At 62.3% G+C, this 113,400-nt stretch carries 98 protein-coding genes, 1 tRNA gene, 1 pseudogene and 1 riboswitch (2 of these 101 running past the window's edge); of the genes and pseudogenes, 57 read left to right on the top strand and 43 right to left on the bottom strand.

The genetic code is table 11. The features are described 5' to 3' along the window. A protein-coding gene (locus ACT2BZ_RS11820; protein ID WP_457941165.1) for an SDR family NAD(P)-dependent oxidoreductase crosses the window boundary here: on the top strand, positions 1–711 show its 3' portion. The gene continues 54 nt to the left of window position 1, outside the view; 711 of the gene's 765 nt are visible here — the last part of the coding sequence; its start codon lies beyond the left edge, outside the window; it ends in the stop codon at positions 709–711. 8 nt (positions 712–719) lie between these two features. On the opposite strand, the gene ACT2BZ_RS11825 is transcribed toward ACT2BZ_RS11820, so the two are convergent. Beyond that, on the bottom strand, positions 720–2,717 hold the full coding sequence (locus tag ACT2BZ_RS11825; protein WP_457941166.1) for a long-chain-fatty-acid--CoA ligase: 1,998 nt from the start codon (positions 2,715–2,717) through the stop codon (positions 720–722). Positions 2,718–3,024: 307 nt separating this feature from the next. On the opposite strand from ACT2BZ_RS11825, the gene ACT2BZ_RS11830 reads away from it, so the two are divergent. The 5 genes from ACT2BZ_RS11830 to ACT2BZ_RS11850 all read left to right on the top strand — a co-directional run bounded on the left by ACT2BZ_RS11830 (position 3,025) and on the right by ACT2BZ_RS11850 (position 8,325). Next, on the top strand, positions 3,025–4,620 hold the full coding sequence (locus tag ACT2BZ_RS11830) for an ABC transporter substrate-binding protein (protein ID WP_457941167.1): 1,596 nt from the start codon (positions 3,025–3,027) through the stop codon (positions 4,618–4,620). Between the two features lie 97 nt (positions 4,621–4,717). Beyond that, the gene (locus ACT2BZ_RS11835; protein WP_457941168.1) at positions 4,718–5,722 is read left to right on the top strand and encodes an ABC transporter permease subunit; all 1,005 of its coding nucleotides are present in this window, start codon (positions 4,718–4,720) and stop codon (positions 5,720–5,722) included. 11 nt (positions 5,723–5,733) lie between these two features. Next, positions 5,734–6,642 carry an ABC transporter permease subunit gene (locus ACT2BZ_RS11840; protein WP_457941169.1) on the top strand — a complete coding sequence of 303 codons (909 nt, stop codon included), beginning with the start codon at positions 5,734–5,736 and terminating at the stop codon, positions 6,640–6,642. Between the two features lie 4 nt (positions 6,643–6,646). Then, positions 6,647–7,501: an ABC transporter ATP-binding protein gene (locus ACT2BZ_RS11845; protein WP_457941170.1), complete on the top strand. Its 855-nt coding sequence runs from the start codon at positions 6,647–6,649 to the stop codon at positions 7,499–7,501. Then, the gene (locus tag ACT2BZ_RS11850) at positions 7,498–8,325 is read left to right on the top strand and encodes a dipeptide ABC transporter ATP-binding protein (protein WP_457941171.1); all 828 of its coding nucleotides are present in this window, start codon (positions 7,498–7,500) and stop codon (positions 8,323–8,325) included. The genes ACT2BZ_RS11845 and ACT2BZ_RS11850 overlap by 4 nt, the downstream gene beginning before the upstream one ends. Positions 8,326–8,346: 21 nt before the next feature. Here ACT2BZ_RS11850 and ppk2 (ACT2BZ_RS11855) read toward each other — a convergent pair whose 3' ends face one another. From ppk2 (ACT2BZ_RS11855) to ACT2BZ_RS11865, 3 genes are all read right to left on the bottom strand, one after another. Next, positions 8,347–9,261 (bottom strand): polyphosphate kinase 2, encoded by a 915-nt coding sequence (gene ppk2, locus ACT2BZ_RS11855; RefSeq protein WP_457941172.1) that lies wholly within the window; start codon positions 9,259–9,261, stop codon positions 8,347–8,349. Between the two features lie 177 nt (positions 9,262–9,438). Then, entirely contained in the window at positions 9,439–9,663 is a 225-nt protein-coding gene (locus ACT2BZ_RS11860) for a hypothetical protein (RefSeq protein WP_457941173.1), read from the bottom strand. A gap of 147 nt (positions 9,664–9,810) precedes the next feature. Then, positions 9,811–9,886, bottom strand: a tRNA-Thr gene (locus ACT2BZ_RS11865). Positions 9,887–10,057: 171 nt separating this feature from the next. On the opposite strand from ACT2BZ_RS11865, the gene ACT2BZ_RS11870 reads away from it, so the two are divergent. From ACT2BZ_RS11870 to ACT2BZ_RS11880, 3 genes are all read left to right on the top strand, one after another. Then, positions 10,058–10,843, top strand: a complete 786-nt coding sequence (locus tag ACT2BZ_RS11870; protein ID WP_457941174.1) for a ThuA domain-containing protein — start codon at positions 10,058–10,060, stop codon at positions 10,841–10,843. Positions 10,844–10,853: 10 nt separating this feature from the next. Further along, positions 10,854–11,903 carry a Gfo/Idh/MocA family protein gene (locus ACT2BZ_RS11875; protein WP_457941175.1) on the top strand — a complete coding sequence of 350 codons (1,050 nt, stop codon included), beginning with the start codon at positions 10,854–10,856 and terminating at the stop codon, positions 11,901–11,903. 94 nt (positions 11,904–11,997) lie between these two features. Next, on the top strand, positions 11,998–13,149 hold the full coding sequence (locus ACT2BZ_RS11880) for a hypothetical protein (RefSeq protein ID WP_457941176.1): 1,152 nt from the start codon (positions 11,998–12,000) through the stop codon (positions 13,147–13,149). 6 nt (positions 13,150–13,155) lie between these two features. On the opposite strand, the gene ACT2BZ_RS11885 is transcribed toward ACT2BZ_RS11880, so the two are convergent. Continuing rightward, a complete protein-coding gene (locus ACT2BZ_RS11885) occupies positions 13,156–14,760 on the bottom strand; it encodes a cisplatin damage response ATP-dependent DNA ligase (RefSeq protein ID WP_457941177.1) in 1,605 nt (534 codons plus the stop codon). After that, positions 14,760–15,770, bottom strand: a complete 1,011-nt coding sequence (locus ACT2BZ_RS11890; protein WP_457941284.1) for a ligase-associated DNA damage response exonuclease — start codon at positions 15,768–15,770, stop codon at positions 14,760–14,762. Before ACT2BZ_RS11890 ends, ACT2BZ_RS11885 begins: the two co-directional genes overlap by 1 nt. A gap of 138 nt (positions 15,771–15,908) precedes the next feature. Between ACT2BZ_RS11890 and ACT2BZ_RS11895 the strand changes: the two genes are divergently transcribed. Both ACT2BZ_RS11895 and pdeM read left to right on the top strand, forming a co-directional pair. Next, the gene (locus ACT2BZ_RS11895) at positions 15,909–18,425 is read left to right on the top strand and encodes a ligase-associated DNA damage response DEXH box helicase (protein WP_457941178.1); all 2,517 of its coding nucleotides are present in this window, start codon (positions 15,909–15,911) and stop codon (positions 18,423–18,425) included. Next, positions 18,425–19,138 (top strand): ligase-associated DNA damage response endonuclease PdeM, encoded by a 714-nt coding sequence (pdeM, locus tag ACT2BZ_RS11900; protein WP_457941179.1) that lies wholly within the window; start codon positions 18,425–18,427, stop codon positions 19,136–19,138. Before ACT2BZ_RS11895 ends, pdeM begins: the two co-directional genes overlap by 1 nt. A gap of 6 nt (positions 19,139–19,144) precedes the next feature. Here pdeM and ACT2BZ_RS11905 read toward each other — a convergent pair whose 3' ends face one another. The 3 genes from ACT2BZ_RS11905 to ACT2BZ_RS11915 all read right to left on the bottom strand — a co-directional run bounded on the left by ACT2BZ_RS11905 (position 19,145) and on the right by ACT2BZ_RS11915 (position 24,881). Continuing rightward, on the bottom strand, positions 19,145–19,954 hold the full coding sequence (locus ACT2BZ_RS11905) for a TIGR02186 family protein (RefSeq protein ID WP_457941180.1): 810 nt from the start codon (positions 19,952–19,954) through the stop codon (positions 19,145–19,147). Then, positions 19,955–20,878: a sulfite exporter TauE/SafE family protein gene (locus ACT2BZ_RS11910; protein ID WP_457941181.1), complete on the bottom strand. Its 924-nt coding sequence runs from the start codon at positions 20,876–20,878 to the stop codon at positions 19,955–19,957. 196 nt (positions 20,879–21,074) lie between these two features. After that, positions 21,075–24,881 (bottom strand): peptidoglycan-binding protein, encoded by a 3,807-nt coding sequence (locus ACT2BZ_RS11915; RefSeq protein WP_457941182.1) that lies wholly within the window; start codon positions 24,879–24,881, stop codon positions 21,075–21,077. Between the two features lie 457 nt (positions 24,882–25,338). Between ACT2BZ_RS11915 and ACT2BZ_RS11920 the strand changes: the two genes are divergently transcribed. The 11 genes from ACT2BZ_RS11920 (at position 25,339) to ACT2BZ_RS11970 (ending at position 36,243) form a co-directional block, all read left to right on the top strand. Further along, positions 25,339–25,815, top strand: coding sequence for a MerR family transcriptional regulator (locus ACT2BZ_RS11920; RefSeq protein ID WP_457941183.1), 477 nt, complete (start codon positions 25,339–25,341; stop codon positions 25,813–25,815). 209 nt (positions 25,816–26,024) lie between these two features. Beyond that, the gene (locus tag ACT2BZ_RS11925) at positions 26,025–27,821 is read left to right on the top strand and encodes an acyl-CoA dehydrogenase (protein WP_457941184.1); all 1,797 of its coding nucleotides are present in this window, start codon (positions 26,025–26,027) and stop codon (positions 27,819–27,821) included. Positions 27,822–27,852: 31 nt separating this feature from the next. Beyond that, on the top strand, positions 27,853–28,092 hold the full coding sequence (locus tag ACT2BZ_RS11930) for a hypothetical protein (protein WP_457941185.1): 240 nt from the start codon (positions 27,853–27,855) through the stop codon (positions 28,090–28,092). A 22-nt stretch (positions 28,093–28,114) separates the two neighbouring features. Next, a complete protein-coding gene (locus ACT2BZ_RS11935) occupies positions 28,115–29,284 on the top strand; it encodes an acyl-CoA dehydrogenase family protein (protein ID WP_457941186.1) in 1,170 nt (389 codons plus the stop codon). A 32-nt stretch (positions 29,285–29,316) separates the two neighbouring features. After that, positions 29,317–30,525 carry an acetyl-CoA C-acetyltransferase gene (locus tag ACT2BZ_RS11940; protein WP_457941187.1) on the top strand — a complete coding sequence of 403 codons (1,209 nt, stop codon included), beginning with the start codon at positions 29,317–29,319 and terminating at the stop codon, positions 30,523–30,525. A gap of 7 nt (positions 30,526–30,532) precedes the next feature. Further along, positions 30,533–31,183, top strand: a complete 651-nt coding sequence (locus ACT2BZ_RS11945) for an FMN-binding negative transcriptional regulator (protein ID WP_457941188.1) — start codon at positions 30,533–30,535, stop codon at positions 31,181–31,183. Between the two features lie 17 nt (positions 31,184–31,200). Beyond that, complete coding sequence (locus ACT2BZ_RS11950) at positions 31,201–33,417, top strand: FAD-dependent oxidoreductase (protein WP_457941189.1); 2,217 nt, start codon at positions 31,201–31,203, stop codon at positions 33,415–33,417. Positions 33,418–33,460: 43 nt separating this feature from the next. After that, a complete protein-coding gene (locus ACT2BZ_RS11955) occupies positions 33,461–34,006 on the top strand; it encodes a thioesterase family protein (RefSeq protein ID WP_457941190.1) in 546 nt (181 codons plus the stop codon). A gap of 61 nt (positions 34,007–34,067) precedes the next feature. Further along, complete coding sequence (locus ACT2BZ_RS11960; protein ID WP_457941191.1) at positions 34,068–34,688, top strand: DsbA family protein; 621 nt, start codon at positions 34,068–34,070, stop codon at positions 34,686–34,688. A gap of 89 nt (positions 34,689–34,777) precedes the next feature. Continuing rightward, complete coding sequence (locus tag ACT2BZ_RS11965) at positions 34,778–35,425, top strand: S24 family peptidase (protein WP_457941192.1); 648 nt, start codon at positions 34,778–34,780, stop codon at positions 35,423–35,425. Between the two features lie 14 nt (positions 35,426–35,439). Further along, positions 35,440–36,243: a thermonuclease family protein gene (locus ACT2BZ_RS11970; protein WP_457941193.1), complete on the top strand. Its 804-nt coding sequence runs from the start codon at positions 35,440–35,442 to the stop codon at positions 36,241–36,243. A 2-nt stretch (positions 36,244–36,245) separates the two neighbouring features. Here the strand turns inward: ACT2BZ_RS11970 and ACT2BZ_RS11975 are convergent, their stop codons facing one another. Then, the gene (locus tag ACT2BZ_RS11975) at positions 36,246–37,898 is read right to left on the bottom strand and encodes a lysine--tRNA ligase (protein ID WP_457941194.1); all 1,653 of its coding nucleotides are present in this window, start codon (positions 37,896–37,898) and stop codon (positions 36,246–36,248) included. A 147-nt stretch (positions 37,899–38,045) separates the two neighbouring features. On the opposite strand from ACT2BZ_RS11975, the gene ACT2BZ_RS11980 reads away from it, so the two are divergent. Both ACT2BZ_RS11980 and ACT2BZ_RS11985 read left to right on the top strand, forming a co-directional pair. Beyond that, a complete protein-coding gene (locus ACT2BZ_RS11980; protein ID WP_457941195.1) occupies positions 38,046–38,459 on the top strand; it encodes a tellurite resistance TerB family protein in 414 nt (137 codons plus the stop codon). Positions 38,460–38,478: 19 nt separating this feature from the next. Continuing rightward, complete coding sequence (locus ACT2BZ_RS11985; protein WP_457941196.1) at positions 38,479–39,315, top strand: sterol desaturase family protein; 837 nt, start codon at positions 38,479–38,481, stop codon at positions 39,313–39,315. Here the strand turns inward: ACT2BZ_RS11985 and ACT2BZ_RS11990 are convergent. After that, positions 39,302–40,141, bottom strand: a complete 840-nt coding sequence (locus tag ACT2BZ_RS11990) for a transporter substrate-binding domain-containing protein (RefSeq protein ID WP_457941197.1) — start codon at positions 40,139–40,141, stop codon at positions 39,302–39,304. The two genes, ACT2BZ_RS11985 and ACT2BZ_RS11990, sit on opposite strands and share 14 nt — an antisense overlap. 453 nt (positions 40,142–40,594) lie before the next feature. On the opposite strand from ACT2BZ_RS11990, the gene ACT2BZ_RS11995 reads away from it, so the two are divergent. Then, positions 40,595–42,481, top strand: coding sequence for a glycosyltransferase (locus tag ACT2BZ_RS11995; protein WP_457941198.1), 1,887 nt, complete (start codon positions 40,595–40,597; stop codon positions 42,479–42,481). Here ACT2BZ_RS11995 and ppk2 (ACT2BZ_RS12000) read toward each other — a convergent pair. Further along, positions 42,401–43,300: a polyphosphate kinase 2 gene (gene ppk2 / locus ACT2BZ_RS12000; RefSeq protein ID WP_457941199.1), complete on the bottom strand. Its 900-nt coding sequence runs from the start codon at positions 43,298–43,300 to the stop codon at positions 42,401–42,403. The genes ACT2BZ_RS11995 and ppk2 (ACT2BZ_RS12000) overlap by 81 nt on opposite strands. 106 nt (positions 43,301–43,406) lie before the next feature. Here ppk2 (ACT2BZ_RS12000) and ACT2BZ_RS12005 point away from each other — a divergent pair, with 106 nt between their 5' ends. From ACT2BZ_RS12005 to ACT2BZ_RS12015, 3 genes are all read left to right on the top strand, one after another. Beyond that, positions 43,407–44,681, top strand: coding sequence for an ATP-binding protein (locus tag ACT2BZ_RS12005; RefSeq protein WP_457941200.1), 1,275 nt, complete (start codon positions 43,407–43,409; stop codon positions 44,679–44,681). Positions 44,682–44,795: 114 nt separating this feature from the next. After that, complete coding sequence (phoU, locus tag ACT2BZ_RS12010) at positions 44,796–45,515, top strand: phosphate signaling complex protein PhoU (protein WP_457935392.1); 720 nt, start codon at positions 44,796–44,798, stop codon at positions 45,513–45,515. Positions 45,516–45,627: 112 nt separating this feature from the next. Further along, the gene (locus ACT2BZ_RS12015; RefSeq protein WP_457935393.1) at positions 45,628–46,638 is read left to right on the top strand and encodes a magnesium and cobalt transport protein CorA; all 1,011 of its coding nucleotides are present in this window, start codon (positions 45,628–45,630) and stop codon (positions 46,636–46,638) included. A 12-nt stretch (positions 46,639–46,650) separates the two neighbouring features. On the opposite strand, the gene ACT2BZ_RS12020 is transcribed toward ACT2BZ_RS12015, so the two are convergent. Next, positions 46,651–47,169 carry a GcrA family cell cycle regulator gene (locus tag ACT2BZ_RS12020; RefSeq protein WP_457935394.1) on the bottom strand — a complete coding sequence of 173 codons (519 nt, stop codon included), beginning with the start codon at positions 47,167–47,169 and terminating at the stop codon, positions 46,651–46,653. Between the two features lie 407 nt (positions 47,170–47,576). On the opposite strand from ACT2BZ_RS12020, the gene ACT2BZ_RS12025 reads away from it, so the two are divergent. From ACT2BZ_RS12025 to ACT2BZ_RS12035, 3 genes are all read left to right on the top strand, one after another. Next, on the top strand, positions 47,577–48,773 hold the full coding sequence (locus ACT2BZ_RS12025; RefSeq protein WP_457935395.1) for an acetylornithine transaminase: 1,197 nt from the start codon (positions 47,577–47,579) through the stop codon (positions 48,771–48,773). An 18-nt stretch (positions 48,774–48,791) separates the two neighbouring features. Then, positions 48,792–49,709 (top strand): ornithine carbamoyltransferase, encoded by a 918-nt coding sequence (gene argF / locus ACT2BZ_RS12030; RefSeq protein ID WP_457935396.1) that lies wholly within the window; start codon positions 48,792–48,794, stop codon positions 49,707–49,709. A gap of 103 nt (positions 49,710–49,812) precedes the next feature. Next, positions 49,813–50,808, top strand: coding sequence for an Hsp33 family molecular chaperone (locus ACT2BZ_RS12035; RefSeq protein ID WP_457935397.1), 996 nt, complete (start codon positions 49,813–49,815; stop codon positions 50,806–50,808). Positions 50,809–50,871: 63 nt separating this feature from the next. On the opposite strand, the gene apaG is transcribed toward ACT2BZ_RS12035, so the two are convergent. Next, positions 50,872–51,264, bottom strand: coding sequence for a Co2+/Mg2+ efflux protein ApaG (gene apaG / locus ACT2BZ_RS12040; RefSeq protein WP_457935398.1), 393 nt, complete (start codon positions 51,262–51,264; stop codon positions 50,872–50,874). Positions 51,265–51,397: 133 nt separating this feature from the next. On the opposite strand from apaG, the gene ACT2BZ_RS12045 reads away from it, so the two are divergent. Continuing rightward, entirely contained in the window at positions 51,398–52,003 is a 606-nt protein-coding gene (locus ACT2BZ_RS12045; protein ID WP_457935399.1) for a CDP-alcohol phosphatidyltransferase family protein, read from the top strand. On the opposite strand, the gene ACT2BZ_RS12050 is transcribed toward ACT2BZ_RS12045, so the two are convergent. Continuing rightward, a complete protein-coding gene (locus ACT2BZ_RS12050) occupies positions 52,000–53,199 on the bottom strand; it encodes an O-succinylhomoserine sulfhydrylase (protein ID WP_457935400.1) in 1,200 nt (399 codons plus the stop codon). The two genes, ACT2BZ_RS12045 and ACT2BZ_RS12050, sit on opposite strands and share 4 nt — an antisense overlap. Before the next feature lie 58 nt (positions 53,200–53,257). After that, positions 53,258–53,335, bottom strand: a riboswitch (SAM riboswitch). A gap of 75 nt (positions 53,336–53,410) precedes the next feature. On the opposite strand from ACT2BZ_RS12050, the gene ACT2BZ_RS12055 reads away from it, so the two are divergent. Then, a complete protein-coding gene (locus tag ACT2BZ_RS12055; protein WP_457935401.1) occupies positions 53,411–54,502 on the top strand; it encodes a 2'-deoxycytidine 5'-triphosphate deaminase in 1,092 nt (363 codons plus the stop codon). A 10-nt stretch (positions 54,503–54,512) separates the two neighbouring features. On the opposite strand, the gene ACT2BZ_RS12060 is transcribed toward ACT2BZ_RS12055, so the two are convergent. The 9 genes from ACT2BZ_RS12060 to ACT2BZ_RS12100 form a co-directional block, all read right to left on the bottom strand. Beyond that, positions 54,513–57,275, bottom strand: coding sequence for a pectate lyase (locus ACT2BZ_RS12060; RefSeq protein WP_457935402.1), 2,763 nt, complete (start codon positions 57,273–57,275; stop codon positions 54,513–54,515). 114 nt (positions 57,276–57,389) lie between these two features. Beyond that, positions 57,390–58,517 carry an NAD(P)/FAD-dependent oxidoreductase gene (locus ACT2BZ_RS12065; RefSeq protein WP_457935403.1) on the bottom strand — a complete coding sequence of 376 codons (1,128 nt, stop codon included), beginning with the start codon at positions 58,515–58,517 and terminating at the stop codon, positions 57,390–57,392. Beyond that, positions 58,514–59,536, bottom strand: coding sequence for a histone deacetylase family protein (locus ACT2BZ_RS12070; RefSeq protein ID WP_457935404.1), 1,023 nt, complete (start codon positions 59,534–59,536; stop codon positions 58,514–58,516). The genes ACT2BZ_RS12065 and ACT2BZ_RS12070 overlap by 4 nt, the downstream gene beginning before the upstream one ends. Before the next feature lie 73 nt (positions 59,537–59,609). Beyond that, positions 59,610–60,536, bottom strand: a complete 927-nt coding sequence (locus ACT2BZ_RS12075) for a 3-keto-5-aminohexanoate cleavage protein (RefSeq protein WP_457935405.1) — start codon at positions 60,534–60,536, stop codon at positions 59,610–59,612. Positions 60,537–60,544: 8 nt separating this feature from the next. Continuing rightward, positions 60,545–61,894: an aminotransferase family protein gene (locus ACT2BZ_RS12080; protein ID WP_457935406.1), complete on the bottom strand. Its 1,350-nt coding sequence runs from the start codon at positions 61,892–61,894 to the stop codon at positions 60,545–60,547. Beyond that, complete coding sequence (locus tag ACT2BZ_RS12085) at positions 61,891–62,979, bottom strand: ABC transporter ATP-binding protein (RefSeq protein WP_457935407.1); 1,089 nt, start codon at positions 62,977–62,979, stop codon at positions 61,891–61,893. The genes ACT2BZ_RS12080 and ACT2BZ_RS12085 overlap by 4 nt, the downstream gene beginning before the upstream one ends. 60 nt (positions 62,980–63,039) lie before the next feature. After that, the gene (locus ACT2BZ_RS12090) at positions 63,040–64,182 is read right to left on the bottom strand and encodes an extracellular solute-binding protein (protein ID WP_457935408.1); all 1,143 of its coding nucleotides are present in this window, start codon (positions 64,180–64,182) and stop codon (positions 63,040–63,042) included. 38 nt (positions 64,183–64,220) lie between these two features. Next, positions 64,221–65,006, bottom strand: a complete 786-nt coding sequence (locus ACT2BZ_RS12095) for an ABC transporter permease (RefSeq protein WP_457935409.1) — start codon at positions 65,004–65,006, stop codon at positions 64,221–64,223. Next, a complete protein-coding gene (locus tag ACT2BZ_RS12100) occupies positions 65,006–65,872 on the bottom strand; it encodes an ABC transporter permease (protein WP_457935410.1) in 867 nt (288 codons plus the stop codon). The genes ACT2BZ_RS12095 and ACT2BZ_RS12100 overlap by 1 nt, the downstream gene beginning before the upstream one ends. Positions 65,873–65,979: 107 nt before the next feature. Between ACT2BZ_RS12100 and ACT2BZ_RS12105 the strand changes: the two genes are divergently transcribed. From ACT2BZ_RS12105 to ACT2BZ_RS12150, 10 genes are all read left to right on the top strand, one after another. Further along, entirely contained in the window at positions 65,980–66,939 is a 960-nt protein-coding gene (locus ACT2BZ_RS12105) for a LysR family transcriptional regulator (RefSeq protein WP_457935411.1), read from the top strand. 358 nt (positions 66,940–67,297) lie between these two features. Next, positions 67,298–67,741, top strand: coding sequence for a nucleoside diphosphate kinase regulator (rnk, locus tag ACT2BZ_RS12110; protein ID WP_457935412.1), 444 nt, complete (start codon positions 67,298–67,300; stop codon positions 67,739–67,741). Positions 67,742–67,888: 147 nt separating this feature from the next. Continuing rightward, a complete protein-coding gene (locus ACT2BZ_RS12115) occupies positions 67,889–68,434 on the top strand; it encodes a nucleoside-diphosphate kinase (RefSeq protein WP_457935413.1) in 546 nt (181 codons plus the stop codon). 239 nt (positions 68,435–68,673) lie between these two features. Continuing rightward, the gene (locus ACT2BZ_RS12120; protein ID WP_457935414.1) at positions 68,674–69,078 is read left to right on the top strand and encodes a group II truncated hemoglobin; all 405 of its coding nucleotides are present in this window, start codon (positions 68,674–68,676) and stop codon (positions 69,076–69,078) included. A gap of 1,023 nt (positions 69,079–70,101) precedes the next feature. Continuing rightward, positions 70,102–71,655, top strand: coding sequence for a Ppx/GppA phosphatase family protein (locus tag ACT2BZ_RS12125; RefSeq protein WP_457935415.1), 1,554 nt, complete (start codon positions 70,102–70,104; stop codon positions 71,653–71,655). A 483-nt stretch (positions 71,656–72,138) separates the two neighbouring features. Further along, positions 72,139–74,421, top strand: coding sequence for an HYR domain-containing protein (locus ACT2BZ_RS12130; RefSeq protein WP_457935416.1), 2,283 nt, complete (start codon positions 72,139–72,141; stop codon positions 74,419–74,421). A gap of 512 nt (positions 74,422–74,933) precedes the next feature. After that, positions 74,934–75,695, top strand: a complete 762-nt coding sequence (locus tag ACT2BZ_RS12135; RefSeq protein WP_457935417.1) for a FecR domain-containing protein — start codon at positions 74,934–74,936, stop codon at positions 75,693–75,695. Positions 75,696–75,782: 87 nt separating this feature from the next. Further along, a complete protein-coding gene (locus ACT2BZ_RS12140; RefSeq protein ID WP_457935418.1) occupies positions 75,783–78,575 on the top strand; it encodes an EAL domain-containing protein in 2,793 nt (930 codons plus the stop codon). 515 nt (positions 78,576–79,090) lie between these two features. After that, a complete protein-coding gene (locus ACT2BZ_RS12145; RefSeq protein WP_457935419.1) occupies positions 79,091–79,702 on the top strand; it encodes a hypothetical protein in 612 nt (203 codons plus the stop codon). 69 nt (positions 79,703–79,771) lie between these two features. Beyond that, entirely contained in the window at positions 79,772–80,347 is a 576-nt protein-coding gene (locus tag ACT2BZ_RS12150) for a helix-turn-helix transcriptional regulator (RefSeq protein WP_457935420.1), read from the top strand. A gap of 127 nt (positions 80,348–80,474) precedes the next feature. On the opposite strand, the gene ACT2BZ_RS12155 is transcribed toward ACT2BZ_RS12150, so the two are convergent. Continuing rightward, positions 80,475–81,422 (bottom strand): ATP-grasp fold amidoligase family protein, encoded by a 948-nt coding sequence (locus ACT2BZ_RS12155; protein ID WP_457935421.1) that lies wholly within the window; start codon positions 81,420–81,422, stop codon positions 80,475–80,477. A 155-nt stretch (positions 81,423–81,577) separates the two neighbouring features. Between ACT2BZ_RS12155 and ACT2BZ_RS12160 the strand changes: the two genes are divergently transcribed. Beyond that, complete coding sequence (locus ACT2BZ_RS12160; protein ID WP_457935422.1) at positions 81,578–82,375, top strand: glutathione S-transferase family protein; 798 nt, start codon at positions 81,578–81,580, stop codon at positions 82,373–82,375. Between the two features lie 283 nt (positions 82,376–82,658). Here the strand turns inward: ACT2BZ_RS12160 and ACT2BZ_RS12165 are convergent, their stop codons facing one another. The 9 genes from ACT2BZ_RS12165 to ACT2BZ_RS12205 form a co-directional block, all read right to left on the bottom strand. After that, complete coding sequence (locus ACT2BZ_RS12165) at positions 82,659–83,975, bottom strand: aspartate aminotransferase family protein (RefSeq protein ID WP_457935423.1); 1,317 nt, start codon at positions 83,973–83,975, stop codon at positions 82,659–82,661. Positions 83,976–84,024: 49 nt separating this feature from the next. Next, complete coding sequence (locus ACT2BZ_RS12170; protein WP_457935424.1) at positions 84,025–84,711, bottom strand: cysteine hydrolase family protein; 687 nt, start codon at positions 84,709–84,711, stop codon at positions 84,025–84,027. Next, entirely contained in the window at positions 84,708–85,736 is a 1,029-nt protein-coding gene (locus ACT2BZ_RS12175; RefSeq protein WP_457935425.1) for a branched-chain amino acid ABC transporter permease, read from the bottom strand. The genes ACT2BZ_RS12170 and ACT2BZ_RS12175 overlap by 4 nt, the downstream gene beginning before the upstream one ends. 7 nt (positions 85,737–85,743) lie before the next feature. Then, positions 85,744–86,634: a branched-chain amino acid ABC transporter permease gene (locus ACT2BZ_RS12180; RefSeq protein ID WP_457935426.1), complete on the bottom strand. Its 891-nt coding sequence runs from the start codon at positions 86,632–86,634 to the stop codon at positions 85,744–85,746. 4 nt (positions 86,635–86,638) lie between these two features. Continuing rightward, positions 86,639–87,346, bottom strand: coding sequence for an ABC transporter ATP-binding protein (locus tag ACT2BZ_RS12185; protein WP_457935427.1), 708 nt, complete (start codon positions 87,344–87,346; stop codon positions 86,639–86,641). Beyond that, a complete protein-coding gene (locus tag ACT2BZ_RS12190; RefSeq protein ID WP_457935428.1) occupies positions 87,339–88,073 on the bottom strand; it encodes an ABC transporter ATP-binding protein in 735 nt (244 codons plus the stop codon). Before ACT2BZ_RS12190 ends, ACT2BZ_RS12185 begins: the two co-directional genes overlap by 8 nt. A 55-nt stretch (positions 88,074–88,128) precedes the next feature. Beyond that, positions 88,129–89,202 (bottom strand): ABC transporter substrate-binding protein, encoded by a 1,074-nt coding sequence (locus ACT2BZ_RS12195; protein ID WP_457941285.1) that lies wholly within the window; start codon positions 89,200–89,202, stop codon positions 88,129–88,131. 228 nt (positions 89,203–89,430) lie between these two features. Continuing rightward, a complete protein-coding gene (locus ACT2BZ_RS12200; protein ID WP_457935429.1) occupies positions 89,431–90,084 on the bottom strand; it encodes an isochorismatase family cysteine hydrolase in 654 nt (217 codons plus the stop codon). Further along, positions 90,074–90,886 carry an N-formylglutamate amidohydrolase gene (locus ACT2BZ_RS12205; RefSeq protein WP_457935430.1) on the bottom strand — a complete coding sequence of 271 codons (813 nt, stop codon included), beginning with the start codon at positions 90,884–90,886 and terminating at the stop codon, positions 90,074–90,076. Before ACT2BZ_RS12205 ends, ACT2BZ_RS12200 begins: the two co-directional genes overlap by 11 nt. Before the next feature lie 164 nt (positions 90,887–91,050). Here ACT2BZ_RS12205 and ACT2BZ_RS12210 point away from each other — a divergent pair, with 164 nt between their 5' ends. Further along, positions 91,051–91,920: a MurR/RpiR family transcriptional regulator gene (locus ACT2BZ_RS12210; RefSeq protein WP_457941286.1), complete on the top strand. Its 870-nt coding sequence runs from the start codon at positions 91,051–91,053 to the stop codon at positions 91,918–91,920. Then, positions 91,910–93,223: a glutamine synthetase gene (locus ACT2BZ_RS12215; RefSeq protein WP_457935431.1), complete on the top strand. Its 1,314-nt coding sequence runs from the start codon at positions 91,910–91,912 to the stop codon at positions 93,221–93,223. Before ACT2BZ_RS12210 ends, ACT2BZ_RS12215 begins: the two co-directional genes overlap by 11 nt. Positions 93,224–93,257: 34 nt before the next feature. On the opposite strand, the gene ACT2BZ_RS12220 is transcribed toward ACT2BZ_RS12215, so the two are convergent. After that, positions 93,258–93,503, bottom strand: a complete 246-nt coding sequence (locus ACT2BZ_RS12220; protein WP_457935432.1) for a hypothetical protein — start codon at positions 93,501–93,503, stop codon at positions 93,258–93,260. 254 nt (positions 93,504–93,757) lie between these two features. Here ACT2BZ_RS12220 and ACT2BZ_RS12225 point away from each other — a divergent pair, with 254 nt between their 5' ends. After that, positions 93,758–95,134 (top strand): DUF6600 domain-containing protein, encoded by a 1,377-nt coding sequence (locus ACT2BZ_RS12225; protein ID WP_457935433.1) that lies wholly within the window; start codon positions 93,758–93,760, stop codon positions 95,132–95,134. A gap of 113 nt (positions 95,135–95,247) precedes the next feature. Here ACT2BZ_RS12225 and ACT2BZ_RS12230 read toward each other — a convergent pair whose 3' ends face one another. The 3 genes from ACT2BZ_RS12230 to ACT2BZ_RS12240 form a co-directional block, all read right to left on the bottom strand. Further along, positions 95,248–95,559, bottom strand: coding sequence for a P-II family nitrogen regulator (locus tag ACT2BZ_RS12230; RefSeq protein WP_457935434.1), 312 nt, complete (start codon positions 95,557–95,559; stop codon positions 95,248–95,250). Positions 95,560–95,574: 15 nt separating this feature from the next. Beyond that, positions 95,575–96,567 (bottom strand): sodium-dependent bicarbonate transport family permease, encoded by a 993-nt coding sequence (locus ACT2BZ_RS12235; protein WP_457935435.1) that lies wholly within the window; start codon positions 96,565–96,567, stop codon positions 95,575–95,577. A 377-nt stretch (positions 96,568–96,944) separates the two neighbouring features. Next, positions 96,945–97,403, bottom strand: a complete 459-nt coding sequence (locus ACT2BZ_RS12240; protein WP_457935436.1) for a fasciclin domain-containing protein — start codon at positions 97,401–97,403, stop codon at positions 96,945–96,947. A 930-nt stretch (positions 97,404–98,333) separates the two neighbouring features. Between ACT2BZ_RS12240 and ACT2BZ_RS12245 the strand changes: the two are divergent. Then, positions 98,334–98,450 (top strand): annotated as a pseudogene (locus tag ACT2BZ_RS12245) (BA14K family protein); the annotation flags it as partial. Positions 98,451–98,677: 227 nt separating this feature from the next. Next, positions 98,678–98,851, top strand: coding sequence for a hypothetical protein (locus ACT2BZ_RS12250; protein ID WP_457935437.1), 174 nt, complete (start codon positions 98,678–98,680; stop codon positions 98,849–98,851). A 51-nt stretch (positions 98,852–98,902) separates the two neighbouring features. Here the strand turns inward: ACT2BZ_RS12250 and ACT2BZ_RS12255 are convergent, their stop codons facing one another. Genes ACT2BZ_RS12255 through ACT2BZ_RS12265 form a run of 3 tightly spaced genes read right to left on the bottom strand, consistent with a single transcriptional unit; the run spans position 98,903 to position 102,470 of the window. Beyond that, the gene (locus tag ACT2BZ_RS12255) at positions 98,903–99,832 is read right to left on the bottom strand and encodes an N-carbamoyl-D-amino-acid hydrolase (protein ID WP_457935438.1); all 930 of its coding nucleotides are present in this window, start codon (positions 99,830–99,832) and stop codon (positions 98,903–98,905) included. Beyond that, positions 99,829–101,088 carry a Zn-dependent hydrolase gene (locus ACT2BZ_RS12260; RefSeq protein ID WP_457935439.1) on the bottom strand — a complete coding sequence of 420 codons (1,260 nt, stop codon included), beginning with the start codon at positions 101,086–101,088 and terminating at the stop codon, positions 99,829–99,831. The genes ACT2BZ_RS12255 and ACT2BZ_RS12260 overlap by 4 nt, the downstream gene beginning before the upstream one ends. Further along, positions 101,085–102,470: a diaminopropionate ammonia-lyase gene (locus tag ACT2BZ_RS12265; protein ID WP_457935440.1), complete on the bottom strand. Its 1,386-nt coding sequence runs from the start codon at positions 102,468–102,470 to the stop codon at positions 101,085–101,087. Before ACT2BZ_RS12265 ends, ACT2BZ_RS12260 begins: the two co-directional genes overlap by 4 nt. Position 102,471: 1 nt before the next feature. On the opposite strand from ACT2BZ_RS12265, the gene ACT2BZ_RS12270 reads away from it, so the two are divergent. From ACT2BZ_RS12270 to ACT2BZ_RS12295, 6 genes are all read left to right on the top strand, one after another. Next, positions 102,472–103,338 carry a MurR/RpiR family transcriptional regulator gene (locus tag ACT2BZ_RS12270; RefSeq protein ID WP_457935441.1) on the top strand — a complete coding sequence of 289 codons (867 nt, stop codon included), beginning with the start codon at positions 102,472–102,474 and terminating at the stop codon, positions 103,336–103,338. Positions 103,339–103,468: 130 nt separating this feature from the next. Next, positions 103,469–104,536, top strand: a complete 1,068-nt coding sequence (locus ACT2BZ_RS12275; protein WP_457935442.1) for an extracellular solute-binding protein — start codon at positions 103,469–103,471, stop codon at positions 104,534–104,536. A 3-nt stretch (positions 104,537–104,539) separates the two neighbouring features. Next, positions 104,540–105,646 carry an ABC transporter ATP-binding protein gene (locus tag ACT2BZ_RS12280; RefSeq protein ID WP_457935443.1) on the top strand — a complete coding sequence of 369 codons (1,107 nt, stop codon included), beginning with the start codon at positions 104,540–104,542 and terminating at the stop codon, positions 105,644–105,646. A gap of 3 nt (positions 105,647–105,649) precedes the next feature. Then, positions 105,650–106,516 carry an ABC transporter permease gene (locus ACT2BZ_RS12285; RefSeq protein WP_457935444.1) on the top strand — a complete coding sequence of 289 codons (867 nt, stop codon included), beginning with the start codon at positions 105,650–105,652 and terminating at the stop codon, positions 106,514–106,516. Positions 106,517–106,518: 2 nt separating this feature from the next. Beyond that, positions 106,519–107,295: an ABC transporter permease gene (locus ACT2BZ_RS12290; RefSeq protein WP_457935445.1), complete on the top strand. Its 777-nt coding sequence runs from the start codon at positions 106,519–106,521 to the stop codon at positions 107,293–107,295. Positions 107,296–107,491: 196 nt separating this feature from the next. Beyond that, a complete protein-coding gene (locus ACT2BZ_RS12295; RefSeq protein WP_457935446.1) occupies positions 107,492–107,902 on the top strand; it encodes an XRE family transcriptional regulator in 411 nt (136 codons plus the stop codon). A gap of 1,161 nt (positions 107,903–109,063) precedes the next feature. Here the strand turns inward: ACT2BZ_RS12295 and ACT2BZ_RS12300 are convergent. After that, positions 109,064–109,984, bottom strand: a complete 921-nt coding sequence (locus tag ACT2BZ_RS12300) for a DUF3102 domain-containing protein (RefSeq protein WP_457935447.1) — start codon at positions 109,982–109,984, stop codon at positions 109,064–109,066. Between the two features lie 1,208 nt (positions 109,985–111,192). Here ACT2BZ_RS12300 and ACT2BZ_RS12305 point away from each other — a divergent pair. Further along, on the top strand, positions 111,193–111,444 hold the full coding sequence (locus ACT2BZ_RS12305) for a hypothetical protein (RefSeq protein ID WP_457935448.1): 252 nt from the start codon (positions 111,193–111,195) through the stop codon (positions 111,442–111,444). 376 nt (positions 111,445–111,820) lie between these two features. Here ACT2BZ_RS12305 and ACT2BZ_RS12310 read toward each other — a convergent pair whose 3' ends face one another. Further along, the gene (locus ACT2BZ_RS12310) at positions 111,821–112,363 is read right to left on the bottom strand and encodes a hypothetical protein (protein WP_457935449.1); all 543 of its coding nucleotides are present in this window, start codon (positions 112,361–112,363) and stop codon (positions 111,821–111,823) included. 319 nt (positions 112,364–112,682) lie between these two features. Here ACT2BZ_RS12310 and ACT2BZ_RS12315 point away from each other — a divergent pair, with 319 nt between their 5' ends. Then, positions 112,683–113,400, top strand: the 5' portion of a protein-coding gene (locus ACT2BZ_RS12315; protein WP_457935450.1) for an extracellular catalytic domain type 1 short-chain-length polyhydroxyalkanoate depolymerase. 413 nt of this gene lie beyond the right edge of the window; 718 of the gene's 1,131 nt are visible here — the first part of the coding sequence; the start codon lies at positions 112,683–112,685; the stop codon falls past the right edge of the window.

Consider the following 113,400-nt stretch of genomic DNA (forward strand, 5'->3'; position numbering starts at 1 on the left):
CTGTCGATTGCGGAGGCGTTCGTTCGCGAGGGGGCCGATGTCTGCCTGATTGGCCGCGATGCTGGGAAGCTGGAGACGGCGCGCCAGCAGCTTGGTGCCGGATTCGTCGAGACGATATCTGCAGATCTCGCGACGCAGGCGGGCATCGACAAGGCAAGCGCGGGCATTTCCGGTTCTGGCCGGCCTGTCGACATTCTGGTCAACAATGCCGGCGTCGCCTTCCTGGTGCCGTTCGACGCGGTCACGCAGGAACAGTTCCACCAGTCCCTTTCCCTCAACGTCACGGCGATGTTCTTCCTGACCCAGCGGCTGCTTCCCGCTTTCGCTCCCGCAGGCGCTTCCGTGATCAACCTGTCCTCCTACTTCGCGGGCAAGATGATCCCGAAGCGGCCGTCGAGCCTCTATTCGCTGTCCAAGGGGGCGGTGAGCTCGCTGACCAAGTCGCTGGCCTTCGAACTCGGACCGCGCGGCATCCGCGTCAACGCCATCGCGCCCGGAACCGTCGATACGCCGATGCGCCGCAAGTCCGTCGACAACCTCCCGGAATCGGCCAAGGCCGAACTGCAGGCCTATGTCGAGCGCAGCTACCCGCTCGGCCGCATCGGCCGGCCTGACGACCTGGCGGGCATTGCCGTCTATCTGGCGAGCGACGAGGCTGCCTGGACGAGCGGCGGCATATTCCCGGTCGACGGCGGCTACACCGCAGGCTGACGCTTGGCTTATCCCCGCAGTTCCCGCCGCAGTATCTTGCCGACATTGGTCTTCGGCAGTTCGGTCCTGAACTCGATGTATTTCGGCCGCTTGTAGCCGGTCAGGTTTTCCTTGCAGAAGGCGTTCAGCGCCTCGACGGTCAGGTCCGGGTCCTTCTTGACGATGAACAGTTTCGGCGCTTCGCCCGAATGCTCGTCAGGCACGCCGATCGCTGCCACCTCCAGCACGCCGGGGTGCATCGCCACCACGTCTTCCAGTTCGTTCGGGTAGACGTTGAAGCCGGAGACGAGGATCATGTCCTTCTTGCGGTCGACGATCTTGGTGAAGCCGCGTTCGTCCATGATGCCCATGTCGCCCGATTTGAAGAAGCCGTCCGGCGTCATGACCTTTGCCGTCTCGTCCGGCCGGTTCCAGTAGCCCGCCATCACCTGCGGACCCTTGATGCAGATCTCGCCGACCTCGCCGAGCGGCATTTCCTTGCCGTCGTCGTCGCGGATCGACAGTTCCGTCGACGGCAGCGGCAGGCCGATCGTGCCGCTGAAGTCGGCGCCCGTCACGTAGCTCGCCGTCGCAACGGGCGACGTCTCCGACAGGCCGTAGCCTTCCGTGATGCTGTTGCCGGTCAGCGCCTTCCAGCGCTCCGCCACGGCCTTCTGCACCGCCATGCCGCCGCCCAGCGTCAGGATCAGCGGCTTGAAGTCCAGTGCCCGGAACTGCTCGTTGTTCAGAAGTGCGTTGAACAGCGTGTTGAGGCCCGGAAAGATGTGGAACTTGTACTTCTGCAGCTCCTTGACGAAGCCCGGAATGTCGCGCGGGTTGGGGATCAGCACGTTCTGCGCGCCCTGCTGCATCCCCATCATCGCGTTCACCGTCAGCGCGAAGATGTGGTAGAGCGGCAGCGCGCAGATGTAGACGAGATCGGCGGGCTTTGGTTTTACCCGATAGGCCTCCTCCACCCACATGGCGAGCTGGCTGACGTTGGCCAGCACGTTGCGGTGCGACAGCGTGGCGCCCTTGGCCACACCGGTCGTCCCGCCCGTATACTGCAGGAAGGCGACGTCGTCGGGCCCGACCTTGGCGGGCTTGAACGGGCGCTCTGCCCCCTCGCTCAGCGCTGAATTGAAACTGACGTGGCCAGGCAGGGCCCAGGCGGGAACCAGCTTCTTCACCCGCCGCACCACGAAGTTCACCAGGAGCCCCTTAATGCCCAGCATGTCGCCCATGGTGGCAACTACGACATGCTTCACCTGGGTCCGGGTGACGACCGTCTGCAGGGTCTTGGCGAAGTTCTCGAGCACGATGATCGCTTCGGCGCCCGAATCCTTGAGCTGGTGCTCGAGTTCGCGCGGCGTGTAGAGCGGATTCACGTTGACCACCGTGTAGCCGGCGCGCAGCACGCCCATCATTGCCACCGGATACTGCAGCACGTTCGGCATCATGATCGCCACGCGCGCCCCCTTGGCGAGGCCGCGTCCCTGCAGCCAGCTTCCGATCGCCGAGGATTGCCGTTCCAGCTCGCCGAAACTGATCGACTTGCCCATGCAGGTGAAGGCCGGGCGCCCGGCAAACTGCTTGCACGCGCCGACCAGCAGGTCGCCGATCGAGGCGGCGGCAAGAGGCGGCATCTCGGCAGCCACCCTCTCGGGGTAGCTCTTCAGCCAGGGCTTGTCTCGCGAAGTTGTCTTGCTGGCAGCACGGCCGCGTGCCGCGGTTGCCGCTTTCGTTGCGGCAGGCTTCCTTGCTGCGGTTGCCTTGGTCGTCTTGGCTGCCTTGGCGGGTGCCTTTGGCGCCGTTACTGGCTTGGCCCCGACCGGCTTCCTGGTCTGGGCTGGGCCTGCGTTCTGCGCGGCCGGTTTTGCCGCTGCCGGCTTTCTCGCCTTGGCCGCGCCCGCGCCCGTTGCGGCGGGCTTCGCCGCCTCGGCCTTTATCGCCGCGGCCGGCTTCCTGCCCTTGGTGCTAGACTTGCCGGCAGCCCGGGCGGGTGTCTTGCTGGTCGCTCTTGCCAATTCTTCCTCCCATGGCGGCTGCGGTTGCCGCCTTGTTTTGACCCTGTCCGCTCCGGGCATCGACAGCCAGGGGCTGCGGATCCACTCCCCCCGGACCTGCGACAGGCCTGCGCAATCTATTGCGAGGCGCCCGCCACAAGCAAGCCATGCGCAAGTCTCCTGTAGCCCGCAAATGCGGTTATCGACGCCAAAATACTGGCTTCCCGTACGGCAGAGAGGGGGGAGTTCCAAACCGTGAGAAAGGATGATTATATGCCGGCTTCTCCGGCCTGATTGAGGGGCTTGGAAAAATATCAGGGAGTAACCAATGATAAGAAAATTGACCTTCGCTGCTGCGCTGGCAGCCGCGACCGTCCTGAGTGGCGTAGCAAGTGCGAAGACCTTCGTTTATTGCTCGGAAGGTTCGCCGGAGGGTTTTGACCCCGGCCTTTACACTGCCGGCACCACTTTCGATGCGGCGGCTCACACGGTCTACAATCGCCTTCTCGAGTTCAAGAAGGGCACGACCGAGACCGAGCCGGGCCTTGCCGAGAGCTGGGAGATTTCAGACGACGGCCTGGAGTACACCTTCAAGCTGCGCCCGGGCGTCAAGTTCCAGACCACCGAGTTCTTCACCCCGACGCGTGACCTCAACGCTGACGACGTGATCTTCTCGTTCGAGCGCCAGTTCAGCGCCGACAACGCCTGGAACCAGTACGTCCCCGGCACGTCCTGGGAATATTTCTCCGGCATGGGCATGCCCGACCTGATCTCGTCGATCGAGAAGGTCGACGACATGACCGTGAAGTTCGTGCTCAAGCAGAGGGAAGCGCCGTTCCTGGCCAACGTGGCGATGCCCTTCGCCTCGATCATGTCGAAGGAATACGCCGACAAGCTCGATGCCGACGGCAAGAAGGAACAGCTGAACCAGATGCCGCTCGGCACCGGCCCCTTCGCCTTCGTCGCCTATCAGCAGGACGCCGTGATCCGCTACAAGGCCAACCCGGACTACTGGGGCGGCAAGCAGAAGATCGACGATCTCGTCTTCGCTATCACGACGGACGCTGCCGTGCGCTATCAGAAGCTGAAGGCCGGCGAATGCCACCTGATGCCTTATCCGAACTCGGCCGACGTCGAGGCCATGAAGGCCGACCCGGCGCTTAAGGTTCTGGAGCAGGAAGGCCTGAACGTGGCCTACCTCGCCTACAACACCACCCAGGCGCCTTTCGACAAGGTCGAAGTGCGCAAGGCGCTGAACAAGGCGATCAACAAGCAGGCCATCGTCGACGCCGTGTTCCAGGGCGCCGCAACGCCCGCCAAGAACCCGATCCCGCCGACCATGTGGTCGTATAACAAGGCCATCGAGGACGACACCTACGATCCGGAAGCAGCCAAGAAGATGCTCGAGGACGCTGGCGTCAAGGACCTGTCGATGAAGGTCTGGGCGATGCCGGTTGCGCGTCCCTACATGCTCAACGCGCGTCGCGCCGCCGAGCTGATCCAGTCCGACTTCGACAAGATCGGCGTCAAGGTCGAGATCGTCTCCTACGAGTGGGCCGAGTACCTCGACCGCTCCAAGGCGAAGGATCGTGACGGCGCCGTCATGCTCGGCTGGACCGGCGACAATGGCGACCCGGACAACTTCCTCGACACGCTGCTCGGCTGCGATGCCGTCGGCGGCAACAACCGCGCGCAGTGGTGCAACCAGGAGTTCGACGATCTCGTCTCCAAGGCCAAGACGTCCTCGGACAAGGCCGAGCGCACCAAGCTCTATGAAGAGGCGCAGGTCGTCTTCAAGCGCGAGGCGCCTTGGGCAACGATCGACCACTCGCTCTCGGTCGTACCGATGCGCAAGGAAGTCGAAGGCTTCGTCCAGAGCCCGCTTGGTGATTTTGCCTTTGACGGCGTCGACATCACCGAGTAACTAGCGGCCGCAATTCAGGAGGGGGCGTTCCAACACGAACGCCCCCTTTTTGCATATTTTCGGACTGCCCGAAGGGGCTAGCGGCAGGGGTTGTTCAATGCTTCGCTATCTCGTGAAACGTCTGGCCGTTCTCGTGCCGACCTTCATCGGCGTTTCCATCATCGCCTTTTCGTTCATCCGCCTGCTGCCGGGCGATCCGGTCGCGCTGCTGTCTGGCGAACGGGTCATGTCGCCCGAGCGGCACGCGCAGATCTCGCACGAGCTCGGCTACGACCGGCCGATCGTGGTGCAGTATTTCGATTATCTCGGCGGCGTGCTGACCGGCGATTTCGGCAACTCCATCGTCACCAAGCAGCCGATTCTCGACCAGTTCCTGACGCTCTTCCCCGCGACGCTCGAACTGTCGGTCTGCGCCATCATCTTCGCGGTCTTCCTCGGAATCCCGGCCGGCATCTTCGCGGCCATCAAGCGCGGCAGTTTCTGGGACCAGACCATCATGGGCACCGCCCTCGTCGGCTATTCCATGCCGATCTTCTGGTGGGGCCTGCTGCTCATCATCTTCTTTTCCGGCATCCTGCAGTGGACGCCGGTCTCGGGCCGCATCTCGCTGCTCTACTTCTTCCCGCCGGTTACCGGCTTCATGCTGATCGATTCGCTGCTGTCGGGCCAGGCCGGCGCCTTCAAGTCGGCGGTCAGCCACCTCGTCCTGCCGACCATCGTTCTCGGCACCATTCCGCTCGCGGTGATTGCCCGACAGACCCGCTCGGCCATGCTGGAGGTGCTTGGAGAGGATTATGTCCGCACCGCGCGCGCAAAGGGACTGGCGCCGTTTCGCGTCGTCGGCATCCACGCGCTGCGCAATGCCATGATCCCGGTCATCACCACAATCGGTCTGCAGGTCGGCGTATTGCTGGCCGGCGCCATCCTGACCGAGACCATCTTTTCCTGGCCGGGCATCGGCAAGTGGATGGTGGATTCGGTATTCCGGCGCGACTACCCGGTCATCCAGGGCGGGCTGCTGCTGATCGCCGGCATCATCATGATCGTCAACCTCATCGTCGATCTGCTCTACGGGCTGATCAACCCGCGAATCCGGCACTAGGAGCAACGCGCATGGCCGAAACCAACGCTGTCCAGCCCGTCTCGCTCGACCCGTCCCGCCGCCGCCGGCTGGCCGAGTTCTGGTTCTATTTCTCCGAAAACCGCGGCGCGGTTCTCGGCTTCTGGCTCTTCGTGCTGCTCGTCATCGTGGCGCTGCTGGCACCGGTCATCGCGCCACACCTGCCCAACGCGCAGTACCGCGACGCCGTGCTCGTGCCGCCGTTCTGGGAGGAGGGCGGCAGCGCCGTCTTCCCGCTCGGCACCGATCCGGTCGGCCGCGACATGCTCTCGCGCCTGCTCTACGGCGCACAATATTCGCTCTTCATCGGCGTCGTCGTCACCACGATAGCGCTGTTGGGCGGCATCTTCATCGGCGTCATCGCAGGCTATTTCGGCGGCTGGATCGACACCGTCATCATGCGCATCATGGACGTCATCCTGGCTTTCCCGTCGCTGCTCCTGGCGCTTGTTCTGGTGGCGGTTCTCGGGCCTGGCCTGACCAATGCGATGATCGCCATCGCGCTGGTGCTGCAGCCGCATTTCGTGCGCCTGACGCGCGCTGCCGTGATGACCGAGAAGGGCCGCGAATACGTCACCGCGGCGCGGGTCGCCGGCGCCGGGCCGATGCGCCTGATGTTCCGCACCATCCTGCCCAACACCATGGCGCCGCTCATCGTGCAGGCGACGCTCTCCTTCTCGAGCGCCATCCTCGACGCCGCCGCACTGGGCTTCCTGGGCATGGGCGCGCAGCCGCCGACGCCCGAATGGGGCACCATGCTGGCCGAGGCGCGAGAGTTCATCCTGCGCGCCTGGTGGGTTGTCACCTTCCCCGGCATCGCGATCCTGATCACCGTCCTGGCGATCAATCTGGTCGGCGACGGCCTGCGCGATGCGCTCGATCCCAAGCTGAAGAGGTCCTGAGCCCATGCCCCTGCTTGAAATCGAAAACCTCGTCGTCGAATTCGCCACCGCGGCGGGACAGTTCCGCGCCGTCGACGGCGTCTCGCTGTCGGTCGAGCCGCGCGAGGTTCTGGCCATCGTCGGCGAATCCGGTTCCGGCAAGTCGGTCTCGATGCTGGCTGTCATGGGCCTTCTGCCCTGGAGCGCCAAGGTCACCGCCGACCGCATGGAGTTCGACGGCGTCGACCTCATGACGCTGACGCCGGCCGAGCGCCGCAAGATGGTCGGCAAGGACATGGCGATGATCTTCCAGGAGCCGATGGCAAGCCTCAATCCCTGCTTCACCGTCGGCTTCCAGATAGAGGAAGTGCTGGCAGTGCACATGGGCATGAGCCGCGCAGAGCGCCGCGCGCGCGCCATCGAACTGCTCGACCTCGTCGGCATTCCCGACCCGGCCGATCGCCTCAGTTCCTTCCCGCACCAGATGTCGGGCGGCCAGTGCCAGCGCGTCATGATCGCCATCGCGATCGCCTGCAATCCCAAGCTCCTGATCGCCGACGAGCCGACCACCGCGCTCGACGTCACCATCCAGAAGCAGATCCTCGACCTGCTGGTCAGCCTGCAGGAAAAGTACGGCATGGGCCTGATCATGATCACCCACAACATGGGCGTGGTGGCCGAGACCGCCGACCGCGTCATCGTCCAGTACAAGGGGCGCAAGATGGAAGAGGCCGACGTGCTGTCGCTGTTCGAGAACCCGAAGAGCAACTACACGCGTGCGCTTCTGTCGGCATTGCCCGACAATGCGACGGGCGACCGCCTGCCCACCATCTCCGACTATCTCGTCGACGAACAGCCTGCCGCCGGAGCCGCGTCATGACAGCAGTCCTCGAAGCCCGCAACCTGGTGCGCGACTACCATGTCGGTGGCGGCCTGTTCGCCAAGCCGCGCACCGTCCATGCCGTGAAGGGCGTCAGCTTCTCGGTCGAGAAGGGCAGGACGCTCGCCATCGTCGGCGAGAGTGGTTGCGGCAAGTCGACACTCGCCCGCATCGTCACGCTGATCGATCCGGCGACCGCCGGCGAGCTGTTCATCGAGGGCCAGAAGGTCGACATCGCCAAGGACAAGCTGACGCCTGTGATGCGCCAGAAGGTGCAGATCATCTTCCAGAACCCCTACGGCTCGCTCAACCCGCGTCAGAAGATCGGTGACGTGCTCGGCGAACCGCTGCTCATCAACACCGACATGCCGGCCTCGGAGCGACGCGACCGCGCCATGGCCATGCTGAAGAAGGTCGGCCTGGCTGAGGAACATTTCGCCCGCTATCCGCACATGTTCTCGGGCGGCCAGCGCCAGCGTATCGCGATTGCCCGAGCGCTGATGCTGAACCCCAGCCTGCTGGTGCTCGACGAGCCGGTCTCGGCACTTGACCTGTCAGTGCAGGCGCAGGTGCTGAACCTGCTTGCCGACCTTCAGGACGAGTTCCAGCTCACCTACGTCTTCATCAGCCATGACCTCTCGGTGGTGCGCTATATCGCCGACGAGGTGATGGTCATGTATTTCGGCGAGGCCGTCGAATACGGCCCTCGCGACGAGGTCTTCGCCAACCCGAAGCACGACTACACGAAGACGCTTTTCGCCGCGACGCCGCGCGCCGACGTCGCTTCGATCAAGGCGCGCCTGGCAAGGAAGGCCGCGGCCTGACCGCGGCCCGGCCCTGAACGCTCAGTAGCGCTGCGGCACGTACATTTCGCCGGGCACCGGGTGGCGCACATAGTCGTCGTGGTGCACCCGCGGCGGCAGCTCTATCTCGGGCTTGGGCACGTCGCCATAGGGGATCTGCTCGAGCAGGTGCGCGATGCAGTTGAGCCTCGCCTTCTTCTTGTCGACGGCCTGCACCACCCACCAGGGCGCATCTTCCGTATGGGTGCGCGCCAGCATCTCTTCCTTGGCCCTGGTGTAGTCTTCCCAATGCACCCGGCTCTCCATGTCCATCGGGGAGAGCTTCCACTGCTTCAGCGGGTCGTGGATGCGCATCTTGAAGCGGAACTGCTGCTCTTCGTCGGTGATCGAGAACCAGTATTTGACGAGCACGATGCCGGAGCGCACGAGCATGCGCTCGAACTCGGGCACCGAACGGAAGAACTCTTCGAGCTCCTCCCTGGTGCAGAAGCCCATCACGCGCTCGACGCCCGCCCGGTTGTACCAGGAGCGGTCGAACAGCACCATCTCGCCGGCCGACGGCAAATGCGGCACGTAGCGCTGGAAGTACCACTGGTTCTTCTCCCGGTTGGTCGGCGCGGGCAGGGCGACGACGCGGCAGATGCGCGGGTTGAGCCGCTGCGTCACGCGCTTGATGGCGCCGCCCTTGCCGGCCGAGTCGCGGCCCTCGAAGATCACCAGCACCTTCAGCTGCTTGTGCTGCACCCAGTCCTGCAGGCGCACCAGTTCGTGCTGCAGCCGGAACAGCTCGCGGAAGTAGATCTTGCGGTCGAGCGTCTGCTCGGCCGGGCCGGACATGCCCTCGGCGACCACCTCGTCGAGCCGGTCTTCCTCCATTTGCACCTCCAGTTCCTCGTCGAAACTGTCGGCGATCTCGTCCTTGATCCGGTTGAGGTCGTAGCTCTGGCTGTCGTTCATGGCGCATGTCCCCGTTGTGGCCCTACAAGGAGCCGGCTTTTGCAACAGAGATGTGACAAGCCGGCAGAGATAGGCGCGCGGAACTGCCCGTCGGTCGAACTGCCGCAGGGGGAGTGAGGCGTAATGAAGTCTCGGCGAATGACCGGCGGGCTGGCGGAACGGCCAAGCTGTGTGTTGCTAGCGCCGTGACCATTTTAGCGCGACCAGGGGCCCCGCGATCAGCCCGACGAGGATCCCGCCGAGCATCCAGACGACCACGACATAGCCGGAATAGCCCTCGAAGCCCGAGGTGCCTGCAAGTTCAGTGTAGAGAAGGCCGGCAAGGAGGCCGATGCCGCCGCCCAGACCGCCACCCAGCACCAGGCCGAGAAATGCCAGCGCTATCCTGCCCGCAGCACTCATGATCACATTACCCCGTATGACCGCACGATGCCAAATGAGGGCGACGCCCCGTGCCCGGGATACTACGCTCATTTCGGCCGGGCGATAGCCACAGGCCGACGGAGCCTAATCCGGTGGAGGGCGATATGGAAGGTCTGGCGAGATTGTTGGTGCCGCTTAGGTGACTCGAACACCTGACCCCATCATTACGAATGATGTGCTCTACCAACTGAGCTAAAGCGGCCGCCGTCCGCCATGGTCGTTACGACGGATTGCGCGGGTGATAGCTTCATTGCGTGCCGAATTCAAGCGGGCGCGTGGCCCATTTGAAAATTCACCGGAACGCCGCGGCGGCGCCTTCTCATCGTCACCTGCACCCACTACTATGCCTCCCAAAGCGCTTTGGGAGTGAAACATGACGATTCGAGCGGTGGTCTGGGGCGAAAATGTCCACGAGCAGACCAGCAAGGAAGTGCGCGCCCTCTATCCCGATGGCATGCATGCGACGATAGCCGCCGCTCTTGCCGGCGACGGGGCCATCGAGGCATCCACGGCAACTCTTCAGCAGCCCGAGCACGGCCTGACCGCGGAGCGTCTCGCCACAACCGACGTGCTGCTCTGGTGGGGCCATGCGGCGCATGGCGACGTCGCCGACGACATCGTCGAGCGCGTGCAGAAGCGCGTCTGGGAAGGCATGGGCCTGATCGTCCTGCATTCCGGCCATTACTCCAAGATTTTCAAGCGCCTGATGGGCACGCCATGCTCTCTGAAGTGGCGCGAGGCCGGCGAGCGCGAGCGCGTCTGGGCGATCAACCGCGGCCACCCGATCGCGCAGGGCATCGGCGAATGCCTCGAGATCGCCGAGACCGAGATGTACGGCGAGCCCTTCGCCGTGCCTGAGCCGATGGAGACGGTCTTCGTATCTTGGTACGAAGGCGGCGAGGTGTTCCGCTCAGGCATGACCTGGCAGCGCGGCGCCGGCCGCATCTTCTACTTCTCGCCAGGGCACGAGACCTATGCCATCTATCACAATCAAGGCGTCCAGCAGGTGCTGCGCAACGCCGTTCGCTGGGCGCACAACCCGGCGCCGGCCTGGTCCGCGATCACCGAGGCGCCCAATGTGCCGGTCGCTTCGGCCAAGGAGAAGATCGTGCAGAAGGGTGCCCGTCTCCATGCCGATGGCGACAAGGGTCTGAGCTGAGGACCATTTTATGAATCGTCTGCTGCTGCTCGGCACCGGCGGTATCGCCGGCACCCATGTCGAGGATTTCGCAAAGATTCCCGAATGCGAGATCGTCGCCTGCGTCGATCTCCTCCCCGGCAAGGCCGAGGCCTTCGCCGCTAGGCACAAGATTGCGCAGCATTTCGAAAGCCTCAAGGCGGCAATTGCCTGGGACGGTTTCGATGCCGCCATCAACGCGACGCCCGACGGTGCCCACAAGGTGACGACGCTGGCGATCCTCGCCGCCGGCAAGCACGTCTTTTGCGAAAAGCCGCTGGCGCCGAACCATGCAGACGCGCTTGCCATGACGGAGGCTGCGGAAGCAGCAGGCGTCGTCAACATGGTGAACCTCACCTACCGAAATTCGCCGGCGCTGCAGCAGGCGCGGGTCATGGTCGAGGCCGGCGAGATCGGCGAACTGCGCCATGTCGAGGCCGCCTACCGCCAGAGCTGGCTGGTCAGCAAGGCCTGGGGTGACTGGCGCACAATGGACCAGTGGCTGTGGCGCCTCTCAACGGGTCACGGCTCGACCGGCGTCCTGGGCGACGTCGGCATTCACATCCTCGATTTTGCGAGCTTCGGCGCGGCCGATGATCTCGCCAGCCTGCAGGCCGAGCTGGTCACCTTCCCCAAGGCCGATGGCGAGCGCATCGGCGACTACGTGCTCGACGCCAATGACAGCGTGGCCATGACGGCGCGCTTTCGCAAGGGCGCGCTGGCGACCATCGTGGCGACCCGTTACGCCACCGGCCACACCAACGATCTCTCGCTGACGCTGCACGGCACGCTTGGCGCCCTCAGGGTCGAGACCGACGGCCAGGCGTCGCACCTCTCCGCCAGCCTCGGCGCGGATGTCGAGCCTGCCCGCTGGCGCGAGCTGGCGCCGCCTCCTGTGCCCCGCAACGCGCGCCGATTCGCTGATGCGCTGGCCTCGGGCGTCAATGGTGACCCCACCTTCCGGCGCGCCGCCGACATGCAGCGGCTGATCGACGCCGCCTTCGAAAGTGCCGCCTCAGGCTGCCGCATCGCGATCGACTAGCGGAAAATCGCCTGTTCGACCGGCAAGGCGTTGCCTCATTGCGCCGCGGCGGCTAACGATCACCGAGGCGAACTGCCGCAATGGGGAAAATTGTTTGGATCCGATCGAGAAGGCGATCCGCAACGCGCTTGAGAAGGGGAATGCCGAAGACCGCGCCTTCCGCGAGAAGGTGTACCGTTCGGCCTTCGCCGCGCTGGAGCGCGCCACGCAGTCGCAGCCGAACCTGACGGTCGAGGTCGCAATCAAGCGTCGCAAGAACCTGCAGGCACGCATCACCAGCATCGAATCGGAATTCATGCCGGCCCTGCCGCCGGAGCCGGTTGATTCGCGGGAACCCGCGGCAACCGAGGCAGGCCCGCAGCCCGGGGCCGCCGTGCCGGAGGTCTCACCTGACCGCAAGGCGCCCGCTCGCGCCGAGGCTGCTGCACCGCCCGTGCATCTCGAGCGGCCGTCAAACGGCGGTGCCGTCAATCCTGCTGCCGGACCCGAGCCCCGCGTCGATATCGGCGTTGCGCCGGCCCCCCGTCCAGGAGCCGCAAAGTCTGCGCTGCCTGGCGCCGAGGTCGCACCTGACCGCGACGAGCGGCGCGCCCGCCCGAGGCGTCGGCCGCTGGCTGCGATGTTCGTCGCCGTCACACTCTTCGCCGCGGCTGCCATCGCCGGCTGGTGGGCTTTCGAGGTCGGCTTGTTCAAGCTGCCGTCCGAAATCGACACTTCGGTGCATAACCCGCCCATGGTCATGGAGGGCGAGGACTTCGATCCCGACGCCACGCCCCCCGGCCTTTCGGAGGCGGGAGCCGCGCAGGATCGCCGCAACTGGATCACCGTTTTCGCGCCCGCCGATTCCTCGGCCGTCAATGCGCCCTCCGGCGCCACCGCAGAAGTGAGCGAGGATGAATCGGGCCCTTACCTGAGCATCAGATCGAGCGGCGGCGCCTCCGTCATCTTCGACGTCGGGCAGGGCATTCTGGAGCAGATCGCCGGTCGCAAGGTCGTCTTCGACATCGTCGCGCGGGCGGAAGAAGGCAAGGAGACGGAGATCTCGATCAGCTGCGATTTCGGCGAGCTCGGAGACTGCGGGCGACGTCGCTACGTCGTCGGCTATGAGCGCGCCGAGTATCTTTTCGATGTCGAACTGCCTGAGGGCCGTCCGGGGTCGGGCGGTTCGCTGGCGATCAATTCCGACTTTGCCAATGAGGGCAATGCGGTCGACATCTACCAGATCCGCGTCTCGGTCGTAGAATAGCCCACCTCAGGCATCGAGCAGCGCCTTCAGCACCTCGATCCGGTCCGCCTCGTTCGGCGGCTTGTCCCAGCGCAGCCGCGAAATGCGCGGGAACCGCATGGCGACGCCGGACTTGTGGCGCGTCGAGCGGTTCAGGCCCTCGAAGGCAACCTCGAGCACCAGCCCCTGCTTGCGGTCGGCGCGCACGGAGCGCACGGGCCCGAAGCGCTCGATCGTGTTGTCGCGCACATATTTGTCGATCTGCTTCAGCTCCTCGTCGGTGAAGCCGAAATAGGCCTTGCCGACGGGTACCAGTTCCTCTGCCCCTTCCGGGCCAGTCCACACCCCGAACGTGTAGTCGGAGTAAAAACTCGAGCGCTTGCCGTGGCCGCGCTGCGCATACATCAGCACCGCGTCCACCGTGTGCGGGTCGCGCTTCCACTTGAACCATGGCCCTTTCGGCCGCCCGGCGACATAGGCCGAGTCGAGGCGCTTCAGCATCACCCCCTCGATCACCGGGTGCGGCGGGTTCTTGCGCATCCCGTCGAGTGCCTCCCAGCCGGTGAACGGCGCCAGCGGCGACAGGTCGAAGCGCGTCGGGTCGAGCTCGGCCACAAAGGCCTCCAGTCTCGGCCGTCGCTCGACGAAGGGCAGGGCACGCATGTCCTGCCCGCCGATCATCAGCATGTCGTAGCAGCGCATGAAGGCGGGAAACCGGTCGCGGATCTTCGGCGAAACCGTCTTGCGGTTTAGTCGCTGCTGCAGGTCCGAAAAGGTGCCCGTGGCCTCCGCCGGATTGCCGACCAGCAACTCGCCGTCGAGCGCCCCCTCGAAATCCATCGCGTCGACAAGGTCGGGAAAGGCGCCCGACACGTCGTCGCCGGTGCGCGAATAGAGACGCCGGACGCCGCCCTCCGACACGGCCTGCACGCGGATGCCGTCCCACTTCCACTCGGCCGCGTAGTCCGCCGGGTCGAGCTTCTCGAGGTCGTTGTCGCCGACCGGCGTCGACAGCATAACCGGGTTGAACATCGCCTTGGCCGTGCGCTCCGGCTTGCCGGTGCGGCCCTCCAGCCATGCGAAGAGCTCTATGTAGGGCGGTGTCAGCCCGTGCCAGAGCTCCTCGATCTCGCCGACGTCGACCGCGCCGAATTCGGCCAGAGCCTGCTTGGCGAGCCTTGCCGACATGCCGACCCGCAGGCCGCCCGTCACCAGCTTGATGATCGCGTAGCGCGCCTCGATGTTGGCGCTGTCGAGCAGGGTAGACAGAACGGTCGGCCCGTCCGAGCGGCTGGCCGTCTGCAGTTTCGTCACCACCTCGTCGAGTGTGGGGGTGCGGTTGGCGCGCCGTTCAGGCCCGGGTTCCGGCCAGACCAGCGAGACGGTTTCGGCAAGGTCGCCGACATAGTCGTAGGAATAGCCGAACAGCACCGGATCCATGCGTTCGGCGACCAGCGCGCGCAGCATTGCCGGCTTGATCGACGCGATCGACAGGTCGCCGGTTATGGCGGCGAGCGCGAGGCCGCGGTCGGGGTCCTCGACCGTCCGGAAATAATCGGTCAGCAGCCGCAGCTTGCCGTTGCGGGCGGGCGTCAGCACGAGCCGGTCGAGCAGTTCGGCGAAGCGCTGCATCAGTCGCCCTCGTCCTCGTAGCCGACGAGATGCAGCGGCTGCGCTGCGATGCCCTGCAACTCGCACCAGCGCACCAGCGCTTCCTCGCGGCCATGCGTCGCCCACACCTCCCTGGCCCCGGTCTCCTCGATGGTGCGCGTCAACTCGTCCCAGTCGCCGTGGTCGGAGATGATCAGCGGCAGTTCGACGCCGCCCTGCTTGGCGCGCTGGCGAATGCGCATCCAGCCGGACGCGAAACACGACATCGGGTCGGGAAATCGTCGCGCCCAGCGGTCAGCAAAGGCTGACGGCGGCCCGACGACGATGGCGCCGGCAAAATCTCCCTTCGAGCCGCCCTCGACGGTGGCCGGCCGCAACTCGCCAAGCGCGATTCCCTCGCCCTCGTAGTAATCGCAGAGCTTTGCCAGCGCGCCGTGGATGAAGATCGGCCTGTCGTAGCCGGCGTCACGGATCAGCCTGATAACGCGCTGTGCCTTGCCGAGCGCATAGGCGCCGACGAGGTGCGCCCGCTCGGGGAACTGCTGAGTGGACGTCAGCAGCTGGTCGATCTCGTGCGTGTCGGGCGGATGGCGAAACACCGGCAGCCCGAAGGTCGCCTCGGTGATGAAGACGTCGCAGGCCACCGGCTCGAAAGGCGCGCAGGTCGCGTCCGCCTGCCGCTTGTAGTCGCCGGATGCGACGATGCGGATGCCGCCGTTCTCGACGGCAATCTGCGCCGATCCGAGCACGTGCCCGGCGGGGTGAAAGGTGATCGAGACGCCGTTGACGTCGAGCGGAGTGCCAAGCGCTGCCGCCTGTGTCGTGCCGGCGAAGTCCGCGCCGTAGCGCAGCGCCATGATGTCGAGCGTCTGCTGCGTCGCCAGAACCGAGCGGTGGCCCGAGCGCGCGTGATCGGAATGGCCGTGCGTGATGAGCGCGCGTTCGACCGGTCGTACCGGGTCGATATAGAAATCGCCGGGCGGGCAGTAGAGCCCTTCGGGTCGGGGGTGAAGCAGGTCGCGAGGGCGCATTGCCAGAAGATAGGTGCTTCCCGGCGACAGGGAAGGGCTCCCGGGAATCATGCTGCCATCGCAGCTTGTGCAACCACTGATCCCCTTTTGTTCCAGAATCTGCTTGGCCGGACGTGTGCCCCGCGCTAGGTCTCCATCGTGACGAGCCAGAAACCCATCGAGCAAGCGGTCAGCGCCGCCATCCTGCCCGCGCCATTTACCAGGTGGTTCGCCGAACGCGGCTGGGCGCCGCGCGCCCACCAGCTCGAGCTTCTTGCCGAGGCGCAGCGCGGCAGTTCGCTGCTCCTGATCGCTCCTACCGGCGCCGGCAAGACGCTGGCGGGCTTCCTGCCCAGCCTGACCGATCTCGCCGGCAGGCCGAAACGCCGTCCAGGCGAGGCCCGGCGCGGCATCCACACGCTCTACATCTCGCCGCTGAAGGCACTCGCCGTCGATATCGAGCGCAACCTCGCCCGCCCGGTGAGCGAAATGAACCTGCCTGTCGTGATCCAGACGCGCACCGGCGACACCCCCGCCCACAAGCGCCAGCGCCAGAAGCTCGCACCGCCCGACATATTGCTGACCACGCCCGAGCAACTCGCCCTGCTGCTCGCCGGGCCGGACGCTGCCCGCTTCTTCGCCGACCTGCGCTACGTCGTCTTCGACGAGTTGCATTCGCTGGTCACCTCCAAGCGCGGCCATCTTCTGGCGCTCGGCCTCGCCCGGCTGAGGACCATGGTGCCAACGCTCCAGGCCATCGGCCTGTCGGCGACCGTCGCCGATCCGGACGGGCTTCGGCGCTGGCTGGTCGGCCAGAACCCGCCGGGCGGCATGGCCGATCTGATCACCGTTTCGGGTGGCGCCAAGCCGGATGTCTCGGTGCTGGATTCGCGCGAGCGGGTGCCGTGGCAGGGCCACTCGTCGCGCTATGCCATTCCCGAGATTTACGACATGGTCAGGCAGCACAATACGTCGCTGCTCTTCGTCAACACGCGCAGCCAGGCGGAACTGCTGTTTCAGGAACTGTGGCGGATCAACGAGGATTCGCTGCCGATTGCGCTGCATCACGGCTCGCTCGACGTCAGCCAGCGCCGCCGCGTCGAGAAGGCGATGGAGACCAACAGCCTGCGTGCCGTCGTCGCCACGTCGACGCTCGATCTCGGCATCGACTGGGGCGACGTCGATCTCGTCATTCATGTCGGCGCACCCAAGGGCGCCAGCCGTCTGGCCCAGCGCATCGGCCGCGCCAACCACCGCATGGACGAACCGTCCAAGGCAATCCTCGTTCCCTCGAACCGCTTCGAGGTGCTGGAGTGCCGCGCCGCGCTGGAGGCCTCGACCGTCGGCGCGCAGGACACGCCGCCGCTCGTCGAGGGCGCGCTCGACGTGCTGGCGCAGCATGTCCTCGGCACCGCCTGCGCCGCACCCTTCGACGCCACCGAGCTCTACCGCGAGGTCGTCACCGCCGAGCCCTATGCCGACCTCGACCGCGAGACCTTCGACCGCGTCGTCGATTTCGTCGCCACCGGCGGCTATGCGCTGAAGACCTATGAGCGCTATGCCCGTATCCGCAAGACCAAGGACGGGCTGTGGCGGGTTAGCCATCCGCGCGTTGCCCAGCAATACCGCCTCAATGTCGGCACCATCATCGAGGTTCCGGCGCTCAACGTGCGCTATGTCCGCGCCGGCAGGGGGGCGGCATCGCGCGGCGGCCCGACGCTCGGCAAGATCGAGGAGGCGTTTCTGGAGACGCTGGTCTACGGCGACACCTTTCTCTTCGCCGGCAAGATCCTGCGCTTCGAGGGTATCCGCGAGAACGAGTGCTATGTCTCCAACGCGCCCGGCAAGGACGCCAAGGTGCCGTATTACGGTGGCGGCAAGTTCCCGCTCTCGACCTATCTGGCCGACCAGGTGCGCGGCATGCTGGCAGATCCGAAGCGCTGGAAGGCGCTGCCGGGCCAGGTCGCCGACTGGCTGCGCCTGCAGGCGAAGGTCTCGGTACTGCCCAAACGCGGTGACCTCCTGGTCGAGACCTTTCCGCGCGCCGAGCGCTTCTACATGGTCGCTTATCCTTTCGAGGGGCGCCTCGCGCACCAGACGCTTGGCATGCTCCTTACCCGGCGCCTCGAGCGCATGGGCGCTCGCCCGCTCGGCTTTGTCGCCACCGACTATGTGCTCGGCGTCTGGGCGCTTGGCGACATGGGGCAGATGTTCAAGTCGGGAAAGATCCCGCTCGGCGAACTGTTCGACGAGGACATGCTCGGCGACGATCTCGATGCATGGCTTGCCGACAGCTGGATGCTGAAGCGCACCTTCCGTGCCTGCGCCATGATCTCTGGCCTCATCGAGAAGCGCTATCCCGGCCAGGAGAAGAGCGGCCGCCAGGTGACCGTCTCGGCCGACCTGATCTACGACGTGCTGCGCACCCACGAGCCGGACCACATCCTGCTGCAGGCCACGCGCGCCGATGCTGCGGCCGGGCTTCTCGATGTCAGGAGGCTCGCCGACATGCTCTCGCGCATTCGCGGTCGAATCATGCATAAGGACCTCGAACGCATCTCGCCGCTCGCGGTGCCAATCATGCTGGAGGTCGGCAGGGAGCGGGTCGATGGCGAGGCGAGCGAGTCTCTGCTGTCGGAGGCGGAAGGATTGATAGAAGAGGCGATGGGACGTTGATGGCGGCAGATGCTTTGGCAGGCGAGCGTGGCGACGGCACGGAGATCGACATTGCCGGCGAGCGCGCGTGGTGCGATCCACGCGGCGCGCTTTATTTCCCTGCGCTCGGCCTGCTTTGCGTTTCCGACCTGCATCTGGAGAAGGGTTCCTCACTTGCCCGGCGCGGCATGCTGGTGCCCCCCTATGACACCGCCGCGACGCTGCTCAGGCTGCAGGCGGTCATCGACCACTACCGCCCTAAGACGGTGGTCAGCCTTGGCGACAGTTTCCACGATGCCGATGCCTCGGCCCGCCTGCCGGCTGCCTTGCGCGCCGATCTCGCGGCTCTCACCGTGGGCCGCGACTGGTTCTGGGTTGCCGGCAATCACGACCCGCGCCCACCGGCCGGCCTGCCGGGTGACACCGTCGATGCGCTTGCCGTCGGCGCGTTGACCTTCCGGCATGAGCCCACGGCGGCTGCGCCTGCGGGGGAGATCGCCGGCCACCTGCATCCTTGTGCCCGCATCGTGCAGCGCGGCCGTTCGGTGCGCCGGCGTTGCTTCGCCACCGACGGAGCGCGGGCCATCATGCCGGCCTTCGGGGCCTATACGGGATCGCTCAACGTGCTTGACCGCGCCTATGCCGGGCTGTTCCGGCGTGACGGACTGATGGCCTACATGATCGGTGCGCGCCGCGTTTTCGCCATTGCCGGCGGCCTGCTGCAGCCGGGCTGACGGACCTCAGTCCCGGCGGAAAATGACGCGGCCGAGCCAGCCGGTCAGCATCGCCAGCGCTACCGCAAATGCACCATAGAAGAAGCTGTGTTCGCCCGCGTAGCGCGCGAGCGACTGCTCGAAGCCGGACTTGACGATGGCGAGCTGGGCGGAGTTTTCCTTGATGAAGACGCCGTTGCGGAACAGGAAGGCGCGCGCCTTGTGCGTGCCGACCGGCACGTTGGGCGACAGGGGAAGCGAGGCGCGGAACAGGCTCTGCGACAGGAACTCGACACCGCCAACGCGCACGCTGAACAGGCCGAGCGCCGTCTTGCGTTCGCGCAGCGCCGCCTCGAAGGCATCGATCGTCGCCGGGTTGCCTTCCCTGTCGAGCGGTTCGATGTGCAGATTGTCGGCGCCGAGAGCCAGTTGCTTGTAGTTGTTGGGATCGGTGATGTCCTGCATCACCCGCGTGGTCGCCACCGAGTAAGACACGGGCACGTTGACGAAGGTCTCCGATTCCATGTTGATCCACATGCCGAGGAAGCGATCCTTCTTGCGCACCACGACGGGGCGCGACGGACCCTCAAGCACGACGATCACGTCGTAGCGGCCCTGCCGGTTGATCAGCGGATCGGCGTTTTCCAGCGATCCGAAGATGGTCAGGTCGGCGCCGGTGAAATCGGCGGTAATGGCGATCCTGTCCGTCGACAGGCCGATCTGGATCGATTCCGGGTTCTGCACTTGCAACGGGTTCTGCACCGCGTCCTGCGCTGCGGCCGGCATCGCGAGTGCCAGCGCGGCGGCAAGTGCAAGGAATGGGAGGTGGCGCCTCATCTAGCTGTCCGCCCCGGCCAGAGAGAAGAGCGAGCTGGGGCGCACGAAGAGGTCGAAGCCGAGCCTCAGCGCCACCGCCAACACCAGTATCGCAAGCAGCGCGCGCAACTGCTCGCCGCGCAGCTTCTGCCCTGCCTTGGCACCGTATTGCGCACCGGCGACACCGCCGACCATCAGCACGAAGGCCAGCACGATGTCGACGGTCTGGTTGGTCGAGGCATGCACGATGGTCGTATAAGCGGCGACGAAGATGATCTGGAACAGCGATGTCCCCACGACCACGTTGGTCGGAACCTTGAGCAGGTAGATCAGCGCCGGCACCATGATGAAGCCGCCGCCGACGCCCATGATAGACGACAGGAAGCCGATGCCGGCGCCGAGCGCGATTACCGGGATCACGCTGACGAAAAGCTTCGAGGCCCGAAACCGCATCTTGAGCGGCAGCCGGTGGATCCAGTTGTGCTGGCCGGGCTTCTTCAGCGTGGCCGGCGTCGCTGCGCCGCGCGACAGGCGGATCGCGTTGACGCTCTCGACCAGCATCAGGCCGCCGACCGAACCGAGCAGCGCCACGTAAAGCAGCGAGATGAAGAGGTCGAGCTGACCGAGGTCGCGCAGCAGCGAGAAGACGTAGATGCCGACTGTCGAGCCCACTATGCCGCCGCCGAGCAGCACCGTCCCGAGCTTGAAGTCGAGCGTTCCCCGCTTGAAATGCGCGAGCGCGCCCGAGAAGGACGAGGCGATGACCTGGTTGGCGCCGGTGGCCACCGCGATGGCCGGGGGAATGTTGTAGAAGATCAGCAGCGGGGTGATCAGGAAGCCGCCGCCGACCCCGAACATGCCCGAGAGGAACCCGACCGCCGCGCCCATGGCAAGCAGTACGAAAACGTTGACGGATAACTCCGCGATCGGGAGATAGATGCCCACCCGCTGACTCGATTGTTGCTGCCTGTCGGCGTCGACCCGTCCCGTACGAGTAGAATGCTTCGAGGATTTAAGCCGTTCTTGCGCCGACAATGCGGCGAAGTCAAACTTCGCCGCATTGTCGAAACAAAAAACATCTTCAACCAGTTAACGCTGGTTTCGCTATTGCATGATGGTCCAGTCGCGACGGATCGCGGCCTTATTTGCGATCCAGAAGCGCGCGAGCAACCTGCTGGTCGATCTCGCCGGTTGGCTTCATCCCGTTATCCTTCTGGAAGGCGGCGATCGCGGACTTCGTCTTGCCACCCAGAACGCCGTCGGGATTGCCTGCCTGGTAGCCGTTCTTGTTCAGGATGACCTGGATGTTCTTGATCGCCTTGGTCATGTCGACGCTGGCGGTCTGGTCCTGCGCCTCGCGCCAGGAGTCCGGGATATCGACAGAGTTCGCTTCGGCGTTCAGTTCCTTGGCCTTCCACAGTTCCGTGGCGGCGCGGGCGCGCTCCAGCTGTTCCGGGCGCAGCGCGTTGGCGATCTCGTCGCGCTTGTCGGCAGCGTCCTTGTCGCCGGTCTTGGCCACCAGCGCGAACCACTTGTAGGACTCTTCCAGGCTCTGCGGCATGCCGACGCCCTTGGCGGTCAGGATCCCGAGATTGAACTGGCTGTCCTTGACGCCGAGTTCCGCGGCGCGGGTAAACCACTTGGCGGCCGAGTCGTTGTCGGAGACGCCTTCGGCGCCCATGGCGTCGAGCACGGCGAGATTGTGCATGGCGCTGGCATTGCCCTGCTCGGCGGCCTGCAGGTACCACTGGCGCGACTTTTTCAGGTCGCGCTGTACGCCGAGGCCCTTCTCGTAAAGATTGCCGATGCGGTACTGCGCGGGCGCGAAGCCGAATTCGGCCGACTTTTCGTACCACGACGCGGCCCGCGTCATGTCGGACTTCACACCGCGTCCGTCCGCATAGCGCGTGGCGATCTCGAACAGCGCCTTGGGGTCGCCGGATTCGGCGGCTTCGCGCAGCAGGACCGGACCGGCTTCCGCCGGCACGTCGATGACGATCTCGGCGGCTTCACCGGTGTCGCCGAGCGACGCGGTCACCGTCTCCGGCGGCGATACCGCGGCGACCTTGACCTGTTCCATGGCTTCCGGTTCCTCGGTCTCGGCGGCGGACTGTTCCGGCATCGCCGGCTCCATCTCGTCCATCGCGGCCGCGACGTCGTCCATGGGCTGCTCGTCGGTGGCGCCGGCCATCATGTCCATGTCGGAGCCCTCGAGGTCGTCCGAGGCATCCTCCAACGCCTGGTCGCCGGCCGCCATTTCCGGCTCGGAGTCCATGTCCTGTATCGTAGCGTCGTCGAGCGCTGCCATTTCCGGCTCCGCCGCGGCGCCGAGCTGCGCCTTGGCAGAAAGATCGGAAGAGCCGTTGGGCTCGTCCTGCATGAAAGCCTTGCCGAGTTGCAGGCCCGCCAGCGCCAACATGACAACGGCGGTGCCCATCAGGATCGGCTTGCGCCGCGATTTGAGCAGGTCGCCGATGCGCAGCGCCTTGACTGGGCTGCCGATGTCGGTCTTGCGCCGGTTGATCTGCGATTCGGCAGCCGCAGCCTGGGCAGCCCGCCGCGCCGCGGCGATGAAGTCGGACTTGGCGGCGTCGGAGTCGTTAACGCGGGCCGTCTGGCCGCGTTCGTCGCGCACCCGCTTCATGATGGCGTTGAGGTCTGGCGTGCCTGAGCCCGGCTCGAGGGGACGGTTGGCAATCTTTGGATCGAGCGGTGCATCGAGGTCGACGCTCGGTGCAACGTCGATATCGTCGTCGGGCAGGTCCGGTCCGGCCAGTACGGTCGCGGGCGCCTGCTTCTTCTTGCCGAGCGCGCGGGTAAGAGCGCCGAGCATCGAGCGACCGCGTCCGCTTTCTGCCGCATCGGAGGGAGGCTCGTCGCCCAGTGCGGCGATGGCAGCAGCGGCAGCGGCTTCCGCCGGCGTGCGTTCTGTCCTGGCCCGCGCGGGTGGCGGTGCCACGGTCGAATCGTCGCGCTGCAGCGGCTCGTCCAGCGCCAGCGTGCCCTCGGCATCGATGGACGGAGCGTCCTCGATCGTCTTCTTGCGCGGCAGCGGCGCCGGCTCGTCGTCCTCGCCGTCCACGTCGCCGTCACCTTCCAGCGAACCCAGCCGGTCAACGATCTTCAGCAGCGTGTCGTGGATCGCCTCGAAGGTCTTGCTGTTTCGTTCGTCCGAGCGACGCGTCAGCGCCTCCAGGGATTTCAGGTCCTGCGCCAGGCCGGCCACCGCGGCCGACTCGGCCTGGCTGCCGGCCAGTGACTTGGCGGCATTCTCGGCAGCGTCACGCGCCGCCTCCAGAACGGTCTCGCGGCTGCCCGCGATCGACTTCTCGATTTCTTCCAGCCGGGGCGAGATGTCCTCGTAGGCCGGCAGTGGCGCATTCGGCTGTGACAGGTGCGCCGACAGCCCGGCGACCTGGGACTCAAGGTTGCGCACCAAATCGGGGTCGATGCCGGTGTACTGGCTGGCCGACTGGTCGATCTGCCTGGCGATGCTTTCGAGACGAGCCTCGAGACCGCGGATTGCCGCCTCGGCAGCCTTGTCCGGCTTGTTTCCCTCAAGCTGCTTGGCCATTGCCGAGAAGCGTTCGTCGATCACGCTCATGATGCCGGAATTGTCGAGCGTCGCTTCGCCCTGCCGGCGCTCGATCCGCTCTGCAACCTCGTCCAGACGCCGCTCGAGCTCACGAAACAGCATGTTGCCCTGTTCCAGCGCGTCGCCCTGGCGGCGTTCCATCAAGCCCGACAGAACTTCGAACCGCTGCTCTATGCCCGAAAAGATCTCGTTGGCGTCGGGCATAGGTGGCGCCCGGTCGATCTTGTCGGCGATCGACGCGATCTGGTGTGCCAGACGTTCGATGGTCTCGTCGGGCAGCGCGTTGTGCGCGGCCATTTCGTCGACCCGCTCTGACAGCATGTTGAGGCGGCTGATGATCTCTCCGGTCGGCCGGTCCTCGACCACTTCCTCGATCTGCCGCGCCAGCGCCGACATGCGCGCCTCGATGCGCTCGAAGGGTTCGGGGTCGAACTGCGGCGTCTGTGCCGCCACCGTCGCGCTTACGATGGCGCGCGAAATCTCGTCGAGCCGCTCCTCGATCTGGCCGAAAGTCTCTGTCGTCTTGCCACCCTGCTGCTCGATGAAGTGGTCGAGTGCGCCGGCAAGCGTGCGCACCTTGTCCTCGAGCGACCGGATCGACTGCGATTCGGGCAGCCTGCCGACGGCATCGTTGATCTGTTCGAGGCGGCTGGTCAGGCCGGACAGGTCGATCTCGCCCGGCCGCTGGGCGGCGACCGACGAGACGTGGTCCTGGAAATCGCTGAAGCGGCGGTCGAAGTCGTCCCAGCGCCGGTCGACCGAACGCACGGTCTCCTCCCGCGCCACCATGTCCAGCGCGTCCCGCATCTGTTCGATCTCGAGGCGCAGCATGTTGACGTTCTTGTCATCGCTGCGTTCGGCGAGCGACTGCACGGTGCCCGAAAGCCTTTCGACATCCTGGCCAAGCTGGGCAAGCGCCCTGCCGGAGCCAGCGGCCGCGGCGCGCTCGATCTCCTGGCGCAGCGTTTCGAATTCACGCCTGACGCCCGAGGTGACCTGATTGCGCAGTTCTTCCCGCAAACCCTTTATCTCTTCGGAAATCTTGCCGAAGGCCGCGACACCGTCCTCTTGGCTTCGGACGCGTTCGATGTCGCGCGCAATGGAACGGTAGGGCTGCTCGAAAGCGCTGCGATTCTCACTGGCGCGCGGCATTTCTGGCCGGCGGGGGGCCTCGTAGGCCGGCGGCGAATCCTGCTGCGCCGGGGCACGCGAATAGCCTGCCACCTCTTCCCGGTTGCGGTCGATTCGCTGCTCCAGCGTTTCGAGCGACCGGTTGAGTTGCTCCAGCGACGCATAGGAACGGCGCTGTCTGCCCGCGTTGATTGCGTCTATGTAAGACCGCTTGCTGTTCATCGAAACGCCCGTTTGCCAGTTTGCTGGTTTTCGACCAGTTTCCGTATAGTTCCCTGCCGGGACCGGAGCGGCCGCACTTGAGGCGGAAGAAGACTTCCGGGCTTTCGCCTGCGAACTCCGGGAAACCGTGAACAATTCGATACAGGATAAACACGGGGGACCGACATGCGCACATTTCCCCCAACGTGGTAAACAAGGCGTTAACCAAACTTAAGAATTGGGAACTATCGGCGGATGTGACGATTTCTGCACCTGAGGGGGTGTTTCAAACTGCCGCATCAGTTTCAACCAGAGCGCGCTTGCATGACCGGGCGGCAATCAATATATCCCTTACGTAAACGTAAGCAGCGTCTTGCGAGACGCGTCTTGCGATTTTTCTCAACGAAACCACGATCGGACACCGCCCCCGCCGGATCCGGTCAGGCGTTCTTGAACGCCACAAACGGGGAAAGCCAAAATGACAACCATGCTTAAGAGGGCTGGCGAAGCCGTGGCCAACAACAATAACAACAACGATGCAACCATGAGCGCTGAAGAAGAATTCGTTCGAATCGGCGAAATGGCGAGAAAGTACGGCGTCACGTTGCGCGCCCTGCGCTTCTACGAAGACAAGGGGCTGATCGCTCCCAAGCGTGAAGGGTCGACCCGTCTTTATTCGCGTCGCGACAATGCGCGGCTGAAGCTTATTCTCCTTGGCCGCAAGATCGGCTTTTCGCTGCGCGATGTGAAGCAGATCATGGATCTCTACGATCCGTCGGGCGCCAACATCAAGCAGCTGCGTCTTGCGCTGGACAAGTCCGAGAAGCAGATGGCGCGCCTGCAGAAGCAGCGGGCCGTCATCGACGACGCCGTCGGCGAGCTGTCCAATCTGATGGCTGACGTGCGCGCCAAGCTGGCCGATCGCACTCCGGCTTCGGCCGTGGCCGCGCGCTAGAACCGACTGACAATCTGACCGGCGGCAGCTGCCTGGCAGCGCTGCCCCAATTGCGCCGCGGAGCCTCTGGTCCCGCGGCGCAACTGTTTCAAGAATCCCATTGACGTTTACGCAAACGTCAATATTTTGAGCGCGGCCGCCGTGGCGGTCTTGCAGTGCGCCTAGGAGTGTTCCACAAGGCGTGCACACCGCGTCTTGGAGGAGATTTCATGCCGAGCTACACGGCTCCCGTCCGCGATTCGCTATTCGTGCTGAATGAAGTCTTCGGCTACGAGCGCTACAACAACCTTCCAGGTTTTGCCGACACGCCGCCCGATGTGCTGGAAGCCATCCTGGCCGAGGGCGCGAAGATCGCCGAAAACGTCATGCAGCCGCTCAACCGGGTCGGCGATCTCGAGGGCTGCGTGCGCGCCGACGACGGCTCCGTCACGACGCCAGAAGGCTTCGGCCAGGCCTATCAGCAGTACCGCGAAGGCGGCTGGATGGGACTTGCTGCACCTGCCGAGTTTGGCGGGCAGGGGCTTCCCTACACCGTTCACACGGCCGTTTCTGAATTCATGGTTTCGGCCAACATGTCGCTGATGATGTATCCGGGGCTCACCCAGGGCGCCATCGCGGCCATCGTCACCCACGGCACCGACGAGCAGAAGGCGAAGTGGCTGCCCAAGATGGTGGACGGCCTGTGGACCGGCACCATGAACCTGACCGAACCGCATTGCGGCACAGATCTTGGCCTGCTGCGCACCAAGGCCGTGCCTGCCGACGACGGCAGCTACAGGATTTCCGGCCAGAAGATCTTCATCTCGGCCGGCGACCATGACATGGCCGAGAACATCGTCCACCTGGTTCTCGCCCGCATCGAGGGTGCGCCGAAGGGCGTCAAGGGCATCTCGCTGTTCATCGTGCCGAAGCTGAAACTCGATGCCGAGGGTAATCCGGGCGAGGGTAACGGCGTGTCCTGCGGCTCGCTGGAAGAGAAGATGGGCATCCACGGCAACGCCACCTGCGTCATGAACTACGACGAGGCGACCGGCTACCTGCTCGGCGAGGAGCATGGCGGCCTGAAAGCCATGTTCACGATGATGAACGAGGCGCGGCTCGGCGTCGGCCTGCAGGGCCTGTCGATTTCCGAGGTCGCCTATCAGAACGCCGTCGCCTATGCCCGCGACCGCCTGCAGGGCCGCTCGCTGTCGGGGCCGAAGGCTCCAGACAAGCCGGCCGATCCGATAATCGTCCACCCCGACATCCGCCGCTCGCTGATGACCATGAAGGCCTTCAACGAGGCCGGCCGCGCGCTGGTGCTCTGGACCGCCATCAAGTCCGACATCGCCCACCGTTCGGCCGACGCGGGCGACCGCGAGATTGCCAGCGACTACACCGGCCTGATGACCCCGATCGTCAAGGGCGTGCTGACCGACAAGGGTTTCGAGCACGCCGTCATGGCGCAGCAGGTTTTCGGCGGCCACGGATACATCGAGGAATGGGGCATGAGCCAGTTCGTGCGCGATGCCCGCATTGCCATGATCTACGAGGGCGCCAACGGCATCCAGGCGCTCGACCTCGTCGGCCGCAAGCTGGCGCTGAACGGCGGTCGCGCCGTGCAGGCCTTCTTCAAGGAGGTCGGCGACTTCTGCGAGGAGAACCGTTCCGACGAGAAGATGGCGCCCTACACCAAGGGCCTGAAGAAGGGCCTGAACGACCTGCAGGCCGCCACCATGTGGCTTATGCAGAACGCCATGGCCAAGCCCGACAATGCGGGCGCCGCCTCGACCGACTACATGCATCTCTTCGGCCTCGTCGCGCTCGGTTACATGTGGGCGCAGATGGTCAAGGTCGCCAATGCGAACCTTGCCGACGGCGCTTCCGGCGATGCCGCCTTCTACGAGAACAAGCTTGTCACCGGCCGCTATTTCATGGAGCGTGTGATGCCCGAGACGGCGGCGCATCTCGCCCGCATCTCCAGCGGCGCGGACACCATGATGGCGCTGCCGGCCGAGGCGTTCTAGGCACTAGCTTCCAATCCATGTGGAGGATGACTTGGCAACAAAAGGCGATCTAGTTGATTGGGTGCGGGATGCGCTGAAGTCTGCCGGTGGGACAGCGACGATTCTCTATGTTGCAAAATACATCTGGAAGCATCACGAGAACGAACTGAAGCAAACAGACCTGTTTTATACCTGGCACTACGACATGCGTTGGGCCGCCACCGAACTCCGTAAGAAGGGTATCATGGTCTCCGCTGAAGAAGACCGGAGAGGTAAATGGACGCTCAAGTAGTCGTTAACCTGAGGGCGTCGTTGTGACCGCGCCCGCCGATATCCTTGGTCTGCCGAAGCCGGCCTGGGCCGCCGACGACGTCGCCATGCTCTACGACATGGCGACGCGTTTCATGTTGGAAGAAATCGCGCCGCGCTACGACGAGTTCGAGAATAACGACATGGTCGACCGCGCGAGCTGGGAAAAGGCGGGTGCGGCCGGGCTGCTCTGCGCCTCGATGCCGGAAGAGTACGGCGGCTCGGGCGGCACCTTCGCGCATGAGAGCGCCATCATCGAGGCCATGGCCCATGTCGGGGTCGACGGTTTCGGCATCGGGCTGCACAACGCCATCGTCGCGCCCTACATTCTTCACTACGGATCGGAGGAGCAGAAAAAGAAGTGGCTGCCGAAGATGGCGACCGGTGAACTCATCGGGGCCATCGCCATGACCGAGCCGGGCGCCGGTTCCGACCTGCAGGGCGTCAAGACGCGTGCCGAGAAGGATGGAAACCACTACAAGATCAACGGCTCGAAGACCTTCATCACCAACGGCCAGCACGCCAACCTGATCATTGTGGTCGCCAAGACCGATCCGGCAGCTGGCGCAAAGGGGACCTCGCTGATCGTTGTCGAGACCGACGGGCTCGAGGGTTTCGAGCGCGGCCGCAACCTCGACAAGATCGGCCTGAAGGCGAACGACACCTCCGAGCTCTTCTTCAACGACATGCGCGTCCCGACCTCCTGCCTGCTCGGCGCCGCGGAGGGCCAGGGATTTGTCCAGTTGATGCAGCAACTGCCGCAGGAGCGCCTGCAGATCGGCACTGGCGCCATCGGCATGATCGAGCGCGCGCTGTCGCTCACCATCGACTACGTCAAGGAGCGCAAGGCCTTCGGCAAGGCGGTTATCGACTTCCAGAACACCCAGTTCAAGCTGGCCGAACTGAAGACCGAGGCCACCGTCGGGCGTGTCTTCTACAATGATTGCGTCGCCCGCCACATCGCCGGCGGGCTCGATCCGGTCACCGCCTCGATGGCGAAGTACTGGCTCAGCGACCTTCAAGGAAAAGTGGTCGACGAGTGCCTTCAATTGCACGGCGGCTATGGCTACATGAATGAATACCCGATCGCCCGCATGTTCCGCGACGCGCGCGTGCAGCGCATCTACGGCGGCACGAACGAGATCATGAAACTGCTGATCGCCCGCAGCCTCTGAGCGCGAGCGGTCAGGAAATCAGGAGAACGAAAATGGCCGAAGCCTATGTCTATGACGCCGTGCGCACCCCGCGCGGCCGCGGCAAGAAGGATGGTTCCCTGCACGAGGTGCCGGCCGTGCGCCTCGGCGCGAAGGTCCTGGAATCGCTGCGCGACCGCAACGGTATCGACACATCCAAGGTCGACGATATCATCTTCGGTTGCGTCGACCCGGTCGGCGAAGCCGGCGCCGTCATCCCGCGCTCGGCCGCCTTCGAGGCCGGCTACGACATGGCCGCACCCGGCATGCAGATCTCGCGCTTCTGCGCCTCGGGTCTCGACGCCATCAACTTCGGCGCCGCCAAGATCGCGCAGGGCGCCGACGACATCGTCATTGCCGGCGGCGTCGAGAGCATGTCGCGTGTCGGCATGGGCGCCTCGGGCGGCGCCTGGTACATGGACCCGTCCGTCGGGCTGCCTGGCTGGTTCGTGCCGCAGGGCATCTCGGCCGATCTCATCGCCACCAAGTATGGCTTCAGCAGAGACGACGTCGACGCCTATGCCGTCGAGAGCCAGAAGCGCGCCGCCAAGGCCTGGGACGATGGCCGCTTCAAGAACTCCGTCATTCCGGTCAAGGACCAGAACGGCCTGACCATTCTCGACCGCGACGAGCATATGCGCCCGACCACCGACATGCAGTCGCTTGCCTCGCTGAACCCCTCCTTCGTCATGCCTGGCGAAATGGGCGGCTTCGACGCCGTCGCCGTCCAGAAGCATCCGGAAGTCGAATCGGTCAATCACGTCCACCATGCCGGCAATTCGTCCGGCATCGTCGACGGCGCTGCCGCCGTGCTGCTCGGCTCCAAGAAGGCAGGCAAGACGCTCGGTCTGAAGCCGCGCGCCCGCATCCGCGCCTTCGCCAATATCGGCTCGGAGCCGGTGCTGATGCTGACCGGCCCGGTCGACGTCACCGAAAAGCTCCTGAAGCGCGCCAAGATGAAGATTTCCGACATCGATCTGTTCGAGCTCAACGAGGCCTTCGCCTCGGTCGTGCTGCGCTACATGCAGGCCTTCGACATTCCCCACGACAGGATCAACGTCAATGGCGGTGCGATTGCCATGGGCCACCCGCTCGGCGCCACCGGCGCGATGATCTTCGGCACCGTTCTCGACGAGCTGGAGCGCCGCGATCTCAACACCGCGCTGGTCACGCTCTGCATCGGCGCCGGCATGGGCACGGCGACGATCATCGAACGGGTCTGATCCGGCGATGTACGTCCCCCAGCAATTCCGCGAGGAGCGCCGCGACGTGCTGGTCGCGGCGATGCGCGACATCCAGCTGGCGGCCATCGTCACGCAGGATGCCGACGGTCCCTGCGCCACGCACGCGCCGGTCGTGGTGCGCGAGGAGGGGGACGAACTGCTGCTCGAATTCCACGTCGCGCGGCAGAACCCGCACTGGCAGCTGGCCGGGCAAAAATCCCTGGCGATGTTCCAGGGACCGCAGGCCTACATCCATCCGGGCTGGTACCAGAGCAAGGCCGAGCACGGACGGGTGGTGCCGACCTGGACCTATGTCATGGTGCACGCCCACGGTACTCTGGCCGCGATGGAAAGCGAGGCCGAACTGCTCGCCCATCTCAACCAGCTCACCAGCCGCAATGAGGCCGGGCGCGAAGAGCCCTGGGCCGTGTCGGACGCGCCGCAAAAATACATCCAGGGCATGACGCGCGCCATTGTCGGCCTGCGCATGAAGGTCGAGCGCCTCGAAGGCAGCTGGAAGCTCAACCAGCACAAATCGGACGGTGACAGGACGGGCGTTCAGGCCGGCCTTGCCACCGAAACGGATACTGACGCGCAAGCCATCTCCGCGCTGATGCGCGGGCTTGAGAGCGGGCGCGTGCCCGCCGCGAAACCATAAGCAAAGGTAGACCAGACATGACCTACACCAACTTCACGGTCGACACGGACGCCGACGGCATCGCGCTCGTCACCTGGGACATGCCCGAGAAGTCGATGAACGTCTTCACCGAGGAAGTGATGCGGGAGCTCGACGCCATCGTCGACGCCACCGTCGCCGACGAGAAGGTCAAGGGCGTGGTCTTCACCTCCGGCAAGGACAGTTTCTCCGGTGGCGCCGACATCACCATGCTGCAGAAGATGCTGAAGGCCTTCGCCCGCGACAAGGCCAAGGATCCCGAGAAGGCGGCGAAGGCTCTGTTCGACAATGCCGGTTACATGAGCGGTCTCTTCCGCAAGATCGAGACCTGCGGCAAGCCATGGGTCTCGGCCATCAACGGCACCTGCATGGGCGGCGCCTTCGAGCTGTCGCTTGCTTGCCACGGCCGCGTCGCCGCCGATAGCGACAGGGTCAAGATGGCGTTGCCCGAGGTCAAGATCGGCATCTTCCCCGGTGCCGGCGGCACCCAGCGCGTGCCGCGCCTGACCGACCAGCAGCAGGCGCTGCAGATGCTGACGTCGGGCCAGTCGCTGACGCCGAAGAAGGCCAAGGCCATGGGCCTGATCCACGAGATCGCCGCGCCCGAAAACCTCGTCGAGGCCGCCAAGGCGATGATCAAGGGCGGCCTCAAGCCGGTCGCTCCCTGGGACGAAAAGGGTTTCCGGCTGCCCGGCGGACAGGTCTACTCGGCCGCCGGCGCCAATCTCTGGCCGGCGGCCATCGCCATCCTGCGCCGCGAGACCTACGGCAACTATCCCGCCGCCGCCGCCATCCTGAAATGCGTCTACGAGGGCCTGCTCGTTCCCTTCGACACAGGTCTCAGGATCGAGCAGCGCTATTTCACCGAGATCATGCAGACGAAGGAAGCGGCGGCCATGATCCGGTCGCTCTTCGTCTCGTTGCAGGAGCTCAACAAGGGCGCCCGCCGGCCGGCCGGCGAGCCCGAGACGAAGTTCAAGAAGATCGGCGTCATCGGCGCCGGCTTCATGGGCGCTGGCATCGCCTATGTCACCGCCAAGGCCGGCATTCCGGTCGTGCTCATCGACCGCGACATGGAAGCGGCCGAAAAGGGCAAGGCGCATTCGGAAGGCCTGGTTGCCGCCGCCGTCAAGAAGGGGCGCTCCACGGCCGAGGATGGCGAGCGGCTCCTGTCACTGATTACGCCGTCGGCCGACTATGCCGATCTCGACGGCGCCGACCTCGTCATTGAGGCGGTCTTCGAGGATTCCGGCGTCAAGAAGCTCGCCACCGGAAATGCCGAGGCGGTGCTGAAATCCTCGGCGGTCTTCGCCTCCAACACCTCGACCATCCCGATCACCGCGCTGGCCAAGAACTCGGCCCGCCCGAAGAACTTCATCGGGATCCATTTCTTCTCGCCGGTCGACCGCATGATGCTGGTCGAGATCATCCTCGGCAAGAAGACCGGCGACAAGGCGCTCGCCACCGCGATCGACTATGTCCGCGCGATCAAAAAGACGCCGATCGTCGTCAACGACACGCGCGGCTTCTACGTCAACCGCTGCGTGCTGCGCTACATGTCGGAAGCCTACAAGATGCTGATCGAGGGCGTGCCGGCGCCGATGATCGAGAATGCCGCGCGCGCCGCCGGCATGCCGGTCGGCCCGCTGGCGCTGACCGACGAGACCGCCGTCGACCTCGCCCAGAAGATCATGAAGCAGACCATCCGCGATCTCGGCGAGAAGGCCGTCGATCCGGCCCAGATGCAGCTCATCGACACCATGGTCGACACCCATGGCCGCTTCGGCCGCAAGAACGGCAAGGGCTTTTACGACTATCCGGCAAAGCCCGCCAAGAAGTCGCTCTGGCCGGGCCTCAGGGACCTCTATCCGCAGAAGGCTGCCGACGACATCGATTATGAGGAACTGAAGCAGCGCCTGCTGGTCGTCATCGCGCTCGAGGCTGCCCGCGTCATGGAAGAGGGCATCGTCACCGACCCTCGCGAGGCCGATGTAGGCTCGATCCTCGCCTTCGGCTTCGCGCCCTTCACGGGCGGCGCGCTGTCCTACATCGACAGCATCGGAGCGGCGGGGTTCGTTGCCATCGCCAAGTGTCTGCAGAAGAAATACGGAGCCGAGTTCAAGGCGCCGAAGCTTCTCGTCGACATGGCGGCGAAGGGCGAGACCTTCTACCAGCGCTTCGACCCCTACGCGGGACAGTCGAAGAAGGCGGACTGACCGGCCGTCCTCTGCCCCGCCATCGAGGACACTGGAGCTAGCCATGTATGTCTGGGCCCGTCTCGCGCGCACCGTGCTGTCGGCACGGTCGCGCGGAGAATACCGCATGGGCGACGAAAGCCGGCTGGCCTTCCGCTGCCTGCCGACCGACATCGACCTCAACATGCATCTCAACAATGCCCGCTACATGATGCTGGCCGACCTCGGCCGCATCGACATCCTGCTGCGTGCCGGCCTGCTCGGGCTCGCCCGCAAGAACGGCTGGGCGCCGATGATGGGCGGGCTGCAGGCCGTCTTCGTGCGCGAGATCCGGCTGTGGCGGCAATTCGAGGTCGTCTCCACCATCGAGACCTGGGAGGACACCCAGGTCATCGGCCGTCACCGCTTCGTGCTGGAGGACGGCGAGACGGCGGCGCTGGTGATGACGACCGCCGGCATATACGACCGCACCGGCCGGCGTTTTCTTGCCGTCGAGGAACTCAACGCAGCCCTCGGCGTCGAGGTCTCGCCGCGCCCGCCGACCGAAGCCGAAAGCATCTTCATGCGGTCGCACGCCGGTCTGCGACAACTCGCCAAGGGCGGCAGCTAGGCCGCCGGGGCTTTGCGCCGGACGACCCGGTGGCTATGGTCCGCCTGAACGGAGAAGCCCCATGCCCGCAACCATCGACTACTATCTGAGCTCGGTGTCACCCTGGACCTATCTCGGCCACGGCGCCATCTGCGATCTGGCCGCACGGCACGGCGCAAATCTTGTCGTCAAGCCGGTCAATCTCGGCGAGATGTTCAAGGTGTCCGGACAGGTCGGCCTTGCCGATCGCCCCCAGGTGCGCCAGCGCTATCGCCTGATCGAGCTGCAGCGCTACGCCGACTGGCGCGGCATGAAGCTGACGCTGAGACCGAAATTCTTTCCCACAAATCCGGCGCTGGCCGACCACACGATCTGCGCCATCATTGCCGATGGCGGCGATCCGCTCGACTACATGGCGAGCGTCTTTGCCGCTATCTGGGCCGACGAGCGTGACATTGCCGACGAGGCGACGCTGTCCGCCCTCCTGTCGGCTGCCGGCTTCGATGCCGCTGCCGTGCTGGAGCGTGCCAAGACGCCGGAGGTCGCGGCCATCCGGACCCAGAATACAGGCGAGGCGATCCTCGCCGACGCCACCGGCGTGCCTTGCTTCGTGCTGAACGGCGAGCCGTTCTGGGGCCAGGACAGGCTCGACATGCTGGAGCACGCGCTGGTCACCGGTCGTGCTCCGTTCCGGGCATCCTGACGCCGCGCAGGGCTTCCCCGGCGGCTGGACAAGCGCATTCCTCTGGTCTAGGAAGGAAAGGTATTTTTTCCTGTTGCCGGGGAGCGTCCATGCTCTCGCATGACCGTGTCTGGGCCGCGATCGACGCGCTGGCCGAACGTTATTCGCTGTCGGCGTCCGGCCTTGCCAAGCGGGCCGGCCTCGACTCGACCGCCTTCAACAAGTCGAAGCGCCAGTCCTCCGACGGCCGGCCGCGCTGGCCGTCGACGGAATCGGTCGCCAAGATCATCGAGGCGACCAATTCCTCGCTCGACGAGTTCCTGTCGCTGGTCGAAGGCAAGCCGTCTGGCGATCGCCCGTTGCCGGTCCAGCCCTCGACGGTCCCGCTGCTCGGCTTCGCACAGGCGGGTGCGGGCGGCTTCTTCGACGATGCCGGCTTTCCGGCAGGGCAGGGCTGGGACCTGATCGAACTGCCTGCGCAGTCGGGCGAGGGCTCCTATGCGCTGCAGGTGCAGGGCGATTCCATGCTGCCGCTCTACCGCCATGGGGACGTGCTTGTCGTGCAGCCGCATGCGGCGGTCCGCAAGGGCGACCGCGTTGTGGTCAAGACGAGTTCCGGGGAGGTCATGGCCAAGGTGCTGCAGCGCCGCACCGCCAACATCATCGATCTCGTCTCGCTCAATCCGGAACATCCGGACCGCCGGCTCGACGCCGCCGAGGTCGAATGGCTGGCGCGCATCGTCTGGGCGAGCCAGTAGGTCCCCCGGTCGCGATGCAAAGCGCGCCGATCCTCGCCGCCCTGTCTCTCCTCATCGGTGGTGCCGTCATTTCGCTTGGCGGCGGCATGATCGCGTCGCAGGAAGCACTATCGTTCGATCCGCCGGACCAAGTGGAACTCGCCGTAAGCACGGATCAGCCAGACGTTCCGATCGCACCGGGAGCACCCGACAGCGCGCCTACCGCCGCCGTCCCGGCCGCGCCGGCGCAGTCGCGGCTTGTCGCACCGAAAGTCGTCGCGCCGCCGCAGGTCGATCTGCGGGAGTTGCAGCGCGAGGCGCCGCGCGACCCGCTCTCCCAACTCAGTCTCGCCCTGCCGCCGCCGCCCAAGCCGAAGTCATCGAACAAGTGGAGCGGGACGCCCTTCTTCCGGCCCGTTGCCACGGAGTCGGCGGTCTTCCAGTCCATGGACCACACCATCTCGATCGCCGGCACGGAGGGGCTGGCGGCCGACGAGACCTGCCTCACCGATGGCGTGGCATGGCCGTGCGGCGCCCGTGCCCGCGCAGCCTTCCGGCTCTGGGTGCGCGGCCGCGCCTTGGTCTGCAAGGTGCCTGAAGGCGTCGATGCCGTTCACATCATCGCGCCCTGCCGCCTCGGCAAGCAGGACGCGGGCGCATGGCTGGTCTCGAACGGCTGGGCCCGCGCCGCGCCAGGCGGTCCCTATGTCGAGGCCGAGGAGAAGGCGAGGCTCGCCGGCATGGGCATCTTCGGCGCCCCGCCCGATACGTCGGGACTGGGCGCGGTTCCTGCCCCCGCAGCGCCGGTCTTCGAGGACCAGACGATCCTCGCCGAGTAAGATCAGGCGGCGAGCTTGCCGGCGAGCGCCTTCTCGATCAGCGCCCGGGTCTCGCCGATGCCGTAGAGTGCTGCGAAGGAGCCGAAGCGCGGACCGCGCTCCTGGCCGATCAGCACCTGATAGATCATCTGGAAGAAGGCGCCCGAAACGCCGGGCCCACCCTCCGGGCTCTTCTTGGAATGATCCTGGTAGCGCTCGATGGTGCGCGCGGCGTTCAGGCTGGCGTTCTGGATCGCCTCGCCGTCGGCATCGTCGGGCAGCGTCTCCAGTTTCTCGAGCAGCACCGTCAGCGCATGGCGCTCGACGTCGTCGGCCGCCCTGAACACCTTCGCCGGCCGCACGAAATCGTCGAAGTAGCGGATCGCGTAGCCGACCAGCCGGTCGAGTTCGGGGTGCGTCTCGGGCGATGCGCCCTTGGAATAGCGCGAGATGAAGCCCCACAGAACCTCCTTGTTCTGGGCGTTCGAGGCGCTGACGAGGTTGAGCAGCAGCGAGAAGGGCACCGGCATGTCCACCTTCGGCGGATTTCCATCATGCATGTGCCAGACCGGGTTGTTCAGCCTGTCCTTCCAGTCCTGCCGGAAATAGGCCGACAGGTAGGTGTAGTACTCGTCGACGGCCTTCGGGATGACGTCGAAATAGAGCCGCTTCGCCGTCTTAGGCTTCTGGTACATGTAGAGGCCGAGGCTTTCGGTCGGCGCGTAGGCCAGCCACTCGTCGATGGTGATGCCGTTGCCCTTGGACTTCGAGATCTTCTGGCCGATGTCGTCGAGGAACAGTTCGTAGACGAAATGCTCCGGCGCCCGTCCGCCGAGAATGTTGCAAATCCGGTCGTAGATGACGGCGTTGGTCTGGTGGTCCTTGCCGAACATCTCGAAGTCGACGTTGAGGGCCGCCCAGCGCATGCCGAAGTCCGGCTTCCATTGCAGCTTCACCGCGCCGCCGGTCACCGGTAGCGTGGTTTCCTCGCCGTCCTCGTCGAGGAAGGTGATAGTGCCCGCCTTGGCGTCCACCGACTTCATCGGCACGTAGAGCACGCGGCCGGTCTTCGGCGACAGCGGCAGGAAGGGGCTGTAGGTCGCCTGGCGTTCGGGCCCGAGCGTTGGCAGCATCACCTTCATGATGTCGTCGTAGTGTGCCACCGCGCGCAGCAGCACGTCGTCGAAACGGCCCGACTTGTAGTACTCCGTCGCGCTGGCGAACTCGTAGTCGAAGCCGAACGTGTCGAGGAAGCGGCAAAGCATCGCGTTGTTGTGGTCGCCGAAGCTCTTGTAGTCGCCGCCGAACGGGTTCGGCACCGCGGTCAGCGGCTTGTGCAGGTGCGGCTCCAGGAAGGAGCGGTCGGGCACGTTGTCGGGGATTTTGCGCATGCCGTCCATGTCGTCGGAGAAGCAGAGCAGCCTGGTCGGCACCTTGTCCCCGGTCAGCACGCGGAAAGCGTGCCTCACCATGGTGGTACGCGCAACCTCGCCGAAGGTGCCGATATGCGGCAGGCCGGACGGCCCGTAGCCGGTCTCAAACAAGATGGTGTCGGGCCAGTCCTTGCCCTTGTAGCGCGCGATGATCTTGCGCGCCTCCTCGAAGGGCCAGGCCTTGCTTTCGGCCGCCGCGGCGAGCACGTCGGGAGTGAGATCGATGTCGGTTGATCCCGCCATATGGGAAATTCCTGATTATGGCCGGCTGGGCCGGTCGGTAGCGCCGTTCTCTATGAAACCAGACCCGGTGCGTCAACGATGCACCCGGTTTTTCATTGCGGTGCCGCAGCGCGGCTCTTACCTATTCCAGGATTGAGGGAGAAAGATATGGCCAGACCGGGCGCACACGAGGCGTTGATCTATCTGATGGTTGTAACGTCGGCGTCCGACCGCGACATGACCGACGCCGAACTCGCACGCATCGGCGAGGTGGTGCGCACCTGGCCGGTCTTCGAGGATTTCAGGCAGAACGACCTGGTCCGTGTGGCGCAGGACTGCCAGCAGCTTCTGCACGAGGATGGCGGGCTCGACGGAGTGCTCAAGCTCGCCCGCCAGGCCATCCCCGAAAGGCTGCATGACACCGCCTATGCTGCCGCATTCGAGGTCGCCGCGGTCGACCACGAGATGCGAATGGAGGAACTGCGCGTGCTGCAAATGCTGCGCCAGCATCTGAAGATCGACCAGTTGACGGTTGCCGCCATCGAGCGCGGCAACAAGGCCCGCACGCGGAGCCTGACATGATCGCCGGCAGGACCGGCTGATGACGGGCGGCATGCTGGAATCCCAGGCGACGATCCGCCTCGTCGCCTTCCTGGCGATCTTCGGCTCGATGGCCGCTTTCGAGCTCTGGTCGCCGCGCCTCGAAAGGCCGGAGATGCGCGGCGCGCTGAAGTCGCGCCGCTGGCTCACCAACCTGTCGATCGTCATCCTGTCGTCGGCGCTTCTGCGGATCGTGTTTCCCGCCGCCGCCGTTGGTGCCGCGCTGTGGGCCGAGGCCAATGGCTACGGCCTGATGCGCCTCGCCGGGCTGAACGGCGTCATTGCGGGCATCATCGCCTTCGTGGTGCTCGATTTTGCCGTCTGGTTCGAGCATCTCGTCAGCCACAAGATCCCGCTGCTGTGGCGCATCCACCGCATGCACCACGCCGACACCGGTTTCGACGTGACCACCGCGCTGCGCTTCCATCCGCTGGAAATCCTGCTCTCCATGCTGTGGAAGGCGGCCATCGTCATCGCCCTCGGTGCGCCGGTCGTCTCGGTGCTGATCTTCGAGATCGTGCTCAACGGCATCTCGATGTTCAACCATTCCAACGTCAGGCTGCCAGACCGCGTCGACGCCATCCTGCGGCGGGTCATCGTGACGCCCGACATGCACCGCGTTCATCATTCGACCAATCCGGCCGAGACCGATTCCAACTACGGCTTCAACTTCGCCTTCTGGGACCGTCTTCTGTCCACCTATGTGCATGCTCCTGCGCTCGGCCAGGAGGGCATCAACATCGGGCTCAACGAGTATCGCGACGACAGGCCTGCCGGCCTCTGGTGGTCACTTGTCCTGCCGTTCAGGCGGGTCGGCCGCCGGCTCAGTAGAAGCTGACAGGGAAATAGCGCAGGTACAGCTCGGCGAACCGGCCCTTTACGGCAATCTGCTGCAGCGCATAATCGAAGGCGGCGGTGAGCAGCGGATCGTCGATTTCCGTGGCAATCGCCAGTCCGGTGCCGAGATACTCGGGCGCCAGGTAGGGCCCGCCGACAAAGCGGCAGCAGCCGCCGGCGTCAGACCCGGCCAGCCAGAAGGCGAGCCGCATGCCGTCGCCGAACGTGCCGGCGATCTTGCCGGCCTTCAGGTCGGCCTGCAGCCAGTCCTGCCTGGTATAGGTCACCACCTGCACGCCGGGAAAATAGTCGCGCAGCATCTGCTCATGGCCCGAGCCCGCTAGCACGCCGATGCGCTCGCCCTGAACCTTGTCGTAGATCGGCTCCGAAAGCGCCTTGGTCTTGAGCATGGCGAAGCGCGCCGGAAACTGCAGGTATGGCCGCGAGAAGGCGTATTTCGAGCGCGATTCCTCGGTCACCGCGATGCCGGCTATGATCGCCTCGCCGCGGCCGCTGATCAGCGCCTGCTCCAGCCCCGCCCATGGCATAACCTGGACTTCGCATTTTTCCGAGATGTCGAGTTCGGTGCAGATCTCGCGCGCCAGGTCGATGTGGAAGCCGGAAAGCCGTCCGGCACCGTCGAGAAAGTTGAAGGGCGGAAAATCGGTCGTCGTCAGAAAGCGCAGGCGCTTCAGTCCGCTGAGATCGGGGCGTGGCAGCCGCTCCTTGCTGTCCCAGAACATGGGCGCCAGGGGCTCGGCCGCTTGCGCGGCGGTTGTGCCAAACGCCAGCGCCGTCATCAGCAGAACGATCGATCGAAATCTCATGCAGCGACCTTGTCGTGTCGTCCGGAAGGAAGGCTCACCCTATACGGCTTTTCGGGCGAAACGCCATGCACCGCAACCGAAAACTGCCCGAGTTTCTGGGACTCCTCTGCCCGGGAAATGCGTCCGGACGGCAGCGGGAGACAAGTCGCAAAAGCTGATCGGCAAGGACAAAAAATCTTCTATTGCGGGGGGTACGCAAGTTAAAGTATGATTAAGTAGTAGTTAAGTGTACGAAAGCAGAGTGGCGGGGAGCCGCAATGTATCGCGTAGGCTTTCAAGGTGGGCTCGGCCGTGGGGCTGTCTGAGCCGCCGTCATTTGCACGTTTGGCTCATCACAGCGACCGGTTGCAGGCGCACCCGCCCGCTACTGGCCCCTCCAGCGACAGACGGCGCATCGACGGGCGTCAGCGCCTCGCCTGCCAGCTGTTCCCCGAGCTGCTGGACTGGCTCCCCTTGCTGCAGCGTCTGCCGCTGTCCATCGATCAGGCCTCATGGATCGCCGCGCTCGCGCGCCGCAATGGCAACGGCTTCCAGTTCGAGCTGATCGATTCCGGGCTTGTCGGCGAAGTCGCCTTCTACCGTGCGCTGGCGGCTGAACTGGGGCTTGGCTTCACGGAGCGCATCGACCCTGACAGGCTGATCGTCAACGAAGCGGCAGCCCTGTCGCTGCTGCGCCGCGCCTCCTGGCATTTTCCCGTCAAGCAGGAAGAGCCCGATGGGTCGACGACCTATCTCGTTTCGCCCGATCGGCTCGATCCCGGTCGCCTGCGCCGTCTGGTCGAGCGATATCCGAGGATCAGGGGGCGCCTCAGGATTGTCGTCCCGAAGGAACTCAGGCGCGCGCTTTCCGTGCGCATGCGGCCGCTGCTGGCGCAGCAGGCGACCGGAGATCTCTTCGACAGGTTTCCTAAGTTCTCTGCGCGCATCGTCGCAAATGCCTGGCAGGGCTTCGTCGTCGGCGCAGTCCTCGTTGCGGTGCCGGCGGCCACCCTGCTGGCGCCGTTCGAAGCCTGGACGGCGCTGCATATTTTCCTGTCGTTCTTCTTCCTTGCCTGCGTCGGGCTGCGGTTTGCCGCACTCTGCTCGCCGCAGACGCATGCTACCGCTCCTATCTCCGCCGTGTCACGGGCGCGCCTGCCGACCTATTCCGTGCTCGTCGCGCTATACGACGAGGCCGAGAGCGTGCCGGGGCTCGTTGTCGCGCTCAAGGCGCTCGACTGGCCGCGGGACCGTCTCGACATCAAGCTGGTCTGCGAGGCCGATGACGCGGCCACGCTTGCCACGTTAGGGTCGCTGGATCTTCCGCGCCATTTCGAGATCGTCCGCGTCCCGGTCGGCGGACCGCGCACCAAGCCGAAGGCGCTTTGCTATGCGCTGCCGCTGGCAAGCGGCGACTACGTCGCCCTCTACGACGCCGAGGATTGTCCCGACCCCTCGCAACTCATTGCCGCGTTTCAGGCCTTCGAGGCGGCGGGGCCCGATGTCGGATGCGTCCAGGCACCGCTCGAGATCGCCAATTGGGGGGCGGGCCCCGTCGCCCGCATGTTCGGGTTCGAGTATGCCTCGCTGTTTCGCGCCCTGCTGCCGTGGCTGTCAGTCCGCCGGCTTCTGCTGCCGCTCGGCGGCACCTCGAACCATTTCCGCCGCTCGGTTCTCGACCGTGTCGGCGGCTGGGACCCGTTCAACGTCACCGAGGATGCCGATCTCGGCGTCCGCCTCGCCCGCTTCGGCTACCGCACGCAGACCATCGCCTGTCCGACCGTCGAGCCGGCGCCTGACAGTTTCGACATCTGGCTGCCGCAGCGGACCCGCTGGTTCAAAGGATGGATGCAGACATGGCTCGTCCACATGCGCGATCCGCTCCGCCTGGCTGGCGAACTCGGGCCAGGTTCGTTCCTCATCGCGCAGATACTCTTCGCCGGCATGGTGCTGTCGGCGCTTGCGCATCCCTTCTTGATCGTCACGGGGCTTGTGCTGCTGGTAGACCTGATGATGGAGCGGCCGATGGGGCTCTGGAAATCGATGCTGTTCGGCGTCGATCTGGTCAACGTCGCCTGCGGCTACCTTTCCTTCCTGCTGCTCGGCTGGCAGGCACTGGACAGGGCCGAGCGCAGGGGCTTCTGGAAGGTCGTTCTGTTCACGCCGGTCTACTGGATGATGATGTCGCTGGCCGCCTGGCGCGCGGTCTGGCAGATCTGCCGCCAACCGCACCACTGGGAAAAGACGCCGCACCCTGCCTGGTCCGGTCCCGTGACCGCCTCAGAGCAGCCGCGCACCGCCACCGATGATCTTCGGATCCGGCTCGCCGATCACGTCCATGTCGCGCCCGGTATAGTCTAGACTGCGCAGCACGTGGCCGATCACCTCGATGCGGGCGCGCCGCTTGTCGTTGGTCTTCACCACCTGCCACGGCGCATGCTTGGTATGCGTCTTCTTCAGCATGAGGTCGCGCGCCTCGGTGTACTCGTTCCATTTCGTGATGCCGGCCACGTCCATCGGCGAGAATTTCCAGCAGGTCAGCTTGCTGTGCACCCGATCGTGGAATCGCTTCAACTGCATCTCCTGGCCGACATTCAGCCAGAACTTGAAGAACTTGATGCCCTCGTCGACGATCTGTTGCTCGAAGCCCGGCGTCTCCTGCAGGAAATGCCGGTGCTGTTCGGGCGTGCAGAAGCCCATGACCGGCTCGACCCCGGCGCGGTTGTACCAAGAGCGGTCGAAGGCGACGAACTCGCCGGCCGTTGGAAAATGCTCGATGTAGCGCTGGTAGTACCATTGGCCGCGCTCGGTCTCGGTCGGCTTGGTCAGCGCCACGGTGCGCGCCGTACGCGGGTTCATGTAGTAGCGCATGGCGCCGATCGTACCGCCCTTGCCCGCGGCGTCGCGTCCCTCGAACAGGATCATCACCCGCGTCCCGGTCGCCTGCTGCCAGAACTGCAGCTTCACCAGTTCTTGCTGCAGCTTCTCGAGCTGCTTTTCGTAGTCCTTGGACTTGAGCTTCTTGTCGTAGGGATAGCCGTCGGATTCCAGCGCCTTGTCTTCGATCCAGTCCGGCAGCTTGGGGTCGTAGATGTCGAATTCGCGCTGGACGCCGTCGACCATGATCTTCAGCGCGTCCTTCTCGTCCCTGGCCGAGGCCTTGCCGGCACCTTTTTTCATCTGCGCACAACCTTTCCTGCTTTTGCAATCATGCTATTGGGTGCTCCCGGAGGGGTCCAGCGCGAACTTCGCTTCGTCGGACATCTGTTGTGGCAGGAAAGGGCTGATGGCCGAACCGAGACGCGATGAACAGGCCCGCCGCTTCAGCGCCCTCGTCGCCGGGCGGCTGGCGCAGAACCGCTGGACGCTCGTTGCCGGTATCATGGCCGTGCTTGCCGTCCACCATCTCGGGGGAGGGTCCTGGCAGCTGACCGCTGCCATTATCGTCATTCTGTTCGCTGTCACCGCGATCGCGCCCCGCCGCACGCGGGGTCAGCGCAAGGCCGACCGTGCCGCTGCCGCCGACCGCAACGGTCTCGACGGGCTGACCGCGCAGAGCCTCGCCGAGGCCGTCGGCGATCCGCTCGTCATCTTCGACGCCGCCGGCAGCGCGGTGCATGCCAACGAAGCCGCCCTCGCCGCCTTCGGCGTGATCGCCCCGGGCATGTCCATGATGATGAAGTTCCGCGCGCCGGAGATGCAGTCTCTCTTCGAGCGCGTGCGCACCGGCGTGGTGCCGTCCGCCGTGGTCGACTATTCCGAGCGCATTCCCATCGAGCGCGTCTATCGCGTCACCGCCTCTTCCATCGGCCGAGGCACCGGCCTCTTCGTCGTCGTTTTCAAGGACCAGAGCGAGACGCGGCGCATCGACCGGATGCGCGCCGACTTCATCGCCAATGCCAGCCACGAGATGCGCACGCCGCTCGCCTCCATCGCCGGCTTCGTCGAGACGCTGCGCGGGCCGGCGCGCGACGACGCCAAGGCGCGCGATCATTTCCTGCAGATCATGCAGAACCAGACCGCACGCATGGCGCGTCTGATCGACGACCTCCTGTCGCTGTCGCGCCTCGAGATGAAACCCTATCTGCCGCCCGGCGCCACTGTTGACGTTCGCCTGGTCCTGCAGAGCGTCATCGACTCGCTCGGCCCGCTGGCCGAAGAGTCCGGGGTCGTCATCGAGCGGCAGTTCGCCGACACGCCGGTCGAGTTGCGCGGTGATCGCGACGAGCTCTTCCAGGTCTTCGAGAACCTGCTCGAAAATGCCTGCAAGTACGGCCAGTCGGGCCACCGCGTCACCGTGTCGATCGAAACCGGGACGGCCGGCGGCACCGAGGTGGCGGTCACGATCCGCGACTATGGACCGGGCATCCCGGAAGAGCATATTCCGCGCATCACCGAGCGCTTCTACCGCGTCGACGTCGACACCAGCCGGGCCCAGAAGGGGACCGGTCTCGGCCTGTCGATCGTCAAGCACATCCTGACCCGCCACAATGCGCGGCTGAACATCAAGTCCGAAGTCGGCAAGGGTGCGACCTTCACGGTGCATCTGCCGCTCAAATAGCCCTCCAGGGCGCGGCAGCCCGGGTTCGGGTTCTTTTTTCTGTCATCTGGCTGGCCTATCAGCGATGATTGACCCTAGAGAGGCCCTGAGTCGCAAGACTGTGCTGGAACAGACATGACCGCGCATATCGTCCACTCCTTCGACGAGGAACTCAAGTTCCTATCCAACCGCATCGCTTCGATGGGCGGTCACGCCGAGCGCATGGTCGACCAGTCGATGTCGGCGCTGGTCAATTCCGACGCCGGCCTTGCCCGCAAGGTCATCGAGGACGACGTCTTTCTCGACGAGTGCCAGCGCGAGATCGACGACAAGTCGATCATCATCATCGCCAAGCGCCAGCCGATGGCGGACGACCTGCGCGAGATCATTGGCGCGATCCGCATTGCCGCAGACCTCGAGCGCGTCGGCGACCTCGGCAAGAATATCGCCAAGCGTGTCGTCGCCGTCACCGAGGCACGCCATCCGCTCAGCCTTTTCCGCGGCCTGGAGGCCCTGGTCGAACTGGCGCTGACCCAGCTCAAGGAAGTGCTCGACGTCTATGCCTCGCGGTCTGTCGATCGCCTCGCCCTGATGCGCGACCGCGACGAACAGATCGATGCCATGTACACCTCGCTGTTCCGCGAGCTCCTGACCTATATGATGGAGGATCCGCGCAACATCACGCCCTGCACGCATCTGCTGTTCTGCGCCAAGAACATCGAGCGCATCGGCGACCATGCCACCAACATTGCCGAGACGATCTATTACGTCGTCACTGGCGAGCAGATGCCCTCCGAGCGCCCCAAGGAAGACAAGAGCCACAAGGTCACGGTGTCCGGCGAGACCGGAGACTGACGCACATCGTCTTCCCATTCCGGTGCCCTGCCGCAGGTCGGGCCTGCCCTGGCGCCTCAAATGAGGTAGCATCGTCCAAGCCGGACCCAGGTTACGGCCGCCAGGAGGAGAAATGGGCCTCATCGAGGATATGGCAGCGACGAACCTGAACGAGGACGGTGTCGTCGCCTGCAGCGTCTATGAGGGCGGACGTCGCGTCGCCGACATCCAGGTCGATGAGTCCGGCGCGTGGACGAAGAAGGAGGGCCATGTCGTCTGGATCGGCCTTTGGGAGCCGAGCCGGGACCTTCTCCTGCGGGTGCAGGAGCAGTTCGGGCTGCACGACCTCGCCATCGAAGACGCCGAGCATCCGCATCAGCGGCCGAAGCTCGAGCAATATGGCGATGCCCTCTTCATCGTCGCGCGCACTGCACAGCTCATCCGCGGCCGCGTCTCCTTCGGCGAGACCCATGTTTTCGTCGGCAAGGGCTACACCGTCAGCGTCAGGCATGGCACCTCGACCTCCTACGCCGCGGTGCGCCAGCATTGGGAAACCTGCCCGACCGCGCTCGCCAAGGGCGAGGATTTCATCCTCTACGCCATCCTCGATTTCATCGTCGACAACTACATGCCAGTGCTCGACCAGATCCAGGAGGAGGTCGACGAGATCGAGGATCGCGTGCTGGCCCGGCCGATGACCGGGGCCGACATCGAGAGGCTCTACATGCTGCGCCGCGACCTCCTGCGCCTGCGCAATGCGGCCGCCCCGCTGGTCGAGGTCTGCCGCCGCCTGACAGGGACCGAGCTGCCGCAGATCCGGCCGGCCATGCACACGCTGTTCCGCGACGTCACGGACCACATCAGGACGGTACAGGAAAAGATCGACAATCTGCGCGAGGTGCTGGCCTTCGCCTTCGAGGCGAGCCTGCTCGTCGGCCAGAGCCAGGAGACGGCAATCGCCAAGAAGCTGGCTTCCTGGGCTGCCATCCTGGCCGTGCCGACGGCAGTCGCCGGCATTTACGGGATGAATTTCGCTGACATACCGGAGTTGAAGCTGACCTACGGCTATCCCGCCGTGCTCGGATTCATCTTCGTCGTCTGCTCCGTGCTCTACTGGCGCTTCAGGCGCAACGACTGGCTATAGGAGCCGGAAGCCTCAGCGGCTCCGGCGCCGCTCAGAGGCAGGCTGGAAGGCGATCTTGGAGTGGTAGCCGCAATAGGGTCCGCTTTCGCCGGCATCGTTGCCGCAGAAGCTGAAATCCTCGGTCAGCGGATCGCCGTTCGGCCATTTGCAGGTGTTCTCGGAGAGCTGCACCAGCTGTAGCCGGCGCGAAATCGGCACCACGACATTCTCGCTCGGCTGCGCCTGGTAGCGCACCACCGGATCGGTATCGAACTGAGCCTGCAGCGCATTGGCGCCGATCGAGGTCGTCACCGTGCGCGTCACGCTGGACGCGCGGCTGGTGCTCTTCGAGGCGCTGGCGCCCATGGTGGTCTTCTTCTGTCGGGCAGGGGCTGCGGTCGAGCGGCCGCGGCTCGACAGTTTCAGCCTGTGCACCTTGCCGATCACGGCGTTGCGCGTCACCGACCCGAGCTGGGCCGCGATCTGGCTCGCGCTCAGGCCTTCCGACCAAAGCTTCTTCAGAAGTTCGACGCGTTCGTCGGTCCAGTTCATTGTGGCACGCTCCTTTTCAGCGTGCGGAATCCGGAATCCATCAGCGCCCCGGCATCGCCGGGCGGACACTACATATACGCTGCTGATTAGGTTCGCCGCACGAAATATAGTCTTTTCTTGGTCTCAAACTACTCTATCGGCTGACTCGGTGACAAGAGTCCCCGATGCAACACCGATTGGTTTTTTTGGTTTTCCCCAACTTGACCGGCCGCGTTTGCGGGGTAGCGGGGATAAGCTGGGTCGCGCTTTCCTGCGCGACGTTTTCGTTGACTTCATGGCCAAAACCCACAATATGAACGGGTCGGCCGCCGCTTGGGCGGCTTTTTGATTTTTTGGCCGCTACCGGGATTTCCTGCGCCACGCGAGGCCGCCGCAATTCCCGACTGTTGGTTCCGGAGAGACATATAATGAGCGGTTCGGCGCTTTACGAGACTTTCGCGCGCGCGCCCCTCTCCTTTGAGCGGGGCGAAGGCAGCTGGCTGATCGCCGCTGATGGGCAGCGCTACCTCGATTTCGCCGCCGGCATCGCCGTCAATTCGCTTGGCCACGCCCATCCGCATCTTGTCGCCGCGCTCACCGAACAGGCCGGCAAGCTCTGGCATGTCTCCAACCTCTACGAGATTCCGGGCCAGCGCCGGCTCGGCGAGCGGCTCGTCGAGGCGACCTTCGCTGACAAGGTGTTCTTCACCAATTCCGGCGCCGAGGCGCTTGAGGCTGCCATAAAGACGGCGCGCCGCCATCACTATGTCAACGGCAACCCCGAGCGGTTCCGCACCATAACCTTCGAGGGCGCCTTTCACGGCCGCACGCTCGCCACCATCGCCGCCGGCGGCCAGGCGAAATATCTCGAGGGTTTCGGCCCCAAGGCCGACGGCTTCGACCAGGTGCCGTTCGACGACATCGACGCCGCCGAAAAGGCCATCACGCCCGAAACCGCAGCCATCCTGCTTGAGCCTGTGCAGGGGGAGGGCGGTGTACGCACATTCCCGGCGGAGTCCCTGAAGCGGTTGCGCGCGCTGTGCGACAAGCATGGCCTGTTGTTGATCTTCGACGAGGTCCAGTGCGGCATCGGCCGGACCGGCAAGCTCTTCGCCTATGAATGGTCGGGCGTCGCGCCCGACATCATGGCGATCGCCAAGGGCATTGGCGGTGGCTTCCCCATGGGCGCCTGCCTTGCAACGGACGCCGCTGCCGGCGGCATGACCGCCGGCGTCCACGGCACCACCTTCGGCGGCAATCCGCTTGCCATGGCGGTCGGCAACGCGGTTCTCGACGTCGTGCTGGAAGACGGCTTTCTCGACGATGTGACGCGCAAGTCGCTGCTCATCAAGCAGGGTCTCGCCTCCGTCGCCGACGAGTTCCCCGGCGTCATCGAGGAGGTCCGAGGCACCGGCCTCCTGCTCGGCCTGAAGTGCCGTGTGCCCAATGTTGCCCTCAACGCAGCGTTGCGCGAGCAGCACCTGCTCACCGTGCCCGCAGGCGACAATGTCATACGCCTGCTGCCGCCGCTCGTCGTCACTGACGACGAGATCCGCGATGCGCTCGATCGCATTCGGGCGGGCGCCGCGGCACTCTCGGCCGCACCCGTCGCTGCCGCCGGCTGATTTCCTGGAGTATTTGCAATGACCGGTGGTATCCGCCACTTCACCGACCTGTCCGCCGTTTCCGAAGGTGAGCTGCGCGGCATGCTGACCGACGCCTCGGCCCGCAAGGCACGCCTCAAGGCCGGCGAGCGCTCGCGGCCGCTCGACGGCAAGGTGCTGGCGATGATCTTCGACAAGCCCTCGACCCGCACGCGCGTTTCCTTCGACGTCGGCATGCGCCAGCTTGGCGGCGAGACCATCATGCTGACCGGCACCGAAATGCAGCTCGGCCGCTCCGAGACCATCGCCGACACTGCCAAAGTGTTGTCGCGCTACGTCGATGCCATCATGATCCGCACCACCGCGCATGAACGGCTCTTGGAATTGACCGAGCACGCCACAGTGCCGGTCATCAACGGCCTGACCGACGATACGCATCCCTGCCAGCTCATGGCCGACATCATGACCTTCGAGGAGCATCGCGGCCCGGTCGCCGGCAAGACCATTTCCTGGATCGGCGACGGCAACAATGTCGTACACTCGCTGCTCGAGGCGTCGGCCCGCTTCTCCTTCAATTTGCGCATCGCCGTTCCGGAAGGCAGCGAGCCGGAAGGCAAGTATGTCGACTGGGCCAGGGCCAATGGCGGCGACGTCACGATCATGCGCTCGCCGCAGGATGCCGCAGAGCAGGCCGACTGCATCATGACCGACTGCTGGGTCTCGATGGGCCAGGAGCACCGCGCCCGCGGCCACAATGTCTTCCTGCCTTATCAGGTCAATGCCGACCTGATGCAAAAGGCGAAGTCCGACGCCCTGTTCATGCACTGCTTGCCGGCGCATCGCGGCGAGGAAGTCACCGACGACGTCATCGACGGACCGAATTCGGTCGTCTTCGACGAGGCCGAGAACCGGCTGCACGCCCAGAAGGCTGTGCTGGCCTGGTGCCTCGGCGCTTGAAGCTTGGCCCGGTGATGCCTATCTCCGGCGCATCACCTACAACCATGGGCGTCTCGACGCATGCTTCCTGAGTGGCGGCATCGCCGCGCGCCGGAGACGTGTCATGCTGGAATCTGTGCAAGTGTCTGATCACGAAAGAAAACTCGGCGAATTCGGCTATGCCGGGGACGACCATGTCGTTCCCTTCGAGGTCGGCCCGCTCGACGCGCGCGGCCGCATCGTTCAGCTCGGCCCGCTGCTGGACGCCATACTCGAGCGCCACGACTACCCCGAATCGGTCGCCCGGCTTCTCGCAGAGGCCTGCGTGGTCGCAACGCTGCTCGGCTCGTCGCTGAAGTTCGACGGCAAGTTCATCCTCCAGACGCGCACCGACGGTCCTGTCGACATGTTGGTGGCCGACTTCACCACGCCAGGTTCGCTGCGCGCCTACGCCCGTTTCGACCCCGACCGGCTGGCCGAACTCGCTGCAGTTGGCGAAACCGCGCCCGAAACCCTTCTGGGTAGCGGCATCCTGGCGCTCACCATCGACCAGGGCGAATACACGCAGCGCTACCAGGGCATCGTTCAGCTTGAGGGCACCACCCTCGAAGAGGCCGCGCGCACCTATTTCAGGCAGTCCGAACAGATCCCGACCGAGATCCGCCTGGAGGTTGCCAAGGTGGTGCGCCCGGGCGAGCCCGAGCGCTGGCGTGCCGGTGGCCTGCTGGCGCAGTTTCTGCCCGAGTCTCCAGAGCGTCTGCGCATGCCGGATCTTCCGGGTGGCGACGGCGACACCGGGTCCGAGATGCCGTTCGACAATGCCTGGCTGGAAGTTCAGGCGCTGCTCGGCACTATCGAGCCGACCGAACTGACCGACCCGACCGTCGAGTCCGAACGCTTGCTCTACCGGCTGTTCCACGAGCACGGCGTCCGCGCCTTCCCCGGCGTCCAGGTCGCCGACGAATGCTCCTGCTCGCGCGAGCGCATCCGCGGCATCCTCGAAGGCTTCACAGCCGAAGAGATCGCCGAGAGTACCGAGGACGGCCGAATCTCGGTCGCCTGCGAGTTCTGCTCGCAGAGCTACGAGTTCGACCCGGCCGGGTTCTCGCCCGCCAACTGATGCGGCCAAGCCTCTCCCCGCCGGGGAGAGGCTTGGCCGCACGGCGGGTGTCCGTGTTTCCGGTCAGTTCACCACGCGCGGCTTGCCGGGCAGGTCGAGCGAGAAGGCCGGAATGGCGATGTCGAACTGTTCGCCATGCGCATTGCGCATCGTGTAGCGGCCGACCATGAATCCCGACGGTGTCGATAGCGGGCAGCCTGACGTGTACTGGTAGCTGTCGCCCGGATCGAGCTGCGGCTGTTCGCCGACAACCCCGGCGCCGCGCACCTCCTCGACCTTTCCGGCCCCGTCGGTGATGTGCCAGTAGCGCGACAGCAGCTTCACCGTGTCGTCAGACTGGTTGTCTATCGTCACCCGGTAACCCCACACGTAGCGGCTCTCGTCGGGATCTGACCGGTCGGCCATGTAGAACGGCTTGACCGTTACGGTGATGTTGCGCGTCATGGCGCTGTACATGGTCTGCTACTCCGCATCGGCACTCTAGATTCCCGCTTCCTGACCTGGCGTCAACCATTCCAGCGTTCGATTGTGATTTCCGCATGGCATCGTTTGCTGTCTACTGTCCGGCACGATTGGCAGGAAGAAACCGATGCTTGATGGCTGGGCGCGCGGGCGCCTCGATCCCTGGCTCGATGCGACGGCGGCACGGGTTGCCCGTACCGGCGTTTCGGCCAACGCCGTCACCATCTCGGCCTGCATTCTGGGCATCGCGGCGGCGGTCGCCATTGCCGGCGGTTACTTCTGGCTCGGCCTCGTGCTCATCGCCGTCAGCCGCTTCGGCGACGGCCTCGACGGCGCCATTGCCAAGGTCGATGGCCGGACCGATCTCGGCGGCTATCTCGACATCGTGCTCGACTTCGTCGTCTACGGCGTCATTCCGCTTGGCTTCGTCATATACGATCCGGCCGCCAACGGCCTTGCCGGCGCCGCGCTGCTCTTTGCCTTCTATATCAACGGCGCGAGCTTCCTTGCCTATGCGGTGATGGCCGAGAAGCGCAAGCTGATCACGGTGGCGCGCGGCGCCAAGTCACTGTTCTTCACCACCGGGCTGGCGGAGGCCACCGAAACCATCGCCGTCTTCCTCGCCTTCTGCCTGTTTCCGGCCTGGTTCCCGATTCTTGCCTGGATCTTCGCCGCGCTGACGCTCTACACGGCGCTGTCGCGCATCGTGCTGGCCTGGCGGACTTTCGCCTAGGAAGCGTTAGCCCGCTCGAGCGCCGCGCCGATATCGGCAATCAGGTCGTCCGCATCTTCCAGCCCGACCGAAATCCTGAGCGTTCCCGGCCCGATACCGAGCTCGGCACGCGCGTCTGGCGTCAGGTTCTTGTGCGTCGTCGTTTCCGGGTGCGTGATCAGGCTCTTGGCATCGCCGAGATTGTTGGAGATCTGCACGATCTGCAACGCGTTCTGGAAGCCGAAGGCCGACTTCTTGCCGCCTTTCAGGTCGAGGCAGATCAGCGTCGAGCCGCCGCTCATCTGGTTCTTGACGATGTCGGCCTGCGGGTGATCGGCGCGTCCGGGGTAGATGACCCGGCTGATGTCGCCGCGACCGGCCAGGAAGTCCGCGATCCGCGCCGCATTTTCCGTCTGCTGGCGCACCCGCACCGGCAACGTCTCCAGCCCCTTCAGCAGCGTCCAGGCGTTGAACGGCGACAGGCTGGGTCCGGTATGGCGGAAATAGTCGTGCAGGTTCTTGTCGATCCATTCCTTGTCCGACAGCACCACGCCGCCGAGGCAGCGGCCCTGGCCGTCAATGTGCTTGGTCGCCGAATAGACAACGATATGCGCGCCAAGTTCGAGCGGCTTCTGCTGCAGCGGCGTGGCGAACACATTGTCGACCACCAGCCGCCCTCCGACCGAGTTGGCGAGTGCGGCAACGGCAGCGATGTCGACGACCTCGAGCGTCGGATTGGTCGGGCTCTCGAGGAAGAACAGCCTGGTATTGGGCTGCACCGCCTTTTCCCAGTTGGCGATCTCGCGGCCGTCGACCAGCGTGCAGGCGATGCCGTAGCGCGGCGCCAGCGTCTCGACCACCCAGCGGCACGAGCCGAACAGCGCACGCGCCGCCACGATGTGGTCGCCGGCCTTCAGGCTGCACAGGATGGCCGCCGTCACAGCCGCCATGCCGGATGCCGTGGCGCGCGCATCCTCCGCGCCTTCCAGCGCGCACATGCGCTTTTCGAACATGTCGACCGTCGGGTTGGCGTAGCGCGAGTAGATGAAGCCGGGCTCCTCGCCCTTGAAGCGGGCTTCCGCAGCTTCGGCGCTGTCGTAGATATAGCCCTGCGTCAGGTAGAGCGCCTCGGAGGTCTCGCCGAACTGCGAGCGCAGCGTTCCGGCGTGAACCAGCTGCGTGGCGGGCTTCCAGTCGCGCTCATTCTTGGTCGTCATGGCTTGTCCCCAAATACAAAAAAACCGGCGGCGAAAAATCGCAACCGGTCCATACGGGCCTTCGGCCCCGACGGTCCTTTAGCGATTTGTTTAACGTGGCTGCAAGCCGACCGGCCAAATCACCACGGGATAAATGTCCATTAGACCCGTCCCCGGCTTGCGTCAATCTTGGCGGTTGCTAAACCACTGGGCCAGACAACGGAGCTGGCTCTTGCGGCAGACGGGCATTCTTCCAGATCAGGAAATTCAGGCGCTGTTCGTGTCGGGGGCGCTGAAATCGCCGCGCGCGCTGGATTCCGACCAGGTCCAGCCTGCGAGCCTCGACCTTCGGCTCGGCGAAAAGGCATGGCGCGTGCGTGCCAGCTTCCTGCCCGGCCCATCGCACAATGTCTCCGACAAGCTCGACCGGCTGAAGCTGCACGAGATTGACCTGACCAACAGCGCGGTGCTTGAAACCGGCTGCGTCTATATCGTGCCCCTGCTCGAGAGCCTGGACCTTCCCGACAGCATATCGGCCTCGGCCAATCCGAAGAGCTCGACCGGCCGCCTCGACATCTTCACCCGCGTCATGACCGATCGCGGGCAGGAGTTCGACAAGATCCCGGCCGGCTATTCCGGCCCCCTCTATCTCGAGGTCAGCCCGCGCACCTTCCCGATCGTCGTGCGCACCGGCTCGCGCCTGTCGCAGATCCGTTTCCGCACCGGCAATGCGCTGCTGTCGGAAGCCGAGATTGGCGAGCTCCATCGCGCCGAGACCCTGGTCGCCACCGAGCCGACCAACATCTCGGGCGGCGGCATCGCGCTGTCCATTGACCTGTCGGGCGACAAGGGCAGCCTGATCGGCTACCGCGGCAAGCACCACACCGGCCTCGTCGATGTCGACAAGCGTGCCGCCCAGGAGGTGCTCGACTTCTGGGAGCCGCTCTACAATCACGGCGCCGCCGAACTGGTGCTCGATCCGGACGAGTTCTACATCCTCGTCAGCCAGGAGGCGGTGCACGTGCCGCCGCTCTACGCTGCCGAGATGACACCCTACGATCCGCTGGTCGGCGAGTTCCGTGTCCACTACGCAGGCTTCTTCGATCCGGGCTTCGGCCACTCGAAGGCCGGCGGCACCGGCAGCCGCGCCGTGCTCGAGGTGCGCAGCCACGAAGTGCCTTTCATCCTGGAGCATGGCCAGATCGTCGGTCGCCTCGTCTACGAGCACATGCTGTCGCGGCCGAAAGCGCTCTACGGCACCGATCTCGGCTCGAACTACCAGGCCCAGGGCCTGAAGCTCTCGAAGCATTTTCGCCCGGCCTGAACCGGTACGGTCAACCGCCAGAGGTCGTTGCTGAACTGCCTTTCGCGGCCTGCCGGGCGACCAGTCCGGCGCAATATTCTGCGAATTTCCGCGTCGACCCGAGTGTTTCGGGCGTCATCGTTCCTGCCGCAGGGTCGAGCGGCAGGCGAGCCGTGGGGGTAGCCGCCAGCAGGTTCGCGGCGGCAAATTCCTCGTCGAGTTCGCGCAGGCTTTCCGCTCCCTGATCCAACCGGTCGAGCCGGTCGAGCGCGAGCCCGATCTCGGGGAAGACGTTGCGGCCGCCCTTCCAGCGGTAGCTCGTCTGCTCGGCGGCGGGCAGGTCTGAAAGGTCATAGGTCACATTGCCCTTCCGGGCGGCAAAGATCGGCTTGTTGCTTCCGATTTCGTAGAGCCGGGCCCATTCGTTCGGTGCGGTCTGGCTCGCTTCAAGCCAGCCGGCGGCCGATTGGGCCGCTTCGAGATTTCGGCCATCGCCCGTTGCGCGGTAGAGATCGATCAGTGCGTTGATCGCGTAGCCGGTCTCTAGCGACGAATAGGCAGCCGGCTCGAATTTGCGTGCCGGTGCGATTTCGAGCGACGCGGTGTACTGCTGGGCGAAGCCCTGCTGCCCGCCGCCGCCCTGGGCGCGCAGCAGAAACTCGCCGCCGCGCCGTGCCGCATCGAGATAGGCGTCATTGCCGAGCCGTGCGTGCGCCGCGATCAAGACGCGCATCATCCCCGTCGTCGTGTCGTCGTTCAGCGTGGCGAACTCGTGATAGCCTGGTCGCGCGACCAAGGACTGCGGCCAGGCTCCGTTCTCGAGTTGCGCGTTCAACGAGAAATCGAGCGCCCTGCCGATCGTCCGACCGAGCCAGGCCGGCGGTTCGATCGAGAGTTCGGAGAACCGGTCCGAGAGGTCGAACAGGAAGTAGAGCGCGGCCGGCACCGTGCCGTCGTCAAGCGTTTCGCCACCCTCTACCGTTGTCGGGAAATTCCTGGCCGCGCAGTGCCGGGATGACGGCGCAACATGCCTCCAGCCTCCGTTCGCCGTCTGGACGCAGGCGAGGGCGCGTCCAACCCCGGCAGCCTCCAGCATCAGTCGCGGATCGCGCGTGATGCGTGAGGCTGCCAGCAGGCAGGCGCCCAGTTCCTGCGCGGATCCCGGCGGTCTGGCGATCACCGAGCGCACGGGAAGGGGGGCTGTCGATTGCGGCCGGTCCAGCCGTTCGCCGGGGTTGACGCCGTCGACACCACCCAGGCTTCCCGCCGTCACCGCCGGCAACTGGTCGAGCAGCTGGCGTGCCAGCGGCCGCATTTCCGGATCCCGCGCGAAGAAGTCCGTCTCGACGCCCGAATAGCGATCCGTGGCGACCGGGATTCTCGTCGCGTGGCCTGCAATCCGCTGCAACAGGCCGTCGCCATGGGCATGGCGGCGCAGCATCACCTGGCTGGTGGGCCGCGCCTTTACCTCGAGGACGATCTCGTCCTCTCCGATGCTGCCGGTAATCACACGCTTTGCCGACCAGACCGCTAGGTTTGGTGGCACGGCCTTTCCGGAGCGAAAGGCGTCGATAGGCTTGTCGGTTATCAGGTAGCCCGACTGGTCGCCGAGCAGCGCGAGGGTCGTTCGCGCCAGTTCCTCGTCGAAACTCGGCGCCTTGTTCAGTGTCCTGCGGGCATCCTTCAGACTGTGATAGGCCAGGATCGTCAGGCCAGGAGCCAGCGCGAGGATGAGCAGTCGCCCCGCTAGCCTGACGCGCCGATTGCGATGCTCGGCGACCCTGTTGGCGATGCCGAGGCGCTCGGCCGGGACGAAGAGGCTCTTGAAGCCGACTCCACCCAGCCAGCAGAGCGGGGGCACGAGAATGAGCAGATGGTGCTGCCACAGCGGCCTGTGAAAGCCGAGCATCAGCAGGCCGGCGACAAGCCAGAGCAGGGGGACGAGAAGCATGCTTCCCGGGCGTCTGCAGAATGCTGCTATGCCGAACAGGACGGTGAAGTAGAAGGCAACCGAGCTGCCTTCGCTCAGGATTTCGATCACCTTCGCGAAGCCGCCGAACCTGTCGAATACCGGTGCTGAACGTGCCGCCAGATGGGTGCCGATCAGCTGGTCGAACGCGAACCCGGCGATGGCGAGAAGGATCGCCATCGCCGTCGCGACGAAGGCCAGCAGGAACCACCCGGTCAACGTGATGCCGGCACGTCGGTCGTGCGCTGCGCCGTTTCGGGCTGCAAGCCAGAGGCCGGCGAGCAGTGCAGGAAAGATCATCAGCGCGAACATCTTGGTCAGCACCGCCAGCCCGAACACAACGCCAGAGCCCGCTGCCCTGTAGGCTCTTGCATTGCCCGTTGCCGAGGTGGCGAGATCGACCGACAGCATGGCCAGCGCGACCGCCGGAAGTCCGATCAGCACGGCGACGCTGAGTTCGAGGTAGAGGCTGCTGCAGGCAAGCAGCAACACTGCGATCCAGCCCGCCGCCAGCCCCTCGAAGCGTGCCACCGTGCGGAACAGGCTCGCCGCCATGAGGGCGCCGAAAGCCAGGATCGTGGCGCGGGCGGCGGTGACGGAAAACGGAAACAGGCTTTGCACCGCAGCCAGCACGTAGGTCAGCACCGGCGGCTGGTCGCTCCAGATTTCGCTATAGAGGCTGTAACCCTGCGCGACGAGCAGGCCCTTCTGCAGGTTGAGGCCTTCATCGGAATTGAACTCGTAGACCGACCACCAGGGGCCGAGCAGGCAGACCAGGCCAATGATGCCAACGGCGGCGAAGAGCGGGTAGAGGACATTTTTCAACAGGCTAGCCTCAGCGGTTTGCCAAAGCCGCGATGACCGGCTCCCGCCTCCGCTTCTAGCAAGCTGCGTCGGCGCGTCAAATGGCGGTGCCGTATCGGCCGGCTTCCGGTCTCGCTAGGCGTTGGCGGCAGCTTTGGCCTTGATCTCCCGCCCGGGGTCGAGCGCTGCTACCGTTTCCGCCGGCAGATCGGGCGTTCGTCCCAGGCAGAGGTCGGCGGCAAGCCGCGCCAGCGCCGGCGAGGCCTGGATGCCGTAGCCGCCCTGGCCGGCCAGCCAGAAGAAGCCTTGCGTGCCCGGCGCGAAGCCGACCACCGGGTTGCGGTCGGCGACGAAGCTGCGCATCCCGGCCCAGTTCTTCAGCACGTGCGTCACCGGCACCGTCACCGCCTGTTCGTAACGGTCGAGCCCCTCGGCCAGCACCATGTCGTCGGCCCACACGTCGTGCGGCTCGACCGGGTCCTCGTCGCAGGGCGACACCATCAGCAGACCCGCCTCGGGCTTGGCGTACCAGCGCTCCGATGCGCTGGCGAACAGCGGCCAACGCGTCACGTCGTGTCCATCGGGCGCCGGCAGCAGTGCGGCCGAGCGGCGCAACGGTCGCAGGCCCACCTGCGGCGCACCAGCGAGCGCAGCCAACTGGTCGGCCCAGCCGCCGGCCGCATTGACCACGATGGGCGCCGAGAACGCGCCCTTGTCCGTCGTCGCGGTCCAGACCCCGTTCGCCCGCGTCAGCGCTCCGGTACGCGCGCCGTTCACCACCTCGCCGCCGCGCTTGCGCAGCAGGCGCAAAAAGCCCTGCAGCATGCGATCGACGTCGATGTCCTGCGCGTCCCACTCGATCGCCGCAGCGGCCAGCCGGTCGCGGCGCAGGATCGGCACCAGTTCGACCGCCTGGTCCGGCGTAAGCTGTTCGATGCCGGTGCTGCCCTCGAGATAGCCCGCCAGCGCCTCGAGTTCGTCGGGCGCGGCCACCAGCATTTCGCCGCGCGGCGACAGCAGGCTGGAATCCGACACCCCGTCCGGTGCGCTCAGGAAGGGCGCCGACGCGGCGTTCAGCGTGCGCAGAACAGGGCTGCCGTAATTGCGGATGAAGATCGCCGCCGAGCGGCCGGTCGAATGATGGCCGACATTGGCCTCGGCCTCGAGCACCGTCACCGAGGCGTCGGCTGCCATGAGTGCGGCCGCACTTATCCCCGCCATGCCGCCGCCGATGACGAGGATGTCGCTGCTTCTTGTCGTCATGCGTCCTGGTACCCGGAAAGGAAGCTGGTGAGGTTCGGCCCGAGGTCGTCCTGCAGGTAGCCGCCCTCCTGAACGATGACGGCGGGCAGGCCGAGCCCGGCAATCGCCGCCGCGATGCGGGCAAAGCCCGGCGTGGTCACGCGGAACCCCTTGAACGGATCGTTCTCATGCGCGTCGAGGCCGAGCGCCACGACGACGACATCGGCACCGAAGGCGCGCACGCGGGCAAGCGCGGTGTCGAGGGCCGTCAGGTAGTCGGCATCGTTGGTGCCGCGCGGCAGCGGCAGGTTGAGATTGTAGCCCAGCCCTTCGCCGGCGCCGCGTTCCTCGGCATGGCCCCAGAAGAAGGGGTAGAAGCGCGCCGGGTCGGCATGGATCGACACGGTCAGCACGTCGCGGCGCCGGTAGAAGATGCCCTGCGTTCCGTTGCCGTGATGCACGTCGACATCGAGGATCGCCGGGAGCAGTCCCGCCTTCAGCAGCGCCTCGGCGGCAATGCCCGAGTTGTTGAGGAAGCAGAAACCGCCGGCGAGGTCGGCAAAGGCGTGGTGGCCCGGCGGCCGCGACAGCGCATATACCGATCGCTCGCCCGCGAGGACGGCGTCAGCCGCAGAGAGCGCCGTCTGCGCCGACCAGTAGGCCGAGGTCCAGGTGCCTGCTGCGATCGGGCAGGACGTGTCGGCCTGGTGGAAGCCGGCCTGTCCGACCGCAGAGCGGGGATAGGAGGCGGTGCGGCTGTCCGGATGGATGTTGGGGATCACCTCGTCGGAAGCACCCTCGATGCGGCTCCAGCGCGTGTGTATTGTCTCGAGGAAGACGAGGTACTCGGGCGAATGCAGTGCCGCGATCGGGCCGAGCCCGTGGTCGGTCGGGGCCTCGAAGCTGCAGCCCGCGGCCTTCGCTGCCTCCGACAGCACCTCGATCCGGCGCGGCTGTTCGGGGTTCGGCGACATCGTCCCGTTGGCCATGAACATCTTCGGGTCATGCGCGCGCTGGCGTTCGTCGAGTATCGCTTTCATTCCGCTTCTCCGATGGCGCCGGGCGCCAGGCCTTCCTGCATGATCATGGCGGTATCGCCTGGCACGCCGCCGCTCAGAATGCGACGGCGTCGCGCCCCTTCAGCGACAGCATCTCGCGCGCCTCGTCGGGCGTCGCCACCACGCGGCCGAGCCGTTCGACGATGCCACGCACCTTCTCCACCTGCTCGGCATTCGACTGCGCCAGTCTGCCGCGCTCGATGTAGAGATTGTCCTCCAGTCCGACGCGCACATGCCCGCCCATCCTGGCACCCTGTTCCGCCATTGCCATCTGCTGGCGGCCGGCGGCAAGCACGGAGAACATGTAGTTTTCGCCGAACAGCCTGTTCGCCGTCCACTTGAGATGCTCGAGGTGCTCGGGCTCCGCCGCGATGCCGCCCAGAACCCCCATCACGAACTGGATGAAAACCGGCCCCTGGACCAGCCCGCGATCCGCAAAGTGCTTCAGCATGTAGAGATGGCTGACGTCGTAGCATTCGAACTCGAAGCGTGCGCCGCGCTCCTGTCCCATGCGCCGCAGCACACCCTCAATGTCGCGCGGCGTGTTCTTGAACACCAGGTCGTCGGAGTTGCGCAGGAACGGCTCCTCCCAGTCCTGCAGCCATTCGCTGCGCTTGCCGAGCATTGGGTAGAGCGTGAAGTTCATCGTCCCCATGTTCAGCGAGCACATTTCCGGCTGCGCGGCGAGCGGCCCTGCCAGCCGCTCCTCCAGCGTCATCACGGCGCTGCCGCCGGTCGTCATGTTGATCACCGCGTCGGTGCCGGCATGGATGGCGGGCAGGAAGGCCATGTAGTCGGCCACCGCGGCCGAGGGCCGTCCCGTCTTCGGATTGCGCGCGTGGAGATGCAGGATCGCGGCACCCGCCTTGGCAGCGCCGATCGACTGCTCGGCGATCTGTTCGGGCGTCACGGGAAGGTGCGGCGACATCGACGGAGTGTGGATCGAGCCTGTGACGGCGCAACTGATGATGATCTTCGACATGCTGTTCCTCAGGCGCTGCGCGACAGCGCCGGTGATATCCTGCCGGCGAACCTGTCGAGAGCGGCCGACAGCATCGCCATGATTTCCTCGACCTGCTCGGGGCTGGTGATCATTGGCGGGCAGACCAGGAAGTGGTCGCCTTCGGTACCGCCGCGGGTGCGCCGGGAATAGATGATTAGCCCCTCCTCATAGGCCAGGTCGACGAGTTCGTTAAAGGCGTTCAGCCCCTTGGGCAAGGGCCGCATTGTCTTGCGGTCGGCCACCAGTTCGAAGGCGAGCAGCAGGCCTTCGCCGCGTACGTCGCCGATGAAGTCGTAGCGCTGCATCAGGTCACCGAGCCGCGACTTCAGCAGCGCGCCGACACTCGCCGCATTGCCGATCAGTCCACCGGCCTCGATTTCCTCGATCACCGACAGTCCCGCCGCGCAGGCCAGCGGATTGCCGGCATAGGTGTGCCCATGCATGAAGCCGCCGGCGCCGAGCACCGCGTCGACCAGCCTGTCATGCGCGATCATCGCGCCGAGCGGCGCGTAGCCGGCCCCGAAGCCCTTCGAGATGGCGATGATGTCCGGCTCGACGCCCCAGTGTTCGGCGCCGTAGAAGCGCCCCGTGCGGCCGCCTCCCGACATCACCTCGTCATGGATCAGCAGCACGCCGTGCCGGTTGCAGATGTCGCGTACCGCCCGCATGTAGCCGGCCGGCGGTACCAGCGCTCCGGTCGAGGCGCCTCCCACCGGTTCGTGGATGAAGGCCAGCACGCTGCCCGGACCTTCCTCGATGATCTTGGCCTCCAGCATCGCAGCGTAATGTTCGCCCGACGCCGGGTCGTCAATGTCGAGCCCGTCGAGATAGGCGCGCGGCGCCGGTATCTTCGGCATCGCCTGCATCATCGGCAGGAAGGGCAGTGTCAGAGGGTCGTAGCCGGTCAGCGCCAGCGCGCCGAGCGTCGAACCGTGATAGCTCGGCATGCGTGAGATCACCTTCCAGCGCGAGCCCTCGCCGACGGTCACCGCATATTGCCGCGCCAGCTTGATGGCGCTTTCCACCGCCTCGGAGCCGCCCGACACGAAGAACACCTTCTCCATGCCGTCGGGCGACAGCGCCGCCACCTTGGCGGCCAGCAACTCGCCCGGCTCGGTCTCGAAATGCAGCCGGTAGCCGAAGGTGGACTTCTCCATCTGCTGGCGCATGGCGTCCAGCACGCGCGGGTTGGAATGGCCGATATTGCTGACCATGGCGCCCGATGAGCCGTCGATATAGCGCTTGCCGTCGACATCCCACATGTAGATGCCGCGTGCCTCGGCCAGCACGGGGCGGCGCGAGCGGGTCTGGCAGAAGAGATGGCTTTCAGGCTTCACGCGTTGCTCCCGGCCGGCAGCGCGGCGCAATCCCTGGCGCGAAAGCGCAGCGAAACCTGCTCGCCGGTGGCGAACGGCCGCTCGTCGATCATGTTCACAGCCTGCATCTGATGTTCGGCGACCTTCAGGAAATAGCGCGCCGACTGGCCCTGGTAGTCGACATTTTCGACCGTGGCATCGACCGACAGCCCGTCGCCCGCCTCCGCGCCGGGCCTTGTCAGATGCAGCTTCTCGGCCCGGATGACGAGCCGCACCGGCCCGGCGGCCGAGACTTGCGGCGCGCGCGCGGCCGGAATCGCGAAAGACGGGAAGCCCGGCACCTCGAGCGCAACCTCGCCGCCGGACACGCCGGTGCACCGCGCCGGCAAAAGGTTGGATGCGCCAAGGAACTGCGCGACGAATTCGGACGCCGGCGTGTTGTAGACTTCTTCCGGTGCGCCGACCTGTTCGACGCGGCCCTTCGACATGACGATGATCTGGTCAGACATAGCCAGCGCCTCGGTCTGGTCATGGGTCACGAAGACGGTCGTCACGCCGATGCGCTGCTGGATCCGCTTCAGCTCGACCCGCATGTCCTCGCGCAGATTGGCGTCGAGCGCCGAGAGCGGCTCGTCGAGCAGCAGTACGTCGGGTTCGATGACGATGGCGCGCGCCAGCGCGATGCGCTGCTGCTGGCCGCCTGAGAGTTCTTTCGGGTAGCGTCCGCCGAGGTCAGGCAACTGCACCAGCTCAAGCGCTTCGGCCACCTTGCGCCGCATCTCATCCTTGTCGATGTTGCGGTACTTCAGTCCGAAGGCGACGTTATCGGCGACCGTCTTGTGCGGAAACAGCGCGTAGTTCTGGAATACCAGCCCGAGGTTGCGCTTGTGGATAGGCACGTCGTTGACCCGCTTGCCCTTGATGGCGATCTCGCCCTCGCTCGGGTCGAGCAGGCCGGCGATCATCCGGAGCGTTGTCGTCTTGCCGCAGCCCGACGGCCCGAGCAGCGTCACGAAGCTGCCCTCGGCAATGTCGAGCGACATCTTGTGCACGGCGGTGAAGTCGCCGAAGCGCTTGACGATATTGGTGAGTGAAACGGCGCTCACGGGCAGGTTCTCCGCTTGGGGAAAGCCGGCCCCGCCGCAGCGGCGGGGCCGAGCAGGGGGCTAGTAGCCGCGCTGGACGCGGCCGAACATCTCGGACCATGCGGCCTCGTTGCCGTTCCAATAGCCCGGATTGGCGAAGGTCAGGCCCGACAGCGTGCCGGTGGGGTCGAAGGCCGGCAGCTTCGGAATCTTCTGGCCGAGATCGACCTTGGTCGGATCGAGCGCCGGCGGGTAGCTCTGCCCTTCGGCCACCGCGATCGAGGTGTCCTTGTCGAGCATGAAGTTGAGCAGTTCCTCGCAGGCCGCCATCGGGCTGCCCTTGATGACGAACAGGCACTCCTGCCAGCCGAAGCTGTTGGGCGGATCGTAGTAGCCGATGTCATGGCCCTGCTCCTGCAGCGCGTAGATGCGGCCTGACCAGCCCTCGGTGACGTAGATTTCCTCTTCCGCCAGCAGGCTCATCAGTTCGGCGCCCGACGACCAGTATTTCAGCGCCAGGTCGCGGTGCTTGCGCACGGCATCCCAGGCGGCATCAATGTCCTTGATGTCGTTCGGGTCCTGGCCGGTCTGCAGCGCTGCGTACCACAGCCGGGTCCGCCAGTCGGCCCAGCCGCCGATCTTGCCCTTGTACTTCTCGTCGATCAGGATCTTTGCGCCCTTTTCCTTCATCTCCTCGTCCGAGATGTGCTTGCGGTTGTAGGCAAGACCCGTCGTGCCGTAGTCGTAGGGGGCCGCGCTCAGGCTGTCGGGTGTTATCGACTTGAAGGCGTTCATCAGCGCCGGCATGACATTGGCCATATTTGGGATGTTGGCGAGGTTGAGCTCGCTGGTCAGATCGAAGCTGTGATAGCGCGCATAGTCGAACACGCCCGACAGATGCGCGATGTTGTATTCGCCTGGCTGGCTGGCGCGCACCTGGGCGAGGTATTCGTCGCCGCCCGGGAATGTGCCGTCGATGACCTTGATGCCGGTCTTTTCCGTGTAGGGATCGAAGGCATATTTGCGGAAGGCCTCCGACACCACGCCGCCCCAGCCATCGAAGCGCACCTGCGTCGCGTCGGCGGCCAGAGCGTGACTGGCGAACGGCGTGTGCAGTCCGTAGGCAGCGCCCGCCGCGCCCAGCAGGGCAAAGAATTTGCGCCGGCTGATGTCGCCGTTCTGCAGCCGCTCACGCAGCCGTTCATAACGTTTGGTATCGTCCATCTGTGTTCTCCATCCTGGGTTCACGATTATCGGGCGGCTTATCCGCCGCTCTTTGTTGCGAGTTTTCGGGCGACTGCCGCGCCGATCAGCGGCAGCCCCACGGTCAGCACGATGATCACCGTGCCGAGGGCGTTGATCTCGGGCGAGATCGAATTGCGAAGCATCGAGAAGATCTGCGTCGGCACGGTCTCGATGCCGCCGGGCTTCCAGAAAAGCGTGCCGGTGATGTCGTCGAAGCTGATGGTGAAGGCGAACAGGCCGCCCGCCGCCACCGCCGGCATCAGGAGCGGCAGCGTGATCGAGAAGAAGGTCTGCATCGGCGACGCGCCAAGGCTGAGCGCCGCCTCCTCGACGTCGCGGCGGATGCTGACCAGCCGCGCCTGCACCACCAGGATGACGAAGGGGAGGGTGAAGATCACATGCCCCATCAGGAGCAGCGTGAAGCTCTTGCCGATGTTGAGGAAGTTGAGGAAGAGCAGCAGTGCCACCGCCAGCACCACTTCCGGCACAAGGATCGGCGCGATCAGCAGCGTCGTGATCAGGTTGCGGCCGGGGATGGCGTAGCGCACCAGCGCCAGGCTCGCCAGGACACCGAGCACCGTCGACACGCCTGCGGTCATCAGACCGAGCAGGATCGAGGTGCGGAAGGCCCGCATGATGGCCTCGTTCTGCCACAGCGTTTCGAACCAGCGCGTCGACAGGCCGGTCATCGGAAAGCTGCCGAACTGGTTGGCGTTGAACGACAAGAGCACCACCACCGCGATCGGCAGGAACATGAACAGGTAGACGAGCACCGTATAGGCGCGGATCAGACGCCAGCCCATCAGCCCAGCCCCTTCGCCAGTTGCGCCATGCCGAGATAGCGGTTGTAGATCAGCACCAGCACGCCGAGCACGGCGAGCAGCAGCAGCGACAGCGCCGAGCCGAGCGGCCAGTTGAGCTGCCGGATAATTGCCTCGTAGACGAGGTTGGCGAACATCGCATCGCGCGGTCCCCCGAGGATGACGGGCGTGATGTAGGTACCTGCCGCCAGCACGAAGCAGAGCAACCCGCCGGCTGCCAGGCCGGGCAGCGACAGCGGCAGCGTCACCTGCAGAAAACCCTGCCAGCGCGTCGCGCCGAGCGAGGAGGCGGCATCTTCCAGGTTGGTGTCGATGCCGTCGAGACTGACGAAGATGTTGAGCACCATGAAGGGCAGCAGAAAATGCACCAGGCCGAGGATCACGGTGGTCTGGTTGTAGAGCATCTGGATCGGTTCATCGATGATGCTCACCCACATCAGCACCGAGTTGAGCGCTCCAGAGACGCCGAGAATGTTGATCCAGCTCATCGTGCGGATGATGTAGCTGATCCAGAAGGGCAGCATCAAAAGCACCAGCAGGATCAGCTTGTTGCCCTTCGAGCGGGCGATGAAATAGGCGGCCGGATAGCCGAGCGCAGCACAGGCCACCGTGGTGATCGCGGCGATGTTCAGCGTGTTCAGCAGGATGTCGCGGTAGAAGCGGTCGGTCAGCGCCGCTTTCCAGTTGTCAAGGAAGAAGCCGGGCGTATCGGCGCCGGCCGCGCTGCGCAGCCAGAACGAATAGACGACGATGAACATCAGCGGCACGATCAGCAGCAGGCCGACGGCGGTGAGTGCCGGCGCCAGCAGGATCCATGGCTGTCGCGCCTCTCTTGCCTCAATGCTCATGCAAGCGCTCCCCTGCGCTTTTCCTGTTGCCGCCCATGATGGGCAGGGCAGGATGCATTGAGCAAATAGATAATTGATATTCTCATCATAGAGGATATCAATACGACATGAGCAAACTGCCACCGCCCGAGCGGCTTGCCCGCGATCTCGACTGGAACCTGCTGCGCACCTTCCTCGTGCTGGCGCAGTCCCGTTCGGTCACCGACGCGGCAGAGCGCCTGTCGCTCAAGCAGCCGACCGTGTCGAGCGCGCTGAAGCGGCTCGAGGATCGGCTTGGCAAGCGGCTGATCGACCGCCGGCCCGGCCGCTTCGAACTGACGAGCGCCGGTCGTTTGCTCCTGACCGAGGCGACCGACATCCACGGCGCCATCCTGCGGCTCGGCACCGCCATGCGCGATGTCGGCGACGAGGTGACCGGCCATGTCTCGGTGGCGATGGCGAGCCATGTGATCAGCCCGCTCTTCGACGCAGCGCTCACCGACTTTCACGCCGCCTATCCGCGCGCTACCCTGTCGATCGAGATTTCGGCCAGCCGCGAGGCGCTCGACGCCGTGACCGCGCGGCGTGTCTCCTTTGCCGTCTGCCTCGTCAACGAGCACAAGCCCGGTCTCGAATACCGCCGCCTGTTCCGCGAATATTTCGGCCTGTTCTGCGGCCCGGCGCACCCGCTCTTTGGCCGGCACGGCCTGTCCATGGCCGACCTCGCCGGCCATTCATCGGTCAGCTTCGTCACCGACCAGGCCAATGATGCGCTGCGCGCCGTCACCATGATGCGCAGCGAGGCGCGCCTCGACGACCGCATCGTCGGCACCTCCGCTAATCTCGAGGAGGTGCGCCGCATGATCACCGCCGGTCTCGGCATTGGCCCGCTGCCCTTGCATGTCGTCAAGGAGGACGTTGCCATGGGCCGCCTCTGGCGTCTGCCGCCCTACGAGTCGCCGCCGGCCATCGACGTCCACGTCGCCTGGAACCCGCGCACGCGCTCCAACCGCGCCGAGCAGGCGCTGCTGGCAAAGCTCCTCGAACGCATCGAGAACACGCCGATGGACCAGCGCATCTACGTCTGACGCGGTCCGGCATCGAGCGTGTCTCGCGCCAAGGTCTGCCTGTGGCGAGTGCCGCGATAACATCGACAATCGGCCGGTCGCCGGAATTCTGCCGTCGCTTGACTTCGTCGAAGCGAGAGACCATGTCTGAAGGCATGAATACGGCCACGCTCATTGCGGAAATACTGAATCGGGTTTGCCCGATCGCGGGACACTAACCCCCGGCCCGGTCGCATCGCGCCCCGGCCGCGGGGTACAGGCTGGCTCCCGCCTTTGCGGCCGATCTAAGCCGATTGCGCGAAATTCATCCCATAGAAGTTCAAGATGATCGTCACTGCGCTCTCGGGCGGGCGATCGGAATGCATGAGAAGGGTCAGACATGGCTCCCGACACGAAGCGACACCGCAAGCCCTCCATCACCATGACGCGCTCGGACCACGCAGCGCTGGCACTCCTGGCAGAATCCGTGTCGGGCAGGAGCCCAGACCTGGCGGAGCAACTCTTCGCCGAGCTCGACAGGGCGCGTGTGGTCGCGGATTCGCAGCTGCGTGCAGGTGTCGTCCGGATGGGCTCGACCCTGCGCTTCACGACAGACATGGGCGAGGACAGGACCGTGACGCTGGTGTTTCCGGCCGAGGCCGATATTGCCGAAGGAAAAGTGTCGATCCTGACCCCGATCGGTGCCGCCCTGATCGGCCTGTCTGCCGGCCAATCGATCGACTGGACTGCACGGGACGGCCGCGTTCATCGCCTGAGCGTGCAAAGCGTCGACGAGAGCGTGTCGGCCGCTCCCCCGGCAAGGCAGCTGGATCGGGCGTCCTGATGGACGTGCCCGGCATATCCCGGCTCTCACTGTTCGGAGGCTGCCTCATCGCAGGATAGCAGCCCCTGTGCCGCCATCGCGCGGCCAGGGGAATCTCCACTCTCGCCTCAACGAATCCGCTCCCATGTGGAGCGAAGGAGAACTGCTATGTCACAAGATGCCTGCGTCCTAACCACCAAGGATCTGACGATCCTTGAAGTCATGCTCGACCGCTGCCTCGGCATGGACGATCCGATGGCTCCGCTGCTGCGGCGCAAGATCGACTCTGCTTTGGTTGTCTTCTGGGACGACGTAGCCGGCAATGTCGCAACGCTGAGCAGCCGGGTGTTGTTCAGCGTCGACGGGCGGGACCCGGATACGCGCATCCTATCCCACGACCGCATGGACGGGTCGGTGGGGATGTTCCTGCCGATCACCACCTTCCGCGGCCTTGCGCTCCTTGGATTGACGGCGGGGCAGGCGTTCAGCTACCCGGGCCATGACGGCCTTGGCGAAACGGTACGGCTGGACAATGTCATCTACCAACCGGAGACGGCGAAGCGGGAAAGGGAACTGCTCGGCGGCGGCATGGCGGCAATGTCGCGCAAGCCGGCCCTGCGGCTGATACGGGGTGCCCACTACGGCGAATCCGCAATCGCCGCTGCCGGATCGGTCCGCCTGGATGATGAGCCGGATGGGCCTTCTGCCGCATGACCGGGCCCTGGCGCGAGGATTGGGAGGCACGCCTCCATCGTCCTCGCGCCTTCCTCTCAATTCAGTTGATAGGCGTCCGCCATGTCGGGCACCGCCCCGCCGCCGGCCCCGCGACAATGAAATGATCCGGCCTCTGCCAAAGAAATCGTCGGGCTGGGCCAGATACTTTGTGAATGTCCGGTCTAAGGTCGGCATTCGGACGCGACAACGTCCTCGTTAAAGCACGGGGCACAGGCACGATGGAGGCGACTGCGAACCCGAAGGCATCGCTCTACAAGCGGATCGGCGAGGACAAGGGTGTCCGTGCGCTGGTCAAGGCCTTCTATGACATCATCGAAACCGAGGAATACGCCCGCGACCTGAACCTGCTTCATCTCAGGGGGCACGGCGTGGCCCACTCCCGGATCGAACAGTTCGACTATCTGTCGGGCTTCCTCGGCGGGCCTGCCTACTATCTCCAGAACCATGGTCATACCCGGCTGAAAGAAATCCACGAGCACGTTCCGATCGGCAGGGAGATGCGGGATCTCTGGCTGAAATGCATGGCCCAAGCCGTTGATGTTGTAGGTCTCTCGCCGGCCCTGGCCGACGAACTCATGCGCCATCTGACGCGTGCCGCGGAAAGCGCCCGCAACATGGATTAGCGCACTAGCCGTAGTCGTCGATCTGGTGCGGCGACAGCCGGAACAGCCAACCGCGATCCGTCGCCACCCCACCAGAACGTCGTTGAGCGCGATACCCTCGCCGTCGATCACCGCCTGCACCCGCACGTTCGGATCGGGAATCGTCAGTACCGCGTCGCGGGTCTTGAACGGCAGGTCGGCGGCGCGGTGCCAGTCCGCCCAGGCAGCACTGCCGCTGCGGTCGGAAAGCAGCGTCAGCTTGTCCATCGCCGAGGCCAGGCCCCTCGGTCTCAACCAGCGCCATGGCCTCGGCGCGGCCGGTCGCGAAGGCAGGGCAGGAGAAAAGCCGACGAGCCACGGTGTGCCGCGCAGGGCGTCGACATGCGCCTCGATCACATCCTGCGAGCGTTTGCTTTCCAGTCATGGCTCGCGCCCCTGGGGCGCCAGCGCGCGCCGCGGATCGTGAAAATCAATGCTGGCGGACTATTCCGCCGCCGATCGATCCCGCCATCGACGCCGGCCTTCGTGGCGGTACGCAAATCCGCAATGGCCGACGGGTGGTACTGAAGTGGATAGCGCCCGGAAAAGGCAACGCATTGGCTGGAGCGGGTAGCGGGAATCGAACCCGCGCGTTCAGCTTGGGAAGCTGAGAGAATTTCAATGATTTCAAGAGGATAGATGTAAAATTGGTGCCTCGTTGTGCCAAGATTTGCTAGTGAAATCAATGCGCATGCAAAACACACAGTCCCCGGAGTAGGCAGCTGCTCACTCGGAATCCGCTTCTTCAACGGCTTTGCGACGATCGCCGGCGCGTTGCCACCGCTAACAAGCGTCCTCACGCACCGCACTCGCACGAACAGGATTGCGTTGTCATTATGGACGAAACTATTGAGGGCAGTCGGCCGCCGCGGCCAAAAGTCGACCTCGGTTTCGAGGTCGTTGCACGCCAAAGCATGCAGCGAACGGCGTTCACTCGGGCCTAGACCACCGTGTCATCGAGGTGCCACTATCGGAATGGCGTAAATCGCCAGCCTGGAGGAACAAATGATCGCCCGTTCCGCAAAACCCAAGATCGACGAGCCGCGCGTCGTGGACATCGAAACAAAGCGGACAATGGGAAAGGCACAGAAGCATTTCGGAGTGATCGATGTCGGCTCGAACTCCATACGGCTAGTCATCTATGACGATCTTAGTCGCGCGCCGTTTCCCCGATTCAACGAGAAGTCATTGTGCGGGCTTGGCGCCGACATAGGCGAGGACGGAAAGTTTTCAGAGAAAGCCACTGCGCGAGCTTTGCATGCCATTCGCAGGTTCGGCTCCATCGCCAAGGTGATGGAAGTTGAACGGGTGGACGTCATTGCAACGGAAGCGACACGTCGAGCTGCAAACGGCGCCGAGTTTATTGCTTCCATCAAGCGCGCCACGGGTCTCAAAACAAAGATTCTTTCAGGCGCCGAGGAAGCACACTATACGGCGCTTGGCGTCATTTCAGGCTTTTATCAGCCACGGGGGCTGGTCGGCGATATCGGCGGCGGCAGCTTGGAGGTAGCGGAAGTCATTGGCGCCGAGGTCGGTGAGCGCTCAGCCAGCATGCCGCTTGGCGCCCTGCCGATCAAGAAGATCATGGAGGAGTCAAGCGACGGGGCGAAGAAGTATATCGACGACATTCTTGAGCAGAGTTTGCCTCCCCTCCTGACGGAGCCGGTTTTCTATGTAGTCGGTGGCGGCTGGCGCGCGATCGCTCGGGTTCATATCGCCATGAACAAGGTTCCGATAAGCGTCGTCCATGGCTACGACATTTCGGCAGAAGAAATTCGTTCTCTCGCCAAGAAAATCGCGCGCATGTCTGCCGACGAAGTCGCAGGTCTGCCCGACGTGCCAAGCAGGCGAGTAGATACGCTTCCCGCAGCCGCACTGGTAATGTCACGCGTTCTAAAGAATCTGAAACCCGAACGCGTCGTTTTCTCTGCCTTCGGATTGAGAGAAGGCTGGCTCTACGCACAGCTCGACAGTGAGGAGCAGTATCGGGATCCGTTGCTGGAAGGCGCACAGGCGATAGGGCTACCCGCGTCGCGGGTTCCCGAATTCAGCGCCGCGCTCGCCATTTGGACGAACGAGTTGTTCCCCGGCGAGACACAATCCGAGCGCCGATTGCGTCTCGCCGCCTGTGCCTTGTCCGACATTTCCTGGCGTGATCATCCCAAAGTGAGAGCAATCGATAGCTACCTGCGTCTCTTGCAGTTTCCTTTTATCGGGATCACCCACCCGGAACGTGAGTTTCTGGCACTCACGATCATGACCCGTTATGGCGGCAAGATCGACGACGCCGAAGATGCGTCCGGCACGATCAGCTTACATGCCAGCATGCGGAAGCGCGCTGAAATCCTCGGCCGCGCTCTACTACTTGGCCACCGCTTTTCAGCCAGCGTGCCTGAGATCTTGGCGAGATGCCGCTTACGCATCGATGCAGATGCGGTTCGGCTCGAGGTTCTGGATTCCGAGAACGTGCCTGATAGCGAGGCTGTGCATACGCGCATGCGTCAACTGGCAAAAGCGGTCGGGGTAGACGGCGCCGAAATAATTGATGTTACTGTTTGACCATATAGGCACGAGATTGATCCTTTTGACCCCAGTCTAGCTTCACCCGCAGTCACAAGTGAAGGCTCGGGACGCAAGGCAAATGCTGAGCGTGGTAGTCAAGAACGATCTCGAAGCTCAAGCAGAACCGCCGATTGCCACTCGCAACGACAGGACCGCTGATATCTATCGTGGGTGCGTCGTCATCCGTGCCCCGGTGTATGGATCAGACACTGGGGCAAAGTGGTCCGGTTTCGAGGCGGACCGTCAACACGGCGCAGCGGAACTTTAACCCTTAGTTAACCATAATTGCGTCAGGTCTCTTGGTCACTGCAGTTGTATCGATCGCGGATTTTTGACGCGAGATCGAGGACACCGAATGTTGGAGTGTCTTTTACCCCCGACCTGTCTCCAGGAACGCACTAGCCGCTGCCACAGCAGCATGCTCGGCGCGTCTCTTCCGCTTCACTGGAAACCTGGTCGATTTCCGACTGGGTTGGAATAGTGTCCCTGAAGAACTTTCCCGTCGGTTGGCGGCGCCGAGCTAAAAATATCCTCACATCATGGGGGCTGCAGATCGGCCTGCTATTGATCGTGTGTTCACAGGCCGGGGCACAATCAGCAAACGACAATTTCGCAAATGCCATCTTTCTGTCCGGGCCTGCCGGGGTGGTGGCAGGGACGAATGTTGGCGCAACCGGGGAAAGCGGTGAACCGAACCCCGGGAATAATTCGATCCTGAACAGTGTCTGGTATCGATGGAGGGCTCCCGCCGACGGAGTTGTGACATTCGACACATGTGTTGATGGGTCTTTTGATTCGCATTTGGCCGCTTTTACCGGGGCGGCTGTAAATGCACTTACAACCATCGCTGCCAATGACGATGCGGATGGCTGCGGCTTTGAAGCTTGGCGGCGCGGCAGGAGCGCGCGGATCACATTCTTGGCTACCGCAGGCACAATCTACCATATCCAGGTGGATGGCTGGTTCAATCATACTGGGTCGTTCAACTTAACGTATCCGGACAGTGACATCACGGCCCCTGAGTTCACCGACTTCCCATCCGACATTTCGGTTGACGTTGACTACCCAGCCACCACTGGAGTGGTCTCGTGGAGTGAACCGGCAGCCGACGACGATTCAGGTTCGGTCATTGTTACGCAAACTGCCGGCCCTGTTTCGGGCTCATCGTTTCCGCTTGGGTCGACGATTGTGAGCTACCAGGCCGAGGACATTGCCGGGAACTCAAGCACGCAATCGTTCACGGTTTTGGTCACTCAGATTGCCCCTGGATCACTTACTCTGGTTGTCGAAAGTGCAGCAGACGGCAACTTCCCGTTCACGTCGGATGAGGGGGCCTTTAATTTCACAGTATCCGTCGTCTCGGGGTTCGGAACTTCAGGACCGATTCCAATTCGTCCCGGAAATTATGCCTTTTCGTTCTCAGTCCCCCCGGGATTTGGCCTTACTGGGGCGGAATGTAACGACCCAGCCAGCTCAATCGACATTGAAGACATGACCGGCAGCGTAACCCTTGCCTCCGGGGCCCAGGTGACTTGCACAATATCCTCGGTAGATTCCGTCAAAGAAACAACGGCGCAGATTGGGGCGTTCCTCGAAAACCGCGCGAAGCTCATTCTCCAGAATGGACCGGATCGTGACCGTAGGATCGAACGGCTGACCGGCGACTACGCCAATAATGGTGGTTTGACCGCCTTGAACTTTTCCTATGCCAGTGGACATTTCCCGATGTCGCTCCGACTATCAAACGATAGGGCCTCCTTTTCCTATAGCTTTCGCAAGTCGCAAACCGAAACGGCAGCCTACGGTAATGCGACGGCCGATGAAAAACCGACCCAAGACGGAGGTGAAAAGAGGGAACCTCTGACCGATGGTGACCTCCCATTATCTTCGACATTGTTAGGCTTTGCAGAATCGAAGTTCGGGGCTGAGCCTAGTGGTTCGTGGGAAAGGTCCATCCAGACGTTTGATGACGATGGACAACCAGACCCTTCGGCCAGCGACCCTATGCGATACAGAACTGACATTTGGTTGGAAGGCACAATCGCCAATTTCGATGGCGTCGGCGGCAATGGTAAGTTCGGAATTCTCCACGGTGGCATTGACTATCTCGTCACCCGAAATCTGCTTTTCGGAATAGGGTTTCAGGGTGATTGGACCGAGCAACGAGCAACGTCAGGCTCCGGCTATATGATCGGCCCTTACATGACCGCCCGGATATCCGACCAGTTGTATTTCGACGCGCGCGGGGCATGGGGGCAATCGTTCAATGCGATTGCCCCGTTTGACAGCTACACCGATGATTTCGACGCCGAACGGTGGCTGGTCAGCGTCGCCATGATTGGGGATTTCGATGTCGGCGCTTGGAAAGTCAGCCCAGAAGTCAGGTTGGACTATTTCAACGAAACGACACATCCCTATCTCGACAGTCTAAATGTCCCGATCCCGTCGGTTGATAGCTCCGTTGGCGAACTGAAATTCGGTCCGACCTTTACCGTCGATTTGCCCCCGATCGACGATGGGGTTGGAACTCTGGTATTCCGGCTCGAAGGCATTTGGAACTTTGCGAATGAAAACTCGGCCGCTACTGGTTCACCCAACTATCTCGGGCTCGCGGAAACAGGTCTGCGTGCCAGGGCTGAAGTCGGTTTATCGGCCCAAATTGTTGATGGCTTCAGCTTTTCGAGCTCCGCCTTTTACGACGGTATTGGCAGCAATGATTTCAGCGCTTGGGGCGGTAAGGTCAGAATTGCTAAGCAATTCTAGGCTCAGGGCTCAGGGCTAATTGATCAGATCAAGAGGCGTGTCACTACATCGTTCCGGACTGAGTTTGGCGACGAAAGCCTTGGCCGCCAGCCTGTAATAAGTCTTGCTAATGTGGGGATCGTGGTCAAAGGCGTGGCGCCACAGGAACTTCTCGTTCGCCCTGCGCGGGTCAGCGATAGCCGCCAGCCTCCCGCAACGACGGACCTCGCGCCATCCCTGTTTCGGGTAGCGCATTCGGACCCACAAATTCACCAGAGGCAGGATCAGCGAGTCTTGAGACATCGGTCCTGTTGCCTCATCGGATGCCAGCCAAGGCCCCGATAAAGGGAAAATTCATTAAAATGCTGTAACGCTCTACTGGTTTTCCTGCAAAATATTCGTGCTTTGTCACAAGCACAATATTCTGCTGATGGGCGGGCATCGTAATGTTCAATCGGATAAGCCGACTTATTCCCCTCTGCGCGGCAATATTATTGGCGCTGGTTTGCACATCGATTTCAGCAGATTGGCGTGTGGCCCAGACTACCGGTCGAGCATTCGTGCAGCAAGGCACCGGACAACTTGCATCGCTTTCAAGAGGCCTAGTTCTGGAAAACGGAGCGGTCATTGTCACGGAGAAAAACGGCAAGGCAGCGATCGTCCGTGGGTCCCAGACAATGATCGTATCTCCGAACACGGTTGTTACTTTGCCGGCCGAGAAAAATGGGATGACCACAATCGTCCAGAGTTCAGGAGAAATCCAAGTCGATGTAGACCGTCGGCAGAATATACATTTCTCGGTCGAGACGCCTTACCTGTCGGCCGTGGTTAAGGGAACCAAATTCACCGTCCAGGTGCGCAATCGAAGAGCCAATGTCGGTGTCTATCGTGGTCGCGTGGAAGTGAAGAACCTCAAATCCGGTGAAACGGTAGATATTCTACCCGGGCAACGAGGCTATGTGAATTCGTTCACGGGCATCTCTATCGACGGCGTCGGTGACATCCAGCCGGTCATGCCCGGCGTCCCACGTGCAGCTATTGTCGACCGTGCCACCGCAAAGCAGGTCTTGTCTTCTCTTAGCCGCAGCACGTCGGCAAATACCGGCAAAGCCGCCACTTCGGTGGGCAAGGGCAAAGAGCACTCGTCGGAAGCTCGCAGCAACAGAAGCAACGGCAAGCGTAGGAATGGCAACAATGATGGCGGCGATGGCGGCGATGACGGCGGTGGCGGCGATGACGGCGATGACGGCGATGACGGCGATGACGGCGATTGTGATGGCGACTGCGACGGCTAGTCAGGAAATCGTAGCGAGCGCAGGAAATCCAGACAGGTTTCGACTGGCTGGCCCCAACGCGTCGTTTCGTTCAACCGGAGCCCCTTTTTGCTGAAGCGAGCGATTGCCTTCGCGCTTGTCTATTTGTTTGCGGTTGCCGCTGTCACTGGCAATTGGCTAAGGCCACTCGACGAGCGGCTGGCCGATTGGCGTATGGGCCTTCTTTCCCGCGCGCCGACAGCAGATATCGTTCTGGTCGACATCGACGCAAGGAGTATTTCCGGTCTCGGCCAATGGCCGTGGCAGCGCCAGATTCACGCCGACATTGTCGATCGTCTCACGACATTGGACGCCGTTGAGATCGCCTTTGACATCGATTTCAGCGCACCATCGTCTCCCGACCAGGACGCAGCCTTCGAAGCGGCGTTGAAGCGGGCAAGCCAACCGGTGATCCTTGTCGCGTTCGATCAAAGAGCCACAGCCGAAAACTCTGATGCGCCCCTGCATCAGAACCGACCAATCGATCGGTTCGCGGCAAATGCCTGGGTCGCAAGTGTGAATGTGATGCCGGATGCCGATGGAAAGATCCGGTGGTTGAAGTATGCGAGCGCGCCTTCCGATGCATCGATCCCGTCCCTGTCGACCCTCCTTGCTGGCGGCATGTCTGATAGCGACAATGCGTTTCGGGTGGACTTTGGCATCCGGGCAGACCAGTTCGACCGGGTTTCGGTTCTGGATCTACTCCAAGGAAATGTCACCAGGGATCGGATCGCCGGCAAGAAGGTAATTGTCGGCGCGCAAGCAACAGAACTTCGCGACATTTTCAATGTGCCAGTCCACGGCTTTATAACGGGGTCGGCGCTGCATGCGCTTGGTGCGGAAAGTATCATGCAGGGTCGCGCCCTGTCCGACACCGGTGACCTCGCCAGCGCTTTTGGACTGCTGCTTATCCTTGGCGTGGTGTTCTTTCTGATCCGTCAGCGAGGATGGAGAAGCAAGCTCTCAGTTCTTGTGGGCACTTCCATCTTGATCGAACTTGCTGCCCTCTCCGTCCAAAGCTTCTTCCCTATTGAAGTATGGACCGCTGCCTGGCAGGTAGCTCTTGGCAGTATGATGCTCCTGACGCTCCTGCGCGAGATCGATCTTCGGCGTATCCTGATCATCGTCCAGCGCAAACAGAAGGCCAACGTCCAGACGATACTCGACCGCATCATCGCCGACAATTTTGCCGGTGTGTTGGTCGTCGATGCGGATGGAATGATCCTTGCCGCCAGTCAGGCAGCCGCGGCACTCCTTGCAAAGGAGGGCGATCTGGTGGGCCTGAGCGTCACTGACGTTTTGCCCCCTGAACTTGCGTCTGCTTTCGCCGGTGTTCAACCTGTGCCCGGACAGGCACCTCGCGGTAGACCCCGCGAAGTCGAGGTCACGTCGTTCGGCGGCTCGCGGACATTCGAGGTGGTAGTTACGCCCTCCTGGTTAAGTGGCGGTGTCGATGCAAAAGGTAGCGACCTCCCGGACGTTCTCGTCACCTGCCTGACTTTCGTCGATGCGACCGAACGCAAGCAGGCCGAAGTCAGGATGGCCTATCTCGCGCGCTTCGATCCAATGACCGGGTTGGCCAACAGGAACCAGTTCGAGGACCAGGCCAAAGCACTGCTCGCGGAAGCCACGGACACCAGGCCGTGCGCCATGATTTGCATCGAACTCGACCGGTTCAAGTCCGTCAACGACACTCTCGGCCAGAGTTTTGGTGACAAGTTGTTCGGCGCAGTTGCGGGTCGGCTTGCGACAATCGCTCCTTCAGGCAGTGTCGTCGCGCGACTGGGAGGAACGGACTTCGCCATCTTGCTCAGCGGTCCCGACACCAGGGGGCACGCCGTCGCGATCGCCGAACAACTGGCAAGACCCGATGCCCAATCATATCAGATTGAAGATCGCCAAGCTGTGATCACCATGAGTGTCGGTATCGCCAACCAGACACCCGGCGACACGGACGCACTTTCCCTGCTCAAGCAGGCGGACACCGCCCTGCATCAAGCCAAGCAAGCCGGCGGCAACTGTTACTTTGTCTACCATTCAGCAATGGTTACCGATCTCGAAAGACGCCGTCAGCTCGAGATCGACCTGTGGGAAGCCTTCAAGAAGGACGAATTCGACGTCTACTATCAGCCGCAGATTGGCCTTGATGACGGCCGGGTGATTGGTGCAGAGGCCCTCGTGCGTTGGCAGCGCGCTTGCGGCGACTACGTTTCACCAGCCGAGTTCATCCCGGTGCTTGAATCGATTGGCCTGATGGAAGCAGTCGGACGCAAGATCTTGGAAAAGGCCTGCGCCGCCGCCACCCGCTGGCCCGACAGCATCAAGGTCGCTGTCAACGTCTCGTCTGTTCAGTTCACCCGCGACGACCTTGCCGCTACAGTGTCAGAGATCCTCCATCAAACCGGACTGCCAGGGGAGCGGCTTGAACTCGAGATTACAGAATCGCTGTTTCTGACTGCGAACAAGTCGGTAAAGGCTACATTGAAAAAGGTCCGAGCTATGGGCGTCAGTTTCGCGCTCGATGATTTTGGCACCGGCTACTCATCACTTTCTTACGTGCAGAAATTCCCCATCAACAAGATCAAGATCGATCGATCGTTCATCGTCGGCGTTCCAAACGACCCTGGCTCAGTCGCAATCGTGCGAGCTGTGGCAGCACTCGCAGAGAGCCTCGGCATGCGCATGATGGCCGAAGGGATCGCCCGCGACGAACAGATCTCGATCCTGCGACTGCTCGGCTGTCACGAAGGACAAGGTTTCTTGTTCTCGAAGGCCATTACGGAGGAAGAATTCCGGCACTTTCTCGACGAGAGAAAACCTGTCCAGATGCAACTCAGCGAGCGAAGAGCGGGACGTGCATGAGCGGGATCGAAGCCGCGACCATCTCCGGACACAATGAGCTTCGTATGCTACAGTGCGACTGCCACCTCCGCATCGTCGATCTGGTCGACCATCCTCGGATGACAATCGCTCCGACCTGGGGGCAACGCGCGCATCCCTGAAAGGACGGCAAAAGGCCCTTCAACCCGACATCGGAATTGCGGAAATTGGCAAGCCGACCGACCCGGATGCATTCTCTTGCTGCAGTAACACGGCATCGTATCGACCCATTGACCTGCTCCCGTGAAGCGACCTTGCATCGATCGGCATCTCTCCTCATGAGCCGCACTCGGCGTGCCCGGAAACTTGGCAGTCTGGCAAGAGCGGTGAGCTCCTTCCAAGCCGCGCGGATCCGCTGACCCAGTCAAACTTTAGTTGCAAACTGGGGCACTCCGCCCTTCTTACGATGGCTCCGGTGCGGCAGATGGGTCCCTATTTCCTCCGACCCTCGACGGATTCTCGTTGAGTCGAATGGCGTCACGTGAAAGGAACGAACGATGAATATTCTGAACCTCAATCGCACCCTAGCTGTGGCAACTCTGCTTGCCGCGGCACCGGTGAACTTGGCGCTAGCCCAGACCGCCACCGGAACGGTTGTGGACGGCAGTTTCACGCTAGTTGCGCAGCAGCAATCCTATCTTGATGTAATGGCCAACCTCGAGGCCGCCGGTTATGTTATCGATTCGACCAAGACCACATTCTTGGGCAGGGTTCAGATTACCGCACACAACCGGCAGCACCAGCGCGAGATCGTTGTGAGTAGGGCAACCGGAGAGATCAAGAGCGACGTTATCACGGAGCTATTTGAAGGGTCAGCAAGCGCAACTCTGGGAACAAGTGTGTCCGGCGCAGTCGCTACTCAGCCGAGCCCCGCGGATGGCGGTCTCCTTAGCATTCTCGGATTTGGCAGCAACGTGTCGACTGGAGTGGGTGGCTCTGCTGGGACCACCGCAGGCACCAACGGGGGTTCGGTGACGGGCAACGTTTCAACTAGTGTATCGGGCGCCGTCGGCGGCGGATTGTCAGGCAACTCCTCCGGCGGAAGTTCTGGTGGCGCTTCGGGCGGTGTCTCCGGCGGCGTATCCGGCGGCTTGGGCATCGGCAACTAGACGCCACGATCCGCCTCCCTCCCGGTGGGGTGGAGGCGGATCCGCAGGATCTGAAGAGGATTTCGACGCATGCATGACCCGGCGATTTGCGGATCACTTCGGGCTAACCGTGTCAGGCTTCTCTATCTCGCGTTTGCCGTGCAGGCGCTCGGCGCACTGTTCTTTGTTGGCGATCTTTGGTCGGACATATTGGGTCTGAGAAGCGAGCCAATTCCGTGGATGTGGCAGGAATACATTCAAGTTCTCGCCAGCGCTGGTCTTATCGTCGGCGTGCTGGTCAGTGGCATCTTTCTGCGCCTCAGCCTTCGTCGCATCAGTCGCATGGGTCGCCAGATAGAAGTCGTTTCAGGCAACTTTCAGACGCATTTACTTGCACTGTTCGAGGAATGGAACTTCTCTCCGTCAGAACAGGCAGTGGCCATCTATGCAATGAAGGGCTTTACCAACAATGAGATTGCCGTGCTTCGGGGCACAACTACGGCGACCATCAAGAGCCAGATGAACTCCGTATTTCGCAAATCAGGACTATCCAGCCGGCAGCAACTGGGTTCGTTCCTCGTCGAAGAACTGCTGGCCGGACTCCCGATGAACGATCGTTCGCCTTCGCCCATTGAGCTGAAGAGCCTGCCGAGCGAGGCTGCCTAGAGTCAACACATCGGAGGGCAACTCCGCCCCGGAAAGCGACGACGGACTTGCGCCGTAGCCAGCCTGTCACTATCCATCTGGTATTGGTAGAGGCTGTTGGCGGACTGCACAACGATCAGCCGTTTCTCTATCCGAAGCTCTCCAACGGCCCGTGCCGCACATTCAGACGACGCTTTAAGGCCTCGGCATAACGGCGCCGCCAGCCCTTCTGCGGAGCCGTGAGGAACCAGGAGCGCCTGATGTCCCATGATCTTGCGCAGTCGCTTGCCGGATCACATCCGAGATATACCATGTGCCCGCCGAGATTGTAGGCGGTCATCTCGCCGAACCAGACTGAGCCGTCGCGGTCATAGAAGTCACAGCGCATATGGTCAAAGTCTCGGCTGAGCAGTCGCGCCGCGCGCAGCATTTCAACGATACTGGGAGGTAGTTCACTATGGGAAACTGGCAAGCCGACGCCGCTAGAGGTATTTAGCCGATTGAACTGCCCGTCGAATACCGCGGCCTCTCCGTGACTGTAGCGGTCCTCGATGAGGACAGCTAAGCGGCACTCGCCGCCGAACATGAGTAGCTTGACCTCTTTCTGCACCATGCCCCCACCGGGTTCGGTGATCATCTCTTCGACAAAGAGTCGGTGCCTGACGTGGGAGTATCCCCATTCGCCATGCTGTCGGCCGTAGGTCCGGCGCATCCATTTCCGCGCCTGGCGCTCAAGGGCTGAGCGATCGTATCTGCCCCCATGGACGAAGTAGTTGTAGCCGCAGCCGTGGCTGGCCTTCACCGCGACGTCGCCGCGCAGGACGTCGTCGGGGATCGCACCCGGATCGGTTCCTGACCAGAGCACCTTTGCGATCTTCAGGTCCGGACATCGTTCAGCGACAAAATCCTTGGTTGCCAGCTTATCGCAACTCATCGCGATGCGTGGGTCGTGGTCGAAGATCTTCCGCCACAGGAACTTCTCGTTGGCCGTGCGCGGATCTGCAATTGCAGGCAGCCGCCGACAACGACGCAACTCGCGCCATACCTGTTTCGGATGGCGCAGCCGGACCCAGACATCAACCAGAGAGAGTATCATGGTATCTCCTGACATCGGCCCGGTTGCTCTTCGAGTATTCGCCATGGCAAAGTGTTCTCTGCGACATCAGCCTGAGATGCCAGACAGGCCGCAAGCGACGTGTCTGTTGCGCGTCACAAATTTCTCCTTGACTGGACCAACGCTGGACTGAACCAATGTCTGAAAAGCATGTAGTCTATCACATCCCCGTTTGCCCATTCTCCCAGCGTCTTGAGATTTTGCTGGCTCTCCGCGGCCAAGAAGACGCAGTCGAATTCCGCGTCGTAGATATCACCAAGCCCCGGAACCCGGAGCTATTGGCCAAAACCCGTGGAACCACCGCCCTGCCTGTTCTGGAAACACCTAGCGGGGCCATCCTAAAGGAAAGCCTGGTTATCCTGCGCTACCTCGACGAGGTAATACCTGGTTCGCAACTTCGCCGTGCGGACCCGTTGGAGCATGCAGTCGAATCAATGCTGATAGCCCGTGAGGGGGCATTCACGACGGCCGGCTATCTCTTCGTGATGAACCAGGAGGGAGCAAAGCGAGAAGACCACCGGAACAGGCTTCTCGGCCTATATCGCGACATCGACGGTTTCCTCGTGGAGCATAACGCAGAAGGCACGTTCCTTTTCGACGATTTCGGGCTCGCCGAAGCCGTGTTTGCTCCCATTTTCAAACGCTTCTGGTTTCTCGAGTATTATGAGAACTTCGATCTTCCTGACAAAGTTGACTACCAACGCGTCCGGCGTTGGCGCCAGGCGTGCATGGATCATCCAGCAACGGCTCAGGTGACGCAGGAGGAAATCGTAAAGCTTTACTATGATTACGCCCTCGGTGCAGGAAATGGCGCACTTGTTGAAGGCCGTGGCGTATCGAGCTTCGTTTTCGAGCCTCGCTGGCAAGACCGTCCGTGGCCACCAAGAGATACCTCTGCTGGGAGCGCGTCGGACGACGCGCTTGGGCTTGTCTAATGCCAGATGCGCTCCTCGCCAAAGTGCTGCCCACTGGACAGCGCTCTCTTGGCAGTCCTTACCGCGATCGCATGACCTATGAGCGACTGCGGCAAACGCGATCGGAGTAAACAGCTGAGGGTAGACGCGCAATCTGCGCGTCGCCGTGCTCTGGCTCCCTTCGAACACTCTCAGAATCCGAGACAGGTTTCGAAACGATGTTGCTGCCGACATTCTAGAGGCAGCACCAGCTTTCAGCATATGTGAGCAGCGTTGAAGAGGGTTGGCTGAGCCCGGCGGCCGTTCACCAGCCCTGAAACATCTTCAACGCATCTGCATCCACTTTGCCCAGCGCTACATCAGACAACGCACGATCGAGAATTGTCAGCCCTTCATTCGCTTCAGCAATGGTCAGAGTCAGCGGCGGCGTTAGTTCTATTACGTTAGACTTGGTCCCTACGTAGTAGGCCACCAAACCAAGTTCGAATGCCCGATAAACTGTCATCGCTGCCTCGGCCTTGGCAGGAGTGCGCGACATCTGATCGGTGACGAGCTCAATACCTATCGCTAGACCTCGTCCTCGCACGTCTCCTATCAGGCGGTGCTTCTGGCGCAGGTCCCGAAGGGCTTCCATTAGGTGATTGCCGACTTCAGACGCATTCCTAGTGAGTGAGTCCTGTTCAATAGTGTTGAGCACTGCCAATGCTGCTGCGGCACACACTGGGTTTCCGTGTGTCGTCTGAAAAGAGAAAGCCGCAGCATGGTTCATGATGTAGTCTGGCCCTATTGCTGCAGAAATCGGCAGCCCACCTCCCAGCCCCTTTCCAAGCACCACGATGTCTGGGTCAATTCCGAGATGCTCGAAGGCGTGGAATTTCCCGCTGCGTCCCAGGCCAACTTTCACTTCGTCCGAGATGATCAGGATACCATGACGCCTGCAGATCTCCTGAACCTGCTCAAAATAACTGGCTGGAGGAACGATCATGCCTCCGTCAGACTGGATCGGTTCGATAAAGAGTGCCGCCACCTCGGAAGGAGAAATATGGTTGGCTAAGCAAAGCTCCAATTGAGCGAGCGCTAATTTCGACGCCGATTCATCGCCACCGTCCCGATAGGCATCGGGGTATGGAATCAGTGTTAGTCCATTCGCTCTGGGAACACTTGACTGGACCGGATGCCCGGATATCGCCATCGAGCCAGTGGTGCCGCCATGGTAGGCCCCATGGAATGAAAGGATGCGGGGTCTTCCTGTTGCAGCCACCACAGCGCGCGCTACAGTCTCATTCGCATCCGAACCCGAATGGCCTAGCCAGACGCGACCCGCAGCACGTTTCGGCACGATAGAAAGAAGTTTCTCAGCCAGTTGAACTGTGTGCAGATTTGCTGCTGACAGATAGCTGGCCCCGGCCTGGCTCTCGAGAGCTTTTTGAACTGATGCTCTTACGGCCGGATGCGAATGGCCGAGACCAGCTGAGCCCCACGATGCTGAAAAATCCAGGAGTTTCTTCCCGTCTTCGTCGAATAGATAGGCTCCCATGCCACCGGTCACCGCCAATGGAAAGAAGCGAAGATTCGACATGGCCGATAAAGCGCCCGAATCTCGTTCGTAGAGCGTTGGCACGATGTTGATCCTCCCGTGGCTGGTTCGTTTTCCTCCACGATGGAGGCAGCTACCGGCTGCTAGAGTCCGACGCAAGAAATGTGATGACCTCGTCGAGCCGCACGACATGGCAGTAGATCATATTGATGATCGCAAGCTCCTGATTATGCAGTTCCATCGTGGCCGCAGCCGAGCAGTCGTCAACGACGACGACACCGAAACTTTCGTCGGCCAGGCTGCGCACAGTCGAGGAGACGCACTGATCGGTGAAGATGCCGGCGCAGATGACGTCGGTGATGCCCATGTTGCGCAGAATTAGCCGCAGGTTGGTGCCTGTAAGCGCGCTGTCGGTGGTCTTGATGATAGTAATGTCGTCATCGAGGGGCGCCAATTCGGGCACGATCTGCCCATCGGGGCGATCTTTGGGCAGAAGTAGATAGTTGAAGCCTGGTTTCTTCTGGCTGAGAGAGCGGTCGCGCCCATCCAGCTTGAGGCAGGCGATGCGAGCATAGATGACCTCGACGCCGCGCGACCGGCACTCGGCTATCAGGCGCGCCGTGTTGGGAATGACAGTCTCGCGCATACGGCTATAGAAGGGCTGCCAGCGAGCCGTCTCAGCGGCAGTCTCTTTGTCTTCCAGATAGGTGTTCTGGATATCGATGACGAGCAGCGCAGTTGACTTAGGGTCGAGGACTATGTCTGCGGGTTCCTCCGCATTGGCATAGTAAAAGGAACGGTGCGCGATCTTCCAACTCATCTGTGATCTCCCTGCTTGGTCCTGCGGCGCGTTAGCTGAACGCCGATCTCGCGTGTTGGGAAGATGCCGCCAGGACGCAGCGACAGCAGAGCGATCATCGCGATCGCGAGCACGATTTCAGTTAGACCAATGATTGGGCTCGAAATGATTTTGGCCTCGTTCAGGAAGCCTTCCAAGCCGCGCAGGCTCTCGTAGGCGATGGTGACAAGGAAGGTGCCGAGCACCGCCCCGGTGACAGTGTTTGCGCCGCCGATCACCAGCATGCTCAGGATTAGGAAGGTCTCCTTGAGATAGAACGCCTTGGGCGAAAAAGAAGTGATAAAATGCCCCCACATGGCGCCGCCAATTCCGGCAAAGAGCGCGGCCAGGATGAAGGCGCGCCAGCGAAGCTGCGGGATGTTGGCGCCAAGGGCTGCGGCCGCCGTCTCGTCGTCGCGGCTTGCCCTGAGGAGGCGACCGGTGCGCGACTCCTTGAAGGCGAGCGCCGCAACAAGCGCCAGCACGGCGACGCTGGCGGCAAGCCGCAAGTCGGTGGCCTTAGGCAGGCCAAAAAGGGTGCGTGGCCCGTTGGTGACCTCACTCCAGTTGGTCATCACTGTGTAGAGAACGACTAGGAGCGCAAACGAGGTGATCACAGCAGCGGCATCCGACAGCCGCATCAAAGGGTAAGACAGCGCGGCCGCTACCAACGCCGCCACGAGGCCGCCAATGGGTATCGCCAGATAGGGCGAAAGCTCCACGCCTTGGAGCACCGGATAGAGATCGGGAAGAGCCATGCCTTTCATCTGGGCCGGAATGGTCAGGACGGCGGACGTGTAAGCTCCCACTCCCATGAACCCCATATGGGCAAAGGACAGGATGCCGGAATTACCCATGAAGACTTGCAGGCCGAGCACCAAGACGAGCGAGATGCACAGGTGGATGGCGATGCGGTCATAGAGCCGTATGCCAAGGAGATAATTTGCGAGAACGAGCAGGCCGACGAATCCGGTCAGAAATGCGACGGTGGCAACATGGCGCGTCATGATGTTTTCACGTCCTTTGGCCCGAAGCAGGCCCTTGGATCAACCCGTCCGGACGCCAGAGCAGGATCAAGATCACAAGGCTGAAGGTGAAGGCGTCGCGGAACTTGAGGAGGTCCTGCGGCAGTGTGTAGTTAAGCGAGGTGTCAATCAGAGCCAGCAGGAAGCCACCGATGACCGCACCCTGCATGGATCGCATGCCGCCGATCACCGTTGCGATGAAGGCAACGAGCAGTGGCTCGAGCCCGATCCCTGGCGCTACGGTGCCGATGCGTCCAATCCAGAGCAGCCCGACTACGCCCGCCAGAAACCCGCTTATGGCAAATGCGGATGAGATAATGAGGTTGGCCGGCACGCCGAGCATGCGAGCCATGGTAAAGTTGGTCGCCGCCGCTCGCATCGCGATGCCAAGGACGGTGCGGCGCATCAGCCAGGCAAACAGCGCCAGCAGCGTTACCGCCGCGACGATTGTGATCAGGTTGCGTGCCGGCGTCACGGCGCCCAAGATGGTTACCGTCTGCGAGAATATTTCAGGCAACGGCACGGCGCGGGGGCGCGGAGAAATGAACAGCAGCGCCGCATTCTGTAGCAGGGTGGAAAAGGCGAAAGAGGTAATCAACACTGCAGTCACCGACTTCGCTCGAACCGGACGGAAGGCGACATAGTCGGTGGCCACGCCCGCCATGATCGACATCACGACCGCGACCGCCGCCATGACCAGCCAAGGTAGGCCGGAGCCGCCTAACAAGAACATGGTGTATCCGGCGACCATGATGAGTTCGCCATAGGCGAAGTTCACGAGCTTGAGAATTCCGTAAACGATCACCAGACCAAGCGCCATCAGGGCATAGGCGCCGCCAAGGCTGAGGACGTCGATGATGAACTGGACGGCGAAGGTCACGCGGTCATCCTCCCAGATAGAGCGCGCTGAGATCAGTGGCCGCCGCGATCTCGTTGGCGGTGCCGCTCGCCTCGATCTTGCCCAGCCGCATTACATAGGCGCGGTCAGCCACCGACAGCGCCTTGGCGGCGTTCTGCTCGACCAGAAGAATGGTCAGCCCCGACTGTTTCAGAGTCCGGATCATATCGAAGATCTGATCCACTATCACCGGCGCCAGACCCAGCGACGGCTCATCGAGGAGAAGGACACTGGGCCGCGACATCAAAGCCCGAGCAATCACCAGCATCTGCTGTTCGCCGCCCGACAGAGTGCCGGCGGGCTGCGTCTGGCGCTCGGCCAGACGCGGGAACATCGTCAGCATGCGCTCGCGGTCTTCCTCTACGCCCTTAGCGTCGCTTCGGCGCGTGTAACTACCGAGCGCCAAATTCTCCGCGACGGTGAGATCGGGGAAGACGTCACGTGTCTCCGGCACCGTCGCGACGCCCAGCCGCACCATTCGTTCTGGCGTGGCCCCGGTCACGTCTCGGCCTTCGAGTCTTACCGTGCCGCCGGACGGTTTCAGCGCTCCGGCAATACACATTAGGGTAGAGGATTTGCCGGCCCCATTGGCACCCAGTATGGCGACGAGTTCACCCTTGTCGGCATGGAGCGTGATGCCCCGCACGGCAGAGATCGCGCCGTAGCGCACGTCGAAATCTTCAACGTCAAGCATCCACGCTCCCAGTGCCAAGATAGGCTTCGATGACGGCCGGGTTCTTCCTGACGTCGTCGGCCTTGCCCTCGGCGATCGTCTGGCCAGAGGCCAGAACATGGAGCCGACTGCAGAGCCGCATGATGAGTCCCATGTCGTGATCGATGATCAGCAACCCAAGACTACGCGCACTCGGTAGGTCTGCGAGAATATGCAAGAGCGATTCCGATTCTGCTTCGTTCATGCCGGCCGCAGGTTCGTCGAGCAGCAGAAACCGGGGATTGGCAGCTAGCGCCCGAGCGATCTCGATGCGGCGCTTGTCGCCGTAACTGAGATTGCCGGCGAGATCATCGGCTCGGTGTTCTAGCCCGAACTCGGCAAGCAGCGCGTCACTCTTTCTGCGCGCATTTCGCAGGTCCACGCCTTGGGCCAGCGCCGCCATTTCGACATTCTCGACGACTGTCATGTTGTTGAACAGTCGGACGATCTGGAAGGACCGATAGACGCCCTTCAAGGCGATCCGGCGCGGCGGGAGGCCTGAAATCTTGTCGCCTGCGAGCAGGATCGCGCCGCCCGCCAGTGGGACTTGGCCAGTGATTGCGTTAATCAGTGTTGTCTTGCCGGAGCCGTTAGGGCCGATCAGGCCAACGATCTCGTTGCACGATAGCGAAAGTGACACGCCATCGAGCGCCCGCAATCCGGAAAACTCGACCGTGACGTTGTCGGCGCGAAGTTCGTCCTGAGACATTCAGTGATCCAGTAGGTGATGGCGCCGGGATATGTCTCCCGGCGCCTCGGATGTTTCAGGGTGCCGGAATCGTCTCGGGCGTGCGCCATCCGAGGAAAGTCGGCTTGCCGCCCTTCAACTCGACCATGACTGCTGCCTTGTTTGGGACATGGCCTTCCTCTGCTGTGCCGTAGTCCAGATCGCCGGTCAGGAGCTTGAACGTGCCGTCTTCGAGCGCCTTGGCAACCGCTTCGCCATCGGTGCTGCCGGCAGCTTCGATGGCTTGTGCCATCAGCATCACTGTGTCCCAGCCGGTCGCCACAAAGGACGTATCTGGCGCCGCCCCGTGCATCTCGGTGTAGAGATCGATGAACGTCTGCATGTCGGGATGGGCTTCGGGCGTCATGAAGGTGTGGGTGACGAAGAAGACGTCATTACCAAGCTTCTCCCCGAGCGCCTCGTGCATCGCGGGATCGTCATAAGCGTCGCCGCCCAGCACCGGCGCGTCGTAACCAACCTCGCGCAGCGAACGGATGATGGCACCGATGTCTTGTCCGTAGGACGAAAGGAAGATTACGTCGGGTTTCTTTCCGAGAGCCTGAAGCCGCGCCAGTTGCGCGGAGAAATTGTTGTCGCCATTCGTATATGTATCTTCAAGGATGATCTCCCCACCGTCCGCCTTGAACTGTTCGACAAAATATTTCGAAAGCGACTTGGTATAGGCGATGAACTGGTCCGTTACGACATATGCCGTCTTCCATCCGCGTTCCTTAAAGGCATAGTCTGCAGCAACTGCGCCCATCGTCGTGTTCCACATCGACATGGTGAACTGCTTGTCGCCTAGCGACCAGGAGCTGTAGAGCGGATCCGACGCGCATGTCGAAATACCGACCAGGCCCGCGGATTGCGCTTCCCGGCTTGCAGGGCCGCCGAAGTCAAAATCACAGGGCGCCATAATGATGTCAGCACCCTTGTCGATCAATTCGACAGCCACGTTGCCGACAACGACTGGGTCGGACTTGCCATCGATGTTGATGAATTCGAGCGGCTTGCCGAGCACGCCTCCCTTGTCATTCAGATACTTAACCGCAACTTCGGCGCCTTTGACACCTGGTGTATCTAGTGGAGCCTGCACGCCGGTTAGTGACATAGCGCCACCGATGACGATCTTGTCGTCGGCCGCTTGTGCCGATGCGCCGAGGAACAGCAGCGCTGCTGCCGCAGTGCTAAGAGTTTGAATCTTGGTTCTCATTTGTTTTCCCCTGTTGCTTCTCTTTTTTGTTCCGCATCTGTGGCACCCCGAAAGCGAACCACCTATGCTATACGCGAACAGTCTCGTCCGCGATTCATTTGAGCGCTGAAATCCGCTCTACGACGCTCACCTCCCGCCGATTTCATTGATGATTTCTTCAGTTGTGACCTGACGGCAGTAGCCCCTGATTGCGCGCAACGAATTGTTGTGGCGTTCATCCGAATATGTGGCGCACGCATCTGTGACCTGCGTCACTAGATAGCCCAGATCGCACGCGTCGCGGATTGCAGACTCTACGCATTGGTCGGTCACCAGGCCCGACAAGACTAGCTGTCGAATTCCGAGGTTTCGCAACAGGTAGTCGATGTGCGTGGAGACAAAGACACTCGAGGAACTCTTGGGCAATACGATCTCGTCTTCGAGGGGGGCGATTTCATCGATCACCTTGCCGTCCCAGGAACCTTTGGGAACGTTGAATCCAGTGATCTTGTAGTCGAGACTCCGGTCTCTGCCATCCAGGGTCAGGCTTTCGATCGTCGTATATAGGACTTCAATACCTGCGGAGCGAAAAGCCTTTTGCAGGCGCTGCATGTTGGGAATGACCGGGGACCGTAGCTTCTCGAAATAGTAGCCATACGTTGAAGAGATGTCGGCGTCGGGCACGTCCTTGAACTCGCCGCCATCGCGCCGAACCGAGAAATTCTGGACGTCAATGAACAGTAACGCAGACGCCTTTGGGTCGAGCGGGATCTCGCGGGTCTGGGGATGTTCAGCGGACATTCGAGGGCGCTTTCATTGTTGCTTGCGACAAGGTGAACAAACTAGCGGCGACTATCCGCGCCCAGCGATCCTGATCCGATTCAGTGGAAATGAGATCATTGCGAATTTCGAGCAATACATGCGGGAGGCCGCGGCGTTCGCCGTGGACCGGAATGGTGTAATCAGACAGGTCATCGACAATGTATGGCTCGTTACTGGCGGCCAGGACTTCAGGATTTTTCGCCCTGAAGCTTGCCAGGAACATGTCGGCAAAGCTTGGATCACGATTTGAAAGTGCTCCGACGTGCCATGGACGCTCAGGTCCGTCAGTGAGGCGGGGCGTGAAAGAATGCACCGCTATCAATTTCGCTGGTTTGGATAATGTTGCACGTCGATCGAGTAGACCCGCAATCGCTGCATGAAAGGGCTGATGGATTTCCGCAAAGCGGCTCCTTCGCTCACTATCAGTCAAGCCAACGTTTGCAGGAATCGCCGTTCCGTCGCTGATCTCTGGGAAACAGTCCTGTGCATCAAGCGGCCGATTGCAGTCGACGACCAAACGGCTGTAGCGCTGGAGGATGAGCGGTGCGTCCAGAAGTGCGGAGAGCTGCCGTGCCAAGCCTGCGGCGCCGACGTCGTAGGCTATGTGACGGCTCATATCCTCAGGGGAAACTCCCAAGTCACCGAGCAACGCTGGAACCATTCGACCGGCATGTTCGCAGATGATGACGAAGTCCGATGTTCCTTCGCTGTTGACCGTCTCCACGGGATCAGGATCGAGGGACGATAAGATCGCGGTGTCGGTCTGAAAGGAATGCAACATCGATTCCGGAGGCGCTCAACTTCGTGGGGTTCACTAGGCCAACAAAGCCAGTGAAAGAAATTTATGCATCATAGTCAACCAGATTATTCCGTTTGACTAATTTTTTTCAGAATGCCTATATCGCAGCGAATTGGCTTTCGAAATCAACTACTGCGGCGGCGATCATGGCGGTGCGCGAGATTATCAGGAGACAAAGCGCTAGCTTTACGGCGAGCGAACGCAAAGTCGCCAACGCAGTGCTTGCCGACTATCCGTTCAGTGGATTGCAAACCATACAAGAGCTCGCACAGCGAACGGGGGTCAGTGCTCCGTCAATCACGCGTTTTGTTAGTAAGATCGGTCTGGGAGGCTATCAGGATTTTCAGCGACACCTGATAGGCGAATTGCGCGAGGGGCGTCGATCGCCCTTGGATTTGCAGATCACAGAGTGCGAAGCCGGGGCGCTTGACTTCCTCGGTGACTATGCACGGCGAACCTCGGCGCGGCTGTTGGAAATGAGCGAGTGTGTTTCGCAAGAGCAGTTCGACAGGATTTTGAAACTTGTCGCCGATCCAACGCGCGCTGTGTTCGTTCTGGGCGGGCGAATTTCAGACAGCATAGCAACATTCTTGTCGATTCATCTGCGGCAGATACGCTCGAACGTTTTTCATCTCTCATCAAATCCGGAGCACTGGCCCGAGCATTTGCTGCGTATGCGCAAGCGCGATGTCTTCATACTGTTCGACTTTCGACGCTACCAACCAGATCTGGAACGATTGGCGGAGATCGCTGCATCAAAGCGCCGTCCTTCGATCGTGCTGATAACTGACAAGTGGATGTCACCTATTGCAAGGCACAGCGACATCGTCGTCGCGCTGCCTATCGAGATCGGCACCGCCTGGGACACAGTGGTCTGTGCCATCGCCTTCATGGAAGCACTCATCGTCAGGGTGTCGGAAGCAGACTGGTCAACGACACGCAATCGCATCAAGGCATGGGACGGCGTCCGGCTGACTCCACCTAAAGGCAATGATCGGGACGAAAATGACACGTGAAGAGCTTATCATCGCTTGCTGCACTGACTTGGCGGGCAAGGTCCGCGGAAAAGCTTTCCCAGCATCACAATTCGAGAAGAGACAAAAGCGCGGCATCGGTTGGACACCCACAAATGTCCAGATCACCTGTTTCGATGCGATCGCAGAAAGTCCTTTTGGTTCTCTCGGGGATCTAATCTTAGTTCCGGACGATGCGGCACGTGTCCGACTGGAAGTAGCCGATGGAGAACCCGCTGAGCATTTCGTGCTAGGCGACATTCGGCATACTGACGGAAAACCATGGAATTTTTGCACTCGATCGATACTGAAGCAAGCTCTTGAGAGGCTTGCACGAGTAGCCGGCTTGACTCTATACGGCGCGTTCGAGCACGAATTTCAGTTCAAGAACCGTCCGAGTCCCCTAGGCGATGCCTTCTCAACCGCTGGATTTAGGGCGGAACGACACTTTGGCGAAGCGTTGATCTCGGCCATGCGTGCGGCAGGGATCCAGCCTGACACCTTCATGAAGGAATTTGGCTCTGGCCAATACGAAGTGACAATGGGGCCGCAGCGTGGAGTTGCGATAGCGGACCAATCGACGATCTTGCGCGAGCTGATCAACATAGTAGCTGACAGGCTCGGGCGGCGCGTTACTCTGACACCAATTCGCGATCCAGTCGGAGTGGGTAATGGCGTCCACATTCACCTAAGCTTTCTAAATAGCGCTGGCAAACCCGCAACATACGATCCGCAAGGCAAGCACGAACTGACACAGGTAGCGGGGCAGTTCGTTGCCGGTGTCTTGAAGTATCTAGATTCCATTGTTGCAATCACCGCGCCAAGCGTCATTTCCTACTTGCGCCTCACGCCGCATCGCTGGAGCGCTGCCTACAACAATCTTGGATTTCGCGATCGCGAAGCGTCAGTCCGGATCTGTCCGGTCTCAGACGTAAGCGACGTGGCCAAGGCTGCTCAGTTCAATTTCGAGTTCCGCGCTGCCGACGCGGCAGCAAGCCCTCATTTGCAGCTTGCGGCCATCGTTCATGCAGGAGTGCAAGGAATTGAGGAGCAGTTGGGAGTGCCGGATGCTACAGAGCAGGACCTGTCTACGCTGGACAGCGCGACACTCACGAACCTGGGCTATTGCCGTTTGCCGCAATCACTGCCGGAGGCCCTCGCGCGTTTTAGGGCGAACGAAGTCGTGAACAGCTGGTTTCCGACCGAGTTCGGTGATGTTTACCTGAAGCACAAAGAGGGAGAGATCGCCTTTTTGGGGGAACGAACGCAAGCCGAAATCTGTGCAGCATACGAGGAAGTCTACTGATCGCCCGCAGACCGTTTAAGGCGCGCAAGGATTGTTAGCGCGCGCCTTGGGGCAGAGCGGCTATGGACCCGCTAGTGCGCTCCGGGGCGACAACAGAAGGTGCCGGCATCTCTCCGATAGTTACAACGTCGCCTCCGGGGAAAAAATTGCCGTCGAAGCCGAGTTCAAGCACACCGAACAGGAAGAGAAGGACGACCGTCATTAATGCAGAGAAAACGCCAATGACCGTTGCCAGGTTATTGCCGGTATCGTCGCCAAAAGGATCGCGTGGCATCGGCATCGGCATCTCCTTTCAAATCGCAAGGAACCCTAGCGTCATGAAGGCAATACAGACGCCAAGAACCGATCCCAGTAGCCATCCGGCTTCAACAACGCTCTTTTCCATTACGTTCTCCGATAGATAGTCGGCAACCAACGGCGCGAACCCGAGAGGGTTCCGTGACGACCCTCCGATAAGAGGCACCTACCGGCGGGAACCTTCTTCGCTGGACAAAGTTCATTGCGCGATGGGACATCGAGCAAGGAACTGAAGCAATGCGCCAGAAACTCTTACTGGGCGGCGTTGCCGCCCTGGCACTCCTTACCACTCCACTCATGCCGCAGTCCGCAGGCTGGATCGTGGGAACCGCTCAGGCTCAAAGCGCTGCAATCAGTGTTGGCGTTTTCTACGACGAGCTGGCGTCGGAAGGCGCATGGGTGAAACATTCCAAGTATCGGTATGTATGGATCCCCACCAAGGTTGCAGCTGACTGGACCCCATACACGCATGGGCGTTGGGTCTACACCGATCGCTACGGTTGGTATTTCGCGTCGGATGAGCCCTTTGCGTGGGCCGTCTATCACTATGGTCGGTGGGCCTTCGAACCGCAGCTGGGCTGGTATTGGGTTCCAGGGCGGGTATGGGCTCCCGCTTGGGTGAGCTGGCGTCGCAGCAACGACTATGTCGGCTGGGCGCCCCTCCCGCCAGAAGGTGATGGGCTGTCAGTTAGCGTCAGCATCTCGACCTATGAGCCGCCCCGCAGCCACTGGCATTTCGTGCCGGTTCGAAAGTTTGCTTCCCGCGATCTCAGCGTCGTGGTTGTGAACGACAACAGCGTCTACGAGCACACCGAGTATTACGGACCGGTGACCATCGAGAACAACATCGTCATCAACAATGTCATCAACATCAATTTCGTGCGTGACAACAGCGACGAGGAAGTCGAAGTGGTCGAAGCCAAGGTGGTCAACGACCCCCGTGATGCGAAGACGGCAGACGGCAGTGCCGTAGTCGCGGTTGAGGGGCAGGTTGGTGAGCCATCCTCGTCCGAGGCCCCGCCTGAAGGCAAAGAGCCGACGGAGGTGAAGTCCCCCACTGCCGAGCAGGAGGTTGAGGCTACGGCGGACGGAGGCTCTACGGAAACTCCGGCTGGTGAAGCGAGCAACGCTCCTTCCGACACTTCGAGTGAAACAGGCCAGAACCCTAAGGCCGAGCCAACCGAGGAGAATCCGGCCACCGCTACTGACGCGGCCAAACCGGCGGAGGAGCCGTCCAACAGTGCAACGGATAAGCCCGCGGATGCGACGGAAGGTTCGCAGCCTACAGACCAGGCCCCAGCCGCAGACGAGACCTCGGACACGACTGAAGGCAGCGACAGCACGCAGCCGGTGGATCCTGCCCCGAGCGAGGCCGAAACCACGAAGCCGGCCGAGGCAGCCAAACCAGCAGAGGAGGCGCCCGATGCGGGCGAGGCGGCCGGGCAGGCTCCTGCTGCGACAGAGAAGCCAGCTGACCAAGCACCGGAAACGGGTGAGGCGACCGACCAGGCACCCGTTGAGGAGCCCGCAGAACCGGACGCGTCAGCCGCCAAGGAGCAGCAGCCAAAAGCCGACCAGTGTTCGGAAGAGGACAAGGCGGCAGGTCGCTGTTGACCAGTTTTCTAATCGGACAGAGCTTGGTCCGGCTGCAAGATGCGGCCGGACCATTTTTTCGTTCAACGACCTCTTGAGAATTGATCCCAAAATGTATCTGTGACCGGGGCCGGTCAGAAATGGTCGTCTCGCAGCACTTGGACATCGGAGACATAGACAATACCGGCCGTGTCCTCGAGCAATGCATCGGCCGTGTCGAGAATATTCGCTGCGACCTCTTCCGAAACGATCGCCACGATCATCCAGTTACCAAATATATCCGGAAATGGCCCACCGGCGCGAATCCCTCGGTTGCCCTTCCCAGATACCTTGCGGATGATCGTATAGCCTTTTGCCCCAGCCGCCTCGAGCGCGTCGATAACCTTTTCGGCTTGAATCTGCTCGATCACAATCTCGATTCTCTTCTTCAGATAAAGCTCTCTCATGTCACCTGTCGACCCTCATCGCCCGAAGAAAGATTCAGCTACTGCGAAATAAACCGGAATGCCAACAATCAGGTTGAAGGGGAACGTTATCGCGAGCGACAGTGTTATGTAGATCGCGGGATTCGCCTTGGGCAGCGAGAGCCGCATCGCAGCCGGAACAACGATGTAGGAGGCGCTCGCGGCCAGGACCATCAGAAGCGTCGCGTCGCCACCTTCCATCCCCAAGGACGCTGCGCATAGCAGACCCAAGCTCGCACCAATCAGCGGCATGATGATGCCAAACGCGACCAGCGACGGGCCAACGGCGGCGAAGTCGCCGATCCGGCGGCCAACGAGCAGGCCCATGTCTAGCAGGAACACGGCGAGCACTGCCTTGAAAGGGTCGGAAACTGCCGGGCCCATGATCTTCATACCGTCTGCACCAGTGATCCAGCCGATTGCAAAACTCCCCATCAGTAGGACAAGGCTACCGCTCAAAAATATCTCGCGCGCAATGCGGCGGGTCATCAAAGGCTTTCTGGTCAATCCCACTGCCGGCTCGCCAAGCTTTGCAAGGCCGAGACCTGACACGATCGCCGGTGTCTCCATCAGCGCCATCAGAGCGACCATGAACCCGCCGTAGGGAACATCCTTGAACGCTAGGAACCCCGTTGCTGCAACGAATGTGACGACGCTGATCGAGCCATAATGAGCGGAAATCGCTGCAGCGTCGATCGGACCCAGCTTCGTCATGACGCGCAGCAGCCCGAACGCTATGACCGGCATGACAAAACTAAGAGCTATCGCCACAACCATGGTCATCAAGATTGCGGCGGTCAGTCCGCTCGATGCGAGTTCTGCCCCGCCCTTGAACCCAATCGCCAGCATCAGATAGAGGGAGATTCCCTTACTTACGGCCTCGGGCAGGCTGAGGTCCGAGCGCAGTGCGCCCGCCACAAGCCCGAGGCCGAAATAAAGCACCATCGGGGTCAGGAGATTTGCAAGGGCCAGACTGGCTACTGTATCCATGGATCGGTTTTTCTGCGAATGGGGTGCATATCTCCAATCAGGGCTTGGATTCTGCAGCTCCGATGCCAATAGCGATCCGAGACGAAGTTGGCTAGCATCCGCGTCCGTTAAGCTAAGCGATTCCGGCGACATGCTTGCAAGGCACTTGGGGCCGAACGTTGTCGGGGTAGCCTCTAGTTGTAACCCTCTGCTCAGCTAGAGGTATGGGCGTTCCACGCCATTGCTGCGAAACGGTGCTGTGCATGAGGAGCACATTCCGAAGTATTCCTTCGATACAGGGCGGATTGTGCTCGCCGCGCATGTTCGATCCAAGAGAAAGCCACCGGCCGCCTTCCGAGGCCGGTGCTGCCTTCGCGACTTAAGCTATTACATGGGCGTCATGACTTGTCGATGACGTGGATTACGCCGTTGTCGGCTGCGATATCAGCGGTGACGACGTTGGAATCGTTCACCATCACGCCATCGTCGAGGTCGATCTTGACTTCGCCGCCCTCGACGGTCTTGGCCATCATGTCGTCCTTGAGATCGGTCGTCATCACTTTGCCCGCCACGACGTGATTGGTCAGAATGGCAACGAGTTTGTCCTTGTTCTCCGGCTTGAGGAGGTCCTCGACAGTCCCGGCCGGCAGGGCGGCGAATGCCTCATCAGTTGGTGCAAAGACTGTGAACGGGCCTTCGCCCTTCAGCGTATCGGCCAAGCCGGCTGCCTGAACGGCTGCGACGAGGGTCGCGAAGGAGCCGGCGCCGACTGCGATATCAATAATGTCGGCAGCCTTGGCCGGCAGGGAGAAAGTGGCGGCGATCATTCCAACTGCAAGATACTTGGCGAACTTCATCTGAATCTCCCTTGGGTTGAAGCGGCTGCTGTCGAGCCGATGAACCCGATACGGAGGGTAGCGTTTAGCAGATCAGCGCGACGGGCCTTGAGCCGATCACGGTTCTGCCATCTGACTTGATCGCTCTGATGGTGATGCTCCGTTGCACACCTTCCGGGGAAATGCCGTCCAGCGGACTGGATTCGCGTTCTTCTCGGATTCCAAAGCCTGTCAGGCACCTAGAGATGCTTCAGGAACCTTGGGTCAATCAATATTTCCTCGTCCTTGATCTGGGACAATGCGGGTTTGCGGGTTCGATGCGCCTAATCGCACAACACGGAGCAGGCGAACCTGTTCATAAGGTTCTCGACTACGAACTCGGCAAAGCGCAGCGGCTGTTGCGCCCTTTGCCAAGAGCCGCACGCTGGTTCAAGCCGACTGCCCTCTCGCCTGTTCTTCCAATCCCGCGCTGAGGCGGGCATGGCCGCTATCCACCGAGAGCTAAGGTGTGGGCCTGAGCATTCCATGGGAGGAATTATGAACCTGAGACACGTTTCTGATTGGCGCGCTGCCCTGTTGGCCGTGGCAGTCCTTGCAGGATCGTCATTGGTCGCCGGGGCAACTCCCTTAGCCGCCGCCGGGCTCGACCGGTCAACACTGCTTCCTAGTGCCTCAGAGGCCGGGACGGACGTCCAGCCCGCCCGCTCCCGCAATCGTCGACATTGCACGCGCGACGGACGCTGCTACTGGAAGAAGAGCCCCCGGAGGCAATACCATCAAGATCGGCGCAAAGACCGTCGCTACTGGAAAAAGCATTCCCGCCCACAATACCGCCAGCATCGGCGCAACGACCGTCGATATAGTCGTCATATCTACCCGCGTCTCTATCTGGGCCCGCGATATCCAGGCTACCGCTACTACGAACCGCGCCAATACTATGGCCCCCGCCTTGGTTCGCGACACGTCCGCTGGTGCTATGATCGCTACCGTTCGTATAGGGCTTGGGACAATACGTTCCAACCCTATCACGGCCCGCGCAGACAGTGCCGATCGCCTTATTGGCGCTGACACATGTGACATTCGGGCAGAGATGTAGCGATATCATTCTGTTCCCGGCGACGTGAGGATTGCCGGGGCAATTCAGACTAGCGGGATTGGGTCGCCTCGCAATGGTGGAACGTTTCTAATACTATGGGGTGCCCTAGTAGTCACCGGCTACGGACAAGTGATATGGACGCGACTGTTAGCGGATGAATCCTGGACAACGTCCAGCCCCGGAAAGGGAGTTCGAGGACATGGGAAACAAGAATGTCGCTATCGGCGTCGTTGCCGTCATAGTAATCCTTGCGATCATTGGATGGTATAGTGGCTGGTTTGGCGCCGGCGAGGTCACGGCGCCGGAGGTATCGACCGAGCAGCCAGCGACGACCGAGGAACCTGCCACCACCGAGGAGCCGGCCGCGAATTAGGACCGCACCGAAGCGCCACAACAGCTCGGTCTTCCAGCTTGGCCCGAAAGGTCAGTCTCTGCTACTCGGTGCTTCTGTGAGCTTGGTGTATATTTCCGGTCGCCGATGCTTGGCGAAATTGAAGACGTTTGCGCGGATTTCGCTACAGCGATCCATATCGCAGTCATGCACGATGAGTTCGTCGCCGGTCGAACTCGCCATGGCCACTATCTCGCCAGTCGGCGCGACAATGCAACTCTGGCCGAGCAGGTCGCAACCTTCTTCCTTGCCAGCCTTCGCTACGCCTACGACCCACATGCCGTTCTGGTAGGCACCAGCCTGAAGGCACAGATGGTTATGGAAGCCTTGCAGGTGATCGTGTTCAGGAGCAGGCGGGTAGTGGACAGGTGTGTTATAGCCGATCAGCAACATTTCTGCGCCGCGCAGCGCAGCTTCCCTATAAGTTTCCGGCCAGCGGCGATCGTTGCAGATTGCTTGGGAAATCACGCCACCGAATGCCTCAGCAGTCGAGAATGGCTCCATGCCCGGATCGAAGTAGCGTTTTTCGAGGTGCTGAAATGATCTCCACGGTTCATGTTCCTTATGCCCGGGAAGATGAATCTTCCGATAGCGATGGACGATGGTTCCGATCTTGTCGACGACGATGGACGTGTTGTAGCGCCGCGTCGCGCCTGCTTCCTCGATCAATTCCCCAAATCCGAAAGAAAAGCCGATGCCTAGTTCCTTGGCGCAGTGAAATAGCGGGGCAACGTCGTCGTTTGGCATGGAGCGTTCGAAAAAAGCATCGATATCCTCTTGGTTCTCCATAAACCAGCGAGGGAAGAATGTCGTCAGTGTCAGTTCGGGATAGACTACGAGGTCCACATTGCGCAGGGCCGCCTTCTTGAGTAGCGCAATCATGCGCATCACAACCTGCCTACGGGTATCCGAACGAGCGATCGGCCCCATCTGCGCAGCCGCGGTCACAATCACTCTGCTCATGCTTTGAGGTCTCCCTTCCTGGCAGCCGGATTGGCATGCGAAAGCGTTGCTTTCAGCAAGACGTTGGTGCCGTTCGCAAGGTCGGCCGGCTTCGTATACTCGGTGATGTTGTGGCTTATTCCGTTGACGCTCGGCACGAAGATCATGGCGGCTGGCGCGATGCGCGCAATCATCTGGGCGTCGTGTCCGGCACCTGAGTAGAGGCGCCTCGCGGTCAGGCCCAGCTCCTTGGCAGCCGCCTCGACTTCATCGACCAGTTCAGGTGCAAAATCGACAGGTTGGAAGCGGGCCAGGCACCTGCGCTCGACGGTGACGCGCTCCTGTTCCGAAACCTGCTCAATCAAGTCTGCCAATCGAGCTTCGCAAAGCTCCAGAATCGACTCGTCTGGGTTGCGCAGGTCAACGGTCATGACGGCCTTCTCGGCCACCACATTGACTAGATTAGGCGAAAGCGTCAGCGCTCCGACGGTGCCCACCTGTTCGCCGCCGATGTTGCGGACGATATCGCCGACGCCGGCCGCGATGCGTGCTGCAGCGAGACCGGCATCGAGTCGCATCCGAAGTGGCGTCGTTCCGGCATGGGCCGAACGGCCTTGAACCGTCAATTCGGTCCAGGAGATGCCTTGAACGCCACCAACAACTCCGATCTGCACGTTTTCATCTTCGAGAACGGGGCCTTGTTCGATATGGAGTTCGAAATAGGCTGCTATCTCGCGTGGACCTTCATCTAGGCCCGCATAGCCAATCCGCTCCAGTTCGTCGCCAAGCCTCTTGCCATCAATGCCGATTGTATCGAGTGCCTCTCGTAGTCCGAACCCGCCGACGAAGACCAGGCTTCCCAGCATGTCAGGCGCAAAGCGAGCGCCCTCTTCATTGGTGAAGGCCGCGACCGTGATCGGCAGTTCGGTTTCAGCCCCAGCGTCATTCAGGGCCGCGACAACTTCGAGGCCCGCAAGCACACCCAAGGCGCCGTCATAGGGACCGCCTGTGGCCACCGTATCAATGTGCGAGCCGAGCATAATGGTTGGGGAAGATTTGCGGGCGGACCTTGTGCCGAAAATGTTGCCGATCGCGTCGATTTGGACCTTCAGACCCAAGCCCTTCATTTCTGCAACAAGGTGGTCGCGGCCCTTTCTGTCGGCATCCGTTAGAGCGAGCCGGCAAACGCCACCCCCTTGCAGCGCACCGATTGCCGCCATTGCTTCAACGCGCTTCTGCAGGCGCTCGGCGTTCATCTGGATCGCGGCGGCATTCATTGTCCGGCCTCCACGGCACGGCCGCTCTGTCCGACGATCTTCTGGTAGAGTTCGGGATCGGTATCGCCTTCGCTGCCGATGAGGAGAATGATGGAATCGGCGGTGAGGCCAATGGCCTCGCGCATGTCGGTGTGTTCGGCGGCCGCCAGGAGTCCGGCCAGCCCGGCCACGCCGCTCTCGCCGCCAACCAGCTTTGCTCCTCCTGCTCCAGAAGCCAGCAAGCGCATCGCCTCGGCCGCGGCCTCGTCGGGAATTGACATGAAGGCGGCGGCGCCCTGCGCAAGGATCGGCCAAGCAATGATCGAAGGTTCGCCGCAAGCAAGCCCGGCCATGATTGTGTCGAGGTCGCCGCCGACACCCCTTGGCTCACCTGCCTTTGCACTCTCGAGAAGACAGGCGGCCTTGTCGGGCTCAACGACCGTGATCACCGGCGCATCGGCGCCAAAGGCTTCCCAGGTGTGAGCCGTGACTGCAGCTGCCAGGCCCCCGACACCGCCCTGAATAAAGACGTGAGTGGGGCGAAGACCGTTCAACTGGCGAAGCGCCTCTTCAACCATGACGCTGTATCCCTGCATCACATTCCGCGGCACGTCGATATATCCGGGATAGGAAGTGTCGGAAACGACGGACCAGCCGTTCTCTGCAGCCGTGCGCGCTGCCTCGCGAACGGAATCGTCGTAATTGCCTTTGGTTCTTACGACATCAGCCCCGTAGGCTGCGATGGCCTCCTCGCGCGCCGCTGACACAGTCTCATGGATGAAGATGACGGCCTTGCAGCCGAACATGCGCGCACCCCACGCGACAGACCTGCCATGATTTCCATCGGTCGCACACGTCACGGTTACATCGCCCACAATCGTTGCATGTTTTCCGGAGAGCAGATCTTTGACGTCCGCACCGCTTCCCGTGTCTTGTTGAATGCGTGCAGCCAGAAGACGGAATACTGCATAAGCACCGCCGAGCGCCTTGAAAGACCCTAATCCGAAGCGGTCGGCCTCTTGCTTGTAGTGGATCTGTCCGACATCAATCTTGTCTTCCAGGCTCCGAAGGCGCACCAGCGGTGTTTGAGCATATCCGCTCCACTCGGATATCTGACTGAGCGCTTCCCGGGCTGCGTCATGGCTGAGCACCGTTTTGAATTCCGGGGGATACGGGCCAGTTATTCGGTCGGAGTTGATATGTAGTTCAGCGGGAAATTGCGCAAATGCAGACGACATGGCTTGGATATTCCGGTATCGATTTGAGGCCTCAAACAATACGCTGCGAAAATCCACCGTCAACTGGAAATGAAAATGTTTTTTCTCTATGTGTATGTTTTGAAAAATGGAGATGCACGTGACGGTGTCCGCCCATCCTGATAACCGACCAATCGATGCGCGCATAATGGCTATCTACGATGAGTTGACCGCAGGCGAGCGGCAGCTGGCGGCGGTGGTGATGGAGGCGCAGTCAAATCTCTCCAGCTTTACGGCTGGCGAACTAGCCGCCAAGGCCCAGGTATCCAACGCAACGGCGGCCCGCTTCTTCAAGCGGCTCGGGTATGCGGGCTACAATGATGCTCGCTATCACGCGCGCCAGGCGCAGGACTGGGGATCCCCTCTCTACGAGATGACGGGTATCGGCGAGAAGCGCTTGGGCTCGGGCGACTTTGGTTTGCATGTCGCCCAGGACCTGCAGAATCTCACGCGCACGGCCGAAATGCTCAGTGAACAATCGCTAGAGCAGGCATCGCAGATACTTGTCAATGCGCGGCGCCTGTGGGTCGTTGGGTTTCGCAATTCGATGGCGCTTGCCACTTACGCGTGTGGCTTGCTGAATCACGTGCGGTCCGACGTTCATCTGCTACCCCGGGCCGGCATGTCGATGGGCGAGGACGTGGCTGGCATTGGTTCTGACGATGCAATGCTGGTTTTCGGGTTCCGTAGGCGGCCGGTGATCCTTCGAGAAGTCATGGCCGTTGCTGCCGAGGTAGGGACACCGTGCGTGCTGATCGCCGACATGACCGCGGCGCGCACAGCGCAATTGGCGACTGTAACGCTGAGGTGCCACAATCGGGGACATAGCATGTTCGACAGTTATGCCGCGCCGATGAGCGTCATCAACTACCTTTGCTCTTCGGTCGGTTCGGCCTTGGGGGATTCGGCCATAGAGCGACTGGCGATCATCGAGAAACTTCACGAGAAACTCGATCCGCTTGTTGCACCGGGAAAAGGCAGGAGGCAGCCTAGAAAATCGGCATATGATGAATAATGAAACAGATTTTTCATATTGAACAATGGATGAAAATAGTTTCTTATCCGGAGGTCAACTGATCGGCTTCGTGCGTGCGAGCTTTGAGGCCGTGGGGAACAAAAAAAGGATGAGCCAAATGGAAATCCGAATGGACCGACGTAGCCTATTGTTAGCTGCCGCATCCGGCGCTGCGCTTTCGACATTGTCACCATTCCGGCAGGCGTTTGCCGCGACCGATCTGGTGTGGATGACCTGGGAGAACCTGGCGAAGGACGAATACCTCGCAGCTTTTCTCGAGGGTGGAGATGTCACGCTAACCAAGAACTTCATTGGCACAGACGACGAGCAGTTCGCAAAGCTACGTGCGGGCGGCGCCTCTTCCGTCGACCTGATTACGCCGGGACTCGATAAGGTCGAATTCTATATCGAATCCAATCTTCTGCAGCCCATCGACCCGGCGAAGGTGCCGAATGCATCGCTGCTGTATGACGCATTCAAAAAGACAGGGTTGGGAAAGAAGGACGGACAGACCTACGGCGTTCCCTTCTATTGGGGGATCAATCCGATCGTTTACCGTGCCGATTTGATGGATGCCGAGCCGGATTGGTCCGTCTTCTTCGAGGGTGACAAGTATGCCGGCAAGCTCGCCATGCGAGACTATGCTCTCGAGGGCATCATGATCGCCGCAATGTATCTGGGGATCCCGCGCGACAAGATGTTCCACATGGAAGACGCGGAACTGGCCGAAGTGAAGAAGGCCCTGATCGCTCAGAAGAAGCTGCTCCGGACCTACTGGAATTCGATCAGCGATTTGACGAACCTGTTTGCCACCGGCGAAGTAGTCTGCGCGTTTTCCTGGGTCCCGCCCTACTACGATCTCAGGGAGAGGGGCCTGGACATGGGCATGGCCAAACCAAAGGCAGGCGTAATCGGATGGTGCGACACGATCGCAATTCCGGCAGGCGTGGAAGGCGAGAAGCTCGACAAGGTCTTCGGCCTCGTCAACTATCTGCTGGGCCCGGAATATGGGGAGAAGCTTGCCTTCGGCGGACCTTATGCCCAGAGCACCTCGGCCGCACTTGATCGACTTCCCGATGAGCAGAAAGAAAAGATCTTCGTGAAGGATCTTTCCGTCATGGACTCGTTCGTTTGGAAGGAGAACCCGCCCCGCTATAACGACTGGGTGGCGCTCTGGAACGAGGTCAAGGCCAGCTGATCAATGTCACTTTCTGAAACCGCACAGGACGGGGGAGGGCGGCTAGGCCGTCCTCTCCTCACAGCTTCCGGACTGAAGAAGAAATACGGCGAGTTCGAAGCGGTCAAAGGCGTTGATTTCACGATTGAAACCAACAGCTATGTTACACTTCTCGGCCCCTCGGGTTGTGGAAAAACCTCGATTCTCAGAATGATCGGCGGGTTTGAGGATATTTCGGGCGGAACACTCGAGCTCAACGGTTCTTCTCTAGCCGAAGCGTTGGCTAGCCAACGCCCCGTCAACACGGTCTTCCAAAACTACGCCCTTTTCCCCCATCTCAGTGTCGCCGATAACGTCGGTTTCGGACTTGCCTACAAGAATCTCAGCCACACTCAGATAGCCGCAAAGGTGAAGGCAACGCTCGCCATGGTGCAAATGTCCCCCATGGCTGACCGGAGGCCTCGTCAACTATCGGGCGGTCAGCAGCAGCGGGTGGCGCTTGCGCGCGCCATCGTAAACGAACCCGAGCTGCTCCTTCTCGATGAACCCTTATCCGCTCTCGACCGCCGCATGCGCAAAGACATGCAGATAGAGCTGAAGGATCTCCAGCGCCGCTTAGGCATGACCTTTCTGCATGTGACGCACGATCAGGAGGAGGCTTTTGCGCTCTCCGATCAGATCATCGTGATGAACCAAGGCCGGATAGTGCAACAAGGCGCGCCCTCCGAAATCTATAACCGGCCCGCTACGTCCTATGTGGCCGATTTCATCGGCGGCGCGAACTTGTTGTCAGGGCGCATTGTTGCCAGATCCGGTGAAGGCTTGACAATCGAGACGGCGCTGGGTCGTTTTGAAACACCGGGCGTTCCCGATCAGTCTGTGGGCTCGAATGCCGTTTTGTGCCTGCGTCCGGAACAGCTGCACCCGTCGGCGAACGGCGTCATTGAAGCGCGCGTGACGCATGTGGTCTTTCGCGGCGCCGAGTGGTTGATCGAGGCCAGAGCTTCCGATGACACACTCTTGAACTTTATTGTGCAGAACGAGGACTATCCTCAGCCCGGGAGCTCGGTGCGTCTGGGCTTTCTTCCGGCTCAGGCTTGGATCGCCGCCAACTCGACAGAGCTGAACTAGCTGATGGCAGGCGCTCGCACTGGAACGTTGCTTGCAGCGCCGGTATTCACCGCAGTTGCTGCGCTTTGCATCGCGCCATTGGCGATCCTGTTCGCATACAGCTTCTTCCAGGTCGATTTCGTCGCCATCGTCAAGGAGCCGACATTTCGAAACTACGCCCGGATCTTTGCCAGCGAAACCTATCGCTGGCTCATCGCAAAGGCCTTTTTGTCGGGACTGCTGGTCGTCGGGATCACCGCCCTGATCGGTCATCCGGTAGCGTGGTTCATCGCCAAGCGGACAACTCAGTTCAAGTCGGCGTTGCTGACTTTGCTTCTGGTGCCCCTCTACACCGGCGACCTAGTGCGAATTTTTGCCTGGCGCGTCTTGCTCGGCGCAGAAGGTGTGCTCAACAATTTCCTGATGTGGGCGGGCGTCGTCGATCGGCCGGTGCAAGCGCTGCTGTTTTCCTCTCTCGCTACCCACATAGTCATGACTTACAATTACCTGCCTTTCATGGTCTTGGGCCTGTGGCTCGCCTACGAGAGCCTTGACGATGGCCTGCTCGAGGCCGCGTCCGATCTTGGCGCCGGTAGGGCATCGGCATTTCGACGCATTACGCTGCCAATGACGACGCCTGGTCTCATTGCCGGCGGCATGATGGTTTTCGTTATGGTGGTTGGCGATTATCTGACCCCGCAACTTCTGGGCGGGGCTTCTGGCATCACCATCATCAGCGCCATTAACGATCTCTTCGGGACTGCCTTCGACTGGCCGCTGGGGTCTGCAATCGCCTCCACCATGCTGGCCATGCTTTGCTTATCCTTCGCCTTAGCGGGCCTCGGGATCAGTCGCTCGACGCTTGGCAGGGCCTTGGCCGGAGGAGAGTGATAATGGTAAAGACACCTCTCCTTGTGACGGCTTGGGTCTGGCTGATCTATGCATTCATGTATCTGCCAGTCGCGGTTATCGCCGTATTTGCCTTCAATGATTCCGAACTCATCGCGTTTCCGCTGCAGGGATTTACCGCCAAGTGGTTTAGCCAGGTCCTCGCCGATTCCAGGTTGACGGGCGGCTTCGGGACCACGCTGCTGGTAGCCGTTCCTGTTGCGCTCTTCTCGACGCTGTTAGGGGCGATGGCCGCACTTGCTCTTACGCGTTACAGTTTGAAGCACCGCGTCGCATTCCTCGTGATCATCTTTATCCCGTTCCTGATTCCTAAGGTCATACTTGCCGTCGCCCAGTTGATCCTGTTGTCCGAAATCGGGATCGAGCGCAGCCTTTTTACGATTGTCGCCGGCCAGACCATCATCATCATGCCCTTTACCACACTCATCATCGCGTCGGTTCTGATCCGGATCGATCCTAGGCTGGAGGAAGCTGCCTCTGATCTCGGGGCGGGCCAGTGGAGCGCATTCCGGCGCGTGACGCTGCCACTGATGAAGAACGGCCTGATGGCAGCCTGGTTCATCGCGTTCGTTCTATCGTCTGCCGAATACGTGCTGACCTCCTTCACCAGCGGCCGCCAGCAGCCACTTTCTATACTGGTGGCGTCGGATTTTCGCTTCAACATGTCGCCAGCGCTTGACGCGTTGGCGCTGATGATCGTGGTGGCCAACATTTCATTGATCGGTATTGCAGAGTTCGCCCGCCTTCGGTCGCGCCGGTAACAACGCTGCCCTTCCTTCCAGCCGTGCCCCGATCGCGGCGAGTCCTATTGGGGAGAATGCTGGGGGTGAAGAGAGCCTTGAGCCGCTATCGCCTTCATTGAAATCCGGAGTTCGAACTTCCCGTCAGAACCCCATTTCTCGCTCGATATAACTCGTTCAAGCAGTCGATTGCGCTGCACTTGAACGAGAAAGGTCGATGATGAAAAACGCAGCCAAGCCATTCGCAGACACGCGGCTGGCAAAATTCCTACAGAAGAGAATCCTGGAGCTACGGTCCAGAAAGACACAGGCCCTGATCGCAACCGAGGCAGGCTTCGCTCAGGCGAATATGCTGGCGATGATCAAGGTCGGCGCCAGCAAGCTGCCGCTCGACCGTGTGCCAGCACTGGCAAAGGCGCTGGAATGCGATCCTGCACTCCTGTTCATGATGGCAATGGAGCAATTGGGCGGCGACACCACCGAGCGAGCCATCCGCCAGATCTTTGGCACGATCGTCACCGAGAATGAAGTCGCCTGGCTTGAAGAGATCCGCGACGCCTCCGGTCATACAGACCCCAACCTGACGTCTAAAGCTCGGGCTGCTATCCGCGGGATTTTCCGCCGATGAGACACGCTACACCCTCCTCACCCACGTCCTCGACCCGCAAGAGTGCATGGGATCGACCGCTCACGCTGAACGAGCTTGCCTGGATCGACATCATCCGGCTCGCGTGCTGGGACACGGATCCGAAACCCACGCTTGCACGTGTGCAGAGGGTGAGAAGGGTATTCGGCGAAGATTCACCCAAGCAGGAAGATGCGTGAACGAGCGATCGTCATCGCCTCGCTGACACGGGGTGTTCTTTTGAGTTATCGGTGCAGAGCGAGAAGCCTAGTCCGTCGGACAGCCGCGCCTCTAGCCGAGGTGAGTGGGCTGGTAGGATGATGTCCGTTATATTTCAGTCGGCACCAAGATCAATGAGACGGACCGCCAAGCATCGTCACATACATGCGCACGGGGACAGCTTCTTATGCAACCGGATGTTGACCCCGTGCCTGCCGAGCCGTCGAGGGACGGTTCTTAGGAACCAAAGCACTTCCATCCCGAGGCGAGCCGCCGTCCCAACGATCTTGCGTGTCACTGCCAATATGCGAAGTCCTAGAAGGGGTGTCGACATTTGACCCGGATGCCTCCTGTTGCCGGAACATTTTGGGCACCAATCCACCCATCCTTGAGTGACACGAAAACCGAACGACAACCGCAAAGCAACGACGGTAAACTAGGGCTGTTCAGTGATCTTAGCGCAAGATGAGGAACGGCCGTGAGGTTTACCTTAGGTTGTCATTTTGCGCCCGAGCGGATCTGATTTCCGGCTGCATGAGTTATCCGGTCGGGACCGACGCGCTCCCCAGACGCTTCCGGCTGATTAGATTTGAGTGTTCAGGCCTTCCGGATCAATGCTTTCCGGGTGCTCACTGGTAAGAGGGACAATCCCCAATAGTTTCCGCTGTCTCAAGATACTCCCCACGACTTCAGCCGGCGCGTTTCATCCGCCGCTCCCCCGCGCCGCCGAAGCACCGCTCCTCATCCGCCTTCTCGCCGGCGTGCATGCAATCCCCTGCTGTAGCCAACGAGACCGCAGGCGCCGTCATCGCGAATTCATCTTTCGAGTAGGCGTTGGCGACCAAGAGCGCTTTACAGTCGCGCGTGCATCGCCGTCATGAAGATTGGGATCGCAGCCCAGGATGACATGCGACACGGACGAGCCCGCGTCGCATGTGATGCCAGTTAGGTTTCTCTCAACGCCAGCTCCAGTTTGGCGCCACCTGTTTTCAGGACCGCGTTGCGTAGGATTGGAAACTTCGGACCAAAACGCTCCTTCAGCACCTTGACAATGTTTCGGGCGAGTTGGTCGGGCATGGCCTGACCGTTGCCATTACTGGTAGCACACAGTGCTTCCGCCTCTTCACGTTCGGCTCGAGGCTCTGCTGCCTGATTTTGCGCTGTGGTATTAGCTTCCACGCACCCAGCATGAGGGGGTAGCGCTGGGTGGACTTCCGGGACGATTGGCGGCTCGCTAGAACTTCCTGTGCTCCTGGAGCTAGGCTTCCCGATTTCGCTCTGGTTCACTGCTTGCTCAACCTCATTTCTCACGGCAACCCTTTGGCGCCTTGCCGGTCTAGAGCTAGCAATGAGCTCCTCAACTGCCTTTTTCTCGGGCAAAGTTCCAGAATTGATCTGGTCAAAGACTTTCTTTCTAACCTCGGCCGGAGTGCTCCTTGCGGCAAGTCGGTAGACTGTCCCATGAGGTAGCAAGTCGAGGACATCCGGAGCGTTGGCAAACTCCCGGGCAGCGTTCATGTAGTTCTCGGCTGTCCGTTCGGACATGTCGAAGTAAAACTTCAACCACTCACCGAACTTGCCGTGACCTAGGCTTTCCTTCACAGAGCTCAAATCATTGCCGACTTCTATTATGCTCGATCGCATCGTTTTCTGGATGCGCCCAGCTGCCGCTTCCGCATTCAGTCGAACTGAGTCAGAGACGCCGGAGTAGTCGAAGCCAGCACGGACGGGCAGGATGATCCGCGTCGGCGCCGCGTCCGGCGACTGGTCGAGTTTTTCAATTTCAGCTAGCTCGTTATCTTCAAGGATCATCTCGGTGCTGAGATCGAGCACTTCAATCACCCGTGTCCGGTCTGTTAGGAACATCGTTTCACTCCGTCGTTTAGATGTCGGACGGGGTTATATCGAGAAAATCATCGTGTGCATGATCTCCTGACATCTACTGACATTTCCGCTGGCGTGGTTGTGTTGGGCGGCGATCTGCTAGATGCTCTGAAGGAAATTAGTCCGCACGGCATGCTGTCAGGGATGCATAGCCAGCGATGTGTGCCTGCGTTTCCTGCCACGCTTCGGGAGGCGAGAACTTCAGATCGCGTGCATGTCCTGGCATCGCATCAGGTCTAACGCGAAATCCGCAACCGTTGCGGATTTCGAGACGGTGTGGAGACGCAAGTGAAAGCCATGCCGTAGCGCGGTAACCAGAGCCTCCGCATCCCGCTCAGTCCATGGTGCACAGAACTGCACTCGAATGGCCATATCTGCAACAAACCTCTCTTAGGAATGAGGCATAAACTTCACCTACGCATAGAGAGACGTGGGGCCTAAGGGCCAAGCGTCAAACTATGCTGTAGGTGAAGTTCTGTCAGAGGAACTGTTTCCTCTCTTGAGGCCACGACCGCCACCATATGACGGGGCGAGTTCGGGGGACATAACCATGCTCGACCAGCCTTTCAGAAAAGGTGAGGCGGGGTCGGACTGTCGCCTCTTACGGTCGGACTTCCAAGCCTTTCGGCCCAGCCGGCGTAGGCATCACTGAACCAACATGGCGATTTCAGTGCACCTTGCGGGTTACAAGTCACCAGTAGTGCCCGCGCCACGAGTTTCCACGCACGGTTTCCGAAATCATCGGCGTCTACGACAACCTATTCGGAATACGGGCGCGTGCAAAACCCGCTTTTAGCCGTCTTCTTCAACGGCAGACACATTATAGCGAATACTCAAGGGGACTTCTAGACTATCTAGCGAGATTAATAAAAAAAAAGGGGGGGGGGGGAATCTCGTGCGATAGCAAGTCGTTGCTACCATAAAGGCTCAACAAAGGCGTTCTGTCATGATCACGATCGAGACGCGGTCCTCACGAACAGTTTACGAGATACCATTCGGCTTCCTCGCACGAACTTATCTTGCCGCAAGTCTTTCGCGGAGCACATGACCAGGACAGCGATAGCTCGATAGGCTTTGAAATGGCCGGCTCCGGTGAGCTTGCCGCTTGCGAGACGACGAGGCCGATCAGTGCGAGCATCTATGTTTCCTCATCTGCAAAATAAAGCGATCGTTGCCAGCTATATGAGCATATGCCCGACAAAGCTCGTGAAACGATCAAGATCAACGGCGCCTCGGATTCCTTCATCAAGGGCTTCGTCTATGCACCAGGCGCCCACGTGTTCTATGCGGGCAATTCGTCGACCTCGACGCAATCGGCCTGTCTACGACTGGTCGGCAATACGATCGAAATGACGGGAAATTCCAGCTTGAAGACCGATTGCACGGCGGAGCTGGGCGGTCGCGAAATGTATTCCAGCCGGTATATATCGCTTACGCAGTGATGCAATGTCCTCGGATAGCGTCAGTCCGGATAATCACCTGTTAACGTTTTGACCGCAACGTCTGACTGCTAGCTATAGCGCTCGATCCGACAAAAGCCCGCTGGAGATTTCGGTATGCCTCTCCGCCGGGCCTTTTTGTCGTCTGGTTCCCGCAACGGCAACCTGGTCGTGGTCTCAATTGTGGCTAAAACACGACGTTGCTAACGCGGACGCGTTGGCCCGAGCGCTAGATCGCCTCGTCCCATCTCGGAGGCTGGGTCAAGCATTCTACGTTGTAGGCCGCAGGACCCATATGAGTGAAGGAGAGGTCGGTGGGGGCCAACCTCTCCTTCTGGCGTCACGTGGGGCGGGGGGCGCTGTGTGACGCCGGTATGCATTACTGAACGAAGACGGTCAGCGAACCACCGGCTCCGATGTTGGCTGCGACGACCGACGACACGTCGACCGACTGGTTTTCCAGCTCAGCCTTCAGGTCGGTGTTGGCTTCGATGGCAGCCTGAAGATCAGCTCGCGCCTCTGCGTTCTTGGACATGGCATTGCCGATAGCGGCAGCATTTGCGCCGGCTTCCAGGTCGCTGACCATCACCACCGTCACTTCGGACACGTCGGTCATCGCCTTGATGTCAGCAGCAGTCTTTGCGCTCGCGTTCAGCGACGAGATCAGCATGCCGAAATTGGCGTCCGAAGACGTGCTGGCGGTCGTGCCGAGGTCAGTGTTGAACTTGGCTCCCGTGCCAGCGCCGGCTCCAGCGTTTGCGCCGCCATCAACGTTGGCGCCAGCGTCGATATTGGCGCCGGCTCCACCGACCTGAGCACCAGCGTCGACGTTACCGCCGGCGTTTACGTCGAGCGCAAATGCAGGAGCGGACATCAGGCCAGCGATGAGTGCAGTCGTGGTGATAAGGCTAGTGCGTTTCATAGGGGTATTCCTTTTCAGAGTTGTCCCTCGGCACCGACAACACCCCGGCTCCACGTCCGTTCCTGCCTTGATCGGGGTCTTTTCAAGGAGATTTTGGGGCGGCCGGAGGAGGTTTAGTCCAGCTCCCCGCCGCCCCCTTGAATCCTGCTGGGTTGAGCATCGCTGATCGCCACCTTCGCACGGCACGTTTCTGCCATTCCGCCACTAACGCCCTGCGAATGTCGTATTTCGGATTCTTTGTGCGGTGCAGCAACAAACCTCTCATTATAGCGTTTCAGTCGAGTCGACTTCGGATGGTTGGCCTGAAGGAGACGCATCCATGAGAAATCTCGCTGACACGATCGCGCGGCTAAATGCCAATCGAAACAGAAGCTTCGGGCAGTCACCGTCGGGTCCGGACCGGCTATCTGACATGCCGGACTTCGGCTCAAACCCTGGGCAACTTGATGCGCGCATCTTTGTGCCCACCGGGTTGCCACAGGGCGCACCACTCGTGGTGGTCCTACACGGATGCACGCAGACCGCCGCCGGCTATGATCACGCAGCTGGATGGTCGCGTCTTGCCGAGCGGGAGGGCTTCGCCGTTCTCTACCCGCAGCAAAGGCGTTCGAACAATCCCAATCTCTGTTTCAACTGGTTCGTTCCCGGAGACATCCGCCGTGATCAGGGCGAAGCTCTGTCGATCCGCCAGATGATCGAGACACTGTCATCGGCGCAACGCCTCGACCCAAATCGCGTCTTCGTTACTGGATTATCTGCTGGCGGAGCAATGGCATCTGTCATGCTCGCCACCTATCCGGAAGTGTTTGCCGGCGGCGCGATCATCGCCGGCCTGCCCTATGCGACTGCTGTATCCGTCCCGGAAGCGTTCGACCGCATGCGCGGACATGGTGCCCCTGACCACAGGGAACTGCAAGAAAAGCTGGAGGAGGCGTCTGACCACGCAGGACCTTGGCCTCGAATTTCTGTTTGGCATGGCAGTGCAGACCAAACCGTCGAAGCTTCGAACGCCCTCTTGACTGTTGGCCAGTGGCAAG

It is taken from the genome of Mesorhizobium sp. 10J20-29 (genome assembly GCF_054130485.1).

What these genes read in the sequence shown, in the direction of transcription:
- ACT2BZ_RS11830 (WP_457941167.1), top strand. Translation starts at nt 3,025, where the DNA reads ATGATAAGAAAATTGACCTTCGCTGCTGCGCTGGCAGCCGCGACCGTC.
- ACT2BZ_RS11835 (WP_457941168.1), top strand. Translation starts at nt 4,718, where the DNA reads ATGCTTCGCTATCTCGTGAAACGTCTGGCCGTTCTCGTGCCGACCTTC.
- ACT2BZ_RS11840 (WP_457941169.1), top strand. Translation starts at nt 5,734, where the DNA reads ATGGCCGAAACCAACGCTGTCCAGCCCGTCTCGCTCGACCCGTCCCGC.
- ACT2BZ_RS11845 (WP_457941170.1), top strand. Translation starts at nt 6,647, where the DNA reads ATGCCCCTGCTTGAAATCGAAAACCTCGTCGTCGAATTCGCCACCGCG.
- ACT2BZ_RS11850 (WP_457941171.1), top strand. Translation starts at nt 7,498, where the DNA reads ATGACAGCAGTCCTCGAAGCCCGCAACCTGGTGCGCGACTACCATGTC.
- ppk2 (WP_457941172.1), bottom strand. Translation starts at nt 9,261, where the DNA reads ATGAACGACAGCCAGAGCTACGACCTCAACCGGATCAAGGACGAGATC.
- ACT2BZ_RS11860 (WP_457941173.1), bottom strand. Translation starts at nt 9,663, where the DNA reads ATGAGTGCTGCGGGCAGGATAGCGCTGGCATTTCTCGGCCTGGTGCTG.
- ACT2BZ_RS11870 (WP_457941174.1), top strand. Translation starts at nt 10,058, where the DNA reads ATGACGATTCGAGCGGTGGTCTGGGGCGAAAATGTCCACGAGCAGACC.
- ACT2BZ_RS11875 (WP_457941175.1), top strand. Translation starts at nt 10,854, where the DNA reads ATGAATCGTCTGCTGCTGCTCGGCACCGGCGGTATCGCCGGCACCCAT.
- ACT2BZ_RS11885 (WP_457941177.1), bottom strand. Translation starts at nt 14,760, where the DNA reads ATGCAGCGCTTCGCCGAACTGCTCGACCGGCTCGTGCTGACGCCCGCC.
- ACT2BZ_RS11890 (WP_457941284.1), bottom strand. Translation starts at nt 15,770, where the DNA reads ATGCGCCCTCGCGACCTGCTTCACCCCCGACCCGAAGGGCTCTACTGC.
- pdeM (WP_457941179.1), top strand. Translation starts at nt 18,425, where the DNA reads ATGGCGGCAGATGCTTTGGCAGGCGAGCGTGGCGACGGCACGGAGATC.
- ACT2BZ_RS11905 (WP_457941180.1), bottom strand. Translation starts at nt 19,954, where the DNA reads ATGAGGCGCCACCTCCCATTCCTTGCACTTGCCGCCGCGCTGGCACTC.
- ACT2BZ_RS11915 (WP_457941182.1), bottom strand. Translation starts at nt 24,881, where the DNA reads ATGAACAGCAAGCGGTCTTACATAGACGCAATCAACGCGGGCAGACAG.
- ACT2BZ_RS11920 (WP_457941183.1), top strand. Translation starts at nt 25,339, where the DNA reads ATGACAACCATGCTTAAGAGGGCTGGCGAAGCCGTGGCCAACAACAAT.
- ACT2BZ_RS11925 (WP_457941184.1), top strand. Translation starts at nt 26,025, where the DNA reads ATGCCGAGCTACACGGCTCCCGTCCGCGATTCGCTATTCGTGCTGAAT.
- ACT2BZ_RS11940 (WP_457941187.1), top strand. Translation starts at nt 29,317, where the DNA reads ATGGCCGAAGCCTATGTCTATGACGCCGTGCGCACCCCGCGCGGCCGC.
- ACT2BZ_RS11945 (WP_457941188.1), top strand. Translation starts at nt 30,533, where the DNA reads ATGTACGTCCCCCAGCAATTCCGCGAGGAGCGCCGCGACGTGCTGGTC.
- ACT2BZ_RS11950 (WP_457941189.1), top strand. Translation starts at nt 31,201, where the DNA reads ATGACCTACACCAACTTCACGGTCGACACGGACGCCGACGGCATCGCG.
- ACT2BZ_RS11955 (WP_457941190.1), top strand. Translation starts at nt 33,461, where the DNA reads ATGTATGTCTGGGCCCGTCTCGCGCGCACCGTGCTGTCGGCACGGTCG.
- ACT2BZ_RS11960 (WP_457941191.1), top strand. Translation starts at nt 34,068, where the DNA reads ATGCCCGCAACCATCGACTACTATCTGAGCTCGGTGTCACCCTGGACC.
- ACT2BZ_RS11965 (WP_457941192.1), top strand. Translation starts at nt 34,778, where the DNA reads ATGCTCTCGCATGACCGTGTCTGGGCCGCGATCGACGCGCTGGCCGAA.
- ACT2BZ_RS11970 (WP_457941193.1), top strand. Translation starts at nt 35,440, where the DNA reads ATGCAAAGCGCGCCGATCCTCGCCGCCCTGTCTCTCCTCATCGGTGGT.
- ACT2BZ_RS11975 (WP_457941194.1), bottom strand. Translation starts at nt 37,898, where the DNA reads ATGGCGGGATCAACCGACATCGATCTCACTCCCGACGTGCTCGCCGCG.
- ACT2BZ_RS11980 (WP_457941195.1), top strand. Translation starts at nt 38,046, where the DNA reads ATGGCCAGACCGGGCGCACACGAGGCGTTGATCTATCTGATGGTTGTA.
- ACT2BZ_RS11985 (WP_457941196.1), top strand. Translation starts at nt 38,479, where the DNA reads ATGACGGGCGGCATGCTGGAATCCCAGGCGACGATCCGCCTCGTCGCC.
- ACT2BZ_RS11990 (WP_457941197.1), bottom strand. Translation starts at nt 40,141, where the DNA reads ATGAGATTTCGATCGATCGTTCTGCTGATGACGGCGCTGGCGTTTGGC.
- ppk2 (WP_457941199.1), bottom strand. Translation starts at nt 43,300, where the DNA reads ATGAAAAAAGGTGCCGGCAAGGCCTCGGCCAGGGACGAGAAGGACGCG.
- ACT2BZ_RS12005 (WP_457941200.1), top strand. Translation starts at nt 43,407, where the DNA reads ATGGCCGAACCGAGACGCGATGAACAGGCCCGCCGCTTCAGCGCCCTC.
- phoU (WP_457935392.1), top strand. Translation starts at nt 44,796, where the DNA reads ATGACCGCGCATATCGTCCACTCCTTCGACGAGGAACTCAAGTTCCTA.
- ACT2BZ_RS12015 (WP_457935393.1), top strand. Translation starts at nt 45,628, where the DNA reads ATGGGCCTCATCGAGGATATGGCAGCGACGAACCTGAACGAGGACGGT.
- ACT2BZ_RS12020 (WP_457935394.1), bottom strand. Translation starts at nt 47,169, where the DNA reads ATGAACTGGACCGACGAACGCGTCGAACTTCTGAAGAAGCTTTGGTCG.
- ACT2BZ_RS12025 (WP_457935395.1), top strand. Translation starts at nt 47,577, where the DNA reads ATGAGCGGTTCGGCGCTTTACGAGACTTTCGCGCGCGCGCCCCTCTCC.
- argF (WP_457935396.1), top strand. Translation starts at nt 48,792, where the DNA reads ATGACCGGTGGTATCCGCCACTTCACCGACCTGTCCGCCGTTTCCGAA.
- ACT2BZ_RS12035 (WP_457935397.1), top strand. Translation starts at nt 49,813, where the DNA reads ATGCTGGAATCTGTGCAAGTGTCTGATCACGAAAGAAAACTCGGCGAA.
- apaG (WP_457935398.1), bottom strand. Translation starts at nt 51,264, where the DNA reads ATGTACAGCGCCATGACGCGCAACATCACCGTAACGGTCAAGCCGTTC.
- ACT2BZ_RS12045 (WP_457935399.1), top strand. Translation starts at nt 51,398, where the DNA reads ATGCTTGATGGCTGGGCGCGCGGGCGCCTCGATCCCTGGCTCGATGCG.
- ACT2BZ_RS12050 (WP_457935400.1), bottom strand. Translation starts at nt 53,199, where the DNA reads ATGACGACCAAGAATGAGCGCGACTGGAAGCCCGCCACGCAGCTGGTT.
- ACT2BZ_RS12065 (WP_457935403.1), bottom strand. Translation starts at nt 58,517, where the DNA reads ATGACGACAAGAAGCAGCGACATCCTCGTCATCGGCGGCGGCATGGCG.
- ACT2BZ_RS12070 (WP_457935404.1), bottom strand. Translation starts at nt 59,536, where the DNA reads ATGAAAGCGATACTCGACGAACGCCAGCGCGCGCATGACCCGAAGATG.
- ACT2BZ_RS12075 (WP_457935405.1), bottom strand. Translation starts at nt 60,536, where the DNA reads ATGTCGAAGATCATCATCAGTTGCGCCGTCACAGGCTCGATCCACACT.
- ACT2BZ_RS12090 (WP_457935408.1), bottom strand. Translation starts at nt 64,182, where the DNA reads ATGGACGATACCAAACGTTATGAACGGCTGCGTGAGCGGCTGCAGAAC.
- ACT2BZ_RS12095 (WP_457935409.1), bottom strand. Translation starts at nt 65,006, where the DNA reads ATGGGCTGGCGTCTGATCCGCGCCTATACGGTGCTCGTCTACCTGTTC.
- ACT2BZ_RS12100 (WP_457935410.1), bottom strand. Translation starts at nt 65,872, where the DNA reads ATGAGCATTGAGGCAAGAGAGGCGCGACAGCCATGGATCCTGCTGGCG.
- ACT2BZ_RS12105 (WP_457935411.1), top strand. Translation starts at nt 65,980, where the DNA reads ATGAGCAAACTGCCACCGCCCGAGCGGCTTGCCCGCGATCTCGACTGG.
- rnk (WP_457935412.1), top strand. Translation starts at nt 67,298, where the DNA reads ATGGCTCCCGACACGAAGCGACACCGCAAGCCCTCCATCACCATGACG.
- ACT2BZ_RS12115 (WP_457935413.1), top strand. Translation starts at nt 67,889, where the DNA reads ATGTCACAAGATGCCTGCGTCCTAACCACCAAGGATCTGACGATCCTT.
- ACT2BZ_RS12120 (WP_457935414.1), top strand. Translation starts at nt 68,674, where the DNA reads ATGGAGGCGACTGCGAACCCGAAGGCATCGCTCTACAAGCGGATCGGC.
- ACT2BZ_RS12125 (WP_457935415.1), top strand. Translation starts at nt 70,102, where the DNA reads ATGATCGCCCGTTCCGCAAAACCCAAGATCGACGAGCCGCGCGTCGTG.
- ACT2BZ_RS12145 (WP_457935419.1), top strand. Translation starts at nt 79,091, where the DNA reads ATGAATATTCTGAACCTCAATCGCACCCTAGCTGTGGCAACTCTGCTT.
- ACT2BZ_RS12150 (WP_457935420.1), top strand. Translation starts at nt 79,772, where the DNA reads ATGCATGACCCGGCGATTTGCGGATCACTTCGGGCTAACCGTGTCAGG.
- ACT2BZ_RS12155 (WP_457935421.1), bottom strand. Translation starts at nt 81,422, where the DNA reads ATGATACTCTCTCTGGTTGATGTCTGGGTCCGGCTGCGCCATCCGAAA.
- ACT2BZ_RS12160 (WP_457935422.1), top strand. Translation starts at nt 81,578, where the DNA reads ATGTCTGAAAAGCATGTAGTCTATCACATCCCCGTTTGCCCATTCTCC.
- ACT2BZ_RS12170 (WP_457935424.1), bottom strand. Translation starts at nt 84,711, where the DNA reads ATGAGTTGGAAGATCGCGCACCGTTCCTTTTACTATGCCAATGCGGAG.
- ACT2BZ_RS12175 (WP_457935425.1), bottom strand. Translation starts at nt 85,736, where the DNA reads ATGACGCGCCATGTTGCCACCGTCGCATTTCTGACCGGATTCGTCGGC.
- ACT2BZ_RS12185 (WP_457935427.1), bottom strand. Translation starts at nt 87,346, where the DNA reads ATGCTTGACGTTGAAGATTTCGACGTGCGCTACGGCGCGATCTCTGCC.
- ACT2BZ_RS12190 (WP_457935428.1), bottom strand. Translation starts at nt 88,073, where the DNA reads ATGTCTCAGGACGAACTTCGCGCCGACAACGTCACGGTCGAGTTTTCC.
- ACT2BZ_RS12195 (WP_457941285.1), bottom strand. Translation starts at nt 89,202, where the DNA reads ATGTCACTAACCGGCGTGCAGGCTCCACTAGATACACCAGGTGTCAAA.
- ACT2BZ_RS12200 (WP_457935429.1), bottom strand. Translation starts at nt 90,084, where the DNA reads ATGTCCGCTGAACATCCCCAGACCCGCGAGATCCCGCTCGACCCAAAG.
- ACT2BZ_RS12205 (WP_457935430.1), bottom strand. Translation starts at nt 90,886, where the DNA reads ATGTTGCATTCCTTTCAGACCGACACCGCGATCTTATCGTCCCTCGAT.
- ACT2BZ_RS12210 (WP_457941286.1), top strand. Translation starts at nt 91,051, where the DNA reads ATGGCGGTGCGCGAGATTATCAGGAGACAAAGCGCTAGCTTTACGGCG.
- ACT2BZ_RS12215 (WP_457935431.1), top strand. Translation starts at nt 91,910, where the DNA reads ATGACACGTGAAGAGCTTATCATCGCTTGCTGCACTGACTTGGCGGGC.
- ACT2BZ_RS12220 (WP_457935432.1), bottom strand. Translation starts at nt 93,503, where the DNA reads ATGCCGATGCCACGCGATCCTTTTGGCGACGATACCGGCAATAACCTG.
- ACT2BZ_RS12225 (WP_457935433.1), top strand. Translation starts at nt 93,758, where the DNA reads ATGCGCCAGAAACTCTTACTGGGCGGCGTTGCCGCCCTGGCACTCCTT.
- ACT2BZ_RS12230 (WP_457935434.1), bottom strand. Translation starts at nt 95,559, where the DNA reads ATGAGAGAGCTTTATCTGAAGAAGAGAATCGAGATTGTGATCGAGCAG.
- ACT2BZ_RS12235 (WP_457935435.1), bottom strand. Translation starts at nt 96,567, where the DNA reads ATGGATACAGTAGCCAGTCTGGCCCTTGCAAATCTCCTGACCCCGATG.
- ACT2BZ_RS12240 (WP_457935436.1), bottom strand. Translation starts at nt 97,403, where the DNA reads ATGAAGTTCGCCAAGTATCTTGCAGTTGGAATGATCGCCGCCACTTTC.
- ACT2BZ_RS12250 (WP_457935437.1), top strand. Translation starts at nt 98,678, where the DNA reads ATGGGAAACAAGAATGTCGCTATCGGCGTCGTTGCCGTCATAGTAATC.
- ACT2BZ_RS12255 (WP_457935438.1), bottom strand. Translation starts at nt 99,832, where the DNA reads ATGAGCAGAGTGATTGTGACCGCGGCTGCGCAGATGGGGCCGATCGCT.
- ACT2BZ_RS12260 (WP_457935439.1), bottom strand. Translation starts at nt 101,088, where the DNA reads ATGAATGCCGCCGCGATCCAGATGAACGCCGAGCGCCTGCAGAAGCGC.
- ACT2BZ_RS12265 (WP_457935440.1), bottom strand. Translation starts at nt 102,470, where the DNA reads ATGCGCGCATCGATTGGTCGGTTATCAGGATGGGCGGACACCGTCACG.
- ACT2BZ_RS12270 (WP_457935441.1), top strand. Translation starts at nt 102,472, where the DNA reads ATGGCTATCTACGATGAGTTGACCGCAGGCGAGCGGCAGCTGGCGGCG.
- ACT2BZ_RS12275 (WP_457935442.1), top strand. Translation starts at nt 103,469, where the DNA reads ATGGACCGACGTAGCCTATTGTTAGCTGCCGCATCCGGCGCTGCGCTT.
- ACT2BZ_RS12280 (WP_457935443.1), top strand. Translation starts at nt 104,540, where the DNA reads ATGTCACTTTCTGAAACCGCACAGGACGGGGGAGGGCGGCTAGGCCGT.
- ACT2BZ_RS12285 (WP_457935444.1), top strand. Translation starts at nt 105,650, where the DNA reads ATGGCAGGCGCTCGCACTGGAACGTTGCTTGCAGCGCCGGTATTCACC.
- ACT2BZ_RS12290 (WP_457935445.1), top strand. Translation starts at nt 106,519, where the DNA reads ATGGTAAAGACACCTCTCCTTGTGACGGCTTGGGTCTGGCTGATCTAT.
- ACT2BZ_RS12295 (WP_457935446.1), top strand. Translation starts at nt 107,492, where the DNA reads ATGATGAAAAACGCAGCCAAGCCATTCGCAGACACGCGGCTGGCAAAA.
- ACT2BZ_RS12300 (WP_457935447.1), bottom strand. Translation starts at nt 109,984, where the DNA reads ATGTTCCTAACAGACCGGACACGGGTGATTGAAGTGCTCGATCTCAGC.
- ACT2BZ_RS12305 (WP_457935448.1), top strand. Translation starts at nt 111,193, where the DNA reads ATGCCCGACAAAGCTCGTGAAACGATCAAGATCAACGGCGCCTCGGAT.
- ACT2BZ_RS12310 (WP_457935449.1), bottom strand. Translation starts at nt 112,363, where the DNA reads ATGAAACGCACTAGCCTTATCACCACGACTGCACTCATCGCTGGCCTG.